The organism is Peribacillus sp. NPDC056705, assembly GCF_043656335.1.
The window spans coordinates 1-91177 of sequence record NZ_JBHTYI010000016.1 but is presented as its reverse complement, the minus strand read 5'-3'; the positions used below and the strand labels follow the sequence as shown (position 1 = coordinate 91177).

The 91177-nt window shown below is 40.1% G+C and carries 76 protein-coding genes, 1 pseudogene and 1 riboswitch; of the genes and pseudogenes, 13 read left to right on the top strand and 64 right to left on the bottom strand.

Features of this window, described 5'->3' with window-relative positions; genetic code table 11:
- Positions 1 to 192: 192 nt before the first annotated feature.
- Positions 193 to 603, bottom strand: a complete 411-nt coding sequence (locus tag ACFRAK_RS18315; protein WP_394572202.1) for a hypothetical protein — start codon at positions 601 to 603, stop codon at positions 193 to 195.
- Positions 604 to 872: 269 nt separating this feature from the next.
- Positions 873 to 1775 carry an AEC family transporter gene (locus tag ACFRAK_RS18310; RefSeq protein ID WP_260287526.1) on the bottom strand — a complete coding sequence of 301 codons (903 nt, stop codon included), beginning with the start codon at positions 1773 to 1775 and terminating at the stop codon, positions 873 to 875.
- A 255-nt stretch (positions 1776 to 2030) separates the two neighbouring features.
- Between ACFRAK_RS18310 and ACFRAK_RS18305 the strand changes: the two genes are divergently transcribed.
- The 3 genes from ACFRAK_RS18305 to ACFRAK_RS18295 all read left to right on the top strand — a co-directional run bounded on the left by ACFRAK_RS18305 (position 2031) and on the right by ACFRAK_RS18295 (position 5479).
- A complete protein-coding gene (locus ACFRAK_RS18305) occupies positions 2031 to 2483 on the top strand; it encodes a nucleoside deaminase (RefSeq protein WP_394572204.1) in 453 nt (150 codons plus the stop codon).
- Between the two features lie 32 nt (positions 2484 to 2515).
- Positions 2516 to 4273, top strand: a complete 1758-nt coding sequence (ade, locus tag ACFRAK_RS18300; RefSeq protein ID WP_394572201.1) for an adenine deaminase — start codon at positions 2516 to 2518, stop codon at positions 4271 to 4273.
- A 147-nt stretch (positions 4274 to 4420) separates the two neighbouring features.
- Complete coding sequence (locus ACFRAK_RS18295) at positions 4421 to 5479, top strand: lactonase family protein (protein ID WP_394572200.1); 1059 nt, start codon at positions 4421 to 4423, stop codon at positions 5477 to 5479.
- Between the two features lie 64 nt (positions 5480 to 5543).
- On the opposite strand, the gene ACFRAK_RS18290 is transcribed toward ACFRAK_RS18295, so the two are convergent.
- The 5 genes from ACFRAK_RS18290 to ACFRAK_RS18270 all read right to left on the bottom strand — a co-directional run bounded on the left by ACFRAK_RS18290 (position 5544) and on the right by ACFRAK_RS18270 (position 11239).
- Entirely contained in the window at positions 5544 to 6341 is a 798-nt protein-coding gene (locus ACFRAK_RS18290; RefSeq protein WP_394572198.1) for an endonuclease I family protein, read from the bottom strand.
- A 93-nt stretch (positions 6342 to 6434) separates the two neighbouring features.
- Positions 6435 to 7049, bottom strand: coding sequence for an NUDIX hydrolase (locus tag ACFRAK_RS18285; protein WP_394572197.1), 615 nt, complete (start codon positions 7047 to 7049; stop codon positions 6435 to 6437).
- A 551-nt stretch (positions 7050 to 7600) separates the two neighbouring features.
- Positions 7601 to 8941 carry an aspartate aminotransferase family protein gene (locus tag ACFRAK_RS18280; protein WP_394572196.1) on the bottom strand — a complete coding sequence of 447 codons (1341 nt, stop codon included), beginning with the start codon at positions 8939 to 8941 and terminating at the stop codon, positions 7601 to 7603.
- A 71-nt stretch (positions 8942 to 9012) separates the two neighbouring features.
- Positions 9013 to 10470, bottom strand: a complete 1458-nt coding sequence (locus ACFRAK_RS18275; protein ID WP_387708128.1) for a CoA-acylating methylmalonate-semialdehyde dehydrogenase — start codon at positions 10468 to 10470, stop codon at positions 9013 to 9015.
- Between the two features lie 220 nt (positions 10471 to 10690).
- On the bottom strand, positions 10691 to 11239 hold the full coding sequence (locus tag ACFRAK_RS18270) for a GNAT family N-acetyltransferase (protein WP_394572195.1): 549 nt from the start codon (positions 11237 to 11239) through the stop codon (positions 10691 to 10693).
- A 554-nt stretch (positions 11240 to 11793) separates the two neighbouring features.
- On the opposite strand from ACFRAK_RS18270, the gene ACFRAK_RS18265 reads away from it, so the two are divergent.
- Positions 11794 to 11994, top strand: a complete 201-nt coding sequence (locus tag ACFRAK_RS18265) for a cold-shock protein (RefSeq protein WP_029714163.1) — start codon at positions 11794 to 11796, stop codon at positions 11992 to 11994.
- 217 nt (positions 11995 to 12211) lie between these two features.
- On the opposite strand, the gene ACFRAK_RS18260 is transcribed toward ACFRAK_RS18265, so the two are convergent.
- From ACFRAK_RS18260 to ACFRAK_RS18220, 9 genes are all read right to left on the bottom strand, one after another.
- The gene (locus ACFRAK_RS18260; RefSeq protein ID WP_387598999.1) at positions 12212 to 13066 is read right to left on the bottom strand and encodes a crotonase/enoyl-CoA hydratase family protein; all 855 of its coding nucleotides are present in this window, start codon (positions 13064 to 13066) and stop codon (positions 12212 to 12214) included.
- Between the two features lie 214 nt (positions 13067 to 13280).
- On the bottom strand, positions 13281 to 14273 hold the full coding sequence (locus ACFRAK_RS18255) for an ABC transporter ATP-binding protein (protein WP_387599002.1): 993 nt from the start codon (positions 14271 to 14273) through the stop codon (positions 13281 to 13283).
- A gap of 13 nt (positions 14274 to 14286) precedes the next feature.
- Positions 14287 to 15300 (bottom strand): ABC transporter ATP-binding protein, encoded by a 1014-nt coding sequence (locus ACFRAK_RS18250; protein WP_387599005.1) that lies wholly within the window; start codon positions 15298 to 15300, stop codon positions 14287 to 14289.
- Between the two features lie 49 nt (positions 15301 to 15349).
- The gene (locus tag ACFRAK_RS18245; RefSeq protein WP_260287535.1) at positions 15350 to 16279 is read right to left on the bottom strand and encodes an ABC transporter permease; all 930 of its coding nucleotides are present in this window, start codon (positions 16277 to 16279) and stop codon (positions 15350 to 15352) included.
- On the bottom strand, positions 16279 to 17208 hold the full coding sequence (locus ACFRAK_RS18240) for an ABC transporter permease (protein WP_141994689.1): 930 nt from the start codon (positions 17206 to 17208) through the stop codon (positions 16279 to 16281). Before ACFRAK_RS18240 ends, ACFRAK_RS18245 begins: the two co-directional genes overlap by 1 nt.
- A gap of 133 nt (positions 17209 to 17341) precedes the next feature.
- Entirely contained in the window at positions 17342 to 18976 is a 1635-nt protein-coding gene (locus tag ACFRAK_RS18235) for a peptide ABC transporter substrate-binding protein (protein WP_387599009.1), read from the bottom strand.
- A 694-nt stretch (positions 18977 to 19670) separates the two neighbouring features.
- Positions 19671 to 20105 carry a DMT family transporter gene (locus tag ACFRAK_RS18230; protein ID WP_192204975.1) on the bottom strand — a complete coding sequence of 145 codons (435 nt, stop codon included), beginning with the start codon at positions 20103 to 20105 and terminating at the stop codon, positions 19671 to 19673.
- Between the two features lie 173 nt (positions 20106 to 20278).
- Positions 20279 to 20857 (bottom strand): GNAT family N-acetyltransferase, encoded by a 579-nt coding sequence (locus ACFRAK_RS18225; protein ID WP_387708166.1) that lies wholly within the window; start codon positions 20855 to 20857, stop codon positions 20279 to 20281.
- A 65-nt stretch (positions 20858 to 20922) separates the two neighbouring features.
- The gene (locus tag ACFRAK_RS18220) at positions 20923 to 22155 is read right to left on the bottom strand and encodes an NAD(P)/FAD-dependent oxidoreductase (protein WP_394572194.1); all 1233 of its coding nucleotides are present in this window, start codon (positions 22153 to 22155) and stop codon (positions 20923 to 20925) included.
- 322 nt (positions 22156 to 22477) lie between these two features.
- On the opposite strand from ACFRAK_RS18220, the gene ACFRAK_RS18215 reads away from it, so the two are divergent.
- The 3 genes from ACFRAK_RS18215 (at position 22478) to ACFRAK_RS18205 (ending at position 25046) form a co-directional block, all read left to right on the top strand.
- Positions 22478 to 23104, top strand: coding sequence for a CAP domain-containing protein (locus ACFRAK_RS18215; protein ID WP_387708169.1), 627 nt, complete (start codon positions 22478 to 22480; stop codon positions 23102 to 23104).
- Positions 23105 to 23377: 273 nt separating this feature from the next.
- Positions 23378 to 24259 (top strand): helix-turn-helix domain-containing protein, encoded by an 882-nt coding sequence (locus ACFRAK_RS18210; RefSeq protein ID WP_394572193.1) that lies wholly within the window; start codon positions 23378 to 23380, stop codon positions 24257 to 24259.
- Between the two features lie 187 nt (positions 24260 to 24446).
- Positions 24447 to 25046 carry an exonuclease domain-containing protein gene (locus ACFRAK_RS18205; RefSeq protein ID WP_394572192.1) on the top strand — a complete coding sequence of 200 codons (600 nt, stop codon included), beginning with the start codon at positions 24447 to 24449 and terminating at the stop codon, positions 25044 to 25046.
- A gap of 202 nt (positions 25047 to 25248) precedes the next feature.
- On the opposite strand, the gene ACFRAK_RS18200 is transcribed toward ACFRAK_RS18205, so the two are convergent.
- The 8 genes from ACFRAK_RS18200 to ACFRAK_RS18165 all read right to left on the bottom strand — a co-directional run bounded on the left by ACFRAK_RS18200 (position 25249) and on the right by ACFRAK_RS18165 (position 37834).
- Positions 25249 to 27642 (bottom strand): YhgE/Pip family protein, encoded by a 2394-nt coding sequence (locus ACFRAK_RS18200; RefSeq protein WP_394572191.1) that lies wholly within the window; start codon positions 27640 to 27642, stop codon positions 25249 to 25251.
- 424 nt (positions 27643 to 28066) lie between these two features.
- Entirely contained in the window at positions 28067 to 29065 is a 999-nt protein-coding gene (locus ACFRAK_RS18195) for an NAD(P)H-dependent flavin oxidoreductase (RefSeq protein WP_387599030.1), read from the bottom strand.
- A gap of 171 nt (positions 29066 to 29236) precedes the next feature.
- A complete protein-coding gene (locus ACFRAK_RS18190) occupies positions 29237 to 29980 on the bottom strand; it encodes a Cof-type HAD-IIB family hydrolase (RefSeq protein WP_311202584.1) in 744 nt (247 codons plus the stop codon).
- 174 nt (positions 29981 to 30154) lie between these two features.
- Positions 30155 to 31150, bottom strand: coding sequence for a cation diffusion facilitator family transporter (locus tag ACFRAK_RS18185; RefSeq protein ID WP_260287543.1), 996 nt, complete (start codon positions 31148 to 31150; stop codon positions 30155 to 30157).
- 274 nt (positions 31151 to 31424) lie between these two features.
- Positions 31425 to 32177, bottom strand: a complete 753-nt coding sequence (locus ACFRAK_RS18180) for a hypothetical protein (protein WP_387599034.1) — start codon at positions 32175 to 32177, stop codon at positions 31425 to 31427.
- A 238-nt stretch (positions 32178 to 32415) separates the two neighbouring features.
- A complete protein-coding gene (locus ACFRAK_RS18175) occupies positions 32416 to 33834 on the bottom strand; it encodes an amino acid permease (RefSeq protein ID WP_387599347.1) in 1419 nt (472 codons plus the stop codon).
- 772 nt (positions 33835 to 34606) lie between these two features.
- Positions 34607 to 35752 carry a histidine kinase N-terminal domain-containing protein gene (locus ACFRAK_RS18170; protein WP_387599037.1) on the bottom strand — a complete coding sequence of 382 codons (1146 nt, stop codon included), beginning with the start codon at positions 35750 to 35752 and terminating at the stop codon, positions 34607 to 34609.
- Positions 35753 to 36001: 249 nt separating this feature from the next.
- A complete protein-coding gene (locus tag ACFRAK_RS18165) occupies positions 36002 to 37834 on the bottom strand; it encodes a sigma-54-dependent Fis family transcriptional regulator (protein WP_394572190.1) in 1833 nt (610 codons plus the stop codon).
- Between the two features lie 505 nt (positions 37835 to 38339).
- Between ACFRAK_RS18165 and ACFRAK_RS18160 the strand changes: the two genes are divergently transcribed.
- Positions 38340 to 39821, top strand: coding sequence for an aldehyde dehydrogenase family protein (locus ACFRAK_RS18160; protein WP_192204991.1), 1482 nt, complete (start codon positions 38340 to 38342; stop codon positions 39819 to 39821).
- 200 nt (positions 39822 to 40021) lie between these two features.
- On the opposite strand, the gene ACFRAK_RS18155 is transcribed toward ACFRAK_RS18160, so the two are convergent.
- From ACFRAK_RS18155 to ACFRAK_RS18140, 4 genes are all read right to left on the bottom strand, one after another.
- The gene (locus ACFRAK_RS18155; protein ID WP_394572189.1) at positions 40022 to 40726 is read right to left on the bottom strand and encodes a TerC family protein; all 705 of its coding nucleotides are present in this window, start codon (positions 40724 to 40726) and stop codon (positions 40022 to 40024) included.
- 321 nt (positions 40727 to 41047) lie between these two features.
- A complete protein-coding gene (locus ACFRAK_RS18150) occupies positions 41048 to 42535 on the bottom strand; it encodes a tagaturonate reductase (protein ID WP_394572188.1) in 1488 nt (495 codons plus the stop codon).
- An 82-nt stretch (positions 42536 to 42617) separates the two neighbouring features.
- Positions 42618 to 43631 (bottom strand): zinc-binding alcohol dehydrogenase family protein, encoded by a 1014-nt coding sequence (locus ACFRAK_RS18145; RefSeq protein ID WP_394572187.1) that lies wholly within the window; start codon positions 43629 to 43631, stop codon positions 42618 to 42620.
- 44 nt (positions 43632 to 43675) lie between these two features.
- Complete coding sequence (locus ACFRAK_RS18140; protein ID WP_394572186.1) at positions 43676 to 45181, bottom strand: UxaA family hydrolase; 1506 nt, start codon at positions 45179 to 45181, stop codon at positions 43676 to 43678.
- A gap of 198 nt (positions 45182 to 45379) precedes the next feature.
- Here ACFRAK_RS18140 and ACFRAK_RS18135 point away from each other — a divergent pair, with 198 nt between their 5' ends.
- Positions 45380 to 46249: an AraC family transcriptional regulator gene (locus ACFRAK_RS18135; RefSeq protein WP_387599052.1), complete on the top strand. Its 870-nt coding sequence runs from the start codon at positions 45380 to 45382 to the stop codon at positions 46247 to 46249.
- A gap of 79 nt (positions 46250 to 46328) precedes the next feature.
- On the opposite strand, the gene ACFRAK_RS18130 is transcribed toward ACFRAK_RS18135, so the two are convergent.
- From ACFRAK_RS18130 to ACFRAK_RS18095, 8 genes are all read right to left on the bottom strand, one after another.
- Complete coding sequence (locus ACFRAK_RS18130) at positions 46329 to 47570, bottom strand: MFS transporter (protein ID WP_387708484.1); 1242 nt, start codon at positions 47568 to 47570, stop codon at positions 46329 to 46331.
- 158 nt (positions 47571 to 47728) lie between these two features.
- Positions 47729 to 48730: a LacI family DNA-binding transcriptional regulator gene (locus ACFRAK_RS18125; RefSeq protein WP_260287553.1), complete on the bottom strand. Its 1002-nt coding sequence runs from the start codon at positions 48728 to 48730 to the stop codon at positions 47729 to 47731.
- A gap of 185 nt (positions 48731 to 48915) precedes the next feature.
- A complete protein-coding gene (locus tag ACFRAK_RS18120) occupies positions 48916 to 49752 on the bottom strand; it encodes an SDR family oxidoreductase (RefSeq protein ID WP_387708633.1) in 837 nt (278 codons plus the stop codon).
- Positions 49749 to 50825, bottom strand: coding sequence for a mannonate dehydratase (gene uxuA, locus ACFRAK_RS18115; protein ID WP_394572185.1), 1077 nt, complete (start codon positions 50823 to 50825; stop codon positions 49749 to 49751). Before uxuA ends, ACFRAK_RS18120 begins: the two co-directional genes overlap by 4 nt.
- Positions 50826 to 50837: 12 nt before the next feature.
- Positions 50838 to 51458: a bifunctional 2-keto-4-hydroxyglutarate aldolase/2-keto-3-deoxy-6-phosphogluconate aldolase gene (locus ACFRAK_RS18110; protein WP_387599064.1), complete on the bottom strand. Its 621-nt coding sequence runs from the start codon at positions 51456 to 51458 to the stop codon at positions 50838 to 50840.
- Between the two features lie 19 nt (positions 51459 to 51477).
- Positions 51478 to 52497: a zinc-binding alcohol dehydrogenase family protein gene (locus ACFRAK_RS18105; RefSeq protein ID WP_394572184.1), complete on the bottom strand. Its 1020-nt coding sequence runs from the start codon at positions 52495 to 52497 to the stop codon at positions 51478 to 51480.
- An 8-nt stretch (positions 52498 to 52505) separates the two neighbouring features.
- Positions 52506 to 53516, bottom strand: coding sequence for an ureidoglycolate dehydrogenase (gene allD / locus ACFRAK_RS18100; protein WP_387599068.1), 1011 nt, complete (start codon positions 53514 to 53516; stop codon positions 52506 to 52508).
- Positions 53517 to 53543: 27 nt separating this feature from the next.
- Entirely contained in the window at positions 53544 to 54500 is a 957-nt protein-coding gene (locus ACFRAK_RS18095) for a sugar kinase (protein WP_387599070.1), read from the bottom strand.
- A gap of 402 nt (positions 54501 to 54902) precedes the next feature.
- Between ACFRAK_RS18095 and ACFRAK_RS18090 the strand changes: the two genes are divergently transcribed.
- On the top strand, positions 54903 to 55820 hold the full coding sequence (locus ACFRAK_RS18090; protein WP_387599073.1) for a DMT family transporter: 918 nt from the start codon (positions 54903 to 54905) through the stop codon (positions 55818 to 55820).
- 522 nt (positions 55821 to 56342) lie between these two features.
- Here ACFRAK_RS18090 and larC2 read toward each other — a convergent pair.
- The 22 genes from larC2 to ACFRAK_RS17980 form a co-directional block, all read right to left on the bottom strand.
- Complete coding sequence (gene larC2 / locus ACFRAK_RS18085) at positions 56343 to 56819, bottom strand: nickel pincer cofactor biosynthesis protein LarC2 (protein ID WP_387599077.1); 477 nt, start codon at positions 56817 to 56819, stop codon at positions 56343 to 56345.
- Positions 56816 to 57646 (bottom strand): nickel pincer cofactor biosynthesis protein LarC, encoded by an 831-nt coding sequence (gene larC / locus ACFRAK_RS18080; RefSeq protein ID WP_387599350.1) that lies wholly within the window; start codon positions 57644 to 57646, stop codon positions 56816 to 56818. Before larC ends, larC2 begins: the two co-directional genes overlap by 4 nt.
- Complete coding sequence (gene larB / locus ACFRAK_RS18075; protein ID WP_387599080.1) at positions 57627 to 58397, bottom strand: nickel pincer cofactor biosynthesis protein LarB; 771 nt, start codon at positions 58395 to 58397, stop codon at positions 57627 to 57629. Before larB ends, larC begins: the two co-directional genes overlap by 20 nt.
- Entirely contained in the window at positions 58394 to 59209 is an 816-nt protein-coding gene (gene larE / locus ACFRAK_RS18070; protein WP_387599083.1) for an ATP-dependent sacrificial sulfur transferase LarE, read from the bottom strand. Before larE ends, larB begins: the two co-directional genes overlap by 4 nt.
- 183 nt (positions 59210 to 59392) lie before the next feature.
- Complete coding sequence (locus ACFRAK_RS18065; protein ID WP_387599086.1) at positions 59393 to 60025, bottom strand: bifunctional 4-hydroxy-2-oxoglutarate aldolase/2-dehydro-3-deoxy-phosphogluconate aldolase; 633 nt, start codon at positions 60023 to 60025, stop codon at positions 59393 to 59395.
- A gap of 13 nt (positions 60026 to 60038) precedes the next feature.
- Complete coding sequence (locus ACFRAK_RS18060) at positions 60039 to 60995, bottom strand: sugar kinase (protein WP_387599089.1); 957 nt, start codon at positions 60993 to 60995, stop codon at positions 60039 to 60041.
- A gap of 21 nt (positions 60996 to 61016) precedes the next feature.
- Entirely contained in the window at positions 61017 to 61880 is an 864-nt protein-coding gene (locus ACFRAK_RS18055) for a fumarylacetoacetate hydrolase family protein (protein ID WP_387706939.1), read from the bottom strand.
- Between the two features lie 15 nt (positions 61881 to 61895).
- Complete coding sequence (locus ACFRAK_RS18050) at positions 61896 to 62855, bottom strand: C-terminal binding protein (protein ID WP_387599095.1); 960 nt, start codon at positions 62853 to 62855, stop codon at positions 61896 to 61898.
- Between the two features lie 67 nt (positions 62856 to 62922).
- A complete protein-coding gene (locus ACFRAK_RS18045) occupies positions 62923 to 63870 on the bottom strand; it encodes a U32 family peptidase (protein WP_192205014.1) in 948 nt (315 codons plus the stop codon).
- Positions 63867 to 64778, bottom strand: a complete 912-nt coding sequence (locus ACFRAK_RS18040; RefSeq protein WP_387599099.1) for a dihydrodipicolinate synthase family protein — start codon at positions 64776 to 64778, stop codon at positions 63867 to 63869. Before ACFRAK_RS18040 ends, ACFRAK_RS18045 begins: the two co-directional genes overlap by 4 nt.
- Before the next feature lie 17 nt (positions 64779 to 64795).
- A complete protein-coding gene (gene dgoD / locus ACFRAK_RS18035; RefSeq protein WP_387706945.1) occupies positions 64796 to 65944 on the bottom strand; it encodes a galactonate dehydratase in 1149 nt (382 codons plus the stop codon).
- A 67-nt stretch (positions 65945 to 66011) separates the two neighbouring features.
- Positions 66012 to 67481 (bottom strand): alpha-ketoglutaric semialdehyde dehydrogenase GucD, encoded by a 1470-nt coding sequence (gene gucD / locus ACFRAK_RS18030; protein ID WP_387599105.1) that lies wholly within the window; start codon positions 67479 to 67481, stop codon positions 66012 to 66014.
- Positions 67482 to 67503: 22 nt separating this feature from the next.
- Positions 67504 to 68661, bottom strand: coding sequence for a UxaA family hydrolase (locus ACFRAK_RS18025; RefSeq protein WP_260287595.1), 1158 nt, complete (start codon positions 68659 to 68661; stop codon positions 67504 to 67506).
- A 4-nt stretch (positions 68662 to 68665) separates the two neighbouring features.
- Positions 68666 to 68965: a UxaA family hydrolase gene (locus tag ACFRAK_RS18020; RefSeq protein ID WP_342613960.1), complete on the bottom strand. Its 300-nt coding sequence runs from the start codon at positions 68963 to 68965 to the stop codon at positions 68666 to 68668.
- Between the two features lie 11 nt (positions 68966 to 68976).
- On the bottom strand, positions 68977 to 69864 hold the full coding sequence (locus ACFRAK_RS18015; protein ID WP_387599108.1) for a fumarylacetoacetate hydrolase family protein: 888 nt from the start codon (positions 69862 to 69864) through the stop codon (positions 68977 to 68979).
- Between the two features lie 31 nt (positions 69865 to 69895).
- A complete protein-coding gene (locus ACFRAK_RS18010; RefSeq protein ID WP_394572183.1) occupies positions 69896 to 70663 on the bottom strand; it encodes an IclR family transcriptional regulator in 768 nt (255 codons plus the stop codon).
- 62 nt (positions 70664 to 70725) lie between these two features.
- The gene (locus tag ACFRAK_RS18005) at positions 70726 to 72930 is read right to left on the bottom strand and encodes a dihydroxy-acid dehydratase domain-containing protein (RefSeq protein ID WP_387599112.1); all 2205 of its coding nucleotides are present in this window, start codon (positions 72928 to 72930) and stop codon (positions 70726 to 70728) included.
- Between the two features lie 64 nt (positions 72931 to 72994).
- Positions 72995 to 74245 (bottom strand): nickel pincer cofactor-dependent isomerase, group 22, encoded by a 1251-nt coding sequence (locus tag ACFRAK_RS18000; protein WP_394572182.1) that lies wholly within the window; start codon positions 74243 to 74245, stop codon positions 72995 to 72997.
- Between the two features lie 23 nt (positions 74246 to 74268).
- Positions 74269 to 75315: a TRAP transporter substrate-binding protein gene (locus tag ACFRAK_RS17995; protein WP_394572181.1), complete on the bottom strand. Its 1047-nt coding sequence runs from the start codon at positions 75313 to 75315 to the stop codon at positions 74269 to 74271.
- 59 nt (positions 75316 to 75374) lie between these two features.
- Positions 75375 to 76652: a TRAP transporter large permease gene (locus ACFRAK_RS17990; protein WP_387599121.1), complete on the bottom strand. Its 1278-nt coding sequence runs from the start codon at positions 76650 to 76652 to the stop codon at positions 75375 to 75377.
- A complete protein-coding gene (locus ACFRAK_RS17985; protein WP_387599124.1) occupies positions 76649 to 77221 on the bottom strand; it encodes a TRAP transporter small permease in 573 nt (190 codons plus the stop codon). Before ACFRAK_RS17985 ends, ACFRAK_RS17990 begins: the two co-directional genes overlap by 4 nt.
- A 36-nt stretch (positions 77222 to 77257) precedes the next feature.
- Positions 77258 to 78286: a TRAP transporter substrate-binding protein gene (locus tag ACFRAK_RS17980; RefSeq protein ID WP_387599127.1), complete on the bottom strand. Its 1029-nt coding sequence runs from the start codon at positions 78284 to 78286 to the stop codon at positions 77258 to 77260.
- Between the two features lie 744 nt (positions 78287 to 79030).
- Here ACFRAK_RS17980 and ACFRAK_RS17975 point away from each other — a divergent pair.
- A complete protein-coding gene (locus ACFRAK_RS17975) occupies positions 79031 to 80767 on the top strand; it encodes a methyl-accepting chemotaxis protein (RefSeq protein WP_387599130.1) in 1737 nt (578 codons plus the stop codon).
- Between the two features lie 70 nt (positions 80768 to 80837).
- Here ACFRAK_RS17975 and ACFRAK_RS17970 read toward each other — a convergent pair whose 3' ends face one another.
- The 5 genes from ACFRAK_RS17970 to ACFRAK_RS17950 all read right to left on the bottom strand — a co-directional run bounded on the left by ACFRAK_RS17970 (position 80838) and on the right by ACFRAK_RS17950 (position 87753).
- A complete protein-coding gene (locus tag ACFRAK_RS17970) occupies positions 80838 to 81797 on the bottom strand; it encodes a DUF4822 domain-containing protein (RefSeq protein ID WP_387599133.1) in 960 nt (319 codons plus the stop codon).
- A gap of 81 nt (positions 81798 to 81878) precedes the next feature.
- Positions 81879 to 82580, bottom strand: a complete 702-nt coding sequence (locus tag ACFRAK_RS17965; RefSeq protein WP_394572180.1) for an ankyrin repeat domain-containing protein — start codon at positions 82578 to 82580, stop codon at positions 81879 to 81881.
- A 258-nt stretch (positions 82581 to 82838) separates the two neighbouring features.
- Positions 82839 to 83525: a response regulator transcription factor gene (locus ACFRAK_RS17960; RefSeq protein WP_387599139.1), complete on the bottom strand. Its 687-nt coding sequence runs from the start codon at positions 83523 to 83525 to the stop codon at positions 82839 to 82841.
- Positions 83522 to 84970, bottom strand: coding sequence for a sensor histidine kinase (locus tag ACFRAK_RS17955; protein WP_387599141.1), 1449 nt, complete (start codon positions 84968 to 84970; stop codon positions 83522 to 83524). The genes ACFRAK_RS17960 and ACFRAK_RS17955 overlap by 4 nt, the downstream gene beginning before the upstream one ends.
- Before the next feature lie 527 nt (positions 84971 to 85497).
- Positions 85498 to 87753, bottom strand: coding sequence for a metallophosphoesterase (locus ACFRAK_RS17950; RefSeq protein ID WP_394572203.1), 2256 nt, complete (start codon positions 87751 to 87753; stop codon positions 85498 to 85500).
- Positions 87754 to 88064: 311 nt separating this feature from the next.
- Here ACFRAK_RS17950 and ACFRAK_RS17945 point away from each other — a divergent pair.
- Positions 88065 to 88380, top strand: a pseudogene (locus ACFRAK_RS17945) (MFS transporter); the annotation flags it as partial.
- 390 nt (positions 88381 to 88770) lie between these two features.
- Positions 88771 to 88949: riboswitch (Lysine riboswitch) on the top strand.
- 134 nt (positions 88950 to 89083) lie between these two features.
- A complete protein-coding gene (gene dapA, locus ACFRAK_RS17940) occupies positions 89084 to 89980 on the top strand; it encodes a 4-hydroxy-tetrahydrodipicolinate synthase (RefSeq protein WP_394572179.1) in 897 nt (298 codons plus the stop codon).
- Positions 89981 to 90610: 630 nt separating this feature from the next.
- On the opposite strand, the gene ACFRAK_RS17935 is transcribed toward dapA, so the two are convergent.
- On the bottom strand, positions 90611 to 91081 hold the full coding sequence (locus tag ACFRAK_RS17935; RefSeq protein ID WP_387599146.1) for an Lrp/AsnC family transcriptional regulator: 471 nt from the start codon (positions 91079 to 91081) through the stop codon (positions 90611 to 90613).
- Positions 91082 to 91177: the final 96 nt, after the last annotated feature.

Below are 91177 nucleotides of genomic sequence, written 5' to 3'. Positions count from 1 at the left end.
ATATAAACTTTAATTTGTTAAAAACGATACCATATTTCATGATATTATTGCTATATTTCATAAAACAGATAAGTATAAACTGTTAACCCCCGAATCATTCCCTCTCCTTGTAAAAAATCATTTATTTCCCGTCAACACAACGAGCTTTTATAAATCAGCACGAAAAAAAGACAGCAATTGCTGTCTTTTCCATCATGCCTTTAACGCATCTTCAAATGGCGCTGAATATAATCCTCTTGGCGCCAGCATATCCGTATCCGATTCACGGATTTCCCCACCGAGAGTATATGGACCTGCTGGAAAATAATCAAACATTTCACTTTCCTTATGTATGATCAAGAAATAATCGAATAAATCATCCATAAGTTCTTGATGTTCATCTATTTTGATGATTTCGCCACATTCATCAATTTCAAAGTTTTCATTAATCGCATCTTGAAGTTCCTCATTATTTGAATACGCGATATAAAAATCGACATCCCCGCACTCCATGCATAGCAAGAGTTTTTCTTCTAGTGCTTCTTCATAGGTCTTCAGGACGATTCCCTTTAAAATGGCATCAATCTTTCCAGTATTAATCAGTTTAATTTTAGTCTGGAACACAAAACCCCTCCAATCAAATACAGCATTTAAATAAGTAAACGCCAGTTAAACAAGCTCACCCTTAAATAGGAAATTGTTGAAGATCATTCTCAATAATCACATAAATCAAAGTCCCTAAGTTCGTTTATTAACAGCCATGGGAACCTATCCCAAGACTTGGTCATCAAGGGCAATACATGCAACCTCTAAGATCCCGTTTTTGAATTAGATAGGAATCCCCCACTTCGTGCATATAATAAGTTTGCCCACATAATTAGAATCATAATCTTCTATAATACAAAGAAAAAGATGATTGGAAGCGTAATCAGGCTTAATGAAGTACTTATGAAAGTAGCACTTGATACGAATTCAGGCTCTGTGTTGAATTGGAGCGCATACATCGTAGTGTTGGCCGCCGTTGGCATGGCAGCTACGATGATCATGATATGCCTGACCATTTCACCCACTGGTAAGGCAAGTGATAGCAGGAAGGCAATGGCTGGTGAAACGGCAAGTTTAAGTAACAGCGAAACTGATAGTTTTCGATAGGCAATCTTTTTCAGGGAAATGTTGGCCAGCTGCATTCCCAGTGTAATCATGATTGTTGGGATTGCTGCATTTGCTACAAGGTTAATAGCTTCCATAACCGAATTGCTTAAAGGTATGTTCCCGAACTGAAATACTGTACCCGCAATGGCTCCATAAACAATTGGCATCCGACATACTGCTTTAATCGCTGTTTGAACTCCGTTACCTTCCGGGCTGCCCTTTGCTGCGAAATATATGCCTATCGTGCACATCACTAACTGCTGTCCCACCATAAGGATTATTGCATAATCGAGTCCTGCGGCACCGAATAACAGGAAAATGACAGGTGTTCCGTAATTCCCGTTATTCATGAATGCCGATGCCAATATCATGCCGCTTGTTTCAGTGACTGTATAATTGCGAAAAAAAGATATGATGTAGACTACCAGAATGAGAGAAAGACAAAGTACTATCGTGAATAAGAACAGGTAAACATAATTAATCGTAAATTCTGCGGAATAAAAAGTTCGGAATACAAGAAAAGGTGACATTAAATATAATGCCATCGTTGAAATCGATTTTGTATCAAGTTTAAACTTTTTCTGACCAATGAAACCTAAAACAAATATACCGAATATCGGTAAAAGAACTCCCAAAAACCCCATGCATATCACCTTCATAATTCTAATGATTTTCTTCTAACCATATCAGTTTTATAATTATTTGTAAAAATTCTTTTAAACCACCTTTTGATTTCTTATATATTACCGCAAAATGAATTTTCTTTATTTTCAGAAAAAATAATCTATTTTCCAATACGTATGGTATATTGTTTATTATATTTACGTTCATAAACGTAACATCAACACTTTTTGGTTATTAATATATGAAGGGGTGTTTTTTTAGTGGATGTAAAATACATGGAGATGGCAGTTCGGCTTGCATATGAAAATGTTATGGCAAAGAACGGAGGACCTTTTGGTGCCATAATCGTTAAAGATGGCAAAGTCGTAGGCAGAGGATGTAATAATGTGACAACGGCCAACGATCCTACAGCTCACGCCGAAGTACAGGCGATTCGTGATGCATGCAGGAATCTCGACAGCTTCCAGCTTACAGATTGTGAAATTTACACTAGCTGCGAACCTTGCCCCATGTGCATCGGTGCTATTTATTGGGCACGTCCTAAAGCCATTTATTACGCATGTACTAAAGAAGACGCTGCACTTATTGGTTTTGATGATCACTTTATATACAAGGAACTTGCCCTGCCAATGGAAAAACGGACGATAAAAATGGAACAACTTTCTTTAAATGACCACGAATTACCATTTCGAACATGGGAAACCAGTACTGAAAAAGTGAAATATTAACCGGTTATATTTTTGTCAAAGGGGTTACGCATATGAAAAAAAACTTGCTTAAAAGGAGAATAGACGTTGCTGCTGGGAGAACGCCTGCGGATTGTGTCATAAAGAACGGGCAAATCATAGATGTTTTCAATGGTGATATCTATAAAGGTGACATTGCTGTCGTCGATGGTTTTTTTGCTGGAATTGGGCGTTATGAGGGTATTTCAGAAATCGATGCAGCAGGAAAATTCGTATGCCCTACATTCATCGATGGCCATGTCCATATTGAATCTTCGATGGTAAGGCCATCGGAACTCGCAAAAATCCTCCTTTTACATGGTGTGACGAGCATCATTGCAGACCCTCATGAAATTGCCAATGTTTCTGGCAAAATGGGCATGGAATATATGATTGATCAATCTGCTCAACTCCCTTTTGACTTTTACTTCATGATGCCTTCTTGTGTACCTGCTACGGAGTTTGAACACTCTGGTGCTGTCCTAAAAAGTGAAGATTTAATTCCGTTTTATCAAAACCCGAGAGTGCTCGGTTTAGCTGAAGTCATGAATTTCCCGGCCGTTTCACTTACGGAGGAGGATATGCTGCAAAAAATATACGATGCTAATAAACTAGGCAAAAGCATCGATGGCCATGCAGCAGGATTTTCCGAACAACAGCTCGATGTTTATATGTGTGCAGGCATTAAAACGGATCATGAATGCACTACAGCGGAAGAGGCAAAAGAAAGACTGCGTAAAGGAATGTATCTTATGATCAGGGAAGGCACCGTTGCCAAAGACTTAAAAAACCTGATTCCAGTTATAAATGAGAAGAACTCCCGACGTTGTTTATTCGTCAGCGATGACCGGCACCTTGACGATATTGTATCTGAAGGGAGTATTGATCACAACGTTCGACTTTCCATAAAAACAGGTGTCCCGCCAATTACCGCCATTCAAATGGCGACCATTAATGCAGCAGAATGTTTTGGCTTAAAGGAAACTGGTGCGATAGCACCTGGATACAAGGCGGACTTCCTTATATTGGATGACCTTGATTCAGTCATCATTCACTCTGTCTTTAAAGAGGGAAAGCTTATCGTTCAAAATAATCGTTTACTTAACTTTCCACCTGAAAAGGAACATGCCATTGACGACGGGTTGAAGCACTCCGTTCAATTTCATGAAATAACGGAAGGTGATCTGGCGATACCTTTTAAAAATAAGTTCGCTAATATTATTAAGATAACACCAAACAGCTTGATTACAAAGCATTCGATTGAACCGGTTACACTTAATCAGGATGGACTATTCCGGTTCTCCGAACATGTTGATCATATAAAACTTGCTGTAATTGAACGGCATCATATGACCAAACAAGTAGGTCTAGGAATCGTCAAAGGGCTCGGTTTGAATTCAGGCGCAATTGCCACGACAGTAGCCCATGATTCACATAATTTGATCATTGCCGGGACGAATGATCAAGATATGCTTTTGGCAGCAAATGAAATAAAAAAAATGCAGGGCGGATTGGCCGTAATCCAAAATGGGGAAATACTCGCTTCACTTCCCCTTCCGATAGCCGGATTGATGAGTGAATGGAATTATATGGATGTAGTCCGGTCGTTGAAAAAAATCGATGGAGCCCTATTGAAACTGGGTGCCAACAGGCATTTTAACCCTTTCCTTACACTTGCATTCTTGGCGTTGCCTGTCATCCCTGAAATTAAACTGACGGATCAGGGTTTATTTTCAGTTTCTGAGTTTAGGCATATTCCTATTGAAGCATCAAAGCCAGTCGATAAAATTTGACCCCCCTAGTCGGGGTTTTTTTCTTCTTACCCCAGTAATTTCTAAATAAATCAGGTTCCAACTCGACTTAAACCGGGAAAAGGATATAATGGGTATCATCTATGTTAAAATAAAATTAAACACAAATCTTTCTTGGAGGAGATAGATATGGCAAAACATGATAAACGAACCATAATTGGATACATAGGCACTTACACAAAAGAAAACAGTAAAGGTATTTACCGCTTCACTTTAGATACAGCAGAAGGAAAACTCAGTGCACCGGTTCTTGCAGCAGAATTAACCGATCCGACTTATGTCGCCATCAGCCAGGACAAGAAGAATCTCTACGCCATTTTAAAAGAAGCGGGCAGCGGTGGAGTTTCAGCCTATTCGATCAATGAAGAATCAGGTGAGCTTACCTTCTTGGGCAAACAACTGACACCAAATGGTTCTTCCTGCCATATAAGTGTCAACAGCAAGAAACAGGTCTTGATCACTTCCAGTTATGGAGAAGGTGTGATTGAATCATATCCTCTTCATGACGATGCGACCCCTTTGCCCGTATCATCCACTGTTCAGCATGAGGGTCAAGGACCGAACGAAGAACGTCAGGAAAAAGCGCACACTCACTTCGCCGGGTTCACACCGGATGAAAGGTTCATTGCTGTAGTAGACCTCGGAATAGATAAAGTAATAACCTATAAAATAGATAAAGGGGTTTTGGAAGAAGTAAACAGCTTATCTGTTTCTCCCGGCAGCGGACCACGGCACTTGACCTTTCACCCAAACGGCAAATTTGCGTATGTCATGGCAGAACTTGTACCAGAAGTCATTGTTTTGAGCTTCGATAGTCAAACCGGAAGCTTTTCTGAATTACAAACGGTTCGATCCGTCCCGGAAGATTTCAAGGAAAATAACCAAGGAAGCGCCATTCACATTTCAGATGACGGGCAATTCATATATGCTGCAAACCGCGGACATGATAGTATTGCCGTTTACCAAATCAATCAAGAAACAGGCAAACTGGCATTCGTGGAACTGGTTTCTACCGAAGGAAATTGGCCACGTGATTTTTCATTGGATCCTAGCGGAAAATTCCTGATTGCTTCTAATGAACAATCAGGAAACCTGACACTATATGCCCGAAATGAACATGACGGAAAGTTAACATTACTGCAAAAAGATGTTCAAGTTCCCTTCCCTGTTTGCGTAAAATTCTTATAATCGATAATAAAAAGGATTGAAGCTTGTATCACAGCAGCTTCAATCCTTTTTTTGTTATCCTTCTTTAATTCCATTTCTGCGCCATTTCGGGAAAATCTATATATGGGTTACGATTACCCTGCATTTCATGTATTGCCTGGTTTCTATGTTTTTCATAAGTGCTGACCGGAAAAAGCCGATGCCATTCCATAAGCAGCTCCAAGTCAATATTGCCGCTATCGATGATGCCCTCATATCTGAGTAAAAAGTATAAAGTAGCCCTCGCCACGATGCCTTTTCCGTATTCAGGCTCGAATTTACCCTCCTCTGATTTCCCGCAGCCCGCTTTTATACCCGCCGCCGATTTTTCAGGGATATAATCCTTAAAATCATGGTATGGATAGTTACTCCGGCTACTGTTACATGTTGGTTCACAGGCGAACAGATGATGCAAATCTCCCCTCATCGGTTCTTTTTTATCGAACCATGATTGAGGTACGACATGTTCACAATTAACGAGAATGTTCTCCATATTTGTTGATTCTATGCCTCTTGATACCACTTCCAGTATACGGATATCTTCCTCAATGACTCGTACAGGGTCCATCCCTTTACCGGAATACAGGCTTTTCAACTGGCCATTTTCCTGTAAGTCCACCCAAGGGTAAACATGACGATGTGGTGAGTAGTTCAGCTGGTTTTTATGGGTTGCCACAAGTAGGTCCTTAAATCCTTCCCGGTCCAAAGAACCATCTTTATAGTATGCCAGCTTAAGTTCCTGATCCTTGGTTTCATCATAGTATTCGCGGTTTTCATTGAAGTTCACAAGTGCAGCCATTGCCATTTCCCGTTCTTTTTCAAGTACTTCAAAACTATACTTCATCCACTCATCCCCCCGCTTCTATTAAAACCTAACTTTTACCATAATTTAAGTTTAATAGAAATCCATCTAGAAAAAAAGGTGCTTTAGAAGGGTCTAACGAAGAATTTCAATAAAATGGGTAAGGATTTTCGCCGTCATCCCCCAGATTACACGTTCGTTATATATGTAAAAATATTCTTCCATCTGTTTTGGCTGCCATTTATAATTCTCCCCGCCAACTACTAAATCATGAGGGAAGTTGTCAAGCGGTTCCACCTTATATTTGACATGATAAATCTCTGGAGGTTTTTCCATGAAAAAAGATAAGGGGACCGTAAAAACGGTTTCTACCTCAGCTGGATTAGGTATGATCCGTTGATGGTTACGAACAAATCCTGCATATGGATAGACAATCATCCCAAATGGAGATACCAAATAATCGATTGGAAAGACATTTTCGATATCTTCTTTTCTCAAATTAAGTTCCTCATATGTTTCCCTTAAGGCAGCATCCTGTTCATCACGGTCCAGCTTGTCTATTTTCCCGCCCGGAAAACATATATCCCCCGGCTGCCTTCTCAGTTTGTGTGAACGCTCTTCGAAAAGAACATGAATTCCATCCTCTTTCTCTATAAGCGGTACCAATACAGCATACTTTGAAAAATTCCCACTCCCTAAAATTTCAGGGATATGTAATGTCAGTTTTTTTGTTATAGCTTCAATATTCATGTCCCTCACCTCTTCTGCCTGATAGTATTGATTTTCTGCCACTCCTTATCATTCCATTTTCGAACATCCGCTATAACTAAGCAAGGAAAACGATTCCAAAATGTCCCCTAAGTTCGCAATAGAATCCTTTTCCGCCCCTTTTCCCCAGATCATTGCCAAAAGCACCGTTCAAATTTCTGAACGGTGCTAAAATTAAACGCAGCAGTCTCGTTTAAAAAGCAAAGTATCGATGCAATCTTTCTTAAATAAAGGCTGTTCTCGTATACTTTGTTGCTATTTACCAAGTAAAGCGGTGTGGTTGATTTCCCCTTCAAATGCTCGCTTTCCACGGGGCGGGCGGTGAGCCTCCTCGGCGTAAACGCCTGTGGGGTCTCACCTGTCCCTCTGCTCCCGCAGGAGTCTCGCACTTGCGCTTCAATCAACCTTAATTCTTTTTGTTATAAAAACAAAAATCTTTACGAAAAGAGCCTAAATAAATAACGGGTATCAACAAGTACATACAGAAATTTTATCAAATGTTGAATTTTCAGTTTTTTGCCATCACCTTATTTTCATAGTTCAGCTAGCGTTCGCTTTACAGTCGTTATGATGAATGAAAAATCCTCTTCAGTTATACTAAGTGGGGGGGCAAGGGTCAGGACATTATTGAAACCTGCTACTGTATCACCATTTTTACCTATGATCAGACCCTTTTCTTTGCATGATGCAATCACTTTATTGATTTTGGTAATTTCGATCGGTTGTTTTGTCAGTTTATCTTCCACTAGTTCAATGCCTACCAACAAACCTTTGCCACGTACATCCCCAACATTCGGGTGAGATTTGATTTCTTCAAACTCTTGCAGAAAGCGTAGGCCTAGCTCCTTAGACCGTTCTATAAGTTTTTCATTTTCATATATTTCAATATTCTTCAAAGCAAGGGCACAGGCAGCCGGATTGCCGCCAAATGTATTTACATGTCGAAAGCGGTCATAAACGTCTGAGCCAATATACGCTTCATAAATTTCACGTTTGACTGCTGTAGCGGATAATGGCAGGTAAGCGCTAGTGATTCCTTTAGCCATTGTTACGATGTCTGGTTTTACATCATAGTTCATAAATCCGAACTTCTTACCGGTACGGCCAAACCCGCAAATGACCTCATCCGAAATGAGAAGGACACCATTTTTCTCACAAATTTCCTTGACACGTTTCATATAACCATCAGGCGGCATCAAAATTCCGCCCCCAGTGATGATTGGTTCCATGATGACCGCAGCCACCGTTTCGCTCAACTCCCATGTAATGGTCCGTTCAATTTCCGCTGCACTTATTTCTCCGCTTTCATCCTCTGGATTTCGGTAAGAATCTGGCGGTGATACATGAAGAAATCCTGGGGCGAGTGGTTCATATTTATATTTTCGCTGTGCCTGCCCGGTGGCTGACAGGGCGCCCATTGAATTTCCATGATAGCCGCGATAACGGGAAATGAATTTATAACGTCCATGTTCACCTTTTTGCTGATGATACTGCCGCGCAATTTTAAAAGCAGTCTCATTCGCTTCCGAACCGCTGTTAGAGAAGAAAATCACATAATCCCCACCAAGCCATTCATTTAATTTCTCTGCTAGCTTAATGGCCGGGATGTGGCTATTCGTTAAAGGGGCATAAGGAAGTTCCTTCAGCTGCTCGTAAGCCGCATCAGCCAATTCCGTGCGGCCATACCCAACGTTGACACACCATAAACCTGACATCCCATCCAGGAAACGATTCCCATCAACATCCGTTATCCATGCTCCTTGCCCGTTTTTGATCACCATTGCTCCAGGACTGGATTCAGCCCCTTTCATATGATGCCATACATATTTACCATCCATCGCTTTAAGATCCTGACCCTGTTTTTCAACTTGCATAAGGTACACTCCTCCTAAAATAATTTATAAATGAAGGCCGACCACAATTTGTGTCGACCCCCAATTTCCTATCAGTATCTTGCCGTTAACATTTTCTTTCTAGTGTAAAATTCAACGCCGTCTTTCCCATTGGCATGAAGATCTCCATAAAATGAACTTTTATATCCGGAAAATGGAAAGAATGCCATTGGCGCCGGTACCCCAAGGTTAATACCAAGCATACCTGCATCAATTTCTTCGCGAAATTCCCGGATGGCTTTTGCACTATCCGTATAGAGGCAGGCACCATTGGCAAATTCGGATTGATTGGTCAATTCGATTGCTTCTTCAAGGGTATTAACCCGTACTATGGATAAGACAGGGGCAAAAATTTCATCCTTCCAAATTTTCATATTTGTTTTCACATGATCAAATAAGGTCGGTCCAACGTAATAGCCATTTTCCTGATCGCCTTCATGCCTGCCATCACGAAGGAGGACAGCTCCTTCTTTTTCCCCGATTTCAATATATTGTTCAGTTCTCTTTTTATGAGTATCACGGATCACTGGTCCCAGGAAAACGTCCTTATCCATTCCATTTCCAATCTTGATATCATCCGCTGCAGCCTTTAATCTCTCAACGAGCGAATCTCCCACTTCCCCCACCGCAACAACCACTGATGCAGCCATGCAGCGCTCGCCTGCAGAACCGAAAGCGGCATTCGTTATGTTCGTTACCGCATTATCCAAATTCGCATCAGGCATGACGATTGAATGATTTTTCGCTCCTGATAAAGCCTGGACACGTTTTTTATTGGCAGCTGCCGTTTTGTATACATACTCTGCGACAGGCTGGGATCCCACAAATGATACCGCTTTAATGTCTTCATGTTCCAAAATCCCATTCACAACATCGTGGGCTCCATGGACAATATTGACAACCCCATCTGGAACTCCAGCTTCTGTCAATAATTCCACAAGACGGTTGGCTAAAAGCGGTGTCCGTTCTGAAGGTTTTAAGATAAACGTATTTCCACAAGCTATTGCCAGCGGGAACATCCAACATGGCACCATCATCGGGAAATTAAACGGTGTAATCCCGGCAACGACACCCATTGGATACCGATACATGCCAGATTCAATGCCTGGGGAAATATCAGGTAGCTGACTGCCCATCATCAATGTAGGCGCACCTGCTGCGAACTCTACGCATTCAATCCCACGCTGAACCTCACCATATGCTTCTGTATAGCTTTTTCCGTTTTCGATAGTGACCAGCTTTGCAAGCTCATCCCAATGTTCTATCAATAATTGCTGGTAACGGAATAAGTAGCGAGCTCTTTTTGGAACGGCCACCTTTTTCCATTCTTTAAAAGCCTTTTTAGCAACCTGCACCGCTTGGTTTACATCTTCCTTTGTTGAAAGGGGAACGATTGCCAATGCTTCCCCTGTTGCCGGATTAGGCACTTGTTCATGTTTCGAAGTTGTGGACTCCACCCATTTGCCACCGATATAATTTTTCAACGTTTCTACATCATTGATAACTGCCATTAATATACCCTCCATTTCAACACGATTTCATAGTTTCATTATATTTTTCAAATCGACTTTTTTCATTAGACGTTTTGTATAGTTTTTTATTCAATATTTGCACATATTGTTTGTTTTTGATTTTCCCATATTTATAATTATCATGAACAGAAATTCAGGCTTTCAAAGCCGATGTATATCTCCTTATTATTATCTCTTTGATCAGCTGACTTCACAGCCATCATTTTATGATGGAATATAGCTTTAGGTCTTGATGCTTTCCCTTAACAAACATTCCTTTTCTTATGATTCCCTCAAAAGACATGCCAGACTTTTGCATGACTCGCTCTGAACCCAAATTTTCAACGAAGCACCGTGCTTGTATTCGAACTAGGTTCATATTTTCAAAGCCAAAAGCGATTATCTTTTGAGCTGCCTCCGTCATCAAGCCACTCCCCCAATATTCGGGTGCAAGCACATATCCGATTTCTGCACTATGATGATCAACCTGCCATGTAACAAAATCAATCGTACCAATCAACTTACCACTATGCTTGTGTTCTATGCCCCATAGAGCAATTTTATTATCCTCATAATTTTGTAGGATAAATCGGATAAAATCTTTTGTATCACTTAGGGAACGATGAGCTTCCCATGTGACATAACGGGAAACTTCACTGTTGGATGCATAAGTGAACATGTCTTCGGCATCATTCATGGTGACTTTCCTCATTACCAAGCGTTTTGATTCAATAGTAGGCAGCTGTCCATATATGTCTTTCACGTTCATGAATACACCCCATTCCATTGATTACTAGTATTATAGCATGATTGTTAAGCACTCGCTGTCCCATTTAAAATATTATCGGAACTTACGAATGATTCGGAAAAGAATGATGCAGGGGGTGAAAATTTTAAAAAGTCAAAATTTGAATGAGTTCTTTTCTGGAAAAATCGGACAGGAAACTTAAAAATCGCCAAGTCTTTTGGGATGACCGTATTAGGAATGCGTCATAAATCGGAAAAATTTGTAGATGAGATGTCCACAACTACAACTTGCGATTGATTAACTTGAATTCTTTTTTTCGAAAATATTCCGTGTTTTTAGGGTCAATGTAATGTCACGGCAAGCACACCCAGGTGGATAATAATGGGCATCAAGATTTATTCATTGCTGTGTACATAAATAATCTTCCTTTGTTAGCTTGCAGATTCCGACATTATCTGTTATATTTAAAAAGAATTATTTTTGTTCGGGAAGATTGATAAGTGAAAAACTTTTCGTCTAATGATTGAGCAAGGGTAGTAACACAATGTGTGGATTCACACTAGGAGGCAACAACAATGGAACAAGGTAAAGTAAAATGGTTTAACGCAGAAAAAGGATTTGGCTTCATCGAACGCGAAAACGGAGACGATGTATTCGTACATTTCTCAGCTATCCAAAGCGAAGGATTCAAATCATTAGACGAAGGTCAAGAAGTTACTTTTGAAGTTGAGCAAGGTCAACGTGGACCCCAAGCTACTAACGTTCAAAAAGCGTAATTTTAAATACAATATAACGGACCCTACTTGTAGGGTCTGTTTTTTTATTGAAAAAGCAATCATAAAAAAACCCTATTCACATGGAATAGGGAACATGAAACAAGTATAGTAAATGGTAAACTCAGTATAACACACTAAGAATAGAAACCCTAATTTATCCGAAAAGTAAAAATTATCACGCACTTCCGAAGCTCTGGATTCCCTGATATTACCCCATTCATTTCTTCTCCACTTCATAGGTTCGGTCCGTTCCCCATGGATAAAACGGTGGCATATCAGTGCTGCTTTTCATTTTGAATTCGGCTTTCCTTTTTTTGAGGAAAGCTTCAATCCCTTCGAGTGCATCCGCTTGTTTTCCGGTCCAATGAATCATTTTCGATTCTATTTTGTGTGATTCAACAGGATGGTTCGCACCAAGCATCGTCCACATTAACTGCCGGGATAGCGTCACAGAGACGGAAGATGTATTTTCCGCAATGTCAGTTGCAATTTCCATTGCAGCCGACATCAATTCGTCTGGCTCAACGATCTTATTTACCAACCTTCCCTCATTTGCTTCACTGGCCGAAATCATCCTGCCGGTAAAAATCCATTCGGAAGCTTTACCCATTCCTACAAGCCTAGGTAAGAACCAGCCGCTGCATGCCTCCATGGTGATCCCCCGCCTCGCAAATACAAAGCCCATTTTTGCATTTGATGAAGCAATTCTAATGTCCATGGGCAAAGTCATTGTTATCCCTATCCCGACTGCCGCTCCATTAATGGCGGCTATCATAGGTTTCTTCATCTCAAAAATCCGTAATGACAGCATTCCCCCTGCATCGCGATATTCAACCAAAGGAGTGTGATCCATAAAGGTTTCTGCACCTTTTTCCAAATCCATCCCAGCACAAAAAGCATCTCCAGCGCCAGTTAAAATGACGGCTCGTACGTCATCATTTTCGTCCGCTTCATTAAAAGCGTGAATCATCTCTTCACACATTTTTTCATTGAAAGCATTCATTTTCTCAGGACGATTAAGAGTAACAATCATGACACGATCGACGATTTCACTAGTTATCGTGGAATACACTAACAATCCCTCCTTCTCTCACAAATCGAAAAAATTCTATAGAAGTTAATTTTTACATATAATTACATATTATATGTTTTATTTTCAGATTCCTAGTAATTTATTTTGATATCCCGATAATTAATTTAAATCTTCAGGTAATCGCTCCTATTCTAATAACATTTTACATAAGTGTGTAAAAAAGACCAGTTGCAAATGCAACTGGTTTTTTTGTTTACCAATATAAATGACAAGCAACGAAATGCCCTGGTTTTTGTTCTTTCCATTCAGGTACAGCACTGGAGCATATCTCCATCGCTTTAGGGCAGCGAGTTCGGAATACACAGCCGCTCGGCGGATTGATGGGACTTGGTACATCCCCTTTAAGTACGATTCTTTCCCGTTTAATAGTCGGGTCTGGTATCGGCACTGCAGAAAGCAAAGCCTGTGTGTATGGGTGAAGCGGATCTTTCGTTAAAGAATCACTATCCGAAAGTTCCATCATTCTTCCAAGGTACATGACTAAAATTCGATCTGAAATATATTTGACCATTGATAAATCATGCGCGATGAATAAATAAGTCAATCCCATTTCTTTTTGAAGCTCTTTTAATAAGTTGACCACTTGAGCCTGTATTGAAACATCCAAGGCAGAAATAGGTTCATCACAAACGATGAATTTAGGATTTAAAGCCAAAGCCCTTGCAATTCCAATACGCTGGCGTTGTCCCCCACTGAATTCATGGGGAAAACGAGTGATATGTTCCGGACTTAATCCAACCAGCTTTAACAAGTCTTCCACCCGTTTTCTTCGCTCTTTACCTTTTGATATCCCATGAATGGCAAGTGGCTCCCCAATCAATTCCTCCACCTTCATCCTTGGGTTCAAGGATGCATAGGGATCTTGGAAAATCATTTGTATTTCACGGCGGATATGTGACATTTCCCCAGGTTTGTAATCGAAAACATTTTTCCCCTGAAAAAGAACTTCTCCATCTGTCGGTTCATAAAGCCGAGTGATTGTACGGCCTGCTGTCGATTTTCCGCAGCCGCTTTCCCCGACAAGACCGACAGTTTCCCCTGGATAGATTTTGAGATCCAAACCATCCACCGCTTTCAGCGATTGAGAACCAATAGGAAAGTACTTTTTCAGATTCTTTATTTCAACAAGAGGAGAATTTTCGTTGTCCGTCATTTCTTTTACGACCTTATTTTTCAGTGAAACCATTGGTTCTCCTCCTTTATACATTAGTCCGTGCTTGTACCTGTGCTGCCTTTGCCATTGGGTGGTGCAGCCAGCATGCGGCTGTCTGACCTTCTTCCACTACTTCAAGCTCCGGATCATGGTCTTTGCACACTTTCATTGCTGATTCACATCTTGGATAAAACGGGCACCCTTTTGGCGGATCCAATAAATCCGGTGGTGATCCGATAATCGGGACCAACGGAGCCGTTTTTTCCATATCGAGCCTTGGCACCGTTTTAAGCAGGCCTCTTGTATATGGATGCTGCGGGCTTGAAAATATAGCTTCTACCGCCCCCGTCTCCACGACCTTGCCTGCATACATGACGACTACCCGTTCACATGTTTCCGCAACCACACCTAAATCATGAGTGATTAAAATGATGGAAGTATCCATTCTTCGTTGGATATCTTTCATCAGTTCCAAAATTTGCGCTTGTATCGTTACATCCAATGCTGTTGTAGGCTCATCGGCAATCAGCAATTTCGGTTCACAAGCAAGGGCCATTGCGATCATCGCCCTTTGGCGCATACCACCTGAAAACTCATGCGGATATTGCTGCATCCTTTTTTCCGGCTGAGGTATACCTACCAGTTTGAGCGTTTCCAACGCCCGTTCATATGCATCATTTCGGGTCATGTTTTTATTATGCTTTAAAATACCTTCCATGATCTGGCTGCCGATTTTTGTCGTTGGATTGAGCGAAGTCATCGGATCCTGGAAAATCATGCTGATTTCATTTCCGCGAATCTTCTGCATTTCCTTTTCACTTATTTTCAGCAGGTCCTTACCGCCAAAGTTAATCGACCCTTTTCCATACTCTGTTGGAGGTGTTTCCAATAATCTCATGATAGATTTCGCTGTAACACTTTTGCCGCATCCGGACTCCCCAACAATGGCAACGGCTTCCCCTTTTTTCACATCAAAGTTCACGCCGCGAACCGCTTGCACTTTTCCTGCATAAGTATGGAAGGTGATGTGTAAATCATTGACTTCTAATAGGTTCTCCATCATCGTCCCTCCTATTCTAGTAATATCAAATCTTTATGTTAGGACTCATTTATTTCCGAAGTTTTGGATCCAGGGCATCCTGCAATCCGTCACCAGCCACATTGAACGCGAACATGGTTAAGGAAATCAATATTGCAGGAATTAAAAGTTGATAGAAGTTTCCTACCAGAATGCTTCCCAGGGCATCACTTGTCAATGTTCCCCAGCTTGCCTGAGGTGCTGGCACTCCCAATCCCAAAAAGCTAAGTGTAGCTTCGGCAAAAATAGCAGTAGGTACAGTCAACGTTAAATTGACAAGGATCGGTCCCATTGTATTTGGAATCATATGTTTTCTTAAAGTCCAGCTCGTGTTGGCTCCAGAGATGGTTGCGGCATGGATATATTCATTCTCTTTAAGTTGTAATACCTGTCCGCGTACAAGTCGAGCCATCGGAATCCACCCCGTAATCGACATCGCAATGATGATCGGCAGAATACCAGGTTTTAATACGACCATCATTAAGATAACCATCAATAAGTATGGGATCGCATAGATCACCTCGGCAAACCGCATCATGATATTATCTGTGCGCCCACCGCGAATGGCTGAAATCCCGCCATAAAGGACACCAATTAAAAAGTCTATCAGCGCTGCCATCAATCCAATGAACAAGGATATCCTCGCACCATACCAAGCTCGCGTAAATAGATCCCTTCCTGATGAATCCGTTCCAAACCAATGCTCGCTATTTGGGCTAAGATTCTTTTTCTCGAAATCTTGACCATAATAAGTATATCCGTTAATATACGGACCAAAAATCGCCATCAAGACCAAGAGGACTATAAGAACAAGTCCCGTCATCGCCAGCTTATTTTCTTTAAACCGACGCCAGACGTCAGACCAATATGAAACTGTAGGTCTGGCTATTTTTTCAGCTTCCTTAAAGTTGTCTTCTGCGGGTTGGAACATATCTTCGGTTAAATGCACTTTATCTGCCATTATTTCTTCTCCCCCGTCACTTTAATTCTAGGATCAATCAACGTATAGGCTATATCAACAATGAATATCAATAGGATAAGCACAGCACTATACACAATTGTGGAACCAAGAATGACCGGGTAGTCTCTGTTGGATATTCCCTTTACGAACATATCTCCCATGCCCGGAATACCAAAAATACGTTCAATGATGAAGCTTCCTGTCACGATATTAGCCGTAAGGATGCCCAGAATCGTTATAATCGGCAATAACGCATTCCGAATCGCATGTTTGATTATGACACCGCTCCGTTTCAATCCTTTGGCCTTAGCTGTCAAAATGTAATCCTGCCCCATTACTTCAAGCATGCTTGTCCGCATCAATCTCGCGATGAAAGCAAGCGGCATCATCGAAAGGGCAATGGAAGGTAAAATGGTATGCTGCCATGTCGCCCATGTAGCTACAGGGAATATGTTCCACTTTATCGCAAAATAATTGATTAAAATAGTCGCCAGGATAAAGTTAGGAACTGAGATTCCTACGATGGCAATGACCATTGATAAATAGTCGGGCCATTTATTTCTTTTCAGCGAAGCCACTACACCCAAAATCAGCCCAAAGAAGATGGCAATCACCAATGCTTGTGCCCCTAAGTGCAAGGACACTGGAAATCCCTTCAAAATGTAATCATTCACAGAAATCGATGAGGATTTCAATGAAGGACCAAAATCAAATTGAACGACTTCCAATAAATAATTCCCATATTGGGTCAACAACGGCTTGTCCAATCCATAGTGGACTTGAAGGTTTTCATAAACAGCAGGAGGCATAGCTCCTTCTTTCGCAAATGGATTTCCCGGAATCGTATGCATTATGATGAACGTTAATGTAATAACTGCCCACAAAGTAATAATCGCCCATTTAAAACGGTTTAATGTATATCTCAACATGGTAATCACCCCAATCATCGATTTTCTAAGGAGTTGAAAACGGAAATGAATTCATGAAATATTCAAATTCGCAATTGAAAAATGGGGTATGTCCTTAATCGGACATACCTCCCATTTCACTTTTATCACTCTCTTACTTTTTATCCGCGTAAATAAAGTTCGGATAAGCGTTAATCGGAGCATAGACTCCAGTAACATTCGATTTAACCATATATGGTTTTGTATAGAAGTAAACCGGAAGGATCGGCATTTCTTCAATCAGAACTTCCTCTGCTTTATGTAAAGCAGCCATACGCTCTTTTGGTTCCATTGTAGATTTTGCCTTTTTTAATAAACTATCATATTCTTTGTTGGACCAACCTGCATCATTATAAGCTCCGTCAGTTTCCCAAAGCATGAAGGTCATCGGATCAACATAGTCACCAACCCATCCTGCACGGGAAATTTCGAAGTCGCCGGCTTTTTCACGATCTAGCTTAACTTGGAATTCTGCATTTTCAAGTGTCACTTCAACACCTAGGTTATCACGCCACATCCCTTGAACGGCTTCAGCAATTTTCTTATGGGAATCTAATGTGTTATACAAAATTGAAAACTTAGGTAATTCTTTCATGCCTTCTTCAGCAAGACCTTCTTTTAACAATTTCTTTGCTTCAGCTACGTTTTCCTTAAACAGGTCGCCTGTATTTTCCTGGAAATCACCAGTTGCGTCAGGAATTCCCGGAGGGATTACACCAAATGCAGGCTTTTGACCGCCTTGAGCAACATTTTCGGTAATTTTTTTACGTTCGATAGCCATCGAAAGCGCTTTCCTGACCTTCGCATTGTTGAAAGGTTTTACTTTCGTATTGAAGTTGTAATAGTAAACAGCAAGTTCTGCGCCGTTTTTGAATTCTTTGTCACCGGAGTTAACCAATTGACCTTGCACGTCCACTGGCAGTGGATAAGCAATATCCAATTCGCCACTCTGATACATTTGCCATGCTGTATTTTCATCTTCAATTAGAGCAAAGTTAACCGCATCCAATTTGATTTTATCTTTATCGTAGTAATTTTCATTCTTTTCGATTTTCAGGCTTTCTTTATGTTTCCATTCCGTTAATTTGAACGGACCGTTCGAAACGTGTGTCTTTGCATCCAAAGCCCATTTTGGATTTTCTTCCTGCACCTTTTTATCGATTGGATAGAAAGTATAGAAAGAAGTCAAGTCAAGGAAGTATGGTGTAGGCTGTTCCAAAGTGACCACTAACGTATGTTCGTCTGTCGCTTTTACTCCTACGTCCTCTTCCTTCCCTTTCTTACTGTTGTATGCTTCCCCGCCTTTAAGATAATAAAGTTGGTAGGCATAATCAGCAGCTGTTTCCGGTTTCAAAGCATATTTCCAAGCATATTCGAAGTCAGTCGCTGTAAGCGGATCTCCATTTGACCATTTCAAACCATCTTTCAATTTGAATGTCCAAGTTAATCCATCTTCACTGATTTCCCATGATTCCGCAGAACCAGGTACGATTTTGCCCTCTTCCGTTTTCTTCGTCAGTCCCTCAAACGTATGTTCAAGGATCCATGATTCATGAGTACCTTGCGCATTGGCAGGGTGAAGCGAACCAGGTTCACTTGAGTTGTTTACGTTTAATACTTTTGATCCGGATGAGTCACCCGAGCCGCCTTCCTTTTCATTCGAAGTTTCCTTCGAACCGCCGTTGCATGCCGCAAGCATTAGCATGATGGCCATAAGAAGAGCAAGCACTGAAAATTTAGACTTTTTCAAAAAATATTCCCCCTATCTTTATTCTTTCTTAGAATATTCCCATTTAAGAGATTATCCTTCTAGCACCTATTAATCTTCCGTATAGTACATAATAATGTCAGCGAGGAAAGTTAGAAGCATTCATGGCAGGAATCCACAAAAAACAACTAGCGAACCGTTTGCATAAATCCATATTTCTCCCTAAAAAAGCATTAATGCAGTTTACTAGTGAAAAAATCAGCCTCTTTTCAACCTCGCTAAGGGTACTATACCTCGAATTAAAGATGTTGAATTTTAAGTATATTACGAATAAATCAAAAAATCAATAAACCGATGAGTACTTTTTCACAAGATAGTATTTATTCGCTAATCAATTCGATCTAGATACTAGGTAAATAGGAATGATAAGTAAAAAGACTGCCGACTTGCAGTATTTTTCCAAACACATTTATACCAGTATTCATATAAGTTCGCTCGTCTACTCTTTTCTAAATATTCTAATAACTAAAGCCAGGTCGGTTGCTAAGGCCACGTTCCTAGCAAACCATTTACTAACAAACATTAAACTTTAGTAGAATAACATTTTTTCTCAAAATAATATTCAGGTCTTTTCAATCACACCCCAAATAATGGATAATAACTATGTAGGAATAGAGATATTCTTTCAGTTCCTCACCTAAAAGTACGCGTCAAATCCAATGATAATGACCCTTCTTCATTTATGATTAAATAAATATAATGACACGAAAAGCAAACAAATGCCTGTCACCTTTTTCACATCCAATGGGATCCGTACGCCTCCAAATAAACCGAAATGGTCAATGACTGCCCCAATCAGTATCTGGCCTGCGATAACCCCGGCCAATGCTGGTGCCACTCCAATCTGAGGGACGACCAATACCATCACAATGACATAAATAGCCCCTAAGAGTCCGCCTATCAATTGCCATTTTGGAACAGAAGCGATGGCAGATATGTTTCCATTTCCCGCGAACAAAACAATAAATAATAAAGCGAGTGTCCCGATTCCAAAAGATATGAAAGAGGCTTCAATGACTCCCACTTTTTTCCCTAGCCCACCATTGATTTGACCTTGTATGGCAATGGTGATTCCGCCTAGGACCGCAAGCAACGGAAATAATATCTTCACAATGATTTTGCTCCTTTTTATGTCCATCCGGACTGATTAATGAATCTTTATTCTAATTTTAACATGAAAAATATGTATATTGTCCTTTAGTGATATAAATTGATTCTAGCGGGAGAGAAATCACACAAATAAAAACTGGCCCTATTGGCCAGCTGCAATGTTCTACTACTAAACTATAATCTATTTGATTCCTGAATAATTTGTTGTCTTAACTGGCAATACTCTGAGCTTAACAAGGAAAATACCAGTGCATCATGCGATTTAGCCCGAAGAAATAGATAACTTCGAAGGGTGCCTTCCTCTTTAAAACCAAATTTCTTCAATAGGTTTCTGGATGCAATATTATCCTTGAAAGTTAATGCCGCAATTCTGTTTAGTCCCAATTCTTCAAAGCAATACCGCAATACTTCGTTAACGGCTTCAGACGTAAAATGATTCCTCCAATATTCGGGATGGATTTCATATCCTATTTCGGCCCGTTTGTTCGCAAGGCTCAATTGGTTCAGGCCAACAGTTCCGATGAATTTGCCTGAATCCTTTAAAATGACTCCCCACCTCAGCCCACGTTTGTTTATATAAGCACTTTTAAACGAGTCGATTAAGCGGCGGGCATCTTCAACTCGGGTTAAACTTTCTATTCCATCATATTTGGTCACTTCATCTTTAGAGAGAATTTCAAACAGACTCTCAGCATGATGGTGACCTATTTCGATTAAACGCAGCCTTTCTGTGTCCAATTCCTTTAACCACATCGAAGTATCCCCCCGGTATATTCAGCTGTCTACTTTATTCTATTCTTGAAGAGAAGATACCTGGCTTAGTGGACAATACTTTTTGAAAAATTCCTTTCCTTAACATACAATGCCGAGTGCTCATGCCCTCCCCTTGTAATCAAATCCCTGATGATTTGGGAGAGGATGACACTATAAACCGTCCCATTACCGCCATAACCTAATAAGAAATAACAATTAGGATGGTTAGGATATATTCCTATTGTCGGTAAACCATCATGGGTCTCACCAAAAAAAGCTCCCCAATAATAATCAGCCCTGACCCGATTCTCTAATTCTGGAAACAAATTGATAAGCTGCTTCAATAATTTATCTCTTTTGTTCAAAATCATTGAATCCCTCTTCTCCAGATAATCGATAGATTCATCAAGACCTCCAATGATAATTCGGTTGTCAGGAGTTTTTCTTGTATATAAATAAGGCCGTGCCGTTTCCCAGATCATCATATTATCATGCCATTTAGCTCGATCGGCTATTTGATTTGTTGTGATGGCATATGAACTGAGGATCACTGCATTTTTATCCTTCACTTCTTCTTGGGCTTCATACCCAGTTGCGAAGATGACCGCCTGTGCATGTATCGTGTGTCCGGTTTCGGTAAATAACTGGGTTTGATTCTCTTTTAATATCTTCCCATTGATTTTCGTTTTTGAATAGACACGTACGCCTTTCGAAAATGCCTTTTCAATCAATAAATGAGCATGTTTATAAGGATTGATTTCGGCATCATTACCTGTAACCAGCGCTCCTTCTTTTGAAAACGAAAATTTACGGCCAAGTTCTTTTTCAGTATAATATTCAACAGGGAAATTACGGGATTTAAGATTACTATATTCTTCTTTAAGCTTGGAAACATCCTCTGGATTGGATGCATAGTACAAGCTTTTTCTAATTTTAAAATCTGGATTTTCCTTTAAACTTGGAACAACCTCTTTCTCAAGGGTCCGAATGGCGTCCAAACAAAGCTGAACATGTCGTGTCCCCGCTTCTTCTCCAAAACTATGGATGAGGGAAGTTAATGATTTATCATTTGAATACTGTAAAAGTCCAGTATTCGCAAGCGTACTTCCTTCACTTATATCCCGTTTATCGATAAGGACGACATTCAGACCCGTCTCTGCCAAAAAATAGGCACAGTGCGCCCCCGATGAACCACTCCCTACTATACAAACATCACATGAAAGATCCTCTTCCAAAATTGGATATTTTCTAGCTTCAAATGTATCTTTCCAAAACATTTTCCCTGCCTTTAAATCCATACAAGCTCCACCCTTAGGATAATTTATTAGTTCCATATAACTATATCGTTTTGATGCTATTATTATTTACCCTGACAAACATGGCCTGCAAACGTAAAATGATTCTTTTTCTACATGAAATAATTCTTCCAATTTATCAAAAAGCCCTATGATTTTGGTTACTCTTAACACACTTCCGGGTTATATGGACCCTTAACCTCAGCTTCCCATTCGATACCTTTTTCCCATTCCAGTAAGGAATGTTAATGAGCTAATTTTACACAAAACTATTTTTATAGCATACTATACTTCCAATCCAGATATTCTACTAGGAGGAATCAAAATGAAGAAAATCATCCTTTTATCAGCACTGTCGCTATCCCTATTAGCTCCAAAAGTTGCTCTGGGTGCCAATACTTACGAGGTGGCAAAAGGAGATACCTTAACGAAAATCGCTACTGAATATGATGTCAGCATTGACGAATTACTTAAAACGAACTCTGCTATAAACGATGCAAACCAAATTCGAATCGGACAAATCATAAATCTTCCCGCTACCAACACCACAGTTAATCGAGAAGAAAGTCAATCAGTTGAACAGCAGGTCCTTAGTTTAGTGAACGAAGAACGGTTAAAACGGGGCCTCCCTTCCCTTAAAATGGATACATCCATTTCTCACGTAGCAATTCTGAAATCCGAGGATATGCGAGATAGTAATTATTTCAATCATACAAGCCCCAGATATGGATCGCCTTTCGAAATGATGAAATCCTTTGGGATTAGTTACAAGTACGCAGGGGAAAATATCGCAGCAGGTCAACCTAGTGCGGATGCTGTCATGAAATCATGGATGAACAGCCCTGGACATAAGGCCAATATTCTGAACAAGAACTATACACATATTGGAATTGGGCATGTGACAGGAGGGAAATACACCCACTATTGGACCCAGCAATTCATTGGAAATTAAAAACGTTAGAGGCGGCAGATTGCCGCCTCCTTTTTTTATCCTTATATTCCAAATCTAAAACTTGCTATTATCCTTTATTAGAAACTCCAAGCAAAACATGCGGGAACCTTTCACTTTATTTAGAAAAGAAGTCTTGCAGTTTTCACTTCAAAAAAATGTCATTCCAGAACATATGTAAAGTAGTTATATCATACTATCTTTCAATTATCGTACTTATAAAAATAAAATTATGTTAAAATAGAATTCAGACATAGGTACAAAGGGGCAATTGTAATGAAAATAGAGGTTGGCTCTGTTATCAACGAATTACGAATAAAACAAAATCTTACAAGAGAAGAACTGGCTAAGGATATATGTGAACCTAATGCCCTGTCAGATTATGAAAGAAGCATCACTTCTCCAACCATTGATGAATTGGCACTTTTTGCGGTTAAGCTTAAAGTTGACCTGCCGTATTTCTTCACCACCAAAAATGAACCGATTTATAATTACATAGAAACCATTAAACTTTTGATTAACAAATACAAACGCACACGTAATTATGAAGCAATTTATGAAATCGTCCAAAAAGAAATGGCAACTGCACCGGAAAAATCGATATCGTTTTATCAATTCTTGAAATGGCAGGAAGGTATCTCTTTTTTTTATTTGTACAATGACAAACAAAGGGCTATAGAATTATTGAATGAGGCCATTCAGATTACCATGGGGAAACGGGTCATTCTTCATCAACAGGAGATAGAAGTTTTAAATAGTATCGGAATTATCCATTTTAAAACGAAGAATTATGAAGAGGCCATCAACATCTTCAATGAAGCACTGGAGTTTATCGAGAATATTCCCCATGTGAATCAAGAAGGCACTATTATCTTGAAGATCATTCATGGATTGGCACAAACATTGACTGAACTTCATTATTATCAGGAATCATTAAATTATACCCTTAAAGGGATCAACATTTGTAATTCGATAGAATCATTATATTTATATGCGGAACTCCATCTTTTAACTGGTAAGAATCTTGTTCATCTTCAACAACCTGAAAAAGGACTGCACTTTTTAGAACAATCCAAGAATCTTTTCAGTCTTCAAAAAAACGAAGAATTCATACGAATTGCCGAACATGAATTGGAAAGCATATTGCAATTCTTATGAACTTCTATGGATAAAAAAAGATAGAGATTGCTTTGAAAAAAGCAATACTCTATCTTTTTTTTAGCATTGTTTATCCTCACTTACTCTACCAATTTTCAGAATGCTACTTTAAAACAATCATTACACTTTCAATAGCTATCCTAATTCAGCTATAATAAAAGAATGTAACCCAACTGGAGGAAAAAAAATGTCTAATAGATTAGGTTTAGTGCTTGACGTAGAAACAACTGGTTTACGTCCCTCTTCAGATGAAATTATCGAGCTTGCTCTTATACTCTTTACATACAGCAGTGAAACAGGGGAAATTATTAATCTTATTGATCAGGAATCATTTTTAAGGGAGCCCCTCTCCTTTGGAGCAAGAAGGAATTATGATCAAGCGTATAGAGTTCATGGAATTCCATACAGTTCCGTAGAAGGAAAAAGTTTTCATGATGAAAAAGTTAAATCCTTCATTTCGCGTACCGATTCTATTTTCGCACATAATGCTTCTTTCGATAGAAGTTTTCTTTACCAAATGTATCCGGAAATCAATGATCAGAAATGGTTCTGTACGATGCGGAATGTACCTTGGAAGCAATACGGATTTGAGAATGGTAAACTCTTAACATTATTGCAGGCACATAATATTACGAATTTCCAAACACACAGGGCTATGGACGATATATCTTACCTAATGGAACTAATGAGAAAACCAGGACCTTCTGGCCATCCTTATTTAAAGGAAGTCATTGCAAAAAATCCAATGAAGAAATATGCACCTGCTTCTCAAAAGACAAGGGTATAGCTGATTGCATAATTACTTCATTGTTTAGGCGCACCAAACAAAATAACGTTTTTATTGCAAATTGCCCTTTCCACGAGAACAGGAATGCATTACTTTACGATGGGTGTTATTTTAGGGGCACTTTTATTTCCCTGCATTTCACTTATTACCTGATATTTATCAAAAAACAGCGACCCGTCATGGGTCGCTGTTTTTTTGATCATTATACAGTTGCTTCTTCCTGTTTTTCATTTAATGCGCCGTTCAATTTCTTATACCGATAAATAAAGTAAAGAAGTGATAATATTAATGCCACAACGAGGAATATTGCTAATATGCCAAGATTATGCCACATGAAGCTATAATCTCCAGTTGAGATGACTGCACGGAAAGCATTAATAGAATATGTCATCGGTAAGAACGGTGTGAATCCTTGCAGGAAGCCAGGAACTAATTCATTCGGGAATGTTCCGCCACTGCTGGTCAGTTGAAGAATCAAAATCAATAATGCTATGAACCGGCCAGGATTGTCAAAGGCCGAACCCAGGAACTGAATGATTGCCATGAATGTACAGCTAGCAAGAATGCTTACTGCAAAAAATAGCGGCAGGCTCGTAACATTGATTCCAAGACCTAAAATTAAAATCGAATCCACCATTATGGCTTGGCAGATTCCTATGAGTGCCATGACGCTGTATTTACTAATAAACCAGCTAAATCCACTCGCGGGTTTTACAGCAGGATCTTTTAACGGGAAAATGATCGTCAGAACGATAGCCCCGATAAATAAACTTAATGAAATTAAATATGGTGCAAAACTAGTGCCATAGTTCGGGACATCATTAATTGGTAATTTATCCACTTTAACTGGGCTTGCAAACATGTCATATACTTCATCATTGGACTTTATCTTGCCTGCTTCGTCTGCCCCATCACTTAATTCGTCATGTAATTCTGCAGATCCATCTGAAAGTTTGGCGATTCCATCTTGTAACTTAATGGCTCCATTCGCCAGTTCTCCCATTCCGCTAGTAAGGCTGGATGAACCCTCCTTCAACTTATCCGTTCCTCTAACCAGACCTTTCGAACCTTCGGAAAGCTGTGAGGTTCCACTTGATAATTGCTTGGAGCCATCTTCAAGCTGATCAAGTCCGCTTACCAAGTTATTGCTGCCTTCGGTTAACTGTCCAAGCCCACTTTGTGCAGAATCTATACTATCACCAAATGTTGTCAAGCCAGATACCAATTGACCTTGACCATTTTTCAGTTCATTCGCTCCATTGGCGAGTTTATCCTGAGCTTGCTTCAATTGAGTGAAACCGCCGCTTATTGCACTTGTGCCTTCACCTAACTGATTAGCTCCAGCACTAAGACTATTTGAGCCCTTAGCAATTTCAGTTGCACTTGCCGATAGTTTACCTACTCCTTCAGATACTCCTTTACTACCTTCACTGATGCGGGTTAGAGAAGTGATCACTTCTTCCAAACGCGCTTTCTCTGCAGGATCATCCGTAGCTTCAGATTGTTGCTTCAATCCGGAAATAACCTCATCCAAACCTGCCGAAACTTCAGATGCCCCAGCTTTTGCTTCGTTCGATGCTGCACTCCATTCAGATAATGAACCTGAAAGTTGGGAAGCTCCAGCAGCTACACCATTTGCTCCCTCTGTCAAAGCGGGCAGCTTTTCGTCGATTTGATTGAAGCCCTCTAAAGACTGTTGCAGGCCAGAGGCCAATTCACCAGTACCCGCTTCAGATTTCTTGGCTCCTTTCAAAAGCTCGGATTGCCCATCCTTCATTTGTCCAACACCAGAGCTAAACTGTTGTAACCCTTGATTGAGTTCTTTTGATCCTGCGGCTGCCGAACCGACCCCATTCGAAAAGGTCAATGATTTTTCAGCTAATTTTTCCAGGTTTTCATGGATTTCGACAGAACCTGAATGAAGGGAATCAATTCCTTCATCGACTTTTTTGGAACCATCTTTAGCAGAGTTAATTCCTTCACCAAGTTCATTTGATCCGTTCTTCACTGTATCTGTTCCATCTTTCAATTCTCCAGCTCCATCACTGGCACTTTTGAGTCCGTCAGCCATTTCGTTCAGATTATCGAACATTGACTCCGCATAGGTTTTCGTAACGGCTGACGAAACCTCCCCTTTAATTCTCTCCGAAGCTGCGTCACCTATTTTTGTGGATATATAGTTGAACCCTTCATTGGACGTATAAATTAAATCAAGTTTTTCCGGATTGTCCTCCTGTAAGGTCGTTGCATTTTTGGAGAAGTTCTTCGGGATTTCTATTTTCATGTAATAATCTTGTTTTTTCAGGCCTTCATTTGCTTCTTTTTGACTGACAAAATGCCAATCGAAATCCTTCTTTTCCTTTAACTCCTTGACTAAATCTTTTCCTATTGTAAGTTCCGATTCATTGAACTCCGCACCCTCATCCATATTGACAATGGCAACAGGCAATTGGTCCACCTTCCCATATGGATCCCAAAATGCCCACAGGAAAGTGCCGCTGTATAATAAGGGAATCAGTATGATCCCTATTATGGAAATGAGTATCATAGGATGTTTTATTATGGCTAAAAATTCACCCTTTAAAGATTTTAACACGCCTACCAAGCCCTCCTCTACGACGAATTTGCCGTTTATTTAATCTATCTCGGTGAAAAACGGATTGAAAAATACATATTTAACTCATTTGCTTCTGCAATATATATTTAAAATTCACTATCTTAATCTTTAATATATATTTACTTTTCACGCAAACAATAACTAATGACTATATTGTTCATTCGGTCATTATCACGAAAATAATATAACATTTTTCCATTCTTTTATCAATATTTTTTCACTGCCTTACATCCTATATCTACTATTTATAACTTTATATCCTGTTTTAAATTGCCTCTTAACTGATTAAGACCTTAGCATCGGCTGATAAAATCCCCTCTATTTTTCATGGCAAAAAAGGGCATCCATTTTGGATACCCTTTTAATAAGGTATATAAACATAATTAAATGAAGCGCTTACAAATCATTTTGAAATAATGCCTTTTAATTTTTCCGCCTGTCCGTTCAGTTTCTTTAAGGATTGCTGATATTCTTTTTCTAATTGTTTTATGATGCCTGCGGCTGTATCTATTTTTTTAATCGCCCCCACACCATGACCCGCTGACCAAATATCACGCCACGCTTTAGATTCAGATGTTTTGGACATGCTGTCAAAATCGACTTTTTCTTTTTTGGCTAATTGTTCTGGGTCCAATCCTTCCTTTCTGATGCTCGGTTTCAGCATATTACAATTAACTCCTGAAAATGCATCAGTCAAGATGATGTCATCATGATCAGAATCGACAAGCATTTCACGATAATCATCATTGGCCCTGCTCTCTTTCGCCACGATAAAACGAGTACCCATATATGCAAGATCCGCTCCTGCAGCCTGAGCTGCCAAGATACTGTGGCCAGTACTGATGGATCCGGCAAGCAAAATGATTCCGTCCCAGAATGTTCTTACGCTGTCCACGAAAGCAAAGCTATTTATTTCACCAGCATGACCACCGGCTCCCGCAGCAACCAAGATCAATCCGTCCACACCTGACTCCGCAGCTTTTTTTGCAAAATCCACGGAGCTGACATCCGAAAAGACCAACCCGCCATAGCTATGTACGACATCAACCACATGTTTTGGTGAACCTAATGATGTAATGACGATGGGAGGCTGATGCTTTTTGACCAATTCCAACTCTTCTTCAAGACGGCTATATGTACGGTGGACAACCATATTCATTGCCCATGGAGCAATCTTTGAGCCAGGTTCTTTATCCTTTGCTGCAATCAATGTATCGTTTATATCACTCATCCATTGATCCAACACCTCAATCGGCCGCGCATTCGGTGCTGGAAAAGAGCCGATCACCCCATTCAAGCAGCATTCTTTCACTAACTCAGGACCGGATATTAAAAACATAGGTGCTGAGATAACTGGTAAAGATAATTGATTCCACCACTGTTCAGGCAAACTTCTTGTCATTTATGAAACCTCCCATTTTAGTATATTACCAAAATATAACACTACAAGATTATCATACTTCTAAAATACACAATTTTCAAGAAATTAATTCAGCTGCTGAATTAACTTGTCATGGAACGCCATCTCAATAAAAAAACTGTATATGGAATACATTCCATATACAGTTTCGATTCAATTTGAAAGCGCCCATTTACGAATGGCCTTGGCCACACCATCTTCATCGTTTGTTGCTGTAACCCAATCTGCCTTTTCTTTCACAATTTCTTGGGCGTTTCCCATAGCCACACCCACTTTTGCATCAGAAATCATTGCAAGGTCGTTAAGGCTGTCACCTACAGCCATAACATTATCCATCGTAATATCGAGCAATGAACATACGAGCTTGATCGCTTTCGCTTTATTAACGCCCATGGCATTCACTTCAATATTCGTTGGGCTGGAATTGCTTATTTCAAAGTTTCCTTTTGATACCAGTTCATCCATGATGATTTGGCGGATATCATCATCAGTTGTATCAAAACCGAATTTAAGCCATTGAGAATCATGGATTTTTTCAGGCATTTCAGCCCTGTATATATTATCGCAACTAATCGCCCAAAAATGTGTACCGTGTTTTTGGCTTAATTCCCACATCCATTGTATGGACTCACTATCGACGATATTCCTTTCCACCAGTTTTCCTTGATTATCGTATATTTCGCTTCCGTTTACGGTAATGAGGTATGATTGGAGTTCCATCGACTTTGCAAAATCACTGCATGTCGCGTAGGATCTCCCTGTGCTCAACACAACAAAAATCCCTTGATTTTCTGCTTCTTTTATCGCTCTCCGATTTTCTTTTGATATCTCCCCATCCTTATTGAGAAGCGTTCCATCCATATCAAGTGCAACCAGTTTAATATCTTGTTCCTTCATTCTTATTCACCCTCCCAATTCCTTCTTTATGTAACTAAGTCCATGATAGCTTATAATGCATTCGTCAGGAAAGTACGTGAATATTTGAACAGGCATTCCATTCGTTTCATGATTTTTATTATCATCCAAATATCTTTATCCGGCCACTTTATATTCTGCCATTCTAAACATCCTCTACTCCCTTTCTTTTTTCATTTCATTCAATTCTTTTTTTAGCTGACCTTCCCATTTTGGGATACCATCATTTTCATCAAATTCTATAATGACATCCGTAACTCCTCTTTCCTTGAATATCTCATTAAACAAACGATCCTTAATGTCATCCGCTTGGGCGATTGAAATATGGGGATCAAGTTCAACTTCAAGTTCAACATGAAAGTCTTCCCCTTCTTTTATTACGGCAAGTTTCTGTATATCCCTTACGTCTGGGTCATCCATGACCATAGTTCCAATTTTTTGTCGCATTTCAATATCGGCTTCCCCAAGAGCACCTGCAGCATTATCAAGAAATACCCTACCAACCACATAGAACATCCCGAGACCGATCATGACGGAAGCAACGCCTTCAGCTTGGATGAAGGGCGTGAAGTTTGCTAATAAAATGGCAATTATCGCTAGTACCCCACCACCGGTTGCTACCATATCTTCCATGAATACTAATTTTGTCGCGGGTTTTGCTCTTTTTAAACCAGCGAAGCTCTTAAATATGACGGCTGCTCCTTTAGCTTCGATTCCAGTCTCATGCACCACTTCTTTCATCGCTTTAAATAATACATATGATTCCAACACAACCGCTAACGAAAGGACAGACAAGTTAATAAGGATACCCGTTGATTCTACAGGGTGCAAAATGTGATGGAACCCTTCTTTAATCGTTTCATAAGACATGATCCCGACAACCAACACCGCCCCTAATAATACGAGGTTAACCAAGCGTCCAAAACCATCAGGGAATCGATCAGTTGGTGACTTTTTACTTAGTGCAGATCCAATAAATACGAAAAACTGATTCGCAGCATCGCCCAAAGTATGTAAAGTTTCAGCAAACATGGCTACATTGCCTGTCATGAAATAAGCGATCCCCTTTAGCACAGCGATGATACTATTCACACAGGCAGCAATGAAAGCCGATTTATTACCTTGTTTTAATAACCGAAATAACTCTTTCACATAAAAACCCCCCTTATATTATTATAAATCCATTATCATAATGTATTATCCCCAACACTGGAAAATATGAAACCACATAAGCCAAACCCTTATCTATACGATTGGTAATGGCCATGAGTTGTAACTCCCAAAAACCAATATATTCCAGGAATGGACCCATCTATTCTAAATAAGTTCACATGAATGCATTCATTTCTATTGAAAACTGATTAAAGCAACAAAAAAGGGAGTAAGCGGCGGCTTACTCCCTTTCGCAAGAACTTCTGCGTTAAGCTTACATCTCTTGTTTCACTAACTTAGATGGATTATTGACTTTATATAGTATTTCTTTATTGTATTTTTTGTCGACCACTTTTCCATCAAATTCGATTGCGTCCCCTTCTTCTAGCTCAGCTTTTTTTAATGTCTTGCTATATCCACACCAAGCATCGCCGATAGTCAATGCAGGCTCCGTTGTCACTTTGACATTCTCCAAGAGTATGACTTCATCTTCTTCACCAGTGAAATGGTTCATTTTCGCCGTAAACTCCTTGACTGTTGCGGTGAAATGCACTTTTTCCCCAGGTAAGTCCAATTTAGGTTTTGCAGTCGTCTTTTTAGTTTTGGTTTTTGCTTTTTTGGGTTCTGCACTTAGCTGATCGAAGTTTTCCGTAATTGGTGCTTCCATCACCTGCACAGTTTCACTTGAATCTGCGGATGTTTCTAAAACCGGCCCACTCAACAATTCTTTTCCGAAACTGTTGCTTTGCATTTCCTTTAAATAGGAAGGGTGAATGCAACTAAGCTTACCATTTGCAAATTCAACAACTACGGTGTCAAGGCCATTTCCATATTGTTCATAACCTGCCAATTTGACTTTAGCTTGAAAACTGCCACTTTTATATAATAGTTCTCTTTTTACCGAACGGGCAGTGAATAATTTCCATTCCATTCCTTTTGCGATATAGTCCGTATCATCTAAAAAAGGGATATATTCTCCTTTTGGTGCAATATAATGAATCAAATCTTCAGCTGAAGTTTCAGCCACAGTCACCACTCCTAATCTTTTCTATAGATTATATTCTAGCAAAGGATTTCAAAGTTGCAAATGAATGAGCATCCTGATGGGTTAATAGCAGTCACAAATTCGAACACACTTAATTATCACCCGTTAAATGAATGCAATCAATTTGGGAACCAGAAAAAAAGCTGCCCACTAAGAGCAGCCTCTTTATTTGAAAAGTCAATCATTTCTTTCTATAATCGAACAAAAAGGGCTACATAACTTACCCTTCCTTAACTTGAATTTTTTTTAGTTTTCCTTCTTGTTCAGGAGAAATTACGTTTTTCTTATGATAAAAAAGAAAGTATGACCCAATAACTAGAATCGTAAGAAGGGTTGTAAGAAAGAATTGCAATCTCATGGAAGCAATAAATGCCTGAGCAACGAATATAATAAATAATAAGGCAATCGTCGCGTAGGTTAAATAAGGGAATAGCCACATTTTCACTTTGAGTGTCCCTGGATTTTCTTTTTCCGACTTTTTCCGCAAATACAGATGGGAAAAGGCAATAAAGATATACATGATCATCGTGACTCCTCCCGAGCTGTTAGCGAGAAAAGCAAACAATTTATCAGGGGAAACAAATTTAAAGGTCGTGCACACATAAGCAAAGAAAACACTTGCCATTAACGCCCAAATCGGGATTCCCCTCTTATTCACCCGAGAAAGGATTTTCGGTGCATCGCCTTTCTTTGATAAAGAATATAACATACGAGAGCTTGTATATAGCCCTGAATTCAAAACCGAAAGCAATGAAATGAAGATTACGATATTCATGACTTGACCCGCTGCCGGGAGGCCTGCCATATCAAATACGCTGGCATAGGGGGTTTTAAGTAAATCTTCAGCCCCCTGGGGAATTACGAGAACCAAAACAGTCACTGACCCAACAAAGAAAAGAAGGAGACGCCATACAACACTGTTTATGGCTCTAATAATATTTTTTTCGGGATTTTCAGACTCCCCTGCAGCAATGGCAGCTACTTCACTTCCAGATAATGAGAAGGTAATGAATATCACACTAAGGAGGACAGGCAGAAACCCATTTGGCAAAAAGCTTCCATCCCCAGTAATGTTAGAGAGTCCTGGTGAATCGAATCCTGGAACAAATCCGAAAATCATGGCAGCGCCCAGGAAGAGGAATATTACAATGGCAGCCACTTTCATGAAAGCTAACCAGTATTCAAATTCCCCATAAGCTTTGACTGAATAGATATTCGTTACCATCATTAATATAGGGAAAGATAGACTGGCAGCCCACATAGGTATGCCAGGAAACCAATCATGAATCATAGTACCCAATAGCGTAGTTTCAATGGCAATGATGATAACCCAGTTGAACCAGTATAACCAGCCTATCGTGTATCCGGCCCAGGGACCAAATGCTTGATGTGCATATGTTGAAAAGGATCCGCTATCAGGATTCACCACAGCCATTTCACCCAGCATACGCATTATAAGCACGATCATCAATCCTGCGATTATATACGATAATATGGCACCAGGTCCTGCTGAATCAATTATTGTTCCGCTTCCGATAAATAGTCCTGCCCCAATTACCCCGCCAATAGAAATCATTGTGACATGCCTGGTCTTGAGACCATGTTTCAATTCATTTGTTTGAAGTGCCACTATTGTCACCATCCTTTAAAACTGTCAATTTACCGTTTTGTAAGCAGTAAATCACTGCTCATGGGTACCCTAGTAGAAATCTTTCATTCAAAAACAATGATTACATTCATATTCCCGTTTAGATCAATAATTTTAATGAGGCCTAATTCACAATCGGTATATGTATATTGCACAGCAAAAACTCTATTAACCGTAAGTGCTTTTCTATTTATACTCCTTTTTACTACCATCAGCCCCTCAACGAAATACACGGAAAGTACAATGATCTTTGTTGATTTTGGACTTTTCGCTTTTTGTTGAGTGAAGTCCTTTTATGTAAAATTATAGTTACCCAGCTCTATTATTTCTTTCCTCAATCTTCACCCTCTTTCATTAAAATTTTATACATATATAAATAACAGCAATATCCATGCCAAGAAAAGGATAGTTATTTTATGGGGGTTTAACGCTTTTATAAACTTAAAATGATTCATTATTGAATCGTTAACCTAATTTATGATTCATATATTAATTATTAACCCTTTTTGATCCACAATCGATTCAAAATGACAATTTTATTATTTTATTTTAAAATTTCGACACATATTTTTACTGAAAAATAACAGAAAAAAAAGATGCCAAAATCCAAATTATTATTTCTTGGCATCTTCCAAATAGATTTATTATCACTCAGAATGATTTTGATTAATACCGGCAGACCTTCCGCTATTAATCAAAGATCTATCTACAGCCTCGAAAAATATCGTTAAGAATATAATGCTCTATGTAATGTCAATATGTATTAAACCTTTATAAATTCGTTCTTAACTGCGGGGAAATGGATACTGAATGTAGTTAAACTTTCATTTGAGACACAACTCATATATCCATCATTGCTTTCAATGATCTTTTTACAGACGTATAATCCAATTCCCGTTCCTAACTCTTTCGTTGTGACAAAGGGCTCAAAAATAGATTCGATCAATTCATTGTCGATGGCCGGGCCATTATTTGAAATTCTAATTATTCTTTCATTCGCCTCATTTAAAGAGGTTATCCTCAAAATTCTTGGATGTTCCTTATCCTTTAAGGCGTCAATGGAATTTATAAAAAGATTCAAGAACACTTGTTTTAATCCATCCTTGCTCGCTGTCATGACGAAGTTTGGATAAATATCTATTTCCACATTAACACTGGCATCCACAATATTTGCATAAGTCAGTTCTTGAATTTCTTCAATTAACTTCAACACGGAAATTTCCTCTCTTTGTTCCTCATTAAAATCTGATTTAGAGGTATGGAGGAATTGGGTTATCCTGAAATTCAACTGATTTAACTCATAATCAATGATATCTAAATATTTCAAGCCCGGGTTCTCCCTTTTCAGTAATTTATTGAACCCCATGATAGCTGTAAGAGGGTTTCGGAATTCATGTACAAAGCTTGATGATATCTGACCCAGTACCGCTAATTTATCTTTGTGGTTTTCACTAATATAAGACTTTTTCTCCTCTATCACTTCATTTGTAAGATTCGTATATCTCGTTACTGCATGGTAGCTGAACGTATCAAAGTGCAAGTTGATATCATTAATGAATTTCTGCATATAATTAATTGGGATATTGACCCCAAAAAGATTTCTGATTATGATATTTCTCCCCAAATTGATATTATATAGAAAATCCCCAATGTTGATATTTGCTTCAAGTCGCTCTTTTGCAACCTGGTAAGCCAATTTTATCAGCATATCTTCAGACAATACATCCTTGAACGTTTGGATGACCAATGAGTACATCCCATAACCATTTTCTTTAATTTTATCTTTGTAGGGGTCAATTTCATTGATCTTAATAGTCTCGTTCCATTCATTTAAAAACACAGATTCTTTTTCTTCCAAATATTGAATCAATACATTTTTATACTTCTTATGTTCAGATGAAAACTCCATACTATTGACCACACATCCCCTTACGGAATTTTAGATACTCTATCAATAACATCATTCTATATGAGATTTTGATTACCTGCTCTTCATTATTCATAGTCTTTAAGGTGAAATATAGCTTATATGGAGAAAAGGTATGCTTGTCCGCATATGTTTACTCGCGATACCAAAGAACCGACCAAATCAGGTCGGGAATCTGAGATTTTAAAACGGAAACTCATCATTCATGTTTTTAAATATACTAAGAAACTCTTACTTTAGAAATTTGATTCCATATTTTTTCATTTTTCTATAAAGCGTATTTCGGCCGATATCGAGTTGCTTCGCGGCGTTACTGATATTTCCATTTGTTCGTTCCAACGCATTTCTGATCAACTGGGTTTCTTGTTCTTGAAAGTTTCTTGGTCCTTGATCGGAATTTGCCCCTTCCTCATGTGTAATGGAAGAAACAGGACAAAGCGCCACAAGCAAGTCCCTTGTAATCGGTCCATTTTCAGCTAGGAATGCAGCCTGTCCCAGTACGTTTTGCAATTCACGGAAATTTCCTGGCCATGAATATTCCAAAATGAATGTTTTAGCCTCATCAGTTAATTCGGTATGTTCACTCCTATAAGGTAAATCCGCTAAAATGTATTCTGCTAACAGCAATAAATCCTTCCGACTTCTAAGATTTGGAATTTTCAAAGATAATCCACAAAGGCGGAAAAATAGATCTGCACGGAATTCTCCAGTTTCAATTTCTTTTTGTAAGTCTTTGTTGGTGGCGGCAATGACCCTTACATCGATTGGAATGGAAGCATGTCCGCCGACACGCGTCACACATCGTTCCTGAAGCACGCGAAGCAGGGTCGCTTGAGCTTGAAGCGGCATGTCCCCGATTTCATCCAAAAAAAGGGTTCCGCCATCCGCAGCTTCGAACTTCCCCTTATGTCCGCCGCTTTTTGCGCCAGTAAAGGCACCCTTTTCATACCCAAATAACTCACTTTCCAATAAATTTTCGGGAATTGCGCTGCAATTGATGGCGATGAATGGCTTATCACTTCTTAAACTAACCCCATGAATGGATTGTGCGAATAGTTCTTTTCCCGTTCCGCTTTCTCCAGTGATTAGCAAGCTGATATCAAGCGCTGCAGCTCTTTTAGCAATGGATATGGTTTGATTCATTTGCGGATCGTTACTTAATATATCTGAAAATTGATAACGATTAGTTGTTAAACCATCAATCAATTTTTGTTTTTTTAATCGAACGATCACGGATGATTGATGTTCCATATTTTTTCCAAGGGTTTGCACCATAAATTCCTGGTCTTTAATTGAAACCCTCTGTTCCAAAACAAGTGGGTCTGTTCCTGATATTATATTCGATACCGGTTTTTTCAATGTGCCGATAACTTGTGACGCCGCTAAATTGAGATCTGTAACTTTCCCCTCTTTATCAAGGGTAATTAACGGATCAGGGTATGAATCATATATAAAATAAAGGTTTTTCTCCCTTTTTTGTGTATGGGACAATAAGAGTGCTTGTTTGATGCTATCAGCCACCCTTTGAACTAAGCTAACGGAAAAAGGATGATAATTCTGTTGATGACTGCTTAAGTTCAAAACACCTAGCAGATACCCATCAGGGTGATAAATGGGCGATGCGGCACAAGTGAGGAAATGGTTATCCTGATGAAAGTGTTGACTGCCATGAATCAATACAGGATTTTTCTCTACTATGGCCGTTCCTATTGCATTTGTTCCTTTTGATTCCTCTAGCCAATTGGCCCCTTTCCTAAGGGAAACATTATCTGCATGGCGAATGAAAGCTGGATCCCCAACTGTTTCGATGATATACCCTTCAGGAGCAGCAAGTAATAAAATGGACTCCAAACCATTAATCGAGCGATAAACATCTTCTAAAATGGGGGAAGAATGGTACAGGAGTTCAGCATATCGATCGTGGTATTCGGCCAACTCAATTGCACCAAGCATATCTTCCTTATCCATCATGCTTGGCTGAAGTCCCTTCGAAAAGCACCGCTGCCATGATTCTTGAATAAATGCCGGTATGGTTCCTTTATCCGCGCTTATATTAACAGACATTGAATAATCCTCCCGTATGTATAATCGAGTAAATCGGCTACTGTTTTTTATTCAATTTCATAAATGAAACTCTTTCTAATTCAAAGTTTCAGAGCATTCAGGATTCGTTCATATAGTTTAATTATAACAGAAAATTCAGATACTCACCAAAATGAATACGGCATTATGCGAACTGCTAAACTTTTTTGTTCCAATATGGAACACCATCCTGTTCCATATTGGAACAGGATGGCATCTTCCGATATCGCTCCACCATCTTTTAACTGGTTTCATCGTTTTTTTGTTTTGGCATAGGTCTTGCATAATTACATATCGAGAAATTGAATCCTATTGATAAAGGGGGAAGGAATCAGTAATCCGGTTTTTGAAATATTCTGACTTGCTGCATGGCAGCCAAAGAGAATTGTATCAATCACATAAGATCATGCCTGATCCTTTACTTAGAGGAAAGCCATTGTCCGAACAAATATGCAACTTAAAATCCAAATGAAAAGGGGTATTATACATGGAACAAACTATTAAACTTAATCCACGAGTGCAAGAATTCTTGAAGGGCACTAAAAAGCTTTTGATTAATGGGGAATTGGTGGAAGCTGCTTCAGGAAAAACCTTTGAGACTCTCGATCCTTCTAACGGCAAGGTTTTAGCGGTTGTGAGTGAAGCAGGACCGGAAGATGTAGATAAAGCAGTCAAAGCAGCCCGTAAGGCATTCGACAACGGTCCTTGGAAAAAAATGAGTGCATCGGAGCGCAGCCGCCTCATTTATAAATTAGCGGACCTCATGGAAGAACATAAAGAGGCTTTAGCACAATTGGATACCTTGGATAATGGCAAGCCAATTGGTGAAACCACTAATGCCGATGTCCCCCTTGCAATCGATCACTTTCGTTATTATGCTGGGTGGGCAACTAAGATAGTAGGACAAACAATACCTGTTGCTGGGAATTACTTCAATTATACCCGTCATGAAGCAGTTGGAGTGGTAGGACAAATCATCCCTTGGAATTTCCCTCTTCTTATGGCTGCATGGAAATTAGGTGCAGCCCTTGCAACCGGATGTACGATCGTTTTAAAACCAGCGGAGCAAACGCCGCTTTCAGCATTATATTTAGGTCAATTAGCGCTTGAAGCAGGTTTTCCTCCTGGCGTCCTCAATGTCATCCCTGGATTTGGGGAAACAGCAGGATCACCGCTTGTAGACCATCCAGATGTCGATAAAATTGCCTTTACCGGTTCAACTTCAGTAGGGAAAATGATCATGCGCCAAGCTTCGGGAACTGTGAAAAAAATCTCGTTGGAGTTAGGCGGGAAATCACCTAATATCATTCTACCGGATGCAGATATGAGTAAAGCCATTCCTGGTGCTTTAATGGGCATCATGTTTAATCAAGGACAAGTTTGCTGTGCCGGTTCCCGCCTGTACATTCAAAAGAAATCCTATGACAACGTGGTAGCCGACTTAGTGTCTCATGCAAAAAACATTAAACAAGGGGCCGGTCTTGATCCTTCTACACAGATAGGGCCATTGGTTTCCAGTGAACAATTGGAACGAGTGGGCAGTTATATTGAAAAAGGAAAGTCTGAAGGTGCCGAAGTGGTTACCGGGGGCAATTATGGGCAAGGAGAGGGCTATTTTGTAACACCTACGATATTTGCAGGCGTTGAAGATGAAATGACGATCGCTAAAGAAGAAATCTTCGGCCCTGTTGTAGCTGCAATGCCTTTTGATGATTTGGATGATGTGATAAGCCGTGCAAATAACTCAGAATATGGATTGGCTGCAGGTTTATGGACACAAGACGTAAAAAAAGCCCATTATGTGGCCAATGAATTAAAAGCTGGTACAGTTTGGGTAAACTGCTATAATGCCTTTGATGCCGCTTCTCCATTTGGCGGTTATAAACAAAGCGGAATTGGTCGGGAAATGGGCAGTTATGCTTTGGAAAATTATACGGAAGTCAAAAGTGTATGGATTAACTTAAACTAAATAAAAGAGTGAACGCTCCATATGATCAATCGGCTCAAATATCATGATTGAAATGCAGGTTATCTTTTCCTTTAATATTTGCAAAAGGCTGTACCAAAGTGTAGACTTCGGTACAGCCTTATCTTGTTATTTAACTTATATCATTCAGGCAAAGAGAAAAAGAAGAGACTTTTCATTTTCGAAAAGTCTCTTTGTACCCATTATCCATTACGTTCGATTTGCATTTTTTCTCTGTTTGCTTTTTCTTTTTCAATGGTTTTCTGTCTTGAAGTCCCGGCAACCAGGATTCCAATCACCACTATCGCTTCAAATCCATATTTAATGAAGGGATTTGCAAAGTAGTCGAGCATGAAAGGTTCAGCTACAATCATTTTAGCAGCTGTCCAGCCTAGTATTCCCGCACCAATTATAATGATGAATGGGAAACGTTCTATCAGTTTCAGGATTAAAGTGCTTCCATACATCACTACTGGGATGGAAACAAGTAGACCGATCACCACTAAAGTGAAGTTACCATGTGATGCACCTGCAACTGCCAGGACATTATCCAATCCCATCAAAGCATCTGCAATAATGATCGTTTTTATGGCAGCCCACATCGAGTCTGCAGGCTTCAAATCATGTTCTTCTTCATCAATTAGAAGTTTATAAGCAATCCATACAAGAAGTAATCCGCCTATTAAATGCAGACCAGGCACCTCTAAGAGTACGACAACCAGCAGCGTTGCAATGATCCTTATCACTATTGCCCCGACCGCTCCCCAAATTATCACCTTTTTTTGCTGATCTTTTGGAAGCTTTCTTGCAGCCAATCCAATAAGGATCGCATTATCACCGGCTAGAACCAAATCTATCATAATGATCGCTAAAAGTCCTGAAATGAATTCACCTGATAAAAAATCCAACACTATTTCCTCCTTTATACAAAAATAAAGAGACCTCTGCCATAAATGGCAAAGGTCTCGCTAAGCACTAAATGAATTAGGCCAATAAAGCCGGTGGGTTCCCCACGTAATGACGACTTTATTTCAGGTTATCCCTGACGCTACTCCCCTTCACGGGAATAAAGAATATGTAACTCTTTTACTATCTTTCCATTAGGAAACTAGCAAGAAAAAATATCACTAATTCAGTATACCAAAAATACAAATAAAATAAAGAAAAAAAATAGAGATAGGCAGAAGATTCCTGAACTTAACTTGCCCATATCCTTTCAAGGGATAATTTCAGTCAATCATCCCTTCTAGATATTGGCATATTTCGTTTCCTAGGTTGGGGATATGGCTCAAATCCTTCCCCCATAGATATTGATTACTTAAGGTGGCCTCTATCAATTGTCTAAGCGGGATTTCTTGCTTATCATAATGAAGCCATTGTTCCTTGAAAAATTCAATGGTCTTTATATCATCTTTAACGACATAGGTTTTACCCGCAAAGCTTTTACCAATATAACGCCCCTTCACTTCGTGAACCTTGTAAAATCGGATCAAGCCTGAAAAACCCCGTACGATACAGTGAGGCAGCCTGCCTTGCCTCTTATGATATTCCTCTAAGGTAGGCAGGAGACGGACCTTGAACTTCGAAATGCTATTCAGCGAAATATCGGCCAGGAGGTGATGTACAAAAGGATTCTTAAATCGCTCCAGAACACTTTCCCCATATAACAACATCTCATTTTGATCAAAAGGTAATGAAGGAATTATTTCCTTTTCGATGGCATTGCTCAGAAATTGGTTGAATTCCGGATGATCGATTGCCTGTTTTACTTCTTCCATTCCAGATAAAATGCCTAAAGGAGCCATCAAGGTATGAGAACCATTAAGAATCCGTACCTTCCTCATTTGATAAGGTGTTAAATCTTTTACCCAACGCACATTTAAGCCTGCCTGTTGTAAAGGAAGACGTTGATCAATACAAGGGTCACCTTCTATAGCCCATAAATGGTATGGCTCTGCCGTATTTAGCAGCGTATCCTTATATCCCCATTCCGTAAATAGTTTTTCCGACTCATTGGCTGGGAACCCTGTAACGATACGGTCTACAAGCGAGTTTAGGAATAGGTTGTCCCGGTCCACCCACTCCATGAATGACTTTGGTAAATCCCAATCCCTGCTATGCTTAAGAACGCATTGCTTCAATGAATCACCATTTCTCTCTAAAAGCTCACATGGCAGCATGGTCAGTCCTTTTTTCGCATCTCCTTTGAAATGGAGATAACGATGATGCAAAAAAGCAGTCAGTTTTCCTGGAAAAGATTCAATTGGCTTTCCTTCTTCCAAAGGAATCGGCTGGTATTTGAGCCCTGCTTCAGTCGTGTTGGAAACTACAAATTCCAATTCAGGATTTTCTGATAATGCTAAAAAATCTTCCCATTCTTCATATGGATCAATTACCTTCGAAAAAACGGAAATGATCTCTGTTCGCTCCACTTTCTCCCCTTGGTGAAAACCACGTAACATTAATGTATACAGTCCATCTTGCCGCTTCACCTCCTCTATTTTCCTTTTTCCGGCGAGGCGAGGCTGAGTAACTGCAATACTTCCCATAAAATGCCCTTGTTTATTACATTCATGAATCATCCAATCAAAGAAGCCTCGAAGAAAATTCCCCTCCCCAATCTGCAATACTTTTATGGGAAAATCCATCATATGTGAATATTGGACAGCTTTTGTCTCTTTACTCAGACTGTTTAGTTGACTTTTATTTATACTCATGATCAAAGAACCCCTTTTCTCATTGAAATATCCAATTCAGAGTGCGTTTTAAGAGGTCGCCGTTACGGAGCATACCTAATGCTTATATTTCGACAATAGCCTTTATTACTTTTGCATCAGGAGTTAACCACCCTTCAAACTGATTGATCATTTCATCCAAATGTGTGCGGTGTGTAATATACTGGCCCATATCCAGCTTGTCATTCTTCAGCGTATTCACGACATAATCAAAGTCATCCCTTGTTGCATTGCGGCTTCCCATTAATGTAAGCTCTTTACTGTGGAATTCAGGATCATTAAAGGAAATATCCGCTTTAACTAACCCAACATAAACCAACCTTCCGCCGTGAGCAGGATATTTAAATGAATCCATCATTGACTTAGCATTACCTGTCGCATCAAATACCACGCTTGGCATATCTCCATTCGTCAATTGGGCTAATTTCTCCATTGGATTTTCCAAAACGTTCAAAGTATAATCGACATTTGCCCATTTGCCAGCAAACGCAAGGCGTTCATCATTTACATCCATTGCGATCACCTTCGCACCCTGTTCTTTAGCGAATGCCATGACTCCCAAGCCAATTGGACCAGCACCAATTACCAGTGCAAATTCCCCTTTATGAATAGCGGCGCGCCTAACTGCGTGAGCCCCTATACTTAAAGGCTCTATCATTGCGGATTGGTCAAGTGTAAGACCTTCTGTTCTCACCAAATGATTATAAGGCACCGTCATCCACTCACTCATGCCGCCTTCAGCATGTACACCCAAAACTTTCATATCCGTACAGCAGTTCGTTTTTCCACTCCTGCAAGCCAGGCATTTTCCACATTCCATATAGGGGATGATCGATACTTGATCCTCGACATTCAGCCCGGATTCATTCTCCGGTATGGATTCAATATAACCGGATAATTCATGTCCAAGTATTCGAGGATAGCTAAAAAAGGGTTGATTACCCCCATAGGCATGAATATCCGTACCGCATATTCCTATGCGGCGCACACGAATCAAAGCTTCTCCTGAGTTTGGAACCGGTTTTTCCGACTCGATCATCTTAAATTCAAAAGCTCGTTCACAAACAATACTTTTCACTGAATAACACTCCTTTTTAATAACTTAATAGATATGTACACCTGTTAGAGAATGACGCCTTCTTTAAAAATGCTTATCTCTCTAAAACCGAATTTTTCATTATTCGTTTTCTTTTTACCAGATGAAAGTTCAAGAATGTATTGGAATAAATCGTCCTTTAATTCCTCGATCTTTCGACCTTCAATCAACTGCCCTGCATTATAATCAATCCAGTGTTTTTTACGATTGGCTAAATCTGAATTCGTTGCTATTTTCACAGTTGGCACCGGTCCGCCAAATGGTGTTCCCCTTCCCGTAGTGAACAGAACGATATGTGCACCCGCTGCCGCCAAAGCCGTCACCGAAATCAGGTCATTTCCAGGAGAATTGATTAAATTCAAACCATGCTTCACTACCCGTTCACCATATGGACTAACATCCACTACAGTGGCATGGCCGCCTTTTTGCGTGCACCCAAGTGATTTTTCCTCCAGCGTACTTATGCCGCCTTCCTTGTTTCCGGGTGAAGGGTTTTCATAAATTTCCTGATCATGGCGAATGAAATACTGTTTAAAATCATTAATAAGGCCAACGATTTTATTAAAGGTTTCTTCATCTCTTGCCCTGTTCATCAATATCGTTTCCGCTCCAAACATCTCAGGAACCTCTGTCAATATCGTGGTCCCTCCATTTGCTACAATAAGGTCGGAAACAGCACCAACCAATGGATTAGCGGTAATGCCTGAAAAACCGTCGGAACCCCCGCATTTCAAGCCTATTTTCAACTTTGAAACCGGTACTGGCTTGCGTACGAACCCTTCGGCATATTCCACTAATTCTCCCATTAAACGCAAGCCGCTCTCCAATTCATCTTGAACCTCCTGGGCTTTTAAAAATTTAATGCGATCGGGAGGAAATTCACCAATGACATCTTTAAATGCTTCGATTTGATTGTTCTCACATCCTAACCCTACAACTAAAACTCCTGCTGCATTTGGATGTTGAGCCAAGGCAGCCAAAAGTTTCTGTGTATGGGTTAAATCATCTCCCAATTGAGAACAGCCGTATGGGTGGGAAAAGTGATGAATCCCATCGATTTGCCGATCTTTAAACTGCTCATTTCCCATTTTAGCGAGAACTTCACATGTTTTATTGATGCAACCAACCGTGTTGATGATCCAGATTTCATTCCGGATACCCACTTCCCCATTTTCACGGATATATCCTTGGAAGGTATGATTTTGACTAGGCTCTTTTGTATTTTGACTGCTAGGTTGATAGGAATAATCCAATATACCCTGCAAACCGGATGCTAGATTATGGGTGTGAACCCAATCGCCGATGGAAATATCTTCTTTTGCTTTTCCGATCGAGTAACCGAATTTGATTACGTCCTCCCCTCGTTTTACCGGTTTCACTAACATTTTATGCCCTTTAGGAATGTCATCACTTGCCTTTATATAGATCATTCCCCTGTCTTCCGATTGAATCTGGAGGCTATGTCCTTTATGAATCCCCTCCAAGGAAATAACAACATCATCATTTGAATGCAATTGAACAAATTTATTCATTTTGTCCCCTCCTTTTCATGAGTGAAGACGTTCAAAACCAAACGTCAATCCATTCCGAAAGCCCTTTCATTTTCCGCTTGAACTTTTTTAATTTTTAAATTCCTTTTAATTTTAACATCAATTTTTGAAATATAAATTGCATATTTTGCTATAAATATACTCATTCTTGTTGTATTATACTTGCAGGAGATGAACGAAATGAAAAAAATACATAATGCATTAAATCATGATTTACTCTTCCCCTTTTCTTTTGTCTATCAAGATACGAAAAGTCCCCAGAATGAATTGTCCGATCATATGCATGATTATTATGAAATTGTTTATGTTTATAATGGTAAGGGGACTTTTTTTATCGGTGATGTGTTTTATGATATGCAGCAAGGGGATGTATTCCTGATCCCTAATAATACGATTCATAGGGCTTTACCCAATAAGGACGATCCCGTTACCTCCACCATTATCTTTTTCAGTCCCACATTGATATATAAAGATATGGTTGATGATTCTTTTTCATATTTACATTTGTTTGACCTGACAAAAAAGAGTAAGAATTATAAAATATCATTGCCGCAAAAGAAACAAGAAAAGATGGAGGAACAGCTACAGCTCATCCTGCAAGAAACATCTAGCCAATCAATGGGTTCGAGGCATGCTTGTTTGCTGACCGTTCATCAAATCATACTTGATTTATACCGTACCCGGATGAATGACAAAGAAGATTTACCAGTGGGCAATAGCTATAGTTCAGAATGGATCAAAGATATTTTAATCTATATTAATGAACATATCGATGAAACATTGACTTTGACGACACTTGCACAAAAAGCTTTGGTCAGTCCCGCTCATTTCAGCAGAGTTTTTAAGGAAACGACTGGAATTGGGTTAATAGTATATTTAAATACGAAAAGAATCATCAAGGCAAAGGAACTTTTACTGGAAACGAATCACACCATTGCCCATATTGCTGAAATGTGTGGTTTTGAAAGCATGCCCCAATTTTTTCGCACCTTTAAAAAATACAATGAAAAGACGCCAGCAACATTTCGAAAAGAAAATCGGATGCGTTAAGTTTGCCTAGTAAACATAAAAAAATGGAAGTGGCTTCCCTTGATATTTCCTTGGGAGACACTTCCATTCTGACAATCTATTACGCAGGCTTTACTATCGGTCTTACAAAACGGATGACTGCAAGCGATGCAACGATGGCCAGTCCACCTGCAAGCAAGAATGCAACTGTGTAGGTGCCTGAGGTATCGACAATATATCCTGTTAACGTCGGTCCGATGATACCTGCTGTATTTGCCAAGAAATGCATAAAACCTCCAACAGATCCAACATTACCAGGGTCGACAACATCGTTGACGATTGCCCAGTAAATGGCACCAGTCAAATAAAGGAAGAAGACGGAAAGTGCGACAAGCGTAACCGCACTGACCGTTGTGGATACCAGTCCGGCAAAACCGATACATACCGCCGATAAGAACAAACATGTTACAAGAACGATCTTACGTGAGAATAAAACACCTTTTTTAGCGAATTTTTTAAAGAAGAAATCCGACACGAAACCACCCAAAGCAAGTCCGATGAATCCAAAAATCCAAGGAATCACAGTGATGATGCTCATATTTTCTACACTTAGGCCGCGTGCGTCCACCAAATAGCTTGGGAACCAAGTTAAGAAAAAGAAGAGAATATAGTTGTAAGAAAAAAAGGCGAGAGCGGTAAATAAAACCGTTTTTTGTTTTAAATAAAAGGTGAATTTCAACTTCCCTTCCGATGTTGCCGCCACATAAGATTTCCCCGTATGTTTCTGTTCTTTTGAACCTTCTGGTTTTTCTTTAACGAATTTCCACCAGCAAATCGCCCATATTAGACCAATCACCATTATGGCAATGAAAGAAACTCTCCATCCATATGAGATGGCAATAAATCCAACAATCGGACCTGCTATGGCGCCACCAAGCGGGGTTCCGCTATTCGTCAAACCAACGACAGATGCCCGTTGATTCGCTGGGAACCAGTTATTCACCATCTTATTGATGGTTGCCGAAAGAGGGCCTTCGCCCATTCCAAACAAGATGCGGATGACGATCATACTGGCAAAACCGACAGCCAGTACAAGAGCACCACTGAATAAAGACCAAACGATCATCGCCACGAAAAGCGTAAGCTTTGCACCCCATTTATCGGACGCCATTCCACCGAGGAAATTAAATATGGCATAACCAACTGAAAAGCTACTAAAAATGATCCCCATCTGTGTCGCTGTTAAGGATAAATCATCTTGGATGAACGGAGCTGCAATGGATAGTGCTGATCGGTCCAGATAATTTATCACCCCTGCCAAGAACAAGAAAACAATAACCATTCCTCTACCATTTGAAAACATAAAGTATCCCCCTATACGTTTCTATAAATGCAGCAGCATTTTTGGAAACGTTTCCATTTAATAACCAAGAGTAAAGCCTATATGACCTTTAACTAAATCGGTTTAGAATCCCCGTAAAAAAAGCGTTTTCTTTTTCACAGGAATTCTTACAACCGGTTCTAGCAAGAATTCCTTGAAAGCAAAGTCGGTTTCAAGCGATGTACGCTTGTATCCTCTTTACCTGTTTTATTGATTTGACTAAGCAGTAACTCTGCTGCCAAGTTGGCCATTTGAATGGCAGGCTGATTAACCGTAGTGATGGTCGGTGTATAGAAACTGGCATAGGGTACATCATCGATCCCTATTACCGCCATGTCATCAGGTATATTTATTTCGTGCTGTTTCATATAACGCAACACTTCATTAAGTACGATATCATTTCCTGCCAATATGGCTTGAGGCGGCTTTTCCAATTCGAAAAATTCTGAAAGTGCAACCGGGATTTCATCTGCGTTCACTGTTTTAATATAGTCTGAATTGAATGGTATCCCATGTGACGCAAGGGAATCCTTGTACCCTTGGATCCGTTCGATACGAGGACTGATATCGCGTATGATTGAAGTGGTTATGATTGCAATGGTTTCATAACCCTTTTCAATAAACCTGTCGATCGCTAACTTGGAAGCAAGGTGATTGTCGAGCATGACAGTTGCAATATCCAATTCTTCGATCGTCCTATCCATGAAAACAATCGGGAAATGATCACTCTTCATACGTTGATATAAATCCAGATTGTCCCCTGTGGGGAAAATGATGATCCCATCCACCTGTTTAGCTCTTAGCATTTCAATATAATTCTTTTCCTTTTCAGGATTGTCATCTGCATTGCATACGATAATATGGAACCCTTGTTCATAAAAGTAGTTTTCAATAGCTCTAATAACTTGCGTTGAAAACGTATGAAGGATATTGGCAACCACTACCCCGACGGTAAAAGTGGATTTTTGTTTTAAACTGCGTGCTATTATATTAGGCTGATAGTTTAATTCTTCTATTGTTGCTTCAATCTTTTTCCTGGTTTTTTCACTCATATATTCGTAACGTTTGTTAAGGTATTGGGAAACTGTGCTTTTTGATACTTTAGCATGATTGGCGACATCAGTAATTGTAATGGTTTTCATTTCATTCATTCCTGTCGTATGGTTTCAAATCTCTAATACCAATATGGCTGAGATATATAAGGAATATTCTATTATAATAAGGAACGCTTTACAATCACCTTCTGATGCAGTAAAAAAGTCAATATCCCATACCGTGGAACTAATTTAATCACGGTCACTTGTTTGCCTTTTTATTGGACCTGGATTCAGACACCTGAGTATGCCATGAAACCACCATCGACTGGTACCGTAATTCCTGTGACAAAGCCCGAATAGGATTCATCAACAAGCCAAAGCAATGTACCAAGTAAATCTTCGGGCTGCCCAAAGCGCTTCATGGGTGTTGATGTAATGATTTTATTAGATCTTGCCGTCAGGCTGCCATCTTCATTAAGCAAAAGATCCCGATTTTGCTTCGTCAAAAAGAATCCTGGAGCAATGGCATTCACCCGTAAACCTTCCTCGGCAAAATGAACAGCCATCCACATCGTAAAATTATTTATCGAAGCTTTGGCAGCACTATATGCTGGTACTTTAGTCATTGGAGCGTAGGCACTCATGGAAGATACATTTACGATAACAGGTGCTTCCACTTGCAATAACTCTTTCCCAAAAACCTGACTCGCCAAAAATGTACCGGAGAAATTACTGGCAAAAACCTGGGAGAAACCATTTTCATCCAAATCAAAGAAGGATTTTCCTTCTGTTTCTTCCCCATATTTCTCTGGAGCGGTAATGGCATCAGGATGATTGCCTCCCGCTCCATTTATTAATAGATCCACTCTTCCGAACGATTCTAATATTTTCCCTTTTGCATTTTCCAATGAGGCCCTATCCAAAACATCCGCTGCGATGGATATCGCAGTCCCCCCAGTATGTTCAATGAGTTCGACCACTTCTTGCCCTTTTTCAGCCGTTCTGTTCAATATAGCTATCTTGACACCATGGCGAGCCAATTCCACCGCCATTTTGGAACATAAAACACCGCTGCCTCCAGTGATCACTGCCACCCTGTTGGATAAGTTTTCATGAATGGGAATCATGATTTTTCACCTAATTTAGTAGCCTCATATGCATCCCATAATCCCAGCAAATACATGATTCCCAATGCTCGGTCATATAAACCGTAACCTGGGCGGCAAACTTCACCCCATATATGGCGGCCATGATCCGGTCTGACATAACCAGTATAATTTTGCTTATTCAATTCTTCCACAACGCCCTGTATATTGATCGATCCATCCTGGGTATGATGGGATGTTTCCACAAAGTCACCGTTTTCAAAGATCTTCACATTGCGAATATGGGAGAAAGGCGAACGGTTAGCATATTTTTTAGCCACCTGGACCATATCATTTTCAGGGTTTGCCCCCATCGATCCTGTACACAAGGTAAACGCATTCGATGGTGAATCCGAAATCGAAATCAGTTTTTCATAGCTCGACTCTCCGGTGATGATTCTTGGCAAGCCAAAAATGGACCATGGCGGATCATCCGGGTGTATTGCCATTTTTATACCGCAAGCCTCGGCAACAGGTAATATTTCTTTTAGGAATATTTCAAGATTCGCCCATAGCTGCTCTTCGTCCACAGTTTTGTAAGCTTCGAATAGTTCAGAAATTCGATCCATCTTTTCTGGTTCCCACCCGGGTAAAGTTAAATCTGAAGCTTCCGTTACAGTACGAATTAAATCTTGCGGATCTAGCGTATCCACTTTCGCCTTTTCATAAAACAGGGCAGTTGAGCCATCTTCCAAAGGATGGAACATTTCCGTCCGGGTCCAATCAAAGATCGGCATGAAGTTATAACAAATGACTTTCACTCCAGCTTCCGAAAGATTTCGGATCGTCTCTTTGTATTTCTCTATATAAATCATGCGGTCTTCGTTACCCAATTTAATCGATTCATGGACATTTACACTTTCTACGACATCCGTGTGAAAACCAAATGATTGGATATACTCAATTTCTTCTTGAATTTCTTCCTTTTCCCAAACCTCACCAACAGGTTTTTGGTGAAGTGCCCAAACAATCCCTTTCACTCCAGGAATCTGTTTAATGTGCTCCAACGTAACCGTATCATTGTCTTTCCCGTACCATCTAAATGTAATATTCACCATGCACCTCCATTATTCTGCAATTTTTTGCATGTATTTTCGGCTTAATTCCACTGCGGCTTCATAGCCGCCATTTTGATAGGCTTTGTTCAAGTCACTGCCGATCCCGATTGCTACCGCGCCTGCATTCAGCCAGTCCTTCATGTTATCCAAATTAATTCCGCCGGTTGGCATGATCCTTACATTGGGCAATGGACCATTAACCGACTTGATGAAAGAAGGTTCAAAATGGTTTGCCGGAAATAACTTCAAAACATCACAACCGGCTTCCAATGATGTAGCCATTTCTCTAATTGTCATGCATCCAGGCATATAGGGAATGCCGTATCGATTACAAAGTTCGGCTACGCCATTGACAAAATAGGGGCTGACGATAAAATTGGCGCCAGCTAAAATCGCATGCCGAGCCGTTTCAGAATCAAGTACAGAGCCTGCTCCTAATAGTGCATCCGTATTTTGCAATTCTTTGAAAGCTTCTTCAATTCCCGGTGTTGTATAAGTCAATTCGATTGCCTGAATACCGCCTTCCACAGCTGCTTTAGAAAGTTGTGCCGCCTCCTTTGCATCCTGTCCCCGGATTACAGCTACAACTTTCGATTCCGTTATTCGATGTATGATTGAATGTTTATCCATAGCTCCTACCCCCTACCCCTTAATTAAAAACGATGATCGCTTTTCGAACTTGTTCGGGATGATTTTCAACAAAATTAAATGCTTCCTGGATATCATCGAGCGAAAATGTATGGGTAACTAAACCTTCATGTCTGAGTTTTCCTTCATTCAAAAGTTTTACCACTTTTGGGAACTGATCGGTTTGCAATCTAGACCCCTTCACCGATACTTCCTTTTTTGTGATCGGTAGCTGGGAAACCGATGAAGGACGTTCATCAAAACCGAGTACGACAATCCGCCCCGCCGTTGACACGACATCGAAGGACAATTCAAATGTCATCGGCAAGCATACTGCATCAATGACGACGTTGGCCCCTTCGCCATTCGTCCATTCTTCCACTCGTTTTTGAACATCTTCTTTACCAGCATGGACGGTGATATCGGCGCCGCTTTCTTTAGCGAATTCCAAACGCTCATCACTTAAATCCGTGATCATCACTGATGCTCCTTGAAGCTTTGCCATCTTTAATATGCAAATGCCAATAGGCCCAGCTCCCTGGATAAGCACTGTTTCTCCTTCCTCCACTTCGCCTCTCCATACGGCCTGTGCGCCGATAGTGTATGGCTCAGCCAATACTATTTCTTCCCAAGCTAAAGCGGGATCCACGACATGTAATTGTTTCTCCGGAAGGACGAACCATTCCCTCATTCCACCATCTTCATGCACGCCAAAAACGGACAGTTTTTCACAAACATTTTGGCGGCCTTTGCGGCAGGCATAACACTCCCCGCAATAACTGATGGGCTCAATAACAACGTGGTCCCCCACTTTTATGCCCGCGACACCTTGACCTATCTCCACAACTTCTCCCGCTACTTCATGTCCAACGACTCGCGGCAGTGTAGCAAGTGGATTCGTACCATGATAAATATGCATATCCGATCCGCAAATCCCGACTCTTTTTACTTTCACAAGGACATCCGAAGAGTTTGAAATCCGAGGTTTTTCCACTTCTTGAATGATCAGTTCATGAGCTTTCCGTACTTGAACCGCTTTCATTTCCCCACCTACTTTGTAAGAAATTCATAAACACTTGATGCTATCGTAATACCTTGTTTCAGGTTTTTTTCTTCATTGATTTGTTCAATCTCACCCGGTACATATACGCGATCGAATCCTGGAGCAGGTTCAACCTGTCGAAGCTCTTCGATCATTTGATCCATTTGCTCTAAAAATATATCAGTATCCGTAAAGAACGAAGGATTAATTACACAAAAATAATGTCCCAGCTTCCGTTTCTTATCAAGGTCGTCATACATTTTCCCAATGTGCGGACCAAATGCTGCACCGGCCAATAATCCAGAAAACACATCCACAATTACGGATAGGCCATAGCCTTTCGGACCTCCGAAAGTGGAAAGGGAAACGACTTTATTCGGGTCTGTCACATTAGCTCCATTTTCATCCACTCCCCATCCTTCTGGGATTTCCTTTCCTTCTTCGCGTGCCTGGAGGATTTTCCCCAGAGCAACATTGGATGTTGCCATATCAAGAATAAAGGGTTTCTTCGTTTTGGCAGGAACTCCGTAAGCGATTGGGTTGGTACCAAGAAATGATGTTTTTCCTCCGAACGGGACCACAATTTTATCGGTATGTGACATCGCGATGCCAATCAACTTTGCATCAGCGGCTTTTTGAACGAAATAGCTTAGTGCTCCGCAATGGCTGCTATTAAAAACTGTCACCATGCCAACGCCATTATCTCTAGCCATATCGATTGCATGGTCCATGGCCACGTCGCTAATCACATGCCCAAAACCATCATCTCCATCAACCACACCGGTAACTGGCCCTGTCTTTTGGAAGGAAATTCGGGCATCGGGATTTATGCCTCCTGCCTGTAAACGGTTCACATAATGCTCTGTTCGCAAAACACCATGGGAATTGACGTTTCTGAGATCGGCATGAACCAATACTTCCGCGATTTTCCCGGCATTTTTTTCATTTAAACCCACTTTGGTCAGCTGTTGTATGACTAATCGTTTTGCTTCCTCCGCTTGTATCGTTACTGTTGCCATTTTCTCCCCCCATTTCTTTTTAGTCAGCTATCTTTCTATAACAGCATCATTCTGTATGAAAGGCATTACTTCATCCAAATATGGTAAGCCTTCATTGTCGCCTGCAACAGTGGTGACAAGAGCTCCTACACCATTTGCGAATGTCAACCTTTCATCAATTGGTAAGCCATGAAGATATCCGTAAATATAACCTGCATCATAACCATCTCCCGCACCAACAGTATCAACAGGTATAACCGGGAATGCTTCTTTTTCATGCCATTCACTTTTGGTATAAAGTTTTGAACCATGTTTCCCGTCCTTAATGACAAGCTGATCAATATCATTCACCTTTGCGAATTCCGCCAAAGATTCTTTAGAGTCCGTTCCGATGATCAATCTTATTTCATCCAAACCTGTAAGCAAAATATCAACATATGGAAATATATCACAATATACAGATCTTGCTTCCTCGATGGACCATAGCTTTAAGCGGATATTCGGATCAAAAGAAACAGGTATATTTTTTTGTTTTGCAATATCCATTACCCTCTTGGCAATATCCACATTTTTGGGATCTATGGCCAAAAATACGCCAGTAAGGTGGACTATATCAATCTCTTCAAACATCTTCTCTGTTATATCTCCCGGCTTTAAAGTTAAAATGGGAGATTGATAGCGGTAATAAAATGTCTTTCCGGAACCATCTTCCCGGATTTCTTTAAAGTTAAGAGATGTTGGATATCCATTTACATAGGCAACATCACTCATGTCCACGCCTTCCCCACGAGCGAAATTATAGATAACTTTACCGAACTCATCCTTGCCCAATCGGCTTATCCATTTTGCCCGCATTCCAAGCCTTGCACAGCCAATCGCAAAATTCAGTTCAGCGCCTCCTACTTTTCGCTCGAAACGGTTTACGAATCTTAAAGGTCCTGTCTCTTCCGGATTTAGCGTAATCATGGCGTCGCCAAGCGTTAAAACACCATATTTTGATGACAATACAGTACCTCCTTCTTTCGAACAATCACAAATGAAAACAAAAAACATCTGATCATATCATTTTCATTACACTTTAGATAAATCGATTTAGTAAAGTACTAAACCGGTTTGGTAAATCATAAGGAAATTGTAAATGAAAACCCTATCAAAAACAATAGAAAAGTTTGATAATTTCTAATTTTATTTTTATTCGCAGTTTTTCCATTTTATTTTTCAGTATAATTTATGATAAAAAGCCCTATTGCGGTAAAGTGGAAAGAATTATTCCTTCCCTCTTTTTTAATGATTAAGAGTTTCTGATTTTTCACCCTCGGGCTTTCCATCAAATTTACTCTTTGCTATTAATTTGGAGAAAGTTGTATAATATATCAATTGTTAAATAAGTTTGAAAGGTTGTTTGGAATGAGTCTTTTGAGAATATACATCTTACTTACCGGAATAATGATTACTTGGGGGTTAAATGTCTCGGTTATTAAAATTTTAGTTGCGAATACACAGCCCGTAACAATAACCTCTTTGAGAATTTTTACTGCTTCTCTTATAGTCATTCTTATCCTTTTCTTCTTTGGACTGATACGCCTTCCTAAAAAAAGTGAACTTTTTTACGTTTTTGGAGGAGCACTTTTGAGTGTCGTTTTTCATCATTATTTTTTAGCTGAGGGATTGACGAAGACTTCTGCATCGAATGCTGGACTGATTTTGGGCATGGGGCCAATTTTGACAGTCATCTTGACCATGATATTCTTTCGTAAAAAGCCAACTTTAATTAGGCTTTTTGGCTTTATATGCGGTGCCATGGGTGTGAGTTTTACCGTTATGGCAGGAAGTGGAGGACTTCATTCTATTAATCTGGGGGATGTGGATATTTTACTTTCCATACTTTCACAGGCATTAAGTTTCATTCTTATCAATAAAGCCTCAAAAACAATGGACCCACGATTACTAACCGGCTACATGATGCTGATTGGATCTTTTATTCTTTTTGCCATCAGCTTATGGAAGGAACCAGAGGGCTTATCTTCACTGGCAACTGCACCGTCCTCCATCTGGGGAGCTTTCATTTTCTCCGCCATTTTCGCCACTGCCCTCGGGCACATGAGCTATAATTATGCCATTGGTAAGGTAGGCGCAGCCGAATCATCCATTTTTCTTAACTTAAACACCTTATTCTCTTTGTTAGGGGCAGCATTTTTCCTTAATGAAGCCATTGTACCTGCACATTTCATTGGACTTATCTTCATTGTTTCGGGGGTATTGCTTGGCTCAGGTGCAATTGAAATATGGATTCTTCAAAGGAAAAATAAACGTATTTCTGCCTAGCGGCAACGGCAGCCCCTAGATTCAGGTACCTTTCTTCATACCAGAAAAAGAGACCCTATGACACTACCATCCCAATGGCTTAGCAGTGTCATAGGGTCTTATTATATATTGCCCATCCTCTTCTCCATCTACAGATGATTATAAGCCCTTGAAACATACTTGCAGTATAATAATTGGAGATTCATATCCGTTACAATATACCCCTATATTCACATGGACATATCCATTGAAGTATGCCCATTATGACAAGCTTTTTTGTTAACAGAAGGCTTGTTTGCAATCTGGGCTAATTGATTTATTTTATAAGCATGACTGGAATCTCATGCTGTCTGTAATCCGTAGACAGTCTCTTTTATATGTATTAATTCGACAAATAAGTCTTCAACGAGGTTTCTCAGAAAGAAAAGGGCCGCGATAATTTTTTCGTTTTTCCTGCCGTGGTTGCTACGGCAATAACATGATCCGGCTCTAACGAATGCTTTATCCCCAATAGAAACCCTAATGTAAGAATCGACACCAAGCTCATTTCTCTATCACTTCCCCGAGACACTTCCATACTTCTTCATAAACCCTTTTAAGAGGTATATTGTACTGAACGGCAATTTTACGGCAATCTTCATATTCAGGTGCCTGCTGTATGGGTTGGCCCTCATGGAAACCTCTCTTTATCGTCACTTGCCCCCATTGTGTGTCTACATATAATAAAGATCGTTCGAGTCTGTGTACGGTAAGAGGATAGTAGCGTATACCGAGAGTCGTCGTTTCAGCAAATATTATCTTCTTGATTTTCGAAATCACCTGCTGTGAACAGAGAAGTTGCAATAACACCCCCGGTCGATTTTTTTTCATGAAGATAGGCGTATAAAATACATCATTTGCTCCTGCTTCAAACAACAAATCCATTACATGACCAAGCCATTCACCGGAAATATCATCTAGATTCACTTCCATTTTTACCATTTGTCCATCAAGATGCTCATGATCAGGTGGGTGCTTCATTGGATCTCCCCTATAATAATGCGAAGGACGTTCGGATGATTTTCAAATGTTTTTGTCCCCGCACCATAGCCAATCGATTCGACAGTCATGGCTGGAAGCGAACCAAATTTTTCAGCTAAAACCGCAGCGATGGCAGCACCGGTCGGCGTTGCTAATTCAGAACGAATAGCGTTTGAGGCAATCGGTACCCCCTTTAATATTTCAAGTGTGGCAGGTGCAGGAACCGGGTATGTTCCGTGATCAATATGTATATGTCCAGATCCCGTAGGAATGGCTGATGCCTGAACTGATTCAATACCTAGCTGTTCGATTAAAATTGCAGCCCCGATTATATCTATTATCGAATCTACAGCCCCTACCTCATGAAAGTGAACTTTATCAAGCGGTAGCCCGTGTATGTGCCCTTCCGCTTCACCAATCTTCTTAAATATGGCGAGTGACATGTTTGTTACCGCTTCATTAAGGTTCGCCTCATTGATAGCTTCTACAATTTGTTTGTAGGTGCGGCTACCATGATGATTGTGAAGTGCATGGCTATGGTTGTGTTCATCGTTATGGTTGTGTTCATCGTTATAGCTGTGCTTATGTCCATGACTGTGGCTGTGTTCATGTGGTTGCTCTGATTTACTGGTAAGAATGACATCAAATTTAGTACTCGTAATGCCATTTTTGACGACTTTCCCCCATGACAGATTATATTCTTCATCTATATTCAGCTTTTTTAACTCTTCTTCCATTTGAAAAGGGTCTGCACCTGCATCGATCAACGCACCAATAACCATATCTCCGCTTATGCCGGAAAAGCAGTCAAAATATAATGTCCTCATCATCATTGATCTCCTTTTTATGTACAAGTTTGTATATAATCGCTGCATTATAGGCTGCACCAAATCCATTATCGATGTTCACCACACTTACACCCGATGCGCATGAATTAAGCATGGATAAAAGGGCCGATAAACCGTTAAAATTGGCACCGTAACCGATACTTGTCGGTACAGCAATAATTGGATTTGTGACAAGGCCTCCTAACACACTTGGGAGTGCCCCTTCCATCCCCGCTACACAAACTGATACGGTGGCTCCTCGTATCTCGTCTATATTATCAAGGAGGCGGTGCAGCCCAGCAACACCAACATCGTATATACGCCTGACTGGAATACCTAGTGTTTCGGCCGTCACGGCAGCTTCTTCAGCAACGGATAAATCTGATGTCCCGGCGCACACAATTGCAACATATGAACCAACGGATTTTGGTTTTTCTTTAACCCAGGCAAGTGTCCGGGCCATATCGTTATACTCAAATTCACTACATTCTTTTTGTACAAAAACTGCTTTTTCCCGAGAAATTCGAGTCACAAGCACAGAATCATTCCTTGTCCGCAGTGATTGTACAATCGTTAAAATTTGCTCAGCCGTTTTCCCTTCTCCAAATACAATTTCGGGAAAGCCTTGTCTCCTTTTTCGATGATGATCAATTTTTACAAACCCCAAATTCTCATATGATGCAAGTTTTTCCTTTGCTTCCGCTGCTGTCAATGAACCATTTTGAACCTGCTCTAAAATATTGTCGATCATAACATTTCTTCCTTTTTTAGCGCTATATTCATACTTCCGCTTGTATAGCCCGTGAGATCCATTGATACATACTTATAACCAAATTGCTTCAGCCGTTTCGTGATTGCCGCATGGTATTGGAGCACTCGCGGCATATCAACGGGTTCAACTTCAATTCGGGCAGTATCCCCATGCGTCCTGACTCTTACCTGATGAATATCCAATGATTTTAAGTAAGCTTCTGATTTATCCACTTTCGTCAACTTTTCCTTCGTAATGATATCGCCATATGCAATGCGTGAAGATAGGCATGCGAATGATGGTTTATCCCAGGTTGGCAAACCGGCTTGCTTGGACAATACTCTTATTTCTCCTTTGAATAAACCGGCTTCCAGAAGAGGTCCCCTGATTCCTTTTTCTTTAGCTGCTTTCATGCCTGGACGAAATTCGTTAGCATCATCAGCGATGACTCCATAAATTATATTTTTAAATTCATATTCTTCAAGAATAGGAAGCAGGTGGTCAAATAAACTACTTTTACAAAAGTAACAGCGATTCTGATTATTTTCTGAATATCCAGGAATGGCCAACTCCGAAGTTTGAATGACTCGATGGTTGGCACCTATCCATTTTGATAGCATAATGGCTTCTTTCAACTCACTCGACGGATAGGTTTCCGAATCTGCTGTAATGGCTAACACATTATCATAACCCAAAGTATCAATAGCAACATTTAGCAAAAAAGTGCTGTCCACCCCTCCTGAAAAAGCGACCACTACCGACTCCATTTTTTGAAGAATTTCCTGCAGATTTCTATACTTTTCTAGTAACATAGCACTTTTCCCCTTTCTGGTTTGCCTGAATTTATCCACTCTCCGCCAGCAATAATACCCTTGATGGACTACTATAAGATTGAACGAGATACATCAAATTGGTAAGAAAGGAGGAAATGAACACAGTCATACTTTCATTCCCAGTTCCCATTGGACCGAAATTCAAATAAGCTACGGATTGCTTTAGCTTTTTTGTACGATTGCTGAAAATTTTTTTGCCATTTCTGTCAGCCTGGTGTAATCTTCACCCGTAGTCAATTTCGCAGGATTGATCAATGAACCACCAAGTCCTGCCGCGATGGCACCTGCCTTAAAAAAAGATGCAAGGTTGTCAAGGTTGACACCGCCAGTTGGCATAAGGGGAATGTGAGGAAGCGGTCCTTTAAGATTTTTAAAGTAGCTAACACCCAGTGTATCTGCCGGGAAAACTTTGACAATGTCGGCTCCATGCTCATAAGCAGTCAATATTTCGGTTGGTGTGAGCGCACCGGGGATACTAATAACGCCATAGCGCTTAGCCATTTTAATCGTTTTGACATTGACGGTTGGAGAAAAGATAAATTCCGCCCCTGCCATGATGACCGCACGGGCCGTTTCAGGATCCAATACCGTGCCGGCACCCGCTATGATATCATCACCGAACTCCTCTTTCACTCTTTCAATTAAATGGCACACTTTGGGAGTTTCCACCGTTATTTCAAGTGTTCTGATGCCTCCCTCTTTCAGGGCCCGGGCGATTGGTATAATTTGGTCTGGGCGTGCACCGCGAATGACGGCAACTAGCTTCCCATGTTTAAGCTCTTCAAGTTTAGTCATTTTTTCCACCTTTCTACCTCGTCACATCCTCAGTGCCGCCACTCATGAACAAAGCGAGGTCGGCACGGACCGGTAGCCCCTCAACATCGCCATTTACCATCGTTGCCATTGCTCCCATGGCATTTCCGCGCCTTGCAGCTTCATATAGAGGCAGTCCATCGAGCAGGCCGGAAAGTACACCGGATGTAAAAGCATCACCAGCACCTATGGGATCCACGACCCGTTCCACATGGAATCCAGGAACGTATGTTTTCGGTACAGACGGGGCTGAAATTAAAGAACCCTCTTTGCCCAATTTAAGTAAAACTGTTTCAACACCGAGTTCATGAAAATGATCGGCTAACATCTCCGGAGCATGGGAACCGAATAAAAATTCGGCTTCGGCCACCCCAGGCATGACGATATCACTTTTCGAGGCGTACTTTGTTATGATGTGACGCGCTTCATTTTCATCCGACCATATTTTCAAGCGAATATTCGGATCGAAGACGATTTTTGTTCCGTTTTCTTTAGCAATGCGGATCGCTTTATCCAAGAGCGAACGACACGAATTCCCTAGTGCAGGGGTAATTCCGGTAATATGGAGATAAGCTGCTTCTTGGATGGCGAGATCGGTTAGTAATTCCGCCGTCATTTTACTAGCTGCCGAATCTTTCCTGTAATAGTAAACTCTAGTATCATTCAGCCGTCTGTATTCTTTAAAAAATACTCCGGTAGGCGCATCAGGATCTCTTGTTACATAAGAGACATCAACACCTTCTCCGCGAATGAACGATTGCATGGCATCGCCAAATTCATCCTCGCCGAGACGGCTTATCCAGCGTGTCCTATGACCGAGTCGGCTTAGCCCGATCGCGACATTGGATTCCGCACCGCCGAACTTCATTGAAAAAGATCGGGCGTGGCGAAGTGGACCTTCTTCATTCGGGGTAAACACTGTCATTGTTTCTCCGATGGTTACAACATCCATGTCATCACCTTCTTTCTCTTGTCATGCTATTACGTGATTAGAAAGCGTGCCGATCTTCTCAATGCTGACGTTCATCCGGTCACCGTTTTTCAACCAGATTTTCGGATTCCGCCCCATTCCAACGCCAGGTGGCGTACCAGTTGCAATCAAATCACCCGGCATCAGTGTCATGGACTGTGATAAAAATGATATGATTTTCGGAACCGTAAAAATTAGGTTGCTTGTATTTGAATCCTGCATAATTTCACCGTTTAATTCAAGCGAAATCGCTAGATTGTGGGGGTCACCCACTTCATCTTGCGTCACGATAAAAGGACCAAATGGCGCAAATGTGTCAGCCGTTTTGCCTCTCGACCACTGGCCATCCTGAAATTGCAAGTCTCGGGCGCTAATATCATTCATAATTGTATAGCCAAAGATGTAATCATTCGCCTCTTCTTCTGATACATGTTTCGCTTCCCTCCCAATGACAAACGCAAGCTCTGCTTCAAAGTCGACCGCGGTTGAATTAATTGGAATTTCAATCGCATCATTATGGCCGGCAATGGCATTTGCATATTTGGTAAAAATGACCGGTGATTCAGGAGGTTCCATCCCCGTTTCCTTGCAATGATCAAAATAGTTAAGTCCTACGCAAATGATTTTATCCGGCTTTGCGATTGGCGGCAGGATTTTTACTTCTGACAGCTTGAATATTGCATCGTCATTAACTCGTTGTTCAATTAACTGTTCTGCACGTGTTCTCAATTCGCTGCTGCGTTCTATGAATTTTTTCATGCAAGTTGGAAATTCTTCTGGACTAAGAGCCGTTAAACTAATGATTTGATCATTTTTAACAAGACCGATGTGTTGTTCGGTTTGTACGGAAAAAGTCGCTAATTTCATATTTTTTCCCCTTTCTTAAGTCAGAGCGTATGGTGTTATTTCCCCGTTTAAGACCTGAACGATATTTCTCGCTGCCTTTTGACGAAGTTCAACCATTGCTTCCTCTGAATACCAGGCACTGTGCGGCGTAATGATGACATTGTCCATTGTGAGTAGCGGGCTATCGGCGCTGACCGGCTCTTTCTCTGTCACATCAAGTGCTGCACCTGCAATTACCCCTTTTTCAAGTGCATCAGAAAGTGCTTTTTCATCGATTATCGGTCCGCGTGCCGTGTTAATGATAACCGCATTTCTCTTCATTTGTTTAAGGCGCTCCTCATTGATCAGATGGTATGTATCATCAATTAAGGGCACATGGATCGACAAATAATCAGCTTCTGCTATAATTTCGTCGAGCTCCATTTTTTGAACCCCAACCGCAGCCATGTCTGCCGCTGATACGAAAGGATCGTATGCAGCAGTTTTAAAGCCGAGCGGTTTCACCTTTTCAATGAAACGGCGCGGAATCCGACCAAAGCCTAGAACCCCAACAGTTTGCTCGTTAAATCGATGAATCGGGACACACACCTTAAAATCCCAGTTACCTTTTTTCACTTCATTGTTTAACAGTGTCACTTTCCGCGCCGAAGTAAGTAAAAGTGCCAATGCATGATTCGATACTTCTTCCATGCCATAATCCGGTACATTGGCGACAGTAATCCCCTTTTCCTTAGCCGCATTGAGATCAATTGTATTGACGCCAACACCGTAGCGGGAAATGATTTTGGTGTTTTCAAGCGAATCAATAACTCGGCGTGAGATAGGAGCATATTGATTCAAAATTGCATCCACTTCTTTTGCCTGCCCCATTACTTCTTCTTCAGTTTTGCATTGCGCTTTGATGAATTCGATTTCCAGACCGCTTTCTTGAAAAATCTCTTCTTCATATTTCAAATGTTCAAATTCGTAATCCGTTATTAATATTTTAAACGACATTTGGGCTCAACTCCCTTTTAGTAATAAATACGTGAATATTAGAGGGGATCCCCTCACGTTAATATCATTATTTAACTGCTGCCTTTTCAATTTTCGCAATTCCGAGTCCTTTTGCACCGAGTTTTGATGTTTTTGCTTCTGGATAGTATCGTTCGATCATTTGAATACCAATTGCGGCACGGCGTACACGTTCCTTTGTGAGTGAGATATTCGTACTTTCCCATTGTTTCCCTGATGGATATACATCTGGGTGATTACGAAGACCGAATTTGATGTAGACAGGCGCCAATACACGAATTATTTCCGGTATTTCATAATAGCGAAGAAAGCCGCCGAAAGTATCCGGAACTTCAACGTATAAATCAATTGGAATGTCTATCGATTGTCGGATCGCTGCAAGTTTAGACAGTGTTAATGCAGGTGGCACGTTGTAGGTATCCGCACCGATGTCTTCCATTAATTTGACGGATACTGGATTGGCAGAACCCATTTGAACCGATACTTTAACAACAAAGTCTTCCGGAAGCTGTCCGTATTTTTTCATTTCTTTCGTTAAAAGAAGGAGTCCTTCATCCGCGACTAACGCACCGCGAAGACCTAGTGCAGCCCCTCTTTTCAGGTCTTCCATGGCATAAACAAGCTGATCGGAGCCCTCATGGCGAATTCCCTGAGATTTGCCTCCTGTCGTAAGCGGTCCCGCACTGACATCCCATGAACCCCTGGGACCGACAAACAAACTCAGCTCCATGCCACGCTCTGCTGTCATTTTACACATTTCTATAATTTCTTCATCGGTTTGAAGCATGATGCCGCTGCCCTGAGATATTCGGTGAATGGTCAAACCGAGTCGGTCAATTTCTTTCAATGTTTCTTTCAGTGCTATCGGGCCTTCTACGCTTGGGAGTTCAATACGGTATTGAGCACCGTCTGGAAATGTTTTCGTTGATGTAGGAAGTTCTTTTAAATCAGTTGATGGGTATCCTAATTGTTCGAGCAAGTCTCGTGATTCTTTCATTTTTGGACGCCTTCTTTCATATTTATATTTTTTAAAAGAACAGCTACTTTGTCACTCAAATCAGCAGGGTATACATCGCAGGGTGCACGGTGTCCAGCAGCAACGTCAAACCAGCGCTGATGAACCGCTTCTTTCATGGCAGTAAAAAATGTCGGACCGTAATTGTACACATCCATCAGTTTTGAAATCACTTGATGTTTTTTCTGTGCTTCAGCAAGGTCACCTTTATGATACAATTGATATAAATCAACGGAAATTTCCGGTGCAAAGACAGCGCTTCCATTAATGCTTCCCGCTGCACCAATCATTTGGGCCGGAAGCAAGTGCTCGTCAAAAGCCGAGAAGACTCGGAAATCACTGCGAACTTTCTTCACTTCCGCCAGCACTTGACGAAGGTGCCCGAAATCACTGACAGTCTCTTTAATACCAGCTATGTTTGAATGATCTTCAGCTAATTTTTTAATCAATTCGATTGATAAATTTTGACCTGTCAGAAGCGGGATATTATAAATGAAAACTTGCAGATCAGTATGATTCGCTACACTGGAAAAATGACGGTATAATTGGTCGTCAGACAGCTTCCAGTAATACGGGTTGACTACGAGAACGCCGTTCGCTCCATGCTCTTCTGCATAAGAAGTCAGTTCTTGCACCTCTTTTAATGCGGTATGCCCTACCCCGACCATGACAGGCACTCGTCCGTTAATATGCTTGATCATTTCGCGTACATATAGTTTTCTTTCTTCCGTTGTAAGCGATGAGAACTCACCTGAACTTCCCATCAATAAAATACCGTCTATATTCCGTGAGATTAATAGGTCGATATAACTTCTGTTCAGCGCCATATCTAAGTTCCCCGATTCATCAAATAAGGTGACTACCGGTGGAATGATGCCATGAAAGTCCATTGTTTTTCCTCCTTTTATTACCATTCAGCGATGCTCCCGTCTTCATTACGCCAAATTGGGTTTTTCCAATCATGTCCGGTTTCTGCTGCCTGCTTCACTTTTTCTTCATCAATTTCCACCCCAAGACCCGGTTTATCCGGAATGTTCACATAACCATTTTCATAGTCGAATAATTCTGGATTTTTCATATAATCGAGAATGTCCATGCCTTCGTTGTAATGAATACCAAGGCTTTGTTCTTGAATTATGAAATTCGGTGTCGTTGCGTCCAAATGAATTGATGAAGCGAGGGTCATCGGACCGAGCGGGCAGTGCGGTGCGATCGCTACATCATACGATTCTGCCATCGCGGCAATTTTTTTCCCTTCTAAAATACCACCTGTGTGGGATAGATCCGGCTGAATAATATCGACATAGCCATCTTGAAGAAGCTGCTTAAAGCCCCAGCGTGTATACATCCTTTCACCCGTCGCAATCGGACACGTAGTATGCCAGGCAATCTCGCGAAGTGCTTCATTATTTTCCGGCAGCACCGGCTCTTCAATGAACATTGGATGGTATGGTTCAAGTTCTTTCACAATCGCCTTTGCCATCGTTTTATGAATCCTTCCATGAAAATCCACTCCAATGCCAAAGTCTTTGCCAACAGCTTCCCTAATTGAAGCAACGCGTTCGATGACAGCCTCTACTTTCGAAAAACTATCAATGTAATTCATTTCTTCTGATGCGTTCATTTTGACAGCAAGGAAGCCCTCTTTCTGTTTTTCGATGGCAGCTGCAACGACATCCACTGGCCGATCTCCCCCGACCCACGAGTACACTTTAATTTTTTCACGTGCTTTGCCGCCGAGCATTTGGTATACAGGAATATTGAAGTATTTTCCTTTTATATCCCATAGTGCCTGCTCAATCCCAGAAATGGCACTCATTAAAATTGGCCCTCCACGGTAAAATCCACCTCGATAAAGTGTTTGCCAGATGTCTTCAATGTCGTTCGGATTTCTCCCGATCAAATAATCGGTCAATTCGTTAACTGCTGCTTTAACGGTTTCCGCACGCCCTTCCACGACAGGCTCTCCCCAGCCGGAAATGCCTTCATCTGTATCAATTTTTAAAAACAGCCAGCGGGGTGGAACTTTGTATAAAGAAATTTTACTGATTTTCATCAAGCACCTCGCATTGTTTTTTTGGAAGGAAGAGAGGTTTTCAAACATGGAACCTCTCTTTCTCTTATTAAGAACCTTTAATGAAAACCGTTTTTATGGCTGTATAAAATTCTTTCGCCGCCTCACCTTGCTCTCGCGAACCCGTACTCGATGCTTTCATGCCTCCGAATGGGGCTTGCAACTCAACGCCCGCGCTTTCTGCGTTAATACGGACAAGCCCTGCCTCAATTTCATCGATGAAATCCAGAATCGAGCTAATATTTGATGTGAAGATTGATGCACTCAATCCGTATTTCGTATTATTTGCCATGTCAATCGCCTCGGCAAGATCGGTTGCTTTCATAAGCGCGATAACCGGTCCAAAAATCTCTGCCTGTGCTATCACCATATCCGTCGTCACGCCTTCAAAAATCGCAGGTGTAATGAAAAAGCCCCCATCATAGTCTCCGCCAGTTAATATCTCCCCGCCATGAATGAGTTTTGCTCCCTCCTGCTTCCCTTTTTCAATGTACTCTTTCACCGTATTGAACTGGCTTTCGCTTGCACATGGGCCCATCCAAATTCCCTCTTGAAGGCCGTTGCCAACCGTTATTTTCGCAGCTGCTTCTACCAGTTTTTGTTTAAATACATCATAGACCGAGGATTCAACTACAACACGGCTTGAAGCTGTGCATTTTTGGCCGGAGGAACGAAAACCACCGTTGATGACCGCCTCGACTGCTTGGTCGATGTTTGCATCTTTCGTCACGATGACTGGATTTTTGCCTCCCATTTCAAGTTGATATTTTATCCCGCGGGCGGAAGCTGATTTCGCGACGCTCTGTCCGACACTTTCAGAACCGGTGAATGTGATTGCATTTAAAAGCGGATGATCGATGAGCCCTTGGCCTATGATCGATCCTTTACCGGTAATAAAATTCAAAACACCCTCAGGGAAGCCTGCTTTGGTGAAGCATTCCATGACTTTCGCTGCTGTAACGGCTCCTTCCGTAGCGGGTTTCCATACGATTGTATTGCCATATACAAGTGCTGGAGCCATTTTCCAGATGGGAATGGCAACCGGGAAGTTCCATGGCGTGATTATCCCCACAACACCAAGAGGGGAGCGTTTTGTAAACATTAGGGCATCTTTATCGGATGACGGAATAACATCGCCGTCTTTCCGCATCCCTTCCCCAGCATAGTAACGCAGGATTGCAACGCCTCGTGCAGTTTCGCCTTTTGCTTCAGGTAACGTTTTACCCATTTCGCGAGTCATGGTTTCGGCAATTTCATCTAGATTTTCTTCCAATATATTGGCCGTTTTGAAAAGGATTTGTCCACGTGCAGACTGACCGAGCCTGCGCCAATCCCCCTTTGCCTTATGTGCAGAAGTCACCGCTTCGTTCAAGTCATCTTCTGTTGAGCTTTGTACGTAGCCAACCGGTTCTTTGTCTGCGGGATTAATGCTTTCGATTGTATTTCCAGAAGATGCATTCACCCACTCATTATTAATGAAATTCTTATATGTTTTCGTTGCAAATGTAGTTGATAACATAATCTTCAGCTCCTTTTTCGTTTTAAAATGTCGGTCCAATTCTCCAAATGCCAAAGTCATGCTGCTTTAAGATCTCCGCTTTTGTTAATTTTCCGTTTGAAACATGTTGAATTTCTTCCATGATGCGCCTTCCCACTTCATCGACGGTTTCTAAACCATCAACGATCGTACCTGCATTTAAATCCATATTTTCATTCATCCTGTCAAACATTGGTGTATTAGTTGAGATTTTTATGACGGGTGAAATAGGAGAACCCGTTGGCGTGCCTCTTCCACTTGTAAAGAGAACGATTTGGGCACCGCCTGCGACCATTCCCGTCAATTGCTCAATGTCGTGGCCAGGCGTATCCATCCAGACGAGCCCTTTTTTTGTGGGCACCTGGGCATAATCAATGACTTCTTCCAGCCTGGTTGTGCCAGATTTTGTCGCTGCCCCCAGTGATTTTTCTTCGAGTGAGCTGAGACCTCCCTCAATGTTTCCCGGACTTGGATTTCCGGTGCGGATATCTACGCCCATTTGCATCGAGCGGTCTTCCATCATTTTAATAACCGCATAAGCTTTTTTGGCTACCTGGTCGTTTGCCGCCCGGTTAGCAATCAAATGCTCTGCACCGATGAGTTCAGTCGTTTCCGCTAATATTGCGGTTCCCCCCTGCTGAACAACCAAATCGCTTGTACGTCCGACTGCCGGATTAGCCGATAAACCGGAGCATGCATCAGACCCACCGCATTCCGTGCCGACAATCAGCTCGCTGAAATCACATAATTCCCGTTGCACCATCGAGGCATCCTGGACCATTTTAACCGCAATTTTAGCTACTTCGGCAATGGTTTGAAGAGTGCCTCCATGTTCCTGAATCGATACAGTTTCCACTGGTTTACCGCATTTAGCAATTTCATCTCCAATACGGTGCGCCTGATGTGTTTCACAGCCAAGGCCGAGTACTATGACACCATATACATTTGGATTCATCCCCATTCCCGCATAGGTTCTGGCCGTTTGATCAAAATCAGAGCCCACTTGCGCACAGCCATGCTGATGAATGAATGTGACGGTTCCGCTCACCAATTCTGTGACGCGCTGTGCAGTTTGGGTTGCGCATGTTATCGTTGGCAAAATCAGTACATGATTCCGGACTCCGACGCGGCCATCCGGACGGCGATAGCCCCAAAACTGCATTTTTTCATTCAGCAATTTTGTCACCCCTTCCTCTTTTACCTTCTAAATTGTGTACATGAACATGTGCACCAGCTGGAATAAAAGCTGAGGCTGCCCCTATGACTTCCCCATATTTAATTATGTCTGCTCCTTGTTCGATGGCTTTGACTGCGAACTTATGTCCAAAACGAATCGGTTCAAGAATGGGTACGACAAGTTCTTCAAGGTCTGCCTTCACAATCACTGATGTGTTTGCAGGGATTTCGGATAAAGCGACAGCTACACTATCTTTCGTACTCAAGTAAAGTGTTTTATACTCGCCCATTTTGTCACCCCTTAAATTGTTTGAACTGCTTTACTTTGGATAACCGGGTTGTTTAATACTCCAATCCCAGGTATTTCGATTTCGATTCGGTCATCGCCTTTCAATGTAAATTCATTTGGCGGAACCACGCATGTACCTGTAAGTAACACTGATCCGTCAAAAACAGTGTTATCCAAGACTAAATAGTCGACAAGCTCTTCCAATTTTCGTTTCAGTTGGTTTACTTTCGCTTCACCTTCAAATACTTTTTCTTCATTTCGATAAATACGGCACATGATTTTAAGCTCATATGGATCCGGAACAGCCTCTTTTAACAAGATGGCCGGTCCAATGGAGCAAGAGTTTTTCCATACTTTTGCCTGTGGAAGATAAAGCGGATTTTCACCTTCAATATCACGGCAGCTCATGTCATTACCTGCGATATATCCAAGTACCGTTCCCTCTTTATCGATGACAAGACCAAGCTCCGGCTCCGGAATTTGCCATTTTGAATCAGAACGCAAGTATACCGGATCATTCGGGCCCACGGTTCTTGCTGCAGTCGATTTAAAGAAAATCTCAGGACGCACTGCATCATAAACTTTGTCATAGAAAGTTTGGCGGTCCAGCTTTCCTTGTGTCGCTTCGTAGTTACGTGCTTCTTTGCTTTTCTTATATGTAACGCCAGATGCCCATACTTCCGGCGCATCGATTGGCGTGGTTAATTCAAGACCTTCCAATGGCCGCTTTTCCCCTTTGGCGATAATTTGTTTTACAATATCAAACGGCGTTCTGTTATCATGACGAGCCGCTGTAATCAACGACATAAAATCCGTAAATGGAAGGTCCACCACATTGTTTTCGTTTGTCACGGCAGCAAGTTGTTTTTTATTGTCTTTTACATAGCGAATAATTCTCATTTTCTAGTTCCTCCTAAATGGCAGGCCTCATTTATATTTTTTGATATTCATAACCGAGCTCCTGCGAAATTTTATTGCTGCATTCCTTTAAGAGACGTACATAATACTCATGTGTTTCTTCATTTACTTTCGAAGCAGGCATCGATACACTCATTGCAGCGATTACCTTTCCTGAATAATCTTTTATCGGGACGGCAAGACAGTAAATGCCCGGTTCGTTTTCTTCATTATCCATTGAATAGCCATTAATGCGTGCTTTTTCGATTTCCGCTAAAAACTGCTCCTTGGATCTAATCGATCTTTCGGTCGGTCCCGTATAATCATAGCCATCCAAGAGCAAATCCAGTTCACTATTCGTTTTCGTCGCAACAAGGGATTTGCCAACTGCACTCGTATGAATCGGAACACGTCGGCCAATACGGGAATAGAGGACCGTTACCCCAGTGCCCTCCACTTTATCGACATAAACACCTTCCTGCCCGTCTAATATGACAAGGTGCAGAGTTAAATTCGTTGTTGCTGAAAGCCATTCAAGATGTTTTCTTGCTACGTTGCGCAAATCGAGATGGGTCACAACAACGCTTCCCCTCTCCAATAGCTTTAATCCTAACGAGTATTTTCCATTTTCTTCGCCTTGTGAAATATAGTGATGCTCCTGTAAGGTTTTTAATAGTGAATGAACCGTACTTTTATGTAAATTCATTCGCTTGCTTATCTCTGTGATAGTTAGTTCGCGCTCACGCTCATCAAATAAATCCAATATTTTCAAGGCACGCTCCACCGATTGGATGATAGGCATCGTTCCTCACTCCTTTTATAATCTGTCTACCTTTATCTTATCGGATTTATGACGAGCATTCCTCACTTTATTTCAACTTTTTTTCCTTGGAGTAAGACATCCTGTTCATAATCAAGGACCGCATCCTCAATGACAGCGATTGGAACAACACCATTTGCAGCATCTGTATGTCCAAACATCCTGTTGCTGGCCGCAACCATTTTTTGTCTAACTTTCATCCGCTGCTTGCGTTCAGTTGCCAATGATTGTCTTTCTTCTATAAAATGATCCGCAAAATCATGAACAACCTTTCCTGAATGAAGTTGAGTAGCATCCACAAAATCAATCCGTCGATCACGAAGCTGAAGGTGAATTACATCCCCTGATTTTAGTAAACCAATGCCGCCGCCTTCATATGATTCCGGTGTCATATGTCCTATAGCAGCACCATATGTGACTCCTGAATAGCGGCCGTCGCTAATGATTGTAGCGATTTTTTTCATAACGCGATTTGCATTGATGTGTTGCATTGGTGTAAACATTTCCGGCATTCCGAATGCTACTGGCCCCTGCCCTGAGATAATGACCGCAATTTTCAATGTGCCTTCTTCAACCATCCTGTCAAATAACTCCCCATAGGAAGCATTTTTTAGAAGAGACCATTCCGGCTCATTGTTGTATTTAAGAGACTCGAGCAATAAATTATGTCCGAAAAGCTTTTGCTCTTTTATTTTTGAAAGCAGATTTGAATCGAGCAGGCTTTTATTTGCATCATCCTCATTTTCGTAATAAAGGACAAATGCCAGCTTATCATCGAATTGGTCAAGCTGTGGTGTCGGCATTCCGCTGATTTTTACAACCGCGCTTTCAAAGAAGTTTCCTTTTAATACATCAACACCGCTGAATCCACGGCGTGGATTGGATAAAATGACCTGATTTTTCTTTACATTAACCGCTTTTAGGCTACTTGTAATCGCAAGACGTTCTTTCCAGGTTTTTGCTGCGACAGTCGGCGCATCCTGATCCATTGGTACACCATTCTCGATAAGTTCATAAAAAAGTGTTTCCATTCCCCTGCTTGTCCCACTGCAACATTGCATCGCAAGTGAATAAATGTCCCTTCCCTCTGTCAAACTGTAATCAAATAAGTCAGGAATTGGATGGGAATGATGAATGCGGTCAAGGTCCCATAAGCTGAATTTGAATCCTGCATAAAGCATGCCGGCGACAATATGCATCATTAAGTTAGTAGAACCACCCGAAGCGCTGTGAATACGGATTGCATTTTTTATGTTCGCAGCGACAATGTTGGCCACGCCGTAACGCTCTTCGTTTATCATGCCTGCAAAACTATCAAGCACCGAGTTAATCTGGCGTTGTGTTGGTGGATCGGTTAACAGCTCCACGGCTGGATGAACAAGACCCATGCCTGCAACTAAATGACGTGAACTATTCCCCGTTCCATTGAAAGCACATACACCTCCCTGCCCGTCACATGTTGCGACAGCAAGTCTCATTTCAAAATATTTATGCTGTTCCCTCGTCAATATTCCTCGTTCATACGCCCGTTCAAACACACCCTGGAATGCAGTATTCGATGAACATTGCAATATATATGCCATCGTATCTCGTAAATCAACCGCTACATCAGTAGCTCCTTTACTTTCCGCTTTTTTCGCAAGAGTTTCCAATTCCTCAATCACGTCAGCTGGAATCGAACCGCCTTCTAATACGTGAGCAGGTGCGAATGTTGCGAAAAAGGGGGCTTCACCACGGTTTCGGCGAACACGATCAACATGTGCGAGTGCGCTTACAACACCAAGAGGCTGCTTATCACACCCTTGAATGACGAATGCACCATGATAACTGTGAGCTTCTAGCTGGTTTACAACCATTTGTGCAACCGCGTTTCGGCTCTGGAGAGAGTAACTCATTCCTTGATTGTTTTGCGCAGTTCCATCACACATTACCGGTGTCGAGAAATGAAACGGCACGCCGCCGTTTTGCCAGATGCGGATTGCTGCCCGTGCCGACGTTTGGTAATCCATTATGTGGGCCGGATGATCGGACGAACCACCGATAATTGCGATACGCGGGGCATTCCTCTCGAGCCGCATATAAATTTCTTCAAGCGTCCAATCAGGCTTCCCCCCTTCATATGTGGAGCCAAGCGTCAGCTTCGAACGGTCCAACAGACCCGCAACCGTAATGGGTTCATTTGCTTTTCCCTGCACATTATCGCGGTAAGGGTTTATTTCGTTATCAATTAGTGGATATAGGTGTGTCATTTCAGCACTCCTTTTCTGATTTCAAATGGATTCTTCCATTCTCTAAAAATATTAACGAAGGTTTTTAGTCTAGTGCCAATTCCTCTGGTTCTGAAAGGAGCTCTATATTTTTGTTTTTTAAAGCTTCCTCCATCATGCTTTCAGAAATCCAAATTTCACCGATTTCAAGCGTGTTTTTTATTCTTACCACTCTGACTTTATTCAAATTGAAGGCATTGCACGTTTTGATAGCAGCTTTAACAGCTAATTCCTGCGTATCTAAAAACATCGGGAGCTTTACTACATCTGTAACTGTGCTAGTGAGTGCATTGGCATAGCCTTTTTCCCATTCAATTTCATTCATGACGGCCTTCGTCGTCATATCAGCCATGCCAATGCCGTTTGCATTACCGTGAGTTTTTTCAGTAAGTCCAAGTACAACGGTCCGTTTGACCTCTGGCCCCCCGGTAGCATATGGAGTGGCGAAGTTACCCGTAATATTCGGATCCATTCCATCCCCTGAAATATCCTTTCCGAGTTCATTTACAATAAGTACGTCGATCGAATCGAAATGTAATTTTGGCATCAATGATTTTGCTTCAAGCAATAGTCCGGGTTCCACTTCCTCCAGTTCCTCTGCTGGGACTGCGACGATTTTCGCTGGTTTATCATAGGCATTTTCAATTGTCGCAAGACCAAATATGATAGGAGCTTTTGTTAAGGAAATCTTCGCCATTTCAGTGACATGTTCCGCCATATACTTAAAGCTGTATGCATGTGCAGCTTCGGCTCCCTTTTGCTTGCCTAAACCGATTGTTATCATTTTCATTAGTCCGCTTTCAACCGGTCCGCGAAATGCTGTATGTGGTTTTATCCGATTAATGACTATGATTTTATCCGATTCATATGCAAGCTTATCAATATAGACAGGGAGCCCGTTTGGCAATTCATCCAGTTTAATAACTTCCATCGATGACAATATTGGCGCTCCAACCGATTCTTCTGAGATACCCAGCTGAAGCAACACATCGATTTGTCCTTCAGCTGTAGCACCCCCATGGCTTCCCATTGCAGGGACGATAAAAGGATTGCCGCCAGCCTCTTTGACGGCAGCCACAGTTTCCCTTACTAGAGTAGGAAGCTCCGCTACCCCTCTGCTTCCTACTGCAATTGCCACCCTGTCATCTTCATTTATTCTTGATAAGAGACCTGCTCCTTTTATCGCCTTCTTCACCTCACCAGCTACATCAGCTATTTGAGGTGTACGAAATTTCTGCCTCACTTTGACCATTTTCGGTAATTGGATTTCACGTAAAAGTTCAGAGATAATATCCATTTCAATCCTCCAAACAGACTGGATTATTTACCACGTACATTTTCAACTTCGCTCATCATTTCCTCTACAAGATCCGGCCCGAATTTTTGAGCATATTCGTCCGTCACTGGTTGGATGACTTTCTTCATTTTTTCCATTTCTTCCGGCTCTACTTCATTGATTTTCATTCCTTCTTCTTTTAGAAACTTAAGTGCTTTTTCATTTTCCTTTTGGTTAACTTCCCGTTGATACTTTCCAGCCTCCTGTGCGGCCTCACTCATGATTTCTTGCTCTTGTTCTGATAGGTCATCCCAGAACTTTTTACTTACAAGGAATACAAATGGTGTATAAACATGTTTTGTAAGACTTAAGTATTCTTGCACTTCATTATATTTTTGCGTTTGAATTGTTGCGAGTGGATTCTCCTGACCATCAACAGTGCCTGTTTCCAGTGCAGTAAATACTTCTGAGAAAGCCATCGGCGATGGATTCGCCCCTAACTTTGAAAATGCATCTAAATGCACTTCATTTTGCATGGTACGAAGTTTAAGCCCTTTGAAATCGGCAGCCGTTTTAACTGGGTGCTTGCTGTTGGTTAAGTTTCGGAAACCATTTTCCCAGTATCCCAAACCAACTAAATTATGTTCCGGTAATTTATCCAAAAGTTTTTTGCCAACTGCACCATCAAGTACCTTATAAGCTTCTTCTTCAGTATTAAAGACAAATGGGAAGTCATAAATTCCAAATTCCTTAATCATACCAACAAGTGGTGAGGTTGAAGGAACAGTAACTTCCTGTAAACCGCCTTGAAGAGCTTCTGTCATTTTCTGATCATCTCCGAGGGTGGCATCAAAAAAGTTTTGGACTTTCATTTTCCCCCCGCTTTTTTCTTCAACCAGCTCTTTAAATTTCTCCATTCCTATTCCTTGTGGATGCATTTTACTATTTCCGATCCCTGCTTTGATTGTTCTTTTCTGAATACCGTCAGCTGAAGCGCTTTCATTTTGTCCGCTTCCGCAAGCACTTAATAGCAGTACTGCGGGCAGTAAAACTCCAACCGCTAAACGTTTGAACATATTATTCATTTTCATTTTCCTCCTATTAAATAAGTTGATTATCTGCATACAGACCGATTACTTGATAAATTCCTTTAGGAGGTAAACCATTCTAGAGGAACCAGCACTAAGGAAGGAAACAAAATCAACAAGATCAATACAATCACTTCAACGAGCAAGAAAGGCCAAATCCCCTTCATGATATCTTCCATACTGATCTTACTTATGCCGCACATGACATTTAAAACGGTTCCGACAGGTGGCGTAAGTAAACCGATGGCGTTATTCAGGATAAACAGGACCCCAAAGTAAACTGGATCAATACCTGCAGCGACCACCAATGGCATCAAGACAGGTGTTAGAATCAGGATTGTCGGAGTCATATCCATAGCAGTTCCAACTACGATAACCAGTAGGTTTATCATGATTAATAGAAGGAATGGATGATCCATAAATGGCTCCAGCAATCCAATTACCTGACCAGGTAAATCGGCTACAGTTATCAGCCAGGATGACACGAGTGCAGCAGCGACCAGAAACATGACAACACTCGTCATTTTTCCTGCATGGACAAAGACATCATACAAATCTTTCACTTTCATTTCGCGATAGATTACAAGACCGACAAATATGGCATAGACTGCAGCCACCACTGCCGCTTCAGTCGGTGTAAATAAACCGAATTTCAATCCACCAATGATTATGACGGGCAGGAATAGAGCCCAAATGCCTTGACGAATAGATATAAGTACTTCTTTTGCTGAAGCTCGGGGGTTAACGGCGACTTTATCTTTTCGTGCAACAATGGCCCAGGTAACCGTAAGTCCAACCGCTAGTAAAATACCTGGAACGATTCCTGCCATGAACAACTTTGTAATGGACACACCGCTCGCGACACCAAAAATGATAAAACCAATACTTGGCGGAATGATTGGGGCAATGATGCCACCTGATGCAATCAACCCACTTGATCGGTTCACATCATAACCGGACTTCACCATCATTGGAATTAATATAGCCCCAAGCGCTGCCGTATCGGCAACCGCAGATCCCGATAAACTCGCAAACAATACACTCGCAATGATCGCAACATAGCCAAGGCCTCCCTTGATATGGCCAACCAATTTCATTGCCATCTCAACGATACGCCGTGATAAACCGCCCCGATTCATCGCCTCTCCTGCCAGCATAAAGAACGGTATGGCCATTAAAGGAAAGTTATCCGCGCCACTGATTAGGTTTTGTGCGATAATTTGACTATCAAAAATACCAAGAAAGTACATAAGCACTACGCTACTAACAAGTAAGGCAAATGCAATAGGAATTCCAAGTCCCATGGCTCCCAGTAAAGATCCGACAAATACACCGATCATCCCTGCTTCTCCTCCTTAATTATCCTAATATCTGATTCAAATTCATCAGCATGGAGGGAAATTAGTTCTTCTGACTCACTTATCATCACTAATTCTTCGTCTTTAATTTTATTGAAGAAAATCCGATACAAATTGAATATGATCATGCTGCCCATTGAAACACTTACAAGAATACCTGTCCCATATACAAATGCCAGTGGCATTCCAGTGGCCGGTGCAGCACTATCAATGTTTATCATGGTCATTTTCCAGCTGCCATCCAGGATTAAGATAAGAACGAATAACATCATCAAATCACTAATAACTAACACCACTTTTTTCATCTTATTCGGGAGCCGTTTAATGACCATGTCGACACCTAAGTGTTCTTTGTTTTTGAAAGCACCGATGGCGCCGAGGAACGTCAACCAAATGAAAAGATACCTTGACATTTCTTCTGACCAAGTAATCCCTGAATTAAAGAAATAACGAAGAACTACATTACCAAATACGAGTACGACCATTATCGCTAAAGCAGCTGCCATAATAATGTTTAACGAATTTTCCAAGATTCTGGATATTTTATTCACCTATACATCTCCCCCTTCCTATCTGGAGCGCCTGCTTCATTCTGCTTTTATTTTTCCGACGAGCTCCTCCGCCCAGTCATTTTCCTCAAAGACTTCATCATAAACAGGTTGAGATGCTTTTATCATTTTTTCAGAAAAGTCTTCGTCAGGCGTAGTGAATTTGATTCCATTATCCTTAAGGTATGCTTTGTCATCTTCATAACTTTTTTCCATCAATTCAAACTCATATGCTGCCGACTCTTTTGCGGCTTTTTGAATGATTTTTTGTTGTTCCTTTGTAAGCCCTTTATAGAATTTGCTATTGATAATGTAAATATTGGGGCTGAACATATGCTTGGATTCCAGTACATCACTTTGAACTTCATTCCACCCCGAGGATCTCAGCGTGGCAATGGGATTATCTTGAGCATCAACTACCTTTTGTTCAAGTGCGGTAAAAACTTCTGAAATTGGTAATGGGCTAACGTTCGCCCCCAATGATTCACCTAGTTTTATGTAATTCGGGATGTTCGGCATTCTGAGTCGAAGTCCATCAAAATCTTTCATACTCTTAATAGTACGATTACTCGAAAACATCCTAAATCCGTTTGCACTCCATGCAAGTGGTGTCACTCCATGTTTTGGATCAAGCTCTTTTGTCAATTCCTCTCCTATAGGTCCATTCAATACCTTCTTTACATGACCGTAATCCCTAAATAGGAAGGGCCATTCAGGAACACCCATTTTAGGAATGTCCGACTGCATAATTAGTCCTGGAACACCCATTTCGATCGTCCCATTTCTGACTCCGTCGTAAAATTCTTTTTCTGCACCTAATGTACTGTTCGCATAAATCCGCACCTCCAGTTCACCATTACTCTCCTTTTCAACGATTTTTTTGAATTTTTCTTTCAAGGCAATGTTTTGAGGATGATTTTCAGCAAAATAATGCGCCACTTTAATCGTTTTCTTTTCAACTCCAGATCCACTGGTTTTTTCTCCCTCTCCTCCGCCACATCCTGATAAAAGGAATGCCATGGCTAGAGTTAAGCTTGTGGAGAACACAAAAAGCTTTCTTTTTTTCAATAAAAACCCTCCCCAAAGTTTTTTTGTAAGCGTTATCATTTGTCACTGATCTTATTACTTCTCCTCACCCTTATATAAGCCAAATTTAAATTGTTTTATAATATAAAACTCCGTTTTTGTTTTATTCGGAGTAAGGAAAACACTTCACCTCTTATTACGTTTTTCAAGCGGATTCATGACTTTTAAACGATTACTTTTAATAAAATGAAGGGTTAATTTGTTCTATAATATAAAACTCTGTTTTTGAATTTGAAATCTTACGTTGATTATAAGCTTCCATTTTTACTAATGTCAAACCATTTTTTGAATTTTATAACAACTTAACAAATCTCTATTTCACTAATTAATATTTATAGATTCAGAACGTAAAAGATGAAATGTATTTTTTCTATACTAGGATAGAAAATCATACAAAACCAGGTTCTCTTACTCTTTTAATTGTATTTCCTGCTGAAAAGGCAGTCTTTAAGAGTTTAATTTTTTTCCTTCTTATTACGTTTATTACCCCTTCCATTCCTACAAAAGATATTTTCCATTTTTAAAGGTTTATATTTTCTTTTGAAAAATTACAATCCATATTTAATATTGAGATCATGTCATTATGAACCTCTCATACAACAGGTTAAAGATGAAAGGTATAGAAACTCCACCCAATGGTTTTAAAAAGGTCTCATTAAATATATTTAATTATTACCGATATATTAAACAAGGTTCATATATAACACGGGGAAGGAATAAACAAAGATGAATAAACTCAGTACGAAAATAGGTTTTGTTCTTTTAACAGGCATGATCATCACATTAATTGGAAGTTTACTATTGATGTATAAAAGTACAAATGATACGGTTGAGAAAACAATCGCTATGAGCAGCTTAGACATAGCTAGCAACATCTCTCAAGGAATTAATTCAACATCTTATGCTGATTTTTTAAGTAATCAATCCGAAACCTCTACATATTGGGAGATACGCGAACAGTTAGACGATTACAGACAAAAAACTGGAGCATTGTATGTATATACATTGGGGATTAACGAAAGTAGCGAAAAAGTCCATATTCTTATAGATGGAGTGGGTAAGGGAGATAAAAAAGGAGCTCCCATTTCAACACCCACAACCGCAACTTCATATCAGGATGTAGAAAACGTCATGAAGGGAAAGGTTTCTACCACTTCCATCGTTCATGATCCTGAATATGGTGACTATTTATCCGTTTTTGTTCCCATCAAGAAAGGGGACGAGGTCATAGGAATACTAGGGGTGGATATTGATGCCAGCAAAGTCGACACTACGGCCAGCAAGGTTCTGGGTGGCATCCTTCCCCTGACCATAATAATCAATGTAATCTTAATGGCGATCGTAGTCGGTGCCTTAATATGGTTCTTGACTAGAAAGTTAAGCCCCCTTCTCAAGGTCAGCTTGGCTGCAAAGGAAATCTCAAATGGAGATTTATTAACAGCCAATAAACTGATAAGCAACATAAAAGTAAACGGGAACGATGAAATCAAGGTTTTAGTGAAATCCTTTGAAGAAATGATTACCAATACAATTATGATCGTCAACTCCATGAAAAGCTCATCTTTCCAGCTTTTGGAGTCATCAAGTGATATCGAACACAAAATCAAAGAAATGGATACTTCCACACAATATATTGTTAATGGCATTCAGCAAGTCGCAGGAGCTGCTGAAGTACAATTGCACAGAAGTGAAGAATCATCGAGGGTCATCGAGGAAATGACCATAGGAATACAAAGAATTGCAGAAGCTTCTTCAGAAGTCAGCGAACAGACAAATCATGTTTCAACTAGAATGTCCATTGGAAATAAAGATATAAATGAACTCTCAAGTCAAATTCTGCAAGTAAAAGATGTGATGCTGCAAACAAGTTCAAAAATAAAGAAATTGGATGAACAAGCAAATGAGATTGTGAATATTGTACATTTAATCACAGGAATTGCCGAGCAAACAAACTTGCTATCACTAAACGCGGCAATTGAAGCTGCCAGGGCTGGTGAACAGGGTAAAGGTTTTGCGGTGGTATCGAACGAGGTACGGAAATTGGCAGTGGGTACGAAGGAATCTGCCATCAATATACAAGAGTCCCTCCTACATTTTAAATCCATCATAAATGAATCCGTGAAAATGATGGAAACTGGAACTAAAGAGGTAGAGGAAGGGACAAAATTTGTCCTGAATACAAGAGAAACTTTTAAACAGACCATAAAATCTTTTGAGCATGTTAGTGATCAGATTCAAGAAATATCAGCCATTACAGAGCAAATGGCAGCAAGTTCCCAGGAAATCAATGCTTCGATAGAAGATTTTGCGGGGTTAACAAGGGAAACTGCAGTGGCTTCAAAACAAGTGGCACAATCAACAGATCAACAAGCGAAATCCATGGAGGATATTTCCTTCTCGACCTCCTCGATGGTAAAGCTCGCTAATGACCTGGAAACATCTGTTGAACAGTTTAACGCGTAAACATCTTGAACTACATTCTATTACTATATTAAGAAAGGGATTTTGCTATTCATGCAAAATCCCTTTCTTTTTATTTAGTTGATTTTAGTTTCAAATTACCTTCATATGGTATATGTTCAACCGTTATCGTTATATCTTTTCCTTCTTTATCTTTACCAATTCGTTTATAAGTGAATTTATTTTCATTAAGCTCTGTAAGTTCAAGAACTGCACCATACTTATTTTCCCCTTGTGAAGCAAGGGCTCTTATCTTATTTCCATGAACAACATCGTAATAGCCGTAATCCTCACGGCTTTCACCGGTTTTAGCATCAAAAAATTCATACTTATTTGTTTTATCATCATATTTTGCCAGTCCTAAATAATTCGAGTTATAGCTAGATACATCATTTCCCTTTTCATCCAACGCCGCTATTCCTTGCCATGTGGTGCTGGATAAAATTCTGTCTCCATCAACGTCTGTATCAACTTCCCCAGTGTAAGTTTCCAAAGTTTTATCTGGATCAGTAAAAGAAAGTTCTGTTTCAGTATAAGGAATATGATCAACAAACACTTCTACATCATTACCATTAGCATCTTTACCCATTCTTTTATAGGTAAACATATCCTCATTCAGTTCTGTTATTTCAACAGCGGCTTGGTAACCCATTGATTCTGAAATTAACACTCGCATCTTTTCATTTGTGATAAAGAAAGTTCCTTTATCACCACGACTTTTTTTAGTATTTTTATCAAAAAATTCATATCTTGATGATTCATCATCATATTTCGCTAGACCAATAAAGTTTGCATTCTCTTTAGTTAAGTCATTATTATGCTTATCATAAACTTTTGTTCCTTGCCAATTCGTGCCACTAAGAATCTTAGTCATTTCCTGTCCTGCGGTTAACTTCTTTTCTTGTTTACTTTCTTTAGCGGTTTGTTCATGCTTCTGAGCACTTTGATTGTCTTGTGCGTTTGTGTTGCATCCTGTTAAGGTCAATGTTAACCCAAGTAGTATAGATGATGAAATTTTTGCTTTTTTATTCATTTTTTCGTCTCCTCAAAATATTATGGTTGTCATTAATTAGTAGTGCAATGACATTTCTAATTGCAAGTATCGGCGATCTGGTTATTTTGCTTCTGCGGATAGTAAAATTTGTTCAATCTCTTTAAACCCTTTCTCGCGGGCATGTTGTAAAGGTGTCATACTACCATTATCAGGGATGCTGACATCTGCCCCATGATCTATTAGCAATTTCACTGTCTCCTGCTGTTTTCCATCACCATTATTCAAAATGTTAGCTTCTAGTAAAGCTGTCCAGCCGAGATCATTTACATGATTCACATCAATATCGGTTTTAGTAAGGAGTTCTTTAATAGCCTCGACATGTCCATGTTCCGAAGCAGGAATTAAAGCCGTTCCTCCATAACGGTTGGTAATAGACGGGTCGGCACCTGCTTCAATTGCGAGTTTAAGTATATCTATATAACCTTCAGCACCGGCATATAAGAAGGGACTATTTTTCATGTCATCCTGAATGTTGACGTCTGCACCCGCTTCAATAAGGATTTTTGCAGTCTCTACATCATTGTTATAAGTCGCAATCATAGTTGCGGTTCGCCCTTCCGAGTCCTGTGTATTAAGATCAGCACCTTGATCAATCAAACTTCTTATTCTATCCGTTTCATTTAGTGCTACAGCTTGAATCAGTTGTTCATTCATTCCCTTTCCTTTCTCCTTTTCTTGTTTATTTAGCTCTACTTCGTTATCTAGGACACAGCCTTGAAGGATGAAAAGGCATCCGATGACAATCGTTAGCCGTCCCAACATGAAACACACCATCCTTTCCCCGTTTGAACATCATCTGCACGAACCAAAAGGGCTGGTTCTAAAAAGCTTTTTTAGGCTGCATGAGGATTATATCTCCCTTTATTTTAGTTGCTTACTTATTCCGTCTTCATTATATTAGTGCTTAATCTTAAACTCCCTCTAAACAATTTCTTAAAAAATGATTAACTAATTCATAAAATTTCTTAATATTTATAAAAAAATCCCGCCACCTTGGTGACGGGTCATAAACCATATTATTTAAACATTAAAGCGATACCCTGCTCCCCAAACGGTTTCCAGAAATTTAGGTTGTGCGGGATCCCTTTCAATTTTTTCACGTAGTTTCCTGATATGGACGGTGACAGTCGAAACATCTGCAGCCGATTCCAATCCCCAAATATTTTCATAAAGCTGTTCCTTGCTTAATACTTGATTCGGATGCATGACTAAAAACACTAAAGTATCGAATTCCTTTGTTGTAAACGGGACCATGTCTCCGTTTATGTGAATTCGACGTGCAGACTTATCTATTGAAATGCCATGAACATAGATTGAATTGGATTTGAGGTGACTTCCTGATAAACGTTCATAACGCGCTAAATGCGCTTTCACTCTTGCAACTAGTTCACTTGGACTAAAGGGCTTTGTAATATAATCATCTGCCCCTAAACCAAGCCCGCGAATTTTGTCGATATCTTCCTTTTTGGCGGATACAAACAATATCGGAATATTAAGGACAGCACGTATTTGTTTGCATATCTCAAATCCATTCAATCCTGGAAGCATGATGTCCAAAATGATTAATTGATAATTTCCTTGAAGGGCCTTTCGGAGACCTGCATCACCAGTATGTTGAATATCGACACTAAAATCATTAATTTCCAAATAATCCCTTTGTAATTCAGCAATACTGACTTCGTCTTCAATAAGTAATATCTTTTTCACATTTCCTCACCTTTCTTTATGGAAAAGAAGACACTTGTACCTTTTCCTATCTCGCTAGTAGCCCAAATATGTCCTCCATGCTCGCCGATAATTTTTTTTGCGATCGCAAGCCCTAAACCACTTCCACCAGTCAGAGAATTTCTAGATTGCTCAGCACGATAAAAACGGTTAAAAATATAAGGCAAAGCAGAAGCTTCTATGCCATAGCCATTATCTGTTACTTGTACGACTACATCACATAGTCCTTCATGCAGAGAAATGGAAATGTGTTTTTCATCTTTATTCATATACTTTACACAATTACTGATTAGGTTGGCCAATACACGTTTTAGTTTCTCTCTATCCGCTGTCACGTATATCGGTTTATGTAGCTGTTGAAGTTCAATCTGGATTCCTTGCTGGACTAAATCCAGCTGAAGTTCATCTACGTAGTCTTTTAAATATTTATCTAGTCTGACCGATTCAAATGTGAATGGTTCTTTTTTTAAATCCAGCTTGGAAAATAAAAACAATTCATCTATCAATGAATCCATATCTCTTGCTTTTAGGTATACAGTCGATAAATACTTGTCCATTTTCTGCGGGGTGTTTGCTACTCCGTCTTTTATCCCCTCAACATATCCCATAATCGAAGTAATCGGTGTCTTCAAATCATGAGAAATATTTGAAAGAAGTTCTTTACGATTTTCCTCATACTGAAGCTGAAGGTTTACGGACTCTTTTAACTTTTTTCTCATTTCCTCAAACTCCCTATTCAATTGTCCGATTTCATCATTCGAAGTCGCTTTGATTTCAAAGTTTAAATCTCCTGATTTTATACGCTCTGCACCTTCTTTAAGTATTGAGATAGGTTTGATGATGCTTCTTGAAACTAAATAATTTAAAAGTCCAATAATCATTACAAGCAGCAATAACAATAGCGCGAATAAAATGGGAAATGACTCGCGGGTAAGCTCAGCATAGGAACTTGCCTTTCTCAATACAAAAATACTTCCTTTACTTTTATCCGAAAAATAAAAATCAAACTTCACATATGTGAAAAAAGAGTCTTTCATCCTGATTGTGTCTCGCGTATTGATGTTCGTTTCCTCGAACACGGGAAGTGATTGAACCAAGCCTAGCTTATCAAGTGTGGGGGACGAATACTCAATGTTATTTCCCTTTCTAACGACAATCTTAATATCTCTATGTTCAATCTTCTCCAGCTGTTCTTCGTCCAGAAGCTGCTCTGGATTGTTTTTTGCCAAAAGCTTTAAATCGAGAAACACACTTTCTTCTAATGCAGTCAAAGGTTTTTGGAGATAAGATTTTTTGTATAAATGCTCTATCGATTTTATATCACCTGTTATTGCAAAAATAAGTAAAAATCCAGCTGCTAAAAATAAGGTGATGGAAATAAGAATTACACCAACGTAGGACAACAGAAATCTCATTTTAATTGACAAATATTTTCACCCCATACCGATCTCTCGTTTACTCTTTTATAGAAAAGTTCACCGTTTATCTGCTGTTCTTGCATGAAAAAAGTTTCCCACGGTAATCTTTCTTAGAACTTTAAAAAACATATCACACAAATCTTAAAATTTTCTAAAATGCATAGAAAAAAATCCTATTCAATTGTCGGTCAACCGTTTTTTTATTAAAAAAACGTTCCTGTTGTTTTCAGAAATCCGCTCCCTTTCCGCGGCCTATCTGCCAAGCCTCCTCGACGCAAGCTTCTCTGAGGTCTCGGCTAGCTAGTTTTTGTTAAAATATTGGTTTTTCATCCTGCCTTTTATAATAATGGAATAGTTTATAAATTATCCAAGAGTTAAATAAAGCTGCACTTCAATGTTATTAAATTAATAACTATACCTTCATTTTGCTGTATACGAAATAAATGAGTGATAAACCATTAAAAAAGCGAACTTACCCCTTAAGGGAAGTCCGCTTTTTAATAATACGGGTTTCAAGAAAAGTTCATCTATTCTTCTCATTCATTTGGTGAAACGATCATTTGGTCATCCAATCTAATATCGTCAATCGACCAAAACCAATTATTTTTCGCATTATGCATCCTCCATTGCACTTTCATCGAAGAAGCATCTTCAGGAACCTTAATCGGTTTAACCTCATACTTATTCAAAACATGTCCATTTTTATTATCGGAAGCAGCTTTATTGTCATAAACGAGAACTTGTTGTTTTTCCCCATTATCAAAGACAGCAGTTACTTCTGCTGTTTGCGTTCCTTCTTGTTTATAATGGGATGCAAATCCCAAGTATAGATCTTTTGCACCATCAACTTTTACAGAAGGTGAAGTTAATGTACTATCAAAAAAGCCTATTGATGATGGTGAACCGTTATCATCCCATTCATCAGGATCAGCTACAGCTATTACACCTTGACCCAGCTCAAATTTGCTACGATCTTGGTCTTCCGCTTTTGTCCAAAAGTCCTTTGTTGTGAAACTCCAACCTTGCCACTCCAATGTACCGGCAGGCATATTTGAGCTATTAGTAACCGACCAGCCGTTAGGAGTTGCATGGCTCCAACCGAGAATAGAACTTGGAATGTTTTCATTCACCGCCGGCTTTAATGCAGACTCTAATTGGTCAAAACTTTCTCCAAGCAACATGTTTACGAATACATTTATATTCTTGGAGCCAATTTTTTGGCCGCCCTCGTAAGCAGTAATCGTGAATTGTGATGAACCGGAACTTTCCTTACTAGGTGTAGCTTTTATTGGCAACGTTTTTTCTTCAGTTCCTGAAAGCTCATACTCAAGTTCATTGTGCTCCACACTCCAACCTTCAGGTGCATCAACTTTAATTTTCCCTTTCACATTACCATTTCCATAATTTTTCACCTTTACTTGCAGTGTAGTCGATTGACCTACCGTTACTAAAGAAGGGGAAGCTTGTGCTGAGACCATTTCCAGGGCTTTTGTCTGACCTTCAGCCAGTAACACCTTTTTACTGCTATTGTTAAATGAATCTAGTGCTTGTACCTTAATTTTATAATCCGTACCTGGCTTAAGACCAGCTACAGGGAATTCTAAATTCTTTGGAACAGGATCAATATAGAATTCAGAAAATGCGATGAAGTCTGCGTCTAACTCCCCTGTTTCCTTATTTTTGGCTGTAATGTGATAAGAATGTACGAGCATGTTATCTTTTGCCTGTGGAAATGTAATATTCAAACTTTTCAGTGCCGATTTTTCTTTTACAATCGAAGCCTTGTCTTTAACTGCAAAAACTGGTGGTAACTGATCTCGATCGTCTGTATATGTAAAGTTATTTTTTTTAGAAGGGTGTTTGATTACCCATGGTTTTCCTGCCCAATCGTCTTTATGAAAATCACGTTTTTTAAGGACAACTTCATTATTATAAACTTCTACAATCATACCTTGACTAATATCCCGATATCCTTCAGGATGAAACCCTTGAAGTTTGCCCGGCTCTAATTCCAAATAACTTACAGAAGACGTGCCAACAGACGTAAAGTCTTTTTGATGAATCGTTCTAGGGTCTTCAAGTGGATAATGAGAATGGCCTGAAAATGTAATAACCTGTGGATGTTTCTTTAATGTATCATATAAAAGTTCTTTATTTTCCTGAGTTCCCCATAAGTCACTTCCATACACAGTGTCTTTAATGTGTTGATGAAGAAAAACAAAGATTGGTTGGCCCGGATTCTCTTTTTCTGCTGCAGCTAACTTTTCGCCTAGCCAGTTAATTTGAGGAACAGAATATAAACCATGCGTATTACCATTTTCCGGACTTAACGTAATAAAATCATATCCATTTACTTTTTTATGATAGTAAAGGGAATCCATTCCTGTTTTCTCGAGAAAGCGATCTTGTGCTTTTTCTACTGAAAGTCCATTCCAATAGTCATGGTTTCCCATAGTGAACATGGATTGAACATCGCCTTGTTTCTTCTCATTATAAATGGAGAAGAACTTATCATATTCAGTAGCGTAGCCATAGTCCGTTAAATCCCCAACGACAACAAAAGCATCCTGTTCAGGCGCAGCTTTGTTTAATTGATCCATTGCTGTTCTAAACTTGTTCATATCAGCAGCTGATCCATCATCTATATGTACATCACTGATTACAGGAAAAACGAGCTCGGGTTTACGTTTATTATCTGAATTTGAAGATTCCGAGAATGCTTGTACATTTGATAAAGAAGTTGTTAATCCCACCGTTACAACTGTCAACATTGCAGCAAATTTACTTTTCACTTTCAAAATCTTTTTCCTCCTATATATCATTTAGCCGCTATAATTATGTAAGTATTTCCCAAGAAGTAAAATATCCTCCTCATTTTTCAATTTTTATGTGGTTTTCCAATTAAAATAGTAACTTTGCATTATTAATAAAATATAGGTTCAGTGTAATTTAAATATTAATAAATCAAATAATACCTATGGCCAATAGACATTCCGTTCACTTAAATTGTTTCTGGAGGAAAACTTAAGATAATTTTTCGCTTGTAGTAATGATTTGCCTTTGCTTGATGTAAAAGGGGAACTACCCCTTAACTACGTAGTTATCCCCACGAATCTTAATGGCTTTTATCATTCCATCTCATGGATTTGGAGATACGTATGCTGTTATACGTATCCCGTTCCAATCCTGAAAGGAATGAAAGCACCAAGAGTTCAATCCGTTTGATCTTGTTTGGCTGTGGATTTATATCCATTTTCAGCAACATAATCGCTAGTAAAATTGCCTTCTATAATGCTATCGAACATCTTCGGTTTGTCTTCCTCTTTCATGCAATTGTTCTGACCAGTTTTTATCGGACCACAGATCATTTTGTCTTTGGTTTGGTTAACATTTGCTTGATGTTATTCATGGCCATCCTTTTCAATTTTTTGATAGTGTAATTGAATCAATGGAATCCTACTTACATTGAAGCAATCCGTTTTCTGCTTCCTAAACGACACTGATTTTCATATCTTTGCTGCCCTTTGTTAAATTTGTATCATGCCGTCCTCCCCACCTTGATCATCGTTCTAAGTATTCATAAGATACATACCAACTTTCATAAGCTCTATCACTTGTAAAACTGACTATAAAAGAGTGAAACTTTCCATACAGTTTGTTTTATAAAACTATCAATGTTGAGATTACATAATACTAAAAAAGGTGAATCCATGTATTCTAAAAAAACATTTCTAAATTGTCCTTGCAATAAAGAGGATTCCTTGTTATATTACAGTCAATTAAATATTTTCTTACTTCATACTTTTTGAAGTGAGGATAGAGGAGCAAAGACCATTAGTACACATTTTGAGGAGAATGAGATCCCATGACTATTGTGGAAAGGGGAATTTGCCGAAGCGGAAAGAATCTCATGTTCTTGAAGCTGGTTCTGCTATTGAATAAATGCAGGACTGTCATATAGGAAACTATATGGAGGGCTATCTTATGCGCGGAAACATTTTTTTGATAAATATTGTTTCTACTGCAGCAGCGAATCCTCGTTGTTGCTATTTTGCGTTTACTCCTGAATGGCCCTAACCACCTCTGAATTTTTATAAAAATTATACAAAAGGGCGTGAAGTTATGAATTTTGGCCAAGTTTTAACCGCAATGGTTACCCCGTTTAATCATAATGATGAGGTTGATTTTAATGCTACGAGAACTTTAGTAAATTATTTAATTACTAATGGTTCTGATGGATTAGTAATAGCTGGTACAACTGGAGAGTCTCCTACATTAACTGCAGAAGAGAAAGTGGAATTGTTCAAAATGGTTGTAGAAGTTGTTGATGGAAGAGTTCCAGTCATAGCTGGAACTGGCTCAAATAACACGAGGGCTTCCATCAGCTTAACAAAACAAGCAGAGGCAGCAGGAGTCGACGGAATCATGCTCGTTACCCCATACTATAACAAGCCGTCTCAAGAAGGATTATTCCAGCACTTTAGTGCTATTGCCCATTCAACATCATTACCGGTAATGCTTTATAATATCCCAGGACGAAGTGTCGTGAACATGTCCGTTGAGACGATTGTTAGCCTCTCAAAAATCAACAATATTGTGGCAGTAAAAGAAGCAAGTGGTGACCTAGATGCCATGGCACAAATCATCAGCAAAACAACTAGAGATTTTACATTGTACAGCGGCGATGATGGATTGACATTACCGGTTTTAGCCATCGGAGGAACAGGCATTGTTTCGGTTGCTTCACACATAATTGGCAATGAAATGCAAGAAATGATCAATAGCTTTAAAAATGGGGATGTCCAAGTTGCTGCCACTGCACATCGCGACCTTCTTCCAATTATGAAAGCATTATTTGCTGCACCAAGCCCAGCACCGGTAAAATCAGCATTAAATATGCGGGGGTTAAATGTTGGAGGTGTCCGCTTACCATTGGTCCCTTTAAACGATGAAGAAAAAAGAGCACTACAAATAGCTCTACAACCGAGTAACGCAGAAGCAATTTTGTTAAGTAAATAAACTTAATGATTCATTAATCGAGTCTTCAATACCGATTTTCTGATTAAAAACCATAATAACCGGGCGAAATTTAAAAAAGCAGTGCAAACTTCGAATGAAGTGTACTGCTTTTTTATCACTGCATGGCTCAGTGCTAAAACTAGTTGAGCAATATAATGATTTTATGATTAAGGGCAAAAGGAGGATTTACATTTTCAAGAAAAATATATTTTGTATCCAGTAGGAATCGTAAATGTCGAATTTTCTATAGCAATGATTTCGGGGATTGATCATAAGCTTATTATTTCTAGTGATGTTGATATGTAATTATTAAGACAGAGTCGTTCCATAGTATTCAATCTATAATGGCTCCTTAACACATTCAAAAGAAATAAAGTAATTATAGCTTTGACGTTCAAAATTTTGAACGAACATTATTATAGTTCAACTTAGAAATGGATTTATATCAACTTATATCACTTGATTATGAATAATAGCCTATTTTCTCTTTTATAAAGGCTATTTTTTTAACGAGTTTTTTTATCCAACCCCTTTTACCTCATGGCCTGAAGTCGCTTTCTACTACTTTTCTCTCTCTTGCTCTATCAAAAACCGCTCGTAAAAGTGACTTTTACGAACGGGACTTTTTTTCTATATGGGTAAAACTGTTGAATATTTTATTTCTCTGAGAGCTAGGCTAGTTTGAATTCTTGTTATGCCTAGTTTATTTAACTTTCTAATAAATATTTCTAATTCCTGCCGATCTTTGTTAGCCACTTTTAAAAGATAATCATACTCACCTGTTAAACAATGGCACTCTAATACTTCCGACATAGAAGCTAATGCCTTCTCCAAAACTTCCAGTTTTTCAGCTTGATGTATATTCGTACTCATAAAAATAAAACATAATAAATCAAAACCTAGCTTCTCCTGGTTTAAAATTGCTACTTGCCCATTAATAAATCCTTCATTTTCCAAACGTTTTATCCTAGAATGTATAGCTGGTGGAGATAACTTGACACGCTTTGCAAGCTCAGTATTGCTTATTTGTGCATCCTTTTGCAGTAAATCTAAAATTTGAATATCAACATTATCAAGAACCTTGCTTACGATAGATTCCACTTATAGTCACTCCTTTTACAATTGTTCGAAAAACGGTATCAACCCAATAGCAAAACTTAATTTAATTCTGTATATCAGTAATTATTTTAAATAATA

What these genes read in the sequence shown, in the direction of transcription:
- ACFRAK_RS18310 (WP_260287526.1), bottom strand. Translation starts at nt 1,775, where the DNA reads ATGGGGTTTTTGGGAGTTCTTTTACCGATATTCGGTATATTTGTTTTA.
- ACFRAK_RS18305 (WP_394572204.1), top strand. Translation starts at nt 2,031, where the DNA reads ATGGAGATGGCAGTTCGGCTTGCATATGAAAATGTTATGGCAAAGAAC.
- ade (WP_394572201.1), top strand. Translation starts at nt 2,516, where the DNA reads ATGAAAAAAAACTTGCTTAAAAGGAGAATAGACGTTGCTGCTGGGAGA.
- ACFRAK_RS18295 (WP_394572200.1), top strand. Translation starts at nt 4,421, where the DNA reads ATGGCAAAACATGATAAACGAACCATAATTGGATACATAGGCACTTAC.
- ACFRAK_RS18290 (WP_394572198.1), bottom strand. Translation starts at nt 6,341, where the DNA reads ATGAAGTATAGTTTTGAAGTACTTGAAAAAGAACGGGAAATGGCAATG.
- ACFRAK_RS18285 (WP_394572197.1), bottom strand. Translation starts at nt 7,049, where the DNA reads ATGAATATTGAAGCTATAACAAAAAAACTGACATTACATATCCCTGAA.
- ACFRAK_RS18280 (WP_394572196.1), bottom strand. Translation starts at nt 8,941, where the DNA reads ATGCAAGTTGAAAAACAGGGTCAGGATCTTAAAGCGATGGATGGTAAA.
- ACFRAK_RS18275 (WP_387708128.1), bottom strand. Translation starts at nt 10,470, where the DNA reads ATGGCAGTTATCAATGATGTAGAAACGTTGAAAAATTATATCGGTGGC.
- ACFRAK_RS18270 (WP_394572195.1), bottom strand. Translation starts at nt 11,239, where the DNA reads ATGAACGTGAAAGACATATATGGACAGCTGCCTACTATTGAATCAAAA.
- ACFRAK_RS18265 (WP_029714163.1), top strand. Translation starts at nt 11,794, where the DNA reads ATGGAACAAGGTAAAGTAAAATGGTTTAACGCAGAAAAAGGATTTGGC.
- ACFRAK_RS18255 (WP_387599002.1), bottom strand. Translation starts at nt 14,273, where the DNA reads ATGGTTTCACTGAAAAATAAGGTCGTAAAAGAAATGACGGACAACGAA.
- ACFRAK_RS18250 (WP_387599005.1), bottom strand. Translation starts at nt 15,300, where the DNA reads ATGGAGAACCTATTAGAAGTCAATGATTTACACATCACCTTCCATACT.
- ACFRAK_RS18245 (WP_260287535.1), bottom strand. Translation starts at nt 16,279, where the DNA reads ATGGCAGATAAAGTGCATTTAACCGAAGATATGTTCCAACCCGCAGAA.
- ACFRAK_RS18240 (WP_141994689.1), bottom strand. Translation starts at nt 17,208, where the DNA reads ATGTTGAGATATACATTAAACCGTTTTAAATGGGCGATTATTACTTTG.
- ACFRAK_RS18225 (WP_387708166.1), bottom strand. Translation starts at nt 20,857, where the DNA reads ATGTGGTTAAAGGAATTGGACACAGAAAGGCTGCGTTTAATCGAAATA.
- ACFRAK_RS18220 (WP_394572194.1), bottom strand. Translation starts at nt 22,155, where the DNA reads ATGGATTTAAAGGCAGGGAAAATGTTTTGGAAAGATACATTTGAAGCT.
- ACFRAK_RS18215 (WP_387708169.1), top strand. Translation starts at nt 22,478, where the DNA reads ATGAAGAAAATCATCCTTTTATCAGCACTGTCGCTATCCCTATTAGCT.
- ACFRAK_RS18210 (WP_394572193.1), top strand. Translation starts at nt 23,378, where the DNA reads ATGAAAATAGAGGTTGGCTCTGTTATCAACGAATTACGAATAAAACAA.
- ACFRAK_RS18205 (WP_394572192.1), top strand. Translation starts at nt 24,447, where the DNA reads ATGTCTAATAGATTAGGTTTAGTGCTTGACGTAGAAACAACTGGTTTA.
- ACFRAK_RS18195 (WP_387599030.1), bottom strand. Translation starts at nt 29,065, where the DNA reads ATGACAAGAAGTTTGCCTGAACAGTGGTGGAATCAATTATCTTTACCA.
- ACFRAK_RS18190 (WP_311202584.1), bottom strand. Translation starts at nt 29,980, where the DNA reads ATGAAGGAACAAGATATTAAACTGGTTGCACTTGATATGGATGGAACG.
- ACFRAK_RS18170 (WP_387599037.1), bottom strand. Translation starts at nt 35,752, where the DNA reads ATGGAGTTTTCATCTGAACATAAGAAGTATAAAAATGTATTGATTCAA.
- ACFRAK_RS18165 (WP_394572190.1), bottom strand. Translation starts at nt 37,834, where the DNA reads ATGTCTGTTAATATAAGCGCGGATAAAGGAACCATACCGGCATTTATT.
- ACFRAK_RS18160 (WP_192204991.1), top strand. Translation starts at nt 38,340, where the DNA reads ATGGAACAAACTATTAAACTTAATCCACGAGTGCAAGAATTCTTGAAG.
- ACFRAK_RS18150 (WP_394572188.1), bottom strand. Translation starts at nt 42,535, where the DNA reads ATGAGTATAAATAAAAGTCAACTAAACAGTCTGAGTAAAGAGACAAAA.
- ACFRAK_RS18140 (WP_394572186.1), bottom strand. Translation starts at nt 45,181, where the DNA reads ATGAATAAATTTGTTCAATTGCATTCAAATGATGATGTTGTTATTTCC.
- ACFRAK_RS18135 (WP_387599052.1), top strand. Translation starts at nt 45,380, where the DNA reads ATGAAAAAAATACATAATGCATTAAATCATGATTTACTCTTCCCCTTT.
- ACFRAK_RS18130 (WP_387708484.1), bottom strand. Translation starts at nt 47,570, where the DNA reads ATGTTTTCAAATGGTAGAGGAATGGTTATTGTTTTCTTGTTCTTGGCA.
- ACFRAK_RS18125 (WP_260287553.1), bottom strand. Translation starts at nt 48,730, where the DNA reads ATGAAAACCATTACAATTACTGATGTCGCCAATCATGCTAAAGTATCA.
- ACFRAK_RS18120 (WP_387708633.1), bottom strand. Translation starts at nt 49,752, where the DNA reads ATGATTCCCATTCATGAAAACTTATCCAACAGGGTGGCAGTGATCACT.
- ACFRAK_RS18110 (WP_387599064.1), bottom strand. Translation starts at nt 51,458, where the DNA reads ATGGATAAACATTCAATCATACATCGAATAACGGAATCGAAAGTTGTA.
- ACFRAK_RS18105 (WP_394572184.1), bottom strand. Translation starts at nt 52,497, where the DNA reads ATGAAAGCGGTTCAAGTACGGAAAGCTCATGAACTGATCATTCAAGAA.
- allD (WP_387599068.1), bottom strand. Translation starts at nt 53,516, where the DNA reads ATGGCAACAGTAACGATACAAGCGGAGGAAGCAAAACGATTAGTCATA.
- ACFRAK_RS18090 (WP_387599073.1), top strand. Translation starts at nt 54,903, where the DNA reads ATGAGTCTTTTGAGAATATACATCTTACTTACCGGAATAATGATTACT.
- larC2 (WP_387599077.1), bottom strand. Translation starts at nt 56,819, where the DNA reads ATGAAGCACCCACCTGATCATGAGCATCTTGATGGACAAATGGTAAAA.
- larC (WP_387599350.1), bottom strand. Translation starts at nt 57,646, where the DNA reads ATGAGGACATTATATTTTGACTGCTTTTCCGGCATAAGCGGAGATATG.
- larB (WP_387599080.1), bottom strand. Translation starts at nt 58,397, where the DNA reads ATGATCGACAATATTTTAGAGCAGGTTCAAAATGGTTCATTGACAGCA.
- larE (WP_387599083.1), bottom strand. Translation starts at nt 59,209, where the DNA reads ATGTTACTAGAAAAGTATAGAAATCTGCAGGAAATTCTTCAAAAAATG.
- ACFRAK_RS18065 (WP_387599086.1), bottom strand. Translation starts at nt 60,025, where the DNA reads ATGACTAAACTTGAAGAGCTTAAACATGGGAAGCTAGTTGCCGTCATT.
- ACFRAK_RS18060 (WP_387599089.1), bottom strand. Translation starts at nt 60,995, where the DNA reads ATGGATGTTGTAACCATCGGAGAAACAATGACAGTGTTTACCCCGAAT.
- ACFRAK_RS18055 (WP_387706939.1), bottom strand. Translation starts at nt 61,880, where the DNA reads ATGAAATTAGCGACTTTTTCCGTACAAACCGAACAACACATCGGTCTT.
- ACFRAK_RS18050 (WP_387599095.1), bottom strand. Translation starts at nt 62,855, where the DNA reads ATGTCGTTTAAAATATTAATAACGGATTACGAATTTGAACATTTGAAA.
- ACFRAK_RS18045 (WP_192205014.1), bottom strand. Translation starts at nt 63,870, where the DNA reads ATGAAAGAATCACGAGACTTGCTCGAACAATTAGGATACCCATCAACT.
- ACFRAK_RS18040 (WP_387599099.1), bottom strand. Translation starts at nt 64,778, where the DNA reads ATGGACTTTCATGGCATCATTCCACCGGTAGTCACCTTATTTGATGAA.
- dgoD (WP_387706945.1), bottom strand. Translation starts at nt 65,944, where the DNA reads ATGAAAATCAGTAAAATTTCTTTATACAAAGTTCCACCCCGCTGGCTG.
- gucD (WP_387599105.1), bottom strand. Translation starts at nt 67,481, where the DNA reads ATGTTATCAACTACATTTGCAACGAAAACATATAAGAATTTCATTAAT.
- ACFRAK_RS18025 (WP_260287595.1), bottom strand. Translation starts at nt 68,661, where the DNA reads ATGCAGTTTTGGGGCTATCGCCGTCCGGATGGCCGCGTCGGAGTCCGG.
- ACFRAK_RS18020 (WP_342613960.1), bottom strand. Translation starts at nt 68,965, where the DNA reads ATGGGCGAGTATAAAACACTTTACTTGAGTACGAAAGATAGTGTAGCT.
- ACFRAK_RS18015 (WP_387599108.1), bottom strand. Translation starts at nt 69,864, where the DNA reads ATGAGAATTATTCGCTATGTAAAAGACAATAAAAAACAACTTGCTGCC.
- ACFRAK_RS18010 (WP_394572183.1), bottom strand. Translation starts at nt 70,663, where the DNA reads ATGCCTATCATCCAATCGGTGGAGCGTGCCTTGAAAATATTGGATTTA.
- ACFRAK_RS18005 (WP_387599112.1), bottom strand. Translation starts at nt 72,930, where the DNA reads ATGACACACCTATATCCACTAATTGATAACGAAATAAACCCTTACCGC.
- ACFRAK_RS18000 (WP_394572182.1), bottom strand. Translation starts at nt 74,245, where the DNA reads ATGGATATTATCTCTGAACTTTTACGTGAAATCCAATTACCGAAAATG.
- ACFRAK_RS17995 (WP_394572181.1), bottom strand. Translation starts at nt 75,315, where the DNA reads ATGAAAATGAATAATATGTTCAAACGTTTAGCGGTTGGAGTTTTACTG.
- ACFRAK_RS17990 (WP_387599121.1), bottom strand. Translation starts at nt 76,652, where the DNA reads ATGATCGGTGTATTTGTCGGATCTTTACTGGGAGCCATGGGACTTGGA.
- ACFRAK_RS17975 (WP_387599130.1), top strand. Translation starts at nt 79,031, where the DNA reads ATGAATAAACTCAGTACGAAAATAGGTTTTGTTCTTTTAACAGGCATG.
- ACFRAK_RS17970 (WP_387599133.1), bottom strand. Translation starts at nt 81,797, where the DNA reads ATGAATAAAAAAGCAAAAATTTCATCATCTATACTACTTGGGTTAACA.
- ACFRAK_RS17965 (WP_394572180.1), bottom strand. Translation starts at nt 82,580, where the DNA reads ATGTTGGGACGGCTAACGATTGTCATCGGATGCCTTTTCATCCTTCAA.
- dapA (WP_394572179.1), top strand. Translation starts at nt 89,084, where the DNA reads ATGAATTTTGGCCAAGTTTTAACCGCAATGGTTACCCCGTTTAATCAT.